Origin of the sequence: Paenibacillus jilunlii (assembly GCF_900102965.1) — a bacterium.
Classification (GTDB): Bacteria; Bacillota; Bacilli; order Paenibacillales; family Paenibacillaceae; genus Paenibacillus_AQ; species Paenibacillus_AQ jilunlii.
The window spans coordinates 899,307-1,014,649 of sequence record NZ_FNGM01000001.1 but is presented as its reverse complement, the minus strand read 5'-3'; the positions used below and the strand labels follow the sequence as shown (position 1 = coordinate 1,014,649).

Here is a 115,343-nt window from a genome sequence, read left to right as displayed (position 1 = left end):
TTTGTCACTCATCTCGGTGCTGCGCGGACGCGAGAAGACGCCGATCTTGCCATCCGCCAGCGGAACAAGGCGGATATCCTTCATTTTGTTAGGTCCGGTAGTGAAGTAGTACAAATTGTGGAGATCGGTGCCCCGGAAGAAATAGCCGAAAAACGTACTGTATCTTCCACTCTGATACTGCACATGAGTCCCGCCCATTACTAGCTCATCGCCAATCTCACTGATGTAGGGGTCCTCCAGAGTATAGATCATGCTATCTTTCACCACGGTCCATTCATCCTGTCCTGTTTCCTCGAACAGCCGGACCCAGGAGCGGGCCCATTCCCCGCGGCGTTCTACCCGTCCGAACAAATAGCGCTTTCCGTCCCTTTTGAATGGGACCGATATATTGTAGACATCAAAACCGTCCACACCATGAAATTTCAAGGTTGCACTCTCATATATCTTTTTTGCCGCTTCAAATTCAATCCTTTGCTTCTGCAGGGTCAAATTTCTCCACCCCTTCCTTTTGTTTTCGGCTCCATTATTTAAGAGAAGCCTGATATTCCTGGAATTGCTTCTGGTATTCCGCAACTACCTTATCCAAACCGGCTTTTCTCATTTTTTCCAGAGCAGCCGGGAAGGCCTTATCGTATTCCAGGACGCCCATATAAATCGGAGTAATGCTTGCTGAAGCTTCGGACAAAATGTTGGTGTACTCGGTCCTTACATTCGTCGGGTCAAAAATAAAGTTCGCTGCGATACTGTTGACCGCATTGGGATTTGGCTCAAACAAAACTTTGTTATTATCGGGAATGCTATTCTCCAAGTCAAAACGCATGAAGTTTACGTTGCCGTTTTGCGAATCAGATCCTCTATACCCCGGGTTGTTATTGTTATTCGGATCTTTGATCGGCTTATAGCCCTTCTCGCCGTCCTTGGTGTAGTGCTTGCCCTCTATGCCATATTGCACCAGATCATAGTTCTCTTGACTTGCCAGCATCCAATCCAAGAATTTGACGGCCTCTTCCGGATGCTTGCTGTTCACCGGTACAGCATTCCCGTTTTTGAAGGTGAGCGGACGCAGATATTCTTTCTCCGGGTTAAACCACACAACACCAATATCGTTTACAGTGGCCTCTGGATTGTACTTCTTGAGTCCGGTCAAGCTTCCGCCGGTTCCCAGGCGGACGAACCATTCACCGCTGTCGAGCTGCGCATCTACCTGCTCCTGCTTCATGACCAGGATATCAGGATTGGTAATTCCTTTTGTGTATAGCTCGCGCATGAAGGACGCATCCTTCTTGAACTCCTCGGTCTCAATCCAAGACTTGACCTCGCCGCTCTGATTCACATAGAAGAACTTATCCTTCACTGTGAACGGAAAGGTGTCATACGTCCGGTGCAGGATAGACGTATGCAGGAAGATCGGGTCAAAATCCGCCCGTGTGCCCAGATAGGGCTTGTTGCTTCCCTTCCAATTCTTCATGACAGTCTCCCAAGTGCTGATCAGTTCAGCCGGAGTAGCCGGCTCTTTGAGATTGTTCTCGCGGAGAATATCGCGGCGGATATTGAACTCACCTTCACTCGCCATTTCAACCCAATAGGATGGAGCAGCATAATATTTGCCATTGATTTTAGCCCCGTCGAAGATATCCTCCGGAATATATTTCTTCAGATTTTGTCCATACTTTTCGATTGCATCCGTGATATCCGCCAATGCACCGCGATTATAGTAGCTGGAGAACGGGGTACGGTCCTGCATGACGTGGAACAGGTCGAAATCTTCGCCGGTGGACAACATCAGGTTCAGCTTCTGATCCCACGCATCCCACGGAATGTAGATCTTCTCCACCTCAACGCCGACACCGTCCGCAGCCAGCTTCTCATTGACCTTTTGGAACACTTCCTTGTAGTCTTTCGGCTCCGTGCCGGGAACCAGATATTTGATTTTCACCGTCTCTGTAGCATTGCCGTTATTCCCCTGTTTCGGGGCTGAAGCGTTGTCTTCCTTATCCGCAGTATTGGTTGAATTAGAACCCTGGCTGCATCCAATCAGTGTCGAAAGCAGAAGTACCACAGCTAATAGAATTACGTAAGACTTTTTCATACAAAAGTTGACCTCCTTCTATTGTACATTATTTATGTTAACCCCGAAGGGATAATATCAGCCTTTGACCGAACCGATTACCAGCCCTTTGACAAAATACTTCTGCAAGTAAGGATACAGAAATATGATCGGCCCGATTGTCACGACCGCCGTCGCCATCTTGACTGATTCCGAAGGAAGCGTGATATCACTTGATCCCGCCAGCATCGTCATCTCGTTCAGCATGCTGATCTCCGATTGCATTTGCAGAAGCATAAATTGCAGCGGGTACAGATCCTTGCTGTCGATCAGCATGATCGCATTCCACCAGTTGTTCCAGTAATCCAGTCCGTAGAATAGCGCAATCGTCGCCAGTACCGGCTTGCATAACGGAAGATAGATCCTGAAGGCAATCGTAATATCGCTGGCCCCGTCTATGGTTGCCGATTCCCGCAGTGAGTCTGGAACCCCGTTCATGAAATTGCGCACAAGGAAGAGGTTGAACGGGCTGAACAGCAGCGACGGAATAATCAATGCAAGGATATTGTTGGTCAATCCAAGCGACCGGTTCATCAGATACCAGGGCACAATCCCCGCGGAAAAAATCATAGTGATAAAAAAATAAAGCGCCAGCAGATTGCGGTATTTCACATTTTTATTCGCCAGCGTATAGCCGGCCATGGAAGTAATCAGAATCGCCAGTATGGTGCCGACAATCGTGACAAAGATGGAGATTCCATAGCTCTGCATGACCTGGGAGCCGCCCGTAAAGATCAGCTTATAGGCATACAGGGAGAACTTCTCCGGAAAAAGGCTGTAGCCGTTCTTCAATATGGCATCCTCATCCGTAACCGAGATCATCAGCACCAGCAGCATCGGTAGCAAAGAAAGCGCCGAATAAATCGTAATCAGAGCATACATAACTGTTTTGCTGATTGAAAACGTCTTCATTTTTATCCCTCCTAAAACCTCTCATCGGTAAGCTAATGCCGTAAGCGGATTTTAATACAACGCACCGTCTTTGAAAAATTTGCGGGTAATGGCATTCGTACCGAAGACAAGAATAAATCCGACAACGGATTGGAACAGTCCGACGGCCATTGCCTCGGAAGGATTGCCAATCTGACGCAAAGAGCGGAATACATACGTATCAATAATGTCCGTTGTCGCATACAAGGTGCCGTTGTCGCCGATCAAGGCGTAGATCATCCCAAAATCGCCGTACATGATTTTACCTACCGACAGCAGCGACAGTATAACCACCGTTGGCATCATCAACGGAATAGTAATGCGCATGCACATCTGCCACCGGCTGGCCCCGTCAATCTCGGCAGCTTCATACAAAGTTTCATCGATTCCGGTAATGGTAGCCAGATAAATAACGGCGCTCATTCCGGCTCCCTTCCACACATGCATGATGGTAAGAATAGCCGGCCATGCCTGCTGCTCAGTGTACCAGTTGACCGGGGCGATGCCGAACTGGTTCAGCATTTTGTTCACGATCCCCATGTCCATAGAAAAAAACGCGTACAGTACATAACTGATGACGATCCAGGATATGAAGTGCGGAAACAGCATCATCGATTGGCTGATTTTAACGAACAGCCTTTTGCGCAGCTCGTTCAGGATCAGCGAGATCGCCAGCGCCGTCAGCGTGCCGAAGATGATAAAAAGCAAATTTAGATATATGGTGTTAAAGGTGACCGTGAACGCCTTGTTCGACCGGAAGAAAAACTCGAAGTTCTTTAATCCTATCCACTCGCTATGGAATATTCCCTTACTGTAATTGAATCGCTGGAAAGCAATGAGCATATACGGATACGTCATATACCCAAAAATAAAGGTGTATGCCATCGCAGGCAGAACCAGCAGATAAGACGTACCGTTCCTGCGAATATCGGACAGCATACCGAATCCCCGCCGCCGTTTCTTTTCCAATTTCTGTTCCCCCCCATTAGTTATGAATTCCGGCTGCCGCATCACACCAGCGGCCGATGCTATGTTTCCAGAGTAGCCGGAGCAACCGGCGGCTGTCTATTTTAAAATCCGGAGAACCCTTCTACAATGCGGCACTGGGCTTCCAAATAAACGAACTGGCTTTCATTTTTACGTGATGGAGTACCTTTTTAGCCGAATATGCTCTATATTGAAGAGGTACTATTAGCAGCATTGGGAGGTCTTCTTCATGCGGAACACCATGAATCAGCTTGTCCGGTACAAGGCTTTTCAAAAGCTTACCATCTCATATTTCCTGCTTGTTCTTCTAACCGTCAGCCTGCTGTCAGGCGTCCTCTTCTATCTCTTCTCCAGAAGCGCCGTCAAGGAGATCGACCGCAATTCCAAAGCTATGCTATCCCAGATCACTTACGCCTCTGACGTTGTCTATAACCAAGTCATGACCATCGGCAATGCACTGCTCATCCAGCGGGAGATCATTTCGTTCCTAAATGACACGACTGAGAACAAGATAAACAATTATCGTATCTTTCAGCAGATGTCCCAGATTACAAGTATATATCCTTATATACACAGCATTGGAATCTACCGGCCTTCTACAGGAACAACAGTCGATACAGCCGGGCTTCCTTTCGATTCCTCGCTCACCGCCCTCAGCGCGGAGCGGTACATGGAATTCTATCCGCGCAGCCTGACGATTGCCGGCCGTAACAACGATGATCCGCTGCAGCTTCTAACCTTTCTGCTGTACCCGGATTTCTCATTTCAGACCTCCGACAACCCGCTCATCTATATCAATGTGGAAGAGAAGTCAATTCTGACGACGATTCGCAAGATCAGCAAAGCGGATGCCGCGAGCAATGTTTTCGTCATCAACGACGAGGGCAAAGTAATCTCCCATACCGATTCAAATTTATTCCTCGAGGATTTGTCCAAGGAACAGTATGTGCAGCAAATTCTGAATCAAGACAAGAAGGAGAACAGCTTCACAGCCAATATTCATAATAAAAAGCATCTGGTCACTTATGTGAAGTCGGAGAAAATGGACTGGTATTTTGTAAGCGTTTCCCCTTACTCCGGGCTCATCTCTAACATCGACCGGCTCCGCAGTGTTACGCTGCTAGTGACAGCCGGGATCGTACTGACAGGTCTGCTGATCTCTATTTTTCTGACCAAAAGTATTTATAGTCCGTTATCGACACTGTTTGAAAAGATCATGCCGGGCACGAATGTGCCGGCCTCCGGTTCGCCGTTCATCGATGAATATAAGATCATGGCCGAGGTTTTCCATTCATTGGAGGAACGGGATAAATCGATGCAGTTCGTGATCAGCAGCTCTTCCCGGACGATCCGTGAGCTTTATCTGCATTCATTGCTCCAGGGCCATCCACTGGAATACTCGGTTCCGAGCGAACTAATCCGGGATATCGACGAAGAGGTGTCCGGGCCTTATTTTTGCGTACTGGTATTCAAAATCAATGAGCTGGAGCTTGCAAAAGGGAGAATGGATGCGGAACAGCGGCCTTTGCTGCGTTTCGCCCTTGGCAATATTGCAAAAGAGATGCTGGGGCATATCGGGGCATGTGATTATTTAAATATTGGGGAGAATGAAACTGCCGCAATCCTTCAGTGCGCGAAAAACCAAACACCGGAGGAACTCAAGCCCGCCTTGCGCAATATTCAGAGCTTTCTGAACCGTTACTTCAAGGTAACTGTATCCATCGGCGTAGGGGATATAAGCTGTGGCAGGAATAATATCCCTTCCTCCTATACTTCGGCGCAGCAGTATGTTAAATATCGGATGATCTACGGAAAGGAATCGATTCTGGATGCCATAGCAACCCGGCCCCATATGATGACAGCTTTGAGCTATCCCAGTGCCTACGAGAAGAAGCTAATCGATGCTGTGCAATCCGGCAAGCCGGAGCCTATTCAAGATGCAATCGGACAATTCACAGAACAAATCTCAAACGGTTCAATCAATCAGGTCATTACCTATAGCATCCAGCTTATGCTGTCCTTGCTCAAGCACTTTGAGTATTTGCAGCATGTGCCGGATTCCAATTTCAACGAGTATCTGGTTGCGGTGACTGATATTGAATCCGCCGAGCATCTGACGGAAATCAAGGACATCTTCCAGCGGTATTGTTACAATATCTGCGCATTAATCGAAGAGAAAAATCTCTGGATGAATGCCCAAAAACACAATGTTATCATTGAGAAGGTGCAGAATTACATCCAGGAGCATTATGCCCAGCCGAACTTATCCCTGGAGCTGGTGTCCAACATCGCCGGCCTGTCGCCTAGCTATCTGGGAAAGCTGTTCAAAGGAGCAACCCGGCAATCGTTCAGTGAATACCTGAACCACACCAGGCTGGAGAAAGCAAAGAATCTGCTTGCTTCCACCCATGAGACTGCCGCCAAAATCAGTGAATCGGTAGGCATGTACAACATCACATACTTCTCCACGCTCTTTAAGAAAAAATATGGCCTGACCCCTTCCGCCTACCGCGAGCAGGAGGCGCTGAAAAGTCCTGATAGCGCTGGAGAAGATTAAGCTTCAGACGAGCAGACGTATAGTTTTTTGCATTTTATGCAACTAAACAGCAAGTTCAGGTGTTTATATATTTTGATGAGAAACTTTTCAGAAGGGAGTACATTCCGAGTCAACCTGTTTTTCCCGGGTTATGAAGCGTATTTATTTTGTGGAAGGAGAATGGAGAATCATTATGAGGAAATTGTTATCATGTGTATTGGGCATAAGTCTCGTCTTTCAAGCGAACATAGCCCTGGCAGAGCAGTCAAGCATGTTTAAAGATGTTCCAGATCACTTTTGGGGACAGGAGTATATTGAAAGAGCAATTGAACATAAAATCGTCGAAGGTTATCCTGATGGGACGTTTAAACCCGATGCGAAGGTAAGTCAAAGTGAATTTATTGCGATGCTCATCAGAAGCTACAAGCCCTCCGACTTTAATTCAAACCAAAAGAGTCAAGATTGGGCCGAACCTTATCTAAGCTATATCCATAAACTTGGGTGGACAGAGCTTCAGCCTTCTGAGGAGGTAGCTTTGAATAGAGGAAGTGTAGCTCGTTACTTAGCTAATGCAACCGGGAAAAACTTTACCGTTGACGATTCCATCCAATATCTTTTGGATATTGGTATAGCAAAGGGAAAAACGGAAAGATCCTTACAGGGGTTCAATAAAAACGAGCCTGTTACAAGAACCGAAGCATTGGCTTTTATAGAACGGCTAAAATATAGATTTGATGGGTTGAAGTCTATTCCTAAAACAACAGAAAAGTATAATAGTGACCTTGCACAAAAGGATGTTTACACAATCCCCGAACAAAATATAAGCATTCAGTTTCCACAACAATGGAAGAGCAAATACGAAGTGGTTACTGCCACAAATACGGATGTAAAAATCAAGAGCTTCAACTTCATTGATAAATCCAACAAAAAGTATGGTGGAATACTCTTTACTCTGACTGTTTGGCCCAAAGAAGTCTGGTCTTCAGAGGGACCGGAACTTATAAAAAATATTCATATATACAAAATCGGTGAAAGAGAAAATGTCGTCTTTACAATAAATACACCAACCGATGTACAATATGGGACAGAAGATTTAGCCCTAAAGACAGAATATCTGAACTTGAGTAATGATGTGCAAAAAAAAGAAATCGACTATATAATCGATTAGGATCAAAAGGAACGACAAAAAAACGGTTAAGAGCCTAATCCCGCTTAACCGTTTTTTCTGTTACACCTTATAGATAGGAAGAGTTGACGTAATAGAACTCATACGAGCTGCTGCTAAAGTTTGCAAAGGAAGCTTTTAAGCGATCATTTGTATGAGCACTGAATAACATTGTTACGCCATCATTTGCAACAATGAACATCACATGAGAATAATTAACCGCGCTGATAAAACCGCCTGCAGAGGTTCCGCCTTTAGTTGTCTTGTAGAAATAGCCCTTTGTATCAACCATATACTGTTTCAGACCATTAGAGATGTTACGTCCTGTGTTAACCCAAGCCGTGCTTTCCGGTTTCCACGTACTGTCCGTTGGAATACCTCCCGCATAAATAGCCTGGGAAACATAATTGGCGCAATCCACTCCACCACTTTCCGTGTGCCATGCATAATTAGGATTCCACTTGCTAGTATCGTATCCGAGAGACGAGGTCACTTCGGAAGTATATTTATTTGCATAGTCCCTAGCCGCAAGACGATCATATTTAACAATAGCAAGGGGTTGAATCGCGCTAGCCTGTTGCTTAACTGAATAGTTACGATTGACTGTAATATCATTTGCCAGATCCGCTTCTGCGTTTTTTGCAATAGCAGTTTCAGATTCAGGGATAAAATAAGTTGCCGGAATCCATTCAACAAGACCGTTTAAGAACTCAAATTTGGCGTTATTAAGATCAAGCTTGTTGTCAATAATATCCGCAGTCACGCGAAACGAATCATTTTGATCGGTTGATGTTCCAATGTACTGTTCAAGGTCCTGGATTTTATCATTAATCACTTGTTCGGCATCATTTACGTAAGCTGCTCTTGATAGCTTGAGCGAATTCAGTTTGCTGTGGAGGCCCTTCACATAAGGAAGTTCATTTACAGATCTTGCTTTTAACGTTTTGTTCAAAGATACATTGACTTTGGTGGTTAATTTGTTTTGGTCTATCGTAAAATCAGATGTTGAAAGTTGGATTGAGTTAATGACATAGTAAGGAGCATAAGCATCCTTCACGAAATTTTCAACATAGCTTTTGACGGCGGCCTGATACTCCTGCTGTTCAGGAGAACCCTGCGAAACGGTGGCTGTCTCCGGTTGAGCAAAAGCAATGCTGGAAGTAAGAGATAAAATAACTACAATTGCCGAAAGTACTTTTCTAAAACGCATTGAGCTTTCCTCCCTTAAAATGAATGATCTGATCTTTCGTTGGATAAATGGCCAGATTGTTTTGCAGCAAATAGTAGACAGCTATTCTATTTTGGGTATCTTCCTCCCTCCCATATCTAAATTATTGTTACAGATATCGTTTTATCTGTTTACAATTGGTTTAAATTGTGGATTAAATAGCTAGGCAACAAGAAATGTACAAAAATTCACAATATACTCCGACTTTTTAAGAGAATGAGGTCCATATCATCTTCCAAAGAAATAATACTATAATATTCCTGTCGAATTACTTTCAATATTGCAATTGATTCGACAACGAAACAAGAATTCTGTTTTTTTTGGTTTTTCTCTATGTGGAAATGAGAATATATCCTACCCCTCTAACGGAAATTAAATTGTTCGACGTAGTTGTATCTTCTATCTTTTTTCGAATCCGTGACATATGTACATGAAGCTCATTTGGTGTAATCGGTTCGGTTACAAAAATAATTAACTCGTCATATGTCACGATGTGCCCTAATTTTGACACAAGGCAAGTAAGCAATGATGTCTCAATTCTCGATAATGCACATGGTAAGTCATGATTTACAAAGATCGCTCTATCAAAATCAACATAACAGTGGTCTCGAAGGAATGTCACATTTTTAATATCCCCCTCCATCTTCAACAACCTCCTAGTTTTCAAAATTATCTCCCCTTTGAAAGAAGTTTATTTTTCAACAAATCTCTAGCTCTGTGAAGTTTCTGTCGCACTTTTTCATCGGTTATATTAAGCTCATGAGCAATTTCATGATAGGACAAACCAAATTTCCAACGCAATTCAATAAGAAAACGATATTCTGGCTTCATTTCGTTCAAATATTGTAAAATTTGCTCTTCGAGTAATTTTGCTTCGATTTGGCTTTCCATTGACTCTGGGTATCCACAAGAAGTCGTTTTAATTGAAACTCTCTCAATGTCAATATTGTGACGACTTTTCTTTATTTTTCGTAAATAATTTAAAACCAAGTTACGAACAGTTACTTTGATCCATCCTATTATTTGTCGTTCGTTCTCTACGGCTGGAGACTTATAAATCGTTTTCAAAAAAGCTTCTTGAATAATATCTTCGGTAGCATGATGATCATGCGTCATATATAAAATTGATCCGTAATTCAAATCATAAAAAACATGGAAAATTTCATCTTGTATGACTGGACTTAAAGAAAAAAAGTGGGAAGATTGAATAAGAAGCAGCTTCCCCTCTGTTTGATGCATACTTTAGACCCCCATTTTGTCATACAAACAAATTGAAAACTTTGAACCCATTCTCAGGCTATTTTAAGTATTTTATTCCATTAATGAAATATAATTACTCTTTCATCTTAGAGTTTAATCGATGTCTAATCTATCAGCAAGTAGATAATAGATTTTCAACTTGCTCTTCTTGGAATTCTGTTCGAAGTTTGGATCAGAGGAAGCCATGAACAGGGCAGTAAAAATAAAAAAGACCTGTAAAATTACTTAAAAGTAATTTTACAGGTCTTTTTGTTGAATCCCCGATGAAGGACCTCGAAACAACCACCAAAATCAAAAAACCTTTATTTTTCTGCAGCTGATTCCACATATTTTTTGAAATTGTCCTGAATCGCCTGCCACCCGGCTTGCTGCATTTCGACGGAGTTGGTTGCTTCCGCTTCGAACACTGTGATGATTTTCGTATCGTTGCCTTGGCGGACAAAATCGATCTTCACTTTTCTGCCGTCGCCAATCGTATAGGAGATACGCTCGTTCATACTCACTTCGTCGTAGACTCCGCCAAAATCAAATCCAAAGCTTCCATCCTTGGCTTCCATTCTTGAGAGGAAATTACCGCCAGCCCTAAGATCATTCTCGGCATATGGCGTATGCCAGTCATCGGAGGCCGTATTCCATTTCGTAATATGCTCCGGCCCGGTCCAATATTCCCACACGCTTTCCACGGGAGAATGAACGAGCGCTTCCACTGTTATCGTTACCGGCTTACCTGTCTCCAAAACACAACCTCCTTAGATGTCTGAGATACACAACCTGCTTACAATTCTAGTATAACCTTAAAGTTCTCTTTCAATTTCTTTTGGATTGCTGTAATTCCTTCTATTCTAAATAAGTTGAGCTTTAGATTTTCCTGTCCGCATACTTTACGTTAAGCAAATAGTGCAGATTCGCTTGCACCGCAGGCCATTCATCGTCAATAATGCTGTACAGCACATTATCGAGAATACGGCCTTCCGCAGTGATCCGGTGTTTGCGCAGCACACCTTCCTTCACGGCACCTATGCGTTCCACCGCCTTACGGGACCGCTCGTTATTCCCCACAACGGTAAAATTCACCCGGATCAGACCCAGGGATTCAAAACAATACTGCAGCAGCAGTGACTTGGATTCCGTATTGACCGCTGTTCTCCAGAACTGCGGGGAGATCCAGGTGCAGCCAATTTCCGCGTTGCGGTGAGTGAGGTCAAGATGCATAATCCGCGAGGTGCCGGCGATCCTGCCGGTAGATTTCTCTATCATGACAAAAGGGAGCTCGGTCCCCTTCGCCTGATTGGCAAGCGCCGTATCCAATAATCCTTGTACTTGCGCGGCAGAAGTAATTTTGCGCCAGGTATACTCCCAAATTTGCGGATTACCCAGCAAAGCCATCAGTTCAGTTTGATGCGCTGCTTCCATAGGAACCATTCTAATAAAAGTGCCGTTAAGTTCTTTGACGTTGTTCGAAATCACGAAGCTGCCTCCTATAGATGAATTCATCCAGCTTTTAAATTATAAAATACTTATAATCTCCCTGTCTGCCTGATTCATATAAAAGAACAGCCCCATTTATGTAAAATGGGGCTGCACCTGACTGGATACTGTCTACATATTAATGAAGAAACACGTCATTTCTTGCCGCGTTCTCACTGACAATCCGCCGGACAAACTCTGCTATGCTCATGGCTCCGGCATCGCCAGACCCGCGTTTTCTTACAGATACAGCGGCTGAGCTTTGCTCCTGCTCACCGAGTACAAGCATATAAGGCACTTTCTCCAGCTGGGCTTCGCGGATTTTGTAGCCCAATTTCTCATTCCTTATATCAAGTTCGACACGGATTCCGGCATCCTGCAGCTCCTTTTTCACCTGGAAGGCGTAATCCGCGTAGTGGCTGGAAACCGGCAGCAGCTTGACTTGCACCGGAGACAGCCACAGAGGGAAAGCGCCGCTGAAATGCTCCGTAAGAATCCCCATAAAGCGGTCAATCGAGCCATATACCGCTCGGTGGATGACGACAGGACGGTGTTTCTCGCTGTCTTCGCCGACATAACTCAGATCGAATTTCTCAGGCATTTGAAAATCCAGTTGAATCGTTCCGCATTGCCAGCTTCGCTTCAGCGCATCCTGGATGTGGAAGTCAATCTTCGGCCCGTAAAAAGCTCCATCCCCCTCATTCACCCGATAGTCTATCCCGCGTCTATCCAATACGCTTTGGAGCGATGCTTCCGCCTGATCCCATAAAGCTTCCGAGCCCATGTAATCATCCGGCCGTGTAGACAGTTCCACCTTATACTCAAAGCCGAATACTTTGTAAATGTGACCGATCAGCTCCATGACACCTGCGATCTCCTCTTCGATCTGTTCAGGAAGCACGAACAAATGGGCATCATCCTGGCAGAAAGTCCGTACCCGCATCATTCCGTTCAAGGCCCCTGAAAACTCATGCCGGTGAACCTGGCCAAACTCTGCGACACGCATCGGAAGTTCCCTGTAGGAGCGAAGGCTGTTCTTGAAGATCAGCATATGTCCCGGACAATTCATCGGTTTCAATGCATATTTGGTTTCATCTACCTGTGTAAAATACATGTTGTCCTTATAGTGGTCCCAGTGTCCTGACTGCTCCCACATCCGGTTATTCATCATCAGCGGGGTGCGGACCTCATCATAATCCCGCGCCCGCTGCAACTCGCGCAGAAAGTTCTCCAGCTCTGTACGGAGGATCATTCCCTTGGACAGATAAAAGGGCATACCCGGCGCTTCCTCGGAGAACATGAACAGTTCCAGCTCCTTGCCCAGCTTCCGGTGATCACGCTTCTTCGCTTCCTCCAGCATGTGCAGATGCTCCTCCAGCTGCGCTTTCTTATGAAAAGCTGTCCCGTAAATCCGCTGCAGCATGGGATTATTGGAATCCCCGCGCCAATAAGCGCCGGCGATGCTCAGCAGCTTAAAGGCTTTGATCTGGCCTGTGGAAGCCACATGCGGACCCCGGCATAAATCAGTGAATTCACCCTGTTCATACAGGCTGATTTCTTCGTCCTCCGGCAGACCGTGAATCAGTTCCACTTTGAGCGGCTGACCCAATGCTTCGAAAAGCGCAATTGCTTCAGCGCGGCTGACTACCCGCCGGACAATCGGCAGATTCTCCCCGATAATCTTCTGCATTTCCTGCTCAATGGCCGCGAAGTCATCTGTGGACATCGGCCCTTCCCTATCGATGTCGTAGTAGAATCCATCTTCGATTACCGGACCGATGCCCAGCTTAACTTTTTGCGTACCGTATATGCGTTGAATGGCCTGAGCCATTAGATGTGCTGTACTATGCCGCTGGATGAACAATCCATCCCGGCTGTCGGCCATTACGATTTCAATGTGACAATCGTGGTCAACCGGTTGATGAAAGTCAACGAGTCTGCCGTCGATTTTACCGGCTACTGCGTTTTTCTTCAGGCTTGTGCTGATGGATTCCGCTACTTGTGCAACTGTGGTGCTGCGTGCGTACCTCCTAATTGATCCATCCGGCAGTGCTACATTGATTTCCATGATTGTGGCCTCCATTTCTTCGTCTATTGTGAACTGAACGCAAAAAAACGCATCTCTCCCTAGAAGGGACGAGTGCGTTCTGGCTCGTGGTTCCACCCTAATTTGACCTGCAATAATCGACCCCCCGGCTGTTCGGGCGGAAGATAATACACTAGATCCTCATTGGTATCCGGTATCGGGGATAAGACGGCAGCATTTACAGCTTCCCCAACAGCAGGGAAGGTTCAGTGCCACGGCTGCAAAGGGGTAACATCCTGCCGGTCTCTGTAAGAAGCTCTCACCGTTCACTTCTTTCTCTGGCCAGTCCGCATAGGATATCATGTCTTTGGTCATCGCCTTTGAATATGGTGTTGCTGGTTACATAATACTGAACACTTCGCGGGAATGTCAACCGTTTTGAAAAAACAGGCTTTTTCATGCGATGAGCAGCTGCAGCGCCGATACACTTCATCTTAGCTACACGTCAATATTCCTTTCATCGATATGCAAGATAATATCACCTATATCTTTCACATTTCGCGCAATATAATCCGCACCCGCACTGCGCAGCTCTTCCTCGGAACCATAGCCGATTAGGACGCCGATTGAGGCGACGCCGCAGGCCCGGGCCCCGATGATGTCATGCTCGCGGTCCCCGATCATCACCGCTGTTCCTGCTGCAATCTGATGCTTCTCCAATACATATTGGATAACCTCTTTTTTCTTGGAGCGCGTCCCGTCCAGGTTGCTGCCTGCCACATGCCTGAAATAGGGCTCCAGCCCATAATGGCGGATAATTTCTTCGGCGAACACCGTTGGTTTTGAGGTGGCGACGTATAACTCAAAGCCTCTGCCCTGCAGCTCCTTCAGCAGCTCTGGGATTCCGGGAATCACAAGATTCTCGAACATGCCCAGCGTGCGGTACCGTTCGCGGTAGAATTCAACTGCTTGGGCCGCACGCTCTGCGGTAAAGCCTTGGATCTCCACAAAAGAATCGTATAATGGCGGTCCGATGTAAGGCAGGAGCAGGTCCGGATGCTCTACGGCAATATCGAATTTGCCCAGCGCGTACTCTACGCTTTTAGTAATACCTTCTTTGGGGTCGGTTAACGTTCCATCCAAATCAAATAAAATACTTTGTAATCTTCCCATGTCTTCCGCCATGCTCCCTCCACGTTCAATTGCTGCCTGCGTCATTTCACAGCTTATACAAGCATACCTTCGTTTCCCCATACTTTCCACACACTTATGTACTAACATCACAGTGAAAGCTAATTAATCTATTGGAGGAACTAACATGAACATGACGCATTACATGTCTCTGCTTGCAGACAACCAGCCTTGGAACCTGATTCTTTTTATGGCGATTCCGGTCATTTTTGCCGAGACGATCACTGTGACCGAATTTATTATTTTGTTCACCAAAAATCTCAAAGGGCCGCTTAGAGCCTTTAACCGGATATGCAGCATTCTTGCCGGCCTCTATTTTACAGGAGTATTTCTGTATCTATTCCCTACCGCCTTTGTTCCGCTTACCGCGAACGGCGAATGGCATACCTGGGTTGATGTGGTAGCCGTAGGCTTTTATCTCAGCGGCGTGCTCTTCCTGCTGCCCCTGGCCCTGCTGGATCTCGGACTGATTGCCCGCAGCCGCAGTGAAGAAAGCAAGCTTAAGCTGCATTTCCTACTCATCAGCGGCTTTCTCGTGGTAGCGCATGTCGCGATGATCTTCGGGATGATTAATCCGGAAATCATGGGCGGGATGGCCGGGATGAATCATTAGGTATCCGCTGGAAATCTTCACAGATCTGATTCAATGGACGAATGACGGGGTATACTATTCCGTTATTACATCACTTTATTGTTTTATTGATCATAAACATTATCTGATCTGTGGAGGCGAACCATGCAACGTGTAAACTTGGACCAAATCACCTTTAATCAACAAGTGTATGATCATGCTTCCTTTGGAATTGCCCTTGTTTCGCCTGATGGTTTGATTTTGACCGTAAATCCTGCCATGGAGCAGATGCTTGGATATAGCAGAACAGAGTTTGACGGCATGAGAGTAGGCGACTTCTCTCACCCGGATGAAGCGGTCAGAGACATTGATAGTCTAGTGGCATGCATGAGACCTGAGAATAATGAAATACAGCTTGAAAGACGGTATCTCAAAAAAAATGGTGAAAACATGTGGGGACTGCTCTCCTTTAAGCGATTTCATAATGAAGCGGGGCAATTGGTGTATTACATTGGCCAATTAATTGATATAACAAGACAAAAAGAATCTGAGCGGCGGCTCCAAGAGTCTGTTGAGCGCTATAACTCACTCAAAAAATATAACCATGATGCCGTGATTTCTTTTGGCCTGGACGGCCGCATTATCAATGCCAATAATATGGCAGAAAAGCTGACAGGCTACCACATCGAAACGGAATTGATCGGCGCGGAGCTTGCGAATCTGATTGGACAAGCGAATGTCGACAGAATTCTTGAGAAGGCCATTTACGATGATTCCGTCGAATATGATATTGACATCCTCGTTACCAAAGAGGGCAACACAGTGGAAGTGCTTACCAGCATAGCCCCGATTTATGTAAGCGGTCAAAATATCGGGTTTTATCTGATCTGCAAAGATATCTCTGAGCAGAAACAGCTGCTGCTTGCCAAGGAGACTGCGGAAGCCACCAACAAAGCCAAAAGTGAGTTTTTGGCCATGATGAGCCATGAAATCCGCACACCCATGAACGGGGTAGTCGGCATGACGGATGTTCTGCTTGACATGACAGATCTAACTGAAGAGCAGAGAAGTTATGTTGAGGTGATCCAAAAAAGCGGGGACATCCTGCTCAACATTATCAATGACATCCTGGATCTCTCCAAAATCGAAGCAGGCCGTTCTGAGCTTCAAGAGGATAATTTTGATTTGCGCAAATGCATTAAGGACAGTTTTTCAGTGATTTCAAAGAAGGCTGATGAAAAGAAAATAGAACTGTCTTACACCGTCAATCACGATGTTCCTGACTATATCTATGGTGATGCCGAGCGGTTGAAGCAGGTGCTGCTGAACCTGCTAGGCAATGCTGTCAAATTCACATCCAAGGGCAGCATAGCAGTAAAAGCGCGGCTGCTAAAGGAAGAACCCGGAAGGTTGGCTTTTACCGTTACAGATACTGGGATCGGAATAGATCCTGAGCGGCTTCATGACATCTTTGAGCCATTCGCCCAGATTGACAGCTTTATGTCCCGGAGACACGAAGGCACAGGCCTTGGTCTTGCGATCAGCCGCAGAATTGTTGATATGATGGGCGGTGAGATTTACGCCGAGAGTGACGGCAAACATGGCTCGTCTTTTACCTTCACTATCCAGTTTAAGGAGGCCTCACAGCATCCCCGGGAACATGTTTATGAGGAGATGCTTCATAATACCGGAAAGGTTAACATTCTGCTCGCCGAAGACAATGCCATCAACCAGCTGGTAATGACTAAAATGCTGGAAAAATTGGGACATCGGGTCACCACCGTCCCCAACGGCAAAAAGGCGATTGAAGCCGCCATCAACCAACCGTTCGATCTCATTTTTATGGATTTGCATATGCCGTTCTTGAACGGTCTGAAGGCAACGCAGATCATAAAGGAAGAGCTCAAAGATAAGTGTCCCCGTATTATCGCGGTCACGGCCAATGCCTTAAAGGGAGACCGGGACAGGTGCCTGAAGGCAGGGATGGACGATTACATCAGCAAACCGGTAAAACGGGAAACCCTCATCAAGATCCTGCACCAGCTAAAAAAATAGATTATATTTTCCATTATTTATGCTATTATATACAGTGGATTTTATGTTCGGATTACGAACGTATATCCACTGTTTATTTTCGTAAAGAACATAGCACCCTGCTCTTACACAAATTTAGAGAAGAGTATACCCAAAGGAGTGGTAGAAATGGCGCGTGTGTTATTTATTAATGGAGGATCAGAAGGACACATCAATCCAACTATTGGTGTGGTGCAGGAGCTTATTTCGCGTGGCGAAGAGGTAGTATACTTTTGTACTGAAGCTTACCGGGAGCGCATAGAGAAGACAGGAGCTTCAGTACTGACAATTGACGATCAAAAAATTATTAAGGCCTTCATCTCAGGCGGAAGAAATTATCTGCTCGAAAGAATTAACGGTCTTTTACTTACAGCGGATATAGTCATACCAAGTGTTCTGGAACAGATTGCTGGCGAGCATTTTGATTACATCATCCATGATTCCATGTTTGGCTGTGGACGTATGCTTGCGCAGATTCTGGAGCTTCCCGCATTTAACTCCTGTACATCCTTTGCGCAGACCCAAGCATCCTTTGATAAAATGCTGGAACAGCCCTCTATGAAAATCCCTGCAGAAATAGCTAAGCCTATATACGATAGATATCACAGCCTGACGGTAAAGCTGAAGGAAAAATATAATGTGGAAATTCAATCTCCTTACGAAGTCATTTGTAATCCTGCACCCCTTACAATCGTTTATACAACCAGGGAATTTCAGCTCAATGGAGAGGGATTCGATCAAACTTATAAATTTGTAGGTCCCTCTCTCTCTTCAAGACCAACTCAAGCAAACTTCGACTTAAACGCAATCAAGGGAAAAAAAACCATTTACATTTCACTGGGGACTGTCTTTAACCAAGCAATAGATTTCTATAAGCTTTGTTTTGAGGCATTCGGGAACACTGATTATACTATTGTCATGTCAGTCGGGAATAAAACCCCAATTTCTGATTTAGGGGAAATTCCTGATAACTTCATTGTACAAAATTATGTTCCGCAAACTGAATTACTGAAGCACATCTCATTATTTATTACACATGGCGGAATGAACAGTACCCATGAAGCTCTCTATAACGGGGTTCCGCTAGTCGTAATCCCCCAGAGCGCAGACCAGCCGATAGTTGCCGGGCGAATTGCCAGTCTCGGAGCAGGTATTGCATTGCAAATGCAAAGCTTGACTGCAAATCAACTGATTGAAGCGGCAGATCAAGTGCTGAACCACCCGTCATACAAAAAAGCAGTAGACCATCTGCAGGAAACCTTTCAACGTTCAGGCGGGTATCGCCTGGCTGTTGATGAGATTTTCGGCTTCTTAGGTCGATAGGCGGTAAAATCATGACTCTTCATGGAAGGGGCTGCTTGTTGAACTTGACCTCGCAGCGGGTTCCCGTCCCAGCCTTGCTGGTGATGCGGATTGAACCGTCCAGAAGCTCGACCAGCTTGTTAACGATAGAAAGACCGAGGCCGGTGCCTCCATATTGACGCGAGCGCGACTTCTCCACCCTGTAGAAACGGTCAAATATATAAGGAAGCTCTGCTTCCGGGATACCCATCCCGGTGTCTTCTACTATAAAAACTGCGGCATCTGATAAGTAGTTCAATTGGACGTTAATCTCTCCTTCATCAGTATACCGCACAGCATTTTCCAGCAGATTCATCACGATTTGCTCCATGCGTTTGCTGTCCCCAAGTAATAGAGAAGCCTGTCCGTTATGCGCCACCGCAAGCTTGAGGCCTTTTTCCTTGGCGGTTAATTCAAGCTTGCGGGCGGCTTGATCCACAATTTGCTTCAGGTCCACTTCTTCCAGATTCAGCGGGATTTTACCCTCCTCCATCTTGGCGAGCTCGAACAAATCGTCCACCAGGTGCTGAATGCGGTGCGCTTCCTGGCCGATGATGTCCAGATAGAGCTGCTTTTCTTCTTCTGTCTCGTACAGCTCGTCTTTCATTACCTTAGCGTATCCTTGCAAATAGGTGATTGGCGTCCGCAGCTCATGCGAGATATTCGCCAGGAATTCCTGCCTGGTATCTCTGTAGCGCTGCAGATCAACCGCCAGATCGTTAATGGCTGCAGCCAGAAACCCGATTTCATCATTGCTGAGGATCGTCAGCCTTGTCTCCAGCTCACCTGCCGCAATGTTGCGGGTTGCCTTCTGCATCTGCACCAGCGGGCGCGACAGCACTCTGGCTATAATCCAGGTAATGCCCAGGGCCAACACAAAAGCCCCTATTCCTGAAAGCAGCAGAATATCCCGCACCGAAGCCAGCGACTGCTCCATGCTTTGTGTGGATGACATGACATAGAGCGCGGAATTCACCCTGCTGCCATCCTGTATAGGCTGTCCGGTTACGAAATACCGGTGTCCTGCGGGGTCTTTGTACAACAAACTCACGCGGGTTCCCGAGAATATCCGGGCCAGATCAGACCCGTGTATAAACGAACGATCCGCTGAATCGTGCACGCCTGAATGAAGTGTCACACTTCTGTCGCGGGAGATATTAAAAATACTCACATTGGAAAATTCAGCAAAGGTCCGCATCATTTGTTCGCTGGTGGTATCCTGGGATTCGGCCATGACTGCAAAATGCGAAGCCAGCTCCTCTGTTTCCGTCTGCATTTCTTTGTAATAAAAGCTGCTGAACATCCGGTCGATGGCCACGCCCAGGAACAGCAAAACAATCAGGAACACCGACATGATCACAAGACCGAGCTTAAAGCCGATGATGTTATTTTTCATTCGCATGTGCCTGGAACCTGAAATTTATAACCCAGCCCCCATACTGTTTGTACCGGATTATACGGCAGTCCGGCTTTTTGCAGCTTCTCTCGGATGTTCTTGATATGCGTGTCGATCACGCGCGTCTCCCCGCCATAATCATTGCCCCATAGACGTTCAACCAGCTCATCCCTGGTGAACACCCGTTGGCTGCTCCGCGCCAGCATGGTCAGGAGATCAAATTCCTTCAAGGTAAAATCAACACGCTGCCCTTCAATATGCACCTCGCGGGCATCCGGCAGGATTCGCAATCCCGGATAATTCAGCTGCTTCTCCTGCGGTTCCACTGTCCGGGTCAGTGATGAGCGCCGCAGCAAAGAATGAATCCGGGCCAGTAATTCTTCCGGCTCAAAGGGTTTGGTCAGGTAGTCATCTGCGCCAATCCCCAGCCCAAGCACCTTGTCCTTCGTTTCAGAACGTGCGGTAAGCATCAGAATGGGAATCTGCGTATGCTCCCTAACGGCGCGGCAGACCTGCCAGCCGTCCGTATCCGGCATCATGACATCCAGCAGGAGCAGGTCGAATGCCTGCTTCCCGATCATACGAAGAGCTTCTTGTCCGGTAGCTGCCTCTTGGGTGGAAAATCCTTCCTTCTGCAAATAAATGCGCAGTAAATTCCGCATGTTCCATTCGTCGTCGATAATCAAAATTTGTGTTTTCATCTGTTATCTCACCAGTTCCTCCAGGCTGCCAAATATAGCTTGTGCCGATTTCATCTTGGATTCATTGCCGACCACACAGAAGAAATTCTGTTCCGTCACCGTCTTAAGCAGTCCGGCATAGTGCCTGATATCTTCCGGTGTTGCCGAGAAGATTTCATTTCGCTCCCGCTGCAGCTCTTCTACGGTAATCTGTTCAAAATAATGCCGGTCCGCCCGCCGCCGGAGTGCGCTGGGACTGAGCGGCAATTCAAACATCGCCAGCGTGCCGATTATCGCTTGGGTCATCTCTTCTGCATCCGCTTTAAAGCTTTCGGCAAAGCGGTAGGCCTGATCGTAGACCTCGAGCGTCTCCTGCAGATTCGGGTCCCGATAGGAAGTGAACAAAAGCACCCCGTCTCTGCGCAGGAGCAGATTCCCGCCATACGCCCCGCCTTTTACCCGCACCGTGTTCCAGAGGTGCGTGAGGCTGAGGATTTTTTTGAGCACCTGCATCTTGCCTGAATAGACAAAACCAAGCTTGGTGAAGTCATACCCCTTAACCACATACTGCACCTGGCTTGCGGACATGAACCCTTCGTTACTTCCGAGATTTTGCGCCTTAAGCTTAGGTTGCGGCTCCACCGGCCGGTCTTGGATGTCCAGTTGTGCCAAATGTGCAGCGAACTCTGCATAGATATCTGAAGTCCCCGTCACAGAAAGCGTTAAATTCCGCTTATTGAACAAGGCTGTACAGATCCCCTTTAGGGTTTCAGAGAGCTGTTCGACCTGGAGGTCTATACCGTCTGCAAGCTCCCGGATAAAACGGTAATAGGCCACGCCGCCGAGCTGTTCCTCATATGCCCCCATGTCGGAGAAATAGGACAGCAAACGGCTGGCTGCGATTTCATTGCCTTTCTGGTTCAGGACCGATTCCATATGCGAGGCTTCCCGGCGAACAATTTCCTGCAGCTTGGTGAAGTTATCCAGATTGCTGCCGTAGAGCAGCTCGTGAAGCAGCTTCAGAGATTCGCCAATGCTGCCTTCCATAACTTTGATGCGTGCGCTGAATTTGGGCTGATAGCCTGCTTGCGAATTTTTATTGGCTCCAAACACCTCATTCTGAAAACGAATCCCCCCGGTTCTTATCCCAATTTCAGCCGTAAGTTCTTCAATACTGTAAGCTGCAGTCTCCAATTGCCCGAGCGCTCTCGCCAGCAGCACAAGATAAGGAATCTGTTCCGCCGCAAGAACCCCTGTGTCCCAATATAGCTTGATATAGGCAATTTTGTTCGTGGGCAGCTCATGGTGAATCAGCTTTATCCCTTCCAGCATGTACTCCTGTGTAGGAACTTGAGGAGAAACGCTGCGGTTAATGTCCTGAAGAGACAGCTTCGGAAGCTTGTGCAGATCCTCGGCCGCGTCCGGACGGCCCTGCCGTTCCAGCAGGTTCTGTGTACGCTGAATGAGCTGCCCGAGCTGTGCCGGGGACAGGGATGCCTTATATTCGGCAAGCTGCTGACGGATGGACGTTTCCTTGTCGGCTGCCAGAGTAGCAGAAGGTTGGAGTATTACTACACTGCAGTGGTCACTGTTCAGCAAATAGGTTTCGATCAGCCGCTCAAAATAACGGTCTGCACATTGTTCCCGGATGGAAGCAATCAAAGCTTCATACTCCAAATGGGTTGTGGGTGAGCCATCGTACAGCCAGGACTTCATAACCTCAATATTATAGGTCAGCCCTTTCGGGTATTGGATAAAGTCTGCTTCACGCAGTTCAAATTCTTTGCTGTTGACCGCAGCCAGCACCAGCTTCTCATCCAGCCCCTCCGCAGCAAGGCGGCTTAATGTAGTTCGGACCAGGTCCAGAAAAGCATCCTTAGCAGAAGGATTGGAATGGGTCAATGTAATGCCCAGCATCGGCTGAATCATACTATCGGAATAAAAAGCAAACACGTCTTTGCCCAGACCGCTTTCGAGCAGCGCCCGTTTTAGCGGAGCCGCGTTGCTGTCCATCAGCATGTTTTTCAGAATAGCAAAAGAGAGATTCAGTTCCCGGTCCAAGGATGTGCCGATCACATAGTTCATACTCAGATAGGTCTTGTCAGCAGCGGTTTCGGTTTCCAGAATGGGGTATTCCGCCGCAAGCTCCGTCATTCCGGTCGGTTGCTGAAGAGCAATGGCGGTATCGAAATCATCGCGGTTGTACGATTTTAGATATTCCTGGTGGATGAACTCCAGCCGCTCTTCGATATTAACGTCCCCATACAGATAAAAATAGCTGTTGGACGGGTGGTAATATTGGCTGTGCGCAGCAAGGAACTGCTCATAGGTCAACGCAGGAATATCCTGCGGATCTCCGCCCGAGGAATACCGGTAAACCGTGTCCGGGTACAGCGACTTTTTGATCCTGTCAATCAGTACCGTAACCGGCGAGGAATAGGAGCCTTTCATCTCGTTGTATACCACGCCTTTGTAGATCAGCTCATCCTCCGCATGCTGCAGTTCGTAATGCCAGCCCTCCTGCTCAAAAATCTCCTGCTGCCTGTAGATATTCGGCTTAAACACACTGTCCAGATAGACCTCCATCAGGTTGGAGAAATCCTGGTTATTCCGGCTTGCCACCGGATACATGGTCTTGTCGGCAAATGTAAATGCGTTCAGAAACGTCTTCATCGAGCCTTTAAGCAGCTCCACAAACGGTTCCTTTACCGGATATTTATCGGAACCGCACAGCACTGAATGCTCTAAAATATGAAAGACTCCCGTACTGTCTCCGGGCGGAGTCCGAAAGCTTATACTGAACACCTTGTTGTCATCTTGATTCTGTACAAAAAGCAGCCTCGCGCCGCTTGGCTTATGCTCCAACGTGAATACCGTAGATTCAATTTCCCGGATATATTCCTCATGTACAACTTGAAATCCAGAATAGATCTGGCCTGTTTTTAAGCTGCTCATAGTTTTCTCTCCTCTACTAGGGCTGACCTGACTCCATGAGCTTATCATATTCCGGGTTGCCTGTACCATCAGTAGAGAACTTCCGGTATCAATTTCTGCACTCTGACCAAGATTGCCGCGGCCTGTTCACGGACCAGCACCTGCTTGGGATGAAAGCGGCCGCCGTCTCCGGTCATAATCTCATGCTCGTTCACCGCCTGAATTGCCTGGCGGCTGTCCTGCGGCAGGTTGGATGTGTCACCAAACTTCACGCGGCCGGCACTTCCATAGGTGGATAGGCGCGCGGCCTTGGCAACCATAACTGCCGCTTCTTCACGGGTAATGCCGCGGGACGGAATCCGGTACCGGATTGACCTGTATTAATGTCCCGAATGCGGATTCGCGCCGGAGGCAGGAGAGATCTCCAGCATATCATCGATTTCACTTTGCGCACCGTTAGTAAGTGTACCGGTGTCGCCGGTCAGCCAGGCGTGGTTGTACGGACCCTCCGCAGGAGAGTCCTTGAATTTAGGTTGAAGCTCCATCGTGTAATTCATTAATGAATCCGGCAGGCCGTCTTTTTCGGTGAATACCAAGGGAGCATGTTTGCCCAGGTGTGAGAACGGTGCAGCAGCAATCGCCAGCATAGTTGAATCTGGGGTCAGCACCGACAGGTTATGTCCTGGAGTTGTGATGCCCCAGCCGAAACCGTTACTCTCATCTTTGAACCTGGCAAAAGCGACCGCGTTAGCATAGGGGTCATCACCGGAAATACGGGTTACCGATCCGTATTCCTTAAGCTGTGCTTCAACGTCTGCGGAGACCGCAGATGTTGGACCGAGAAGGTAGATGGCCGCACTGCCGTTACGGGCTTTAAGTGCCTCAGCGGTAGCCGCCGGAATTACATCCTTGCTCACATAGAGCAAGGGTTCCGGCATATGCGCGATCCAATTGACCGCTGGCAGTGTATATTCTGGACTGTCCATGGAGCCGATAATGACACTTTGCGGTAAGCTGCCGGACACTTTTGCATAATAATCATCGATCGACTTCGCAATGTCCGCCGCGTTCTTCCCTTCAATCTTGTCTATCTTTAAACCAAGCTTCTCCAACTGCTCCTCCGCGCCTTCAGCCACTGGTCCGACCAGAACCGCCTGAATTCCATTGTTGCTCTCTGCTCCCATCGGCTTCAGCCGTTTCAGCTCCGTCAGGGTGGCTTCGGGGATACCGTCTTTGGTGAAAAACAGAACCGGACCATTGCTTGGATGATGAATCAAGTCCGTGCTTGCTGCGGCAATCTGCCAGCTGCTGACATCGGTTAGGACTACACTGGCAGGCCGGTTACTCTTTGTTTCCGCTGTCCACAGCGTTTGGGACACCAGAACCGCTGCTTGGATAGGGTCTGAGGTATTGATGCGGGTTGTATTCTTGGTAGCGAGCCAGGGTGCGGAGACTGTAGCTGGTGATCCGTTGTCCGGCTGAGCAGATGTTGAATTATTTCCCGCCGAACAGCCTGCCAGAGCCGCTCCCAGCAATATAGTAGTCAAGGCAGTGGTCCATATATTTTTGTTCATCGTGTACCTCCATTTAACTGCTCACGCGATTTTAAATAGAAGTGTACCCAATAAATATGAAGAAAGTATGTAGAATTGCAATAATTAAAAAATAACTATTATCTGAAAGTCATTCATGTTTCCAGAAGGCCGTGCTGCAAGCCAGTCAGAAAAGTTGATTTTTGAGGGATTTGTGATATAGATGATCTTAAAAATCCGTATTCTTCATTGTGATAACAATAGGCATCCATGCGCCGCAGCGGCACCTTAGAGGGATACACATATAAACGAATAATGAATTTGCCAGATAGGATGCAGTATGGATGTTTTCATGTAGGGATGTACTATAATTTCGAGGAAACTGGTAATGAACTGACAGCTATAAGTAAAACGCCGTTGGCGCCACATCCTGTTCCGCAACCCAACAGCCCCGGCAGGCTAGACCCTGCCGGGGCTGTTGGGTTAGTGACAAAAGTGAAGCGGTCTCAACTTGCCATAGTTCGTTTGCGTGCTGCGTATGGAATGTTCTTTTTACCAGGCAACACGGATAATCAGACCTTTGGGATCGCCTACCTCCAGGTAGGCGGCTTGGCCGTTGACATCATCATACGGAAAGCCGTAGGCCAGGCGGTTAATGCTATGATCATGCCAAAACTTCGCATAATAGTTGGCCGGAGCGGCGTTGTAATAGTTGGCTACATTGTTCCAGTTGCCGGTTGTATAGACATGGCGGTTGATCGCAGCCGCAGTTGCGGCATCGGTCAGCGCTCCGTCACAGCGCAGAATATCCTGGGTGTTGTAGCTGGAATAACCGGCGAAATAGTTGGCATTGGCTCCGCCTGCGGCAAAAGATCCATGGATCGGTGCCACAATCCGGTACGGCGCCTGAACCGTAGCTAACGATTTGAAGGCGGCCGGCACTTCGTTCTGATATTTTGTAAATAATCCGGCACGGGTTTCCGATTCAAATTCGCCTACCGTTTGGTCAAAAGACCCGGACTTATTTACCAGCCGGTGCTGGATCGGGAAACCGAAGCCGTCAACGCGGGTAGTATTGCCATGGTAACCGGCATCATCGACTGTAAATTCCACAAAATCAAAGTAGATATTGCGGTTCGGATCGGTCGGATTATCGACGTTCGGTCCGGCGAAGCCGTCGTTATATGTCTTGATGTACAGGGGTGTGCCTACACTGAGGAACATGCGCCCAGAGGTGATTTTGGGCATGTTGACCCAGGAAGCCTCGCTGACCGTGTGATAAATATTCGCGTAATTCACGCCATTTTTGGTCAGATGCCCGGAAGCGTCATTCAGCGCCGTGGAGATCGGTACAAGATTTCCGTTCAAATCCAGGTAACTCCATTGTTGGTTGACCGGATTAATCCCCAGAACCCCCCAGTAAATCTGGCTGTCTGAGTATGCACCGCCTGTCCCATTCATTACTTTTACGGAGATTGAACCGTTTGGCGCAACAGGAATGGATGAGGCTGGAACAGAATAGATTGAACCTGAGGGATTCGAAGGCGGCGTTGTCGGTGTAGGTCCCCCATTGTAAGTGAACCAACCGGTGTCATACGCCGGCGTTCCATTATTGTAGGTGAAGAAATAAGTGAGGGCCGTGCCGCTGGCAACACCCGTTACTGCTTGTTCATAACGGGCTTTGCTGCTGTTGTACGTCATGCGGAAATTCATCTGTGTGCCATTGTTAAGCTTGTAATGCACATCCACCCAACTTGTGTTCACTGTGGATTTGAACCAGATCGTTGCCGTGGTACCCGACAAATCGACACCTTGCGTGTAGTCGGCGGCCTCGGCCTTGGAGCCGAACAGCGGGAAGCAGGAAATCAGCAGCAGGAGCGCGAGCACAGACATTAGCCATCTTTTTCTCATCGCAATCTACCTCCAATAAATGGTTTAGGTTCAATCACGCACCATAATTGTATGCGTTTTCAACTATGATTATAGTATTCCTGCTACCTTTTTAGTAGGATCAGAATTTCGGTTTTTGTCCCCATATTTTGGGTGAAACGATTTGATGAAGAGGTTTAGCGTCATTTTTGCTGCAAAAAAAGAAAAAAACCTTAATTCTCCAGAGTCCAGGAGTATTAAGGCTTTTTGAAACGTATGTTATGAAGATACGGGGAATTGTGCCTAAAGTCAATTTGAGGGCTTCACTGCAGATTTATAGATACCGGCAATAACCTCCAGCGCCTTGATCCCCTCGCTCGCGTCGATCCAGAATTTCCGTCCTTCTCTGACGTGCTTGTAGAAATCCAGGATTAACCGCTTATGGCTGGTTCCCCAGTAGGATTTGCCTTCGACCGCAGTGGAGACGGGCTCAGACAGCAGTGTTTCTTGGCCGTCTTTCCAGAGATACAGGCAGTCTCTGCGCAGCAGGAGCGTACCTTGTTCAAAGATAAGCTCCATTTCTACCGGAGAATTCACGGAATAAGCATTCGTACCGTAGAAAAGCCCCCGGACATTATTCTTGAAGCGAATACAGGCGTGTGCCGTATCCTCCACCTCGATGACTTCATTCAGCACGTCGGTGGTCACACTTCCGGTGACAGAAGCAATCTCGCCCCCGAACCATTGCAGCAGATCAAGGGTATGGATCGTCTGGTTAATCAGCACTCCGCCGCCTTCGGTAGCCCATTTGCCCCGCCAGCTGCTCTCCGTGTAATAGTCTTCGCTCCGGTGCCATGTCACAATCCCCTTCATGCAGATGAGCTGACCCATAATACCAGAATCGATGGTCTCTTTGATCCGTATGGAAGGGGCATTATAGCGGTTCTGAAAGACCACGCCAAGCTGACCCTTGCTGGCTGACGCCGCTTCCTGCATGCGCCGGGCAGATGGCACATCCAATGCCATGGGCTTCTCGGTTAAGACATGATGGCCTGCCTGCAGAAACTCCGCTGCCATCGGTGCATGCAGATGATGCGGCGTGCATAAATGGACAATGCCGATATCCGTTCTCCCAAGAAGCTGCCTGTAGTCTGCTGCTGCCTCACAGCCGTAATCATGGGCAGCTTGATCCGCCCTTACAGGATCTGTGTCAACAACAGCCACCAGCCGGGCGCCTTCCATGGATTGAATAGCGTTGGCATGCAAGGGAGCGATTGCCCCGCACCCGATGATGGCTGCTCCTATTGTACTCATCCAATTCACCTTCCGCTTTGGTCTGACTTCTGACCGGCTATCTGAGTGTATCCGGGGTGAGGTTCAGCGCCTGGGACTGCGCCTGAAGACACAGCTTCGCAGCTTTGAATACATGAGCCTGGGTCATCGCCAGCTCTGTGCGCTCCAGGCAGTCCAGAATCAGCTCTCCGAAGAAAGGAAACCCAACCTTCCCGGCCACGTGCTCATAATGCTCACCTTGTCCGTCTACCCAAAATACATGATCCGGTGTGTTCGAACGGGCAATATCGCTGTATTTGCGCAGCTCCATGTACCCTTCGGTTCCCATGATAATTGTCCGGCCATCTCCCCATGTACCGAGCCCGTCCGGGGTGAACCAGTCCACGCGGAAATATTGGGTCGTCCCATTGTCGCCGACCAAGGTCGCATCGCCGAAATCCTCAAGCTCCGGGTAGGCAGCATGATTGTAGTTGGCAACCTTGCTGTGCAGCACTTTAGCATCCAAGCAGTTTCCATAGTAGAGGAATTGCTCAATCTGGTGACTTCCGATATCACAGAGGATGCCTCCATACTTCTCGCGCTGGAAGAACCAGCCGGGACGGCTGGGCGCATTTAGACGGTGCGGTCCCATCCCGATCACCTGAAGCACCCGGCCGATAGCTCCCTGACGGATCAGCTGCCCGGCGTAGACCGCACTTTCCACATGCAGCCGTTCGCTGAAATAACACATGTATTTGCGTTTTGTCTTCTCTGACTGCAGCCGTGCCGCTTCAAGCTGCTCCATCGCGGTAAATGGGGCTTTGTCCGTAAAATAATCCTTCCCGTGAGCCATTACACGCAAGCCCAGCGGCCCCCGCCCGGAAGGTACCGCCGCTGCCGCCACCAGGCGGACCTCAGGGTCTTCAAGGACTTCTTCTTCTGATCTGGCGGCCCGGACTCCCGGATAGGCGGCGATGAAGGCTTTGACCTTTTCGGGGTCAGGATCATATACCCATTTCAATTGCGCTCCGGCTTCCACCAGCCCGTTGCACATACCATAGATGTGACCATGGTCCAGTGCGATTGCTGCGATTACAAATTCACCCGGTCCAACCACCGGTTTTGCCTCATGCCTGGGTGCATAATTCATTCCGTCTTTGCGGCTCATCCTTCTTCCCCCTCGTCTCGTTATAGCAGTGTGTGCAGATAGTCCAGGCTGATCTTCAGGCTCTCGAACGGGTTGCGGCGGCAGACATCCTGCTCAACGACAAACCACTCTACCCCGGTCTCACGGCAGGCCTCAATAATCGCCGGGTAATTCATATTTCCTTGGCCGATCTCGGCAAATTCCGCTTTTCTTGCAACTACCGCCATATCCTTCAGATGCACAACCCGCATTCTGTCCTTGACCCTGTGAATCCAATCTACCGGACTTCCCCCGCCGGCCTGAACCCAGTAGAGATCCAGCTCGAAACCGAACGCCTCAGGGTCCGCCTCCTGGAGCAGCACTTCAAGTCCTGTGACGCCATCCAGACGCTCGAACTCAAAATCGTGGTTATGATAGACGAATTGCAGTCCATGCTTCTGCTTCAGAACAAGAGCGATTTCGGAGGCCTTCTTGGCAAAAGTGCGGTAGCCCTCTTGACTGGTCTGGTATTCCCCTGGCAGCGCACCAAGTCCGACATAATTGCAGTTCCAGAGCCTATGCTCAGCGGCCAGCGCGTCAAGATCATTCACCAGCCTGTTCCAGGGAACATGTGTCGCACAGATGGCAAGTCCGGCTTCATCCGCATATTGCTTCACCAGCTGCGGATCAATCGGGCCAATACCTGAAACCTGCACTGCCTGATAGCCGATGTCCTTCACTTTAAGGAAGCTCTCCCGCAATCCTTCCGGAGTCTGGGTGAATTCCCGCAAGGTATACATCTGCGCAGCAATCGTTGAAGTCTTCATAGGTTATTTCACTCCTTGAATAGTTAATGTGTTCCGGTTACATTCAGCGTTTTTTGCACAGTTGTATCCTTCTGAAAGGTGGAATTTTGCACTTTTTCCATCAGCTTCTCATGGAACAGATCGCTGTCAATCGGCAGCTCCACCCAGTTGTCTGTCCATGCGGACAGATACATAGCGTTCGAAAGCGTCAGGCCATGGATGCCTTCTTCCCCCGGCGCCAGCAGTGGTTCACCGTGCAGAATTGCATTCGTAAAATTACGCAGGATGCCTATATGCTGCTCACCATTCCCGTGTTTCACCGGGATTTCGCATTTCCAGCATTCCGGTGCTCCGAAGCCGCCCTTAAATTCAGCATTGAAAACCGGCTCCGGTGTGCGCAGCCGCCAGAAGGTCAGGGTATCGTCCTCAATGACGATTTTTCCGTTGTCACCGGTTATTTCAAAACGGTTCGTTCCCGGGGCTTCCCCGGTCGTCGTAATGAACAATCCGGTGGCTCCGTTCGCATACTCGACATAAGCGGTTACATCATCTTCGACCTCAATCTTCCGGTATTTGCCAAAGTGGCAAAATGCCCGGATGCGCGTCGGCATCATCCCTGTGGTCCACTGCCAGAGATCCAGCTGGTGCGGGTCCTGATTCAGCAGCACTCCACCGCCTTCTCCGGCCCAGGTCGCACGCCAGCCGCCGGAATCGTAATAGTTCTGCGACCTGTACCAGTTGGTGATAATCCAATTCGTGCGGCGGATCTCGCCAAGCTCGCCGGTGTGAATCAGCTCCCGCAGCTTTTGGTAAATCGGATTCGTCCGCTGATTGTACATAATACCGAATTTGCGGTCCGACTTTGCCGCAGCCTCGTTCATTTCCTGGACGGCTTTGGTGTACACCCCGGCAGGCTTTTCAATCAGGACATGAAGCCCATAGCCCAGCGCCTCGATCGCCAGCGGCGGGTGGTCATAATGGGGGGTTGAGATTAATACGGCATCAATCGTCCCGGACTGAAACATTTCTGCTGCCGTACTGAAATGCTTCACCTTCCCCGGTAATTGTTCCGCAGCCCATTCCAGGCGTTCAGGGCTGATATCGCATACCGCAGCCAGCTCGGCCCCTTCCACATCGTCCCCCAGACTAAGGGCATGGGCCCGGCCCATATTCCCGATGCCAATAATTCCATAACGTACCTTTGCCATCTCTAGGATCACTTCCTAATTTCAGATTATGATATGAGGATAACCTTAATCTCTGGGCGTGAACATGACTGGAATTAAGAACAATTTGTATATAATTAAGATGTATTAGTTAAATGAAAGCGGTATAATAGAATGAATTCCTTTTCAAAGGAGCAGAACAATGGATCTCTTGAACAGGCAGGGGCACCTGCTGCAGAATCTGAACGTTACCGTGACTTATGCCCAGCTCAGCACGAAGTACCCCGGCTGGAACCGCACGAACGAGACGCCCTCCTTCAACCGGCTTTATTTTATTGACTGCGGTGAAGGTAAAGTGATTATTAACGGTGTCACCTATTATCCCAGGCCGGGGCAATTAATGATTATGCCTGCCGGCTCCACACAGACAACGGAAACATCGCCCAATAATCCTTATGCCCGCTACTTTTGCCATTTCGATGCCCATATTGGCGAATGGCCGCTGTTTCATTCCGCGAACAAGCTGTATATCAGCGATGCGGCTGACCCGGATGCAGTCCGGGCGGTTTTTACCGAGATGATCAGACTTTTTCAGGACGACAGCTTCCTGTCCAAGATCCGTCTTCAGGCTGCGCTGCTCAATCTTCTGGCGTTGTGTCTGGAAGCTGGCGGCTACTCTGATTTCATGGATGACCTGCTCCATACCAGTGATCAGGGCAAGCTGGCCCATGTGCTTGAATATATTGACCAGCGGCTGATGCGGCCGCTTGAGGTCGAGGAGCTGGCAGAGCTGGTGCATCTGCATCCGAACTATTTCATCCCGTATTTCAAAAAATTCATGGGGCTAACCCCTATGCATTATGTACAGCTCAAACGGATGGAGCTCGCCAAAAAACAGCTGTCCTATACCAGCTTCAGCATCTCCGATATTGCCGAGCAGGTGGGGATGGAGCTGGCGCATTTCTCGAAATATTTCAAAAAAACAACCGGAGTCTCCCCCTCGGCATACCGGAGCAGCACGCGATAAACTCAAGCGGGAAACTTACCTAATATCCGCAGTTGGTGAAGAGATTTAACAAATCATCGAGGGAAGCGCTATCGCGCAGTGCCCTATAGAGAGGAAGTGCAATTCATGGCCGAATTAGCCTTGCAGCCTGCACTTGCAGGCAAAGTTGCTGTCATTACCGGAGGAGCGGGTGTTTTAGGCGCCGTTATGGCCCATGAGCTGGGACGCCAGGGAGTCAAGGTCGCCATTCTGAACCGGACTGTGGACAAAGGGGACTCCCTTGCTGCCGAAATCAATGCCGCCGGAGGCCAGGCCATTTCTGTGGCCTGCGATGTTACAGAAGACAGCAGTGTGCACCGTGCCGCCGCTGAAGTCCTGAACCATTGGGGACCCTGTGATCTGTTAATCAACGGGGCCGGGGGCAACCAGCCGTCAGCGGTCACAACCAAAGAGATCTTTACGGAAGGCGATCTCGAGAACCCGGAAATCACCTCCTTTTTCGATCTTTCTGCCACCGGCTTCCGTCAGGTCATGGACCTCAATCTGATTGGTACGCTCATTCCCACACAGATTTTTGCCAAGCAAATGCTCGGACGCCCGGGAGCTTCGGTTATTAACATCTCTTCCATGAGCGCCGCCGCGCCGATGACCAAGGTCCCTGCCTACAGCGCTGCGAAGGCGGGTGTCAACAACTTCACGCAGTGGCTGGCCGTCCATCTGGCCGAAGCCGGCATCCGGGTCAATGCCATTGCACCGGGCTTTTTCCTCACGAAGCAGAATGAGAGGCTGCTGCTCCGGGAAGATGGAGAACTATCCGAACGTTCGCACAAGATCATCTCCCAGACCCCTATGCGCCGCTTCGGCAAGCCGGAAGAGCTGCTGGGTACCCTGCTTTGGCTCGCGGACGAAGGTATGTCCGGTTTTGTGACAGGGATTACGGTTCCGGTAGACGGCGGTTTCTTGGCATACTCGGGGGTGTAGCGAGGCCCCTGTTAATAATTATGCATCTAGGCCCGTTCTTTTCTTTCGGCATACATATACGAAGGCTGGAGGAAGATTCCGGGGAACAAAACAGATCTGCTCAATTACAAAATGCTGTTCCAATTGCTTTTTCATCTGCTTGCTGTATTGAAAGGCAATAAACAAGCCCTCTTCCTTCAAAGAGCTTACGATTTGCCCCATGAGCAGATCTCTGACGCTTTGCGGGAAATTGAAAAAAGGAAGTCCGCTCAGGATGCAATCCAGCGGCCCGCAGTTATCATTATGGAGGGCAAGCTCCAGCCTGAGGCAGTCAGCGTGACAAGCGTAGCCCGGATAGGCTGCCCGCAGCCTTTTCCGCAGAAACGGGTCTTTTTCAAACAACATGACCTTTGTATCTGCGGTGGCCGACCTTTGAATATGCCTTGTAATTGCACCTGTACCTGCGCCAAGTTCGGCTATAGCTTGAACCTGATGCCATGGAACCTGCTTCGTCATCACCGCTGCCAATTCTGCAGAGCTTGGTGCAAAACTGCCAACCTGCCGCGGAAACCGCAAAAATTTATATAGAAATACCGCCCTCTCTTCAACCCAATCGCTCATTTTCATCATTATATCTTTGAACCCCCTTACTCTGATGGTTCCAATCTTAACTGAACAACCTTTAGAAAAAGTTTGGGGAATTCTGAATTTATTCTGAAGAAAGATACAGCAATCCATAAGAAATCTGGCTGAGGGGTTTTGCTACAATGGACAGGTCGGACGGATTATAACATCACAAAAAAGAGAGGATGTTGTTTACATGGCCAACTTTACAGCTTACCTGATGTCGGAGGACGCCAAAGCCCAAGCCGGGTTCTATATTCAGGCGCTTGGCGGCAAAATGAATTCCATCACCACACACGGGGAATTGCCGGATGCGCGTGAGGATTTGAAGGACAAGGTGATCAATCTCAGCTTTAACGCCGCCGGAGTGCACTTCATGATGTCTGATTCTATTTTCGAGCCGGTTAGCTATGGCAACTCGGTTAATTTAAATTTGGAATTCGCGGATGAAGCGGAAGCCCGTGAAGCTTTTGAGAAGCTCGCGGAAGACGGAGTGGTCAAGGAAGCAATCGCCCCCGCCTTCTGGGGTGCATTGTACGGACATGTTCAGGATAAATTCGGCATCCTCTGGATGATCACAACTGTGCCTAAGCAGGTCCAATAGCAGGTTGTTTTACGTATTCTTCTAAATGCAGGCGTCCCTTGTTCTTATCCGGGGACGTCTTTTAGCTGTATGGCCTGCCCCTCCTCTTCTAAGCCAATCCAAAAGCAAACACCAGCACATAACCGAGCGCAGACAGCAGAACCGAACCGGCAAGTCCGGCCAGAAATGGCTTTTTCCCCATCCGGCCAAAGGTTTTCAAATCCACGCCCAGACCCATTCCAACCATAGCCATCGCCAGCAAAAGGTAGGCCAGGGCAATAAGCCCGCTTGCGAGCTTCACCGGAATAATGCCTAAAGTATTGACGCCGCTCATCAATAGAAAACCGAGGATAAACCAGGGAATCGGCAGTCTTTTCCATTCAATAGTTTTTCGTTTCTCTTGGAATTGTTGTTCCTTTGAAGTTTCCTCCGCACTCGCCTGCTTGCGTTGTCTGTAACTTTCCCGGCACCCGATGACGACTGCGACAGGGATAAGCATGGCCACACGGGTAAGCTTCACTATGACTGCCAGATCGGCAGCCTCCTTGCCCGCCGGAGCAGCCGCAGCAATGACGTGGGCCACCTCATGAAGTGTGCCCCCGGCAAAGATTCCGTAGCCTGACGGGCTCAATCCCAGGAATGGATACAACAGCGAATAAGCCAGTGTAAAAATCGTCCCCAGAATAGCCACCGTCGCCGCTCCTACAGCTGTCTCATGTTCAGATGCTTGGATCTGGGGGGCAATCGCCGCGACTGCCGCCGCCCCGCAAATGGCCGTGCCGCAGGCCGTCAGCAACCCTAACCTTCTGTCGATTCCGAACCACTTGGCAAATCCATATACAGTAAACAAAGTAATTGCGATATTGATTACAGCAATGGCGAATACCTTCGGTCCGGCAGCCAGGATATCGGCAAAATTAAGTCTCATTCCCAGCAGGATGATCCCCGCCCGAAGCAGTTTTTTGCTGGAAAACTGAATACCGGTCACGGCTTTCTGCGGGACACCTGCAACGCCCCTAAGCGCGATTCCCAGCAGGATTGCCAATACGAGCTGCCCCATTATATTCAGCAGTGGCAGCAAGGCCAGATACTTGGCCGCCACAGCGAGCAAAAACGTGATTCCGATTCCCTGGATAAAACCCGGGTGCCAATAAGTAATGCGGTACAGCTTATGCGTATGATTCATCTGCTTCACTCTCCGTCCGCCGCGTATGGCAGCAATGTTCTACAGCTCCACTATAAGAGCCTTGCACATGAAAGTGAAATACAGCTTTGCTATTTTAATCATTAGTTTTTATTATGATTAAGGCAAATAGATATGGTAAAATGGCCTATAGTATAGTTATAACGGCTATGTATTCATTTTAAAATGAGGGATTATTATGATTGTCGATGCACTTAAAGTGTATGTTACTGTGGTGGAGCAGAGCCATTTCTCCAAGGCGGGTGAGCTGCTGAATCTGTCGCAGCCCGGCGTGAGTCTCCATATCCGCAACCTGGAGAATGAGCTTGGAACCAGACTGCTGCACCGCTCGCCGAAGCAGGTCCGTATGACGGAAGCCGGAACTATATTATACAAATACGCCAAGCAGATTCTCTCCCTGTACGACGACGCGGGCCGTGAAATTCGTCTGCTGCGGGATGAAGTAACGGGAAATCTTCAGATCGGGGCAAGCTTTACGATTGGAGAATATATTTTGCCTGCGAGGTTAGCCGAATTTGCCAGACAGTATCCGCTTGTCAGCCTCCAGGTGACCATCGGCAACACAGAAGAGATTATTGCCGCTGTAAGAGCAAATCAGCTCGATGTCGGCTTTATTGAAGGAGAAACTGCTGACCCCGAGCTTACGATCATTCCGTATATGAAAGACGAGATGATCGTCATCGCCCCGGCGGGCCATCCGCTCGCTGACAGCTTGGCCGTAGAGCAGGATATGCTGCAGGATCAGACTTGGGTGCTGCGCGAGCATGGCTCGGGTACCCGTGCTTATAGCGATCACTTTCTTCAGGAATCGGGAGTACACGTGAAACGATCCTATGTATTCAACAGCAGCCAAGGGGTAAAGGAGGCTGTTGCTGCCGGGCTGGGGCTCGGGATGCTGTCCCGGTGGATCGTGCGCAAAGAACTGGCGGGCGGTGAAATCAGCGAGCTGCGGCTTCGGCAGAGGCTGCTTGAACGGGAATTTCTGATCATCCGGCATACAGACAATCCGGAAGGTATGGCTGTGCAGATGTTCATAAAAAAGGTGCTTGCTGCGCCTGAAAAGTAACATAATGGGAGCGGCTGCCTGCGGCGCTTCAACAACGGTGTTTTTGCTGATGTTTTCGGGCAACCGGCCTGCGGCGCTTCAACAACGGCATTTTCGCCGTTGTTTCCAGGCACCCCGGCCTGCGGCGGTTCAGCAACGGCATTTTTGCCGTTGTTTCCAGGCACCCCGGCCTGCGGCGCTTCAACAACGGCATTTTCGCCGTTGTTTCCAAGGCCGCCTGTTTCTGTTTCTGACAAGTAAGTGGAAAAAGGGAACCTATTTCTTCCCAAAATCCGGAATTGTGAAGTTTAGGTGGAAAAAGGAAACTTAATCATGTGATATTACCATACCTGACGCGAAATGAGCCGAATTAGTTATCCTTTTTCCACTTAGCATGTGGATCGTAGGATGCTCAAGCAAATTAGTTATCCTTTTTCCACCTAAACTTTGGAGCGCAGGGTACTCAAGCAAATTAATGCTTCTTTTCCACTCACTCACTAATAACTCGCTAACTCACTATCTACTTTAACTTACTATCTACTTTAACTTACTATCTACTTTAACTCACTACTTACTTTAACTCACTTCCGCTTAACTCACTATCAGCTTAACTCACTAAACGCAACCCGAGAAAGTATCTGCGCTTCTTACACCAATTTCTTGATACTGCCTGCAGCACTTCAACAACTCTAGTTGTTCGCCTGTTCACTCATCTCCCCACTTACCTATAGCTATTTTGAGATAGGTTTGTGTAAGTCGGGTTTGAGTTGGGTATGAGTTGCGTTTCAGTTGCGTTTCAGTTGAGTTCAGAATGGGCTATACTCATGCCCTGTCCCCACGCACACGCTGCAGCGTAATCACACCCGCTGCAGGAACCTCAAGCGAATACACTCCGCTGTTCCAGTTCAAAGTGTATTCTGCCGTCACTGTTCCCTGGCAGTCACGCACTGTGATGTCCAGTGGACCGGAGACACGGTCCAGCTCCAGCACCAGGCGGGTGAGCAGCGTCCCGTTGACCACTTGCACCCGGTCCGGCAAATCGCCGGGTAACGGGATTACCGTATCCTGATAGGCAGCTATGACCCATTGCTGCGCTGTACGGGCAATGACCAGCGGATACAGCAGCTCAGGATGCAGCGGTTCAAGGCGGCCCTCCAGCAGCACCTCCCGGTGCTCACGCCAGAAGGAGAGCCAAAAAAACAGCAAAGCCGCATGCTCCTGCGGCAGCCGGTCCAGGCGGACCGAAATCTGCGGAACGGAGAACAACACATTAATAAACTGCAATGCGGCAGCGGCAGGAGTCTCCCGGGGGTTCCACATCAGCATATCGGCATGAGCTGGAGTCGAGCCGCAGATCAGCCGGATATCTATCGTCTTCATCCGGTTCTGCAGCGCATCGTTCGGGCAGTCACCCGCCCGGAACATATTCCCGTATTTGCGCATCAGCGGGCCAATGTAATTCTGGCGGAATTCGATCAGGATGTCCGGCTTCAGCCGGCGCAAACGGGATATGATGCCGCTCAGCAGCTTATCTACCGCTTCCGGCACGGATATGGTGTCTTGTCCGGCTCCCTTCCCGGGAGGCGAATCCTTGGCCGCATAAAAGCTGTCAACGAAATCCAGCTTGAAGCCGTCAAGGTCCCAGTCCCGGACAGCCTGCTCGTAGATGCCGGTCAGATACTCCCGTACTTCCGGGTAACGGGGGTCTGCAACCCCTGCACCCATAGCCTCATTCACATACAGCAGCTTATCCTTGAATCTATCCCAGGCCTCACTGTGCTTGCCGATGAACGGAACCGCGTACCACAGCATGAATTTCATTCCCAGATCATGAATACCGGCAACATGGGCCTTCAGATCAGGAATTTTATCCACACTCACCCTCCAGTCCCCGCAATAGGCGTAACCCCGGGCCTCGTCAGAGGTCTGCCACCCGTCATCCACAATGACTGTCTTGCAGCCCATTGCTGCCGCCAAGCAGCATTCGGCTTCCACTGCTTCAGGCTCCAGCTGCTGGTGGAAGCTGTACCAGGTTGAGTACATCGGCTCTCTGGCGGCTTCCGGAACAGGGGACGGCTCACAGCCGGGAAGTCCTGCCCACCATTCCCCTACTCCCCGGAGCGCTTCATAATAGGGATGGCTGCGGGTATCCAGCCGCAGAACAACCTCTAAATGAGCCACTGGCGGTCCGGGCTCCGCACACACTGTCACGGAGCAATGAAAGCATGAGGTTTCCTCATGCAGACCCGCATGAAGCTCCACGGGATGCAGGACATCGGAGCAGGCAAAAGTAAAAACATTGTTCCCCCGGTTCCCATACAGGCTGATGACCGGGGCCGAGGAAGTTGCCCGGGAGGAGAAGCCCTGCCACCAGTCGGGAACCAGCCCCCGGCTGCGTTCTACCGACGGATGCCACAGTCCCTGCACATCGACTGCCGGAACACTCCATTTCAGTGAAAGCTCTGGAGGCACTACCGGAGCCGGAGCAGTCAATAGGAGGCGGACATAATACACACCCTCCTCTGCGCAATCCTTCATGGAAGTGAGCGAAGCTTGATAGCTGCCGGTCTGGCCGTCCAGTCTGATTACACAGCCAGCGGTAATCGTCGTTTTCAATAGCATCTGAACTCCTTATGAGAAATTTAAGATAGCATCAGTTCCAACGATCCTTGCCAAGCTGTTGCTGCTTGCCGGTTATATTGCCTGTATGCGCCAGTGCTACATCCGGCAGGGAATGGTAATCAGAATGCAGGCTCCGATGCCGGAACGGCTGGCGATTGTTACTCCGTACCCGCTGCCGTGATGCAGCTTGATCCGGGAATCGACGTTGCGGATGCCATAGCCGATCCGTGGTCCTTCCGGCGCCAGTATCTGGCGGATGGTATCGGTATTCATGCCGACACCATTATCGATTACCTTGAACACAATCTCCGCTTCCCGCTTCTCCACGACAAGCCGGATGCCTAGTGTGGCCCCGAACCAGGCATGCTCCAGCGCATTTTCGATCAGCGGCTGCAGAATCAGCTTGACCGTTGTATACTCAAGGACCTCAGGGTCAACGTCATAATATACGCTAAGCCGTTCACCGTATTTGATGCACTGGATCGCGACATACGCTTTGGCATGTTCGATTTCTTTGCCTACTGTAGTCAGAATTTCACCACGGTTCAGGGAAAGCCTGTAGAATTTCGCCAGCTCCTGCACCATAACATGCAGCTTGTCGATATCGCCGAATTGGGCCAGACGATTTATGGAGGAAAGGGTATTGTAGAGAAAATGGGGGTTGATCTGGGCCTGCAGGGATTCAAGCTCCGCTTCCTTTTTCTGAAGATCGGCCACATAATTTTTATGAATCAGCTCCTCCATATTGCTGCCCATCCGGTTGAAGGCGATGGCAATCTGCGCCAGCTCATCATTGCCTTTGAAACGGATTCTTTTGTGGAAATCCCCATCGTGAAAAGCATTCAGCGACCCCACGATCTTCTGAATCCGCCGTGAGAAATAACCGGACACCCAAATGCCTAAAACGGCCAATACTACTGCACTGATCAGGCTGACCAGCAAGGTCATCCGGCGCACCTCGCCCGCGCTCTGGTCGAACAGGCTGTCCGGAATATAGGCTTGCAGCTGCCACCCCAGCCCGTGCAGCGGTTCGCTAAGCACAAGCCTTCCCGGCATTGTCTGAGGATTCTCCCCTTCTGCGCCTTCCGGCGAAGATTGCAGTACAGTCCTACCGCTTGCGTCAAGAACGACGAGCGTGCTGTACTCCCCGATCTTGCGGTAATCTACGGAATCGAGCAGATCGCGGATTTGCACGCTCACCCGGACCAGACCGATCTCCTTCCCCCGCTGCACATCATCCAGACGCTGCAGCAGTGAGATATTACCGTCCTTCTTATCGCGCAGAATCTGCTGCCAGCGGCTCAGTCCCGGCAGGGTGCCCGAGAATTGCAGCAGTCGGTACCAGTCCGCATCTTGTATCCGCGTCAGATGGTAGATCTCGTAACGCTTGGTGGAGAGCAGCGGATTCTGTTCCCCGTCCTTATAGAATATTTCGGGCAGTGATTCGTTCTGGAGATATAGCGACAGACCAATGTTGCTGGCTGTATAATTGAGCAGATTTTCAAGCGCAGGCATGAGCGTTTTGGTCATGGTTTCATAGCTGTACCAGCCCTGATCGTAGCGGCGCAGAGCATTCTGAAAACTGTAATTGTAGTAGAGGCTGTTCGTAATCCGTTCAATATCATCCGTGCGGTAACGGATATTGTCGCGCATTTGCCTGAGCGTCCCTTGCAGGTTCTCCCGCGTCTTTTCCCGGAGGGAATTTACGGAATGCGCATAGGCGAACAGGCCAACCGTGAGCACGGCCATCAGCAGGCACAGCACATAAGGCAGAATAAGCTTATATCCAAAAGGAATGTTCACCTTGCGCCGCATATCACAAATGTCTCCTGTAGTCGCCAGGGCTGACCCCGTAAAATTCCTTGAACTGCTTGCTGAAATGGGAGAGATTCTTATAACCGACCCGGTTCGCGGCTTCATATACCTTCAGCTTTGGATCGCCAAGCAGCACCTTCACCCGTTCCAGCCGCCTTAGTCCCACATAGTCGGAGAAGTACACTCCGGTCTCCTCATAGAAGATCTGGCCCAGGTGATTCGGGGAAAAGGAAAAGTGGTTGGCTGCATCCCGCAGCATGACATTATGCTCCAGATGCTCTTCAATATATGCCTGAATTTCCTCTACGAGCTTGCGTTTTTTTCCTTGCCGCTTGCGCTGGAGCCGTTCGGACAGCTCGAACATCCGGCGGCGGAGCCAGGATTTCATATCATCTATGGTTTCCAGGTCATATAGAATATTGAGATGCTTCCGTTCCAGCCCCAGCAGCTCATAAAAGTCCTCATTGATCGTATGCAGGTAAGCATCCAGCTTGGAGATAATGTGCAGGAACAGCTGGTAGATCTCCAGCTTGGTTTCCATATTGACCACCCAGACGAATAGCTCCTCATTGCAGTCGTCCACATCGATCAGCCGGTAAGAGGACATCGCCGCAAATAAGGACTGCAGAATACTGTCCAGATCCTTGACGGAGGCGGATATCGGCCCTCTGGCATCGGAATGGAGAATCAGCTTGCCTTTGCCCAGGAACAGCTTCAGTCTGAGCGCATTTCTGGCCTGCCGGAAGGAATTCCGCAGCTCCCGTAAATGACTCACGACAGGGCCTACACCAATGGTAACTGTAAGCGGTGTTCCCGCCACCGCCTGCTGAATCAGCCTGCGCAGTCTTGCGCGGTCTACACTTTCCTCCAGAATTAACGCGTAATGAAACCGTTCTGTTCTGCAGGCTTGAATCTGTTCCTCTGCACAATACCGCTCAATCGCCGCCTCCAGCATGTTCTCGATTTCGGCTTTGGCTCCGTCACTGTAGCCGTTCAGCTTCCAGGACATATCATCCGGCTCCAGCAGGGCCGTGTACAGTCTGGTATCGCTCCAATAAATCCCTACCCGCTGAAGCAGCGGCAGCATCTTGTCTTCATCCGGGTTCCCGTCCAGCAGCTGCATGAACAGCTCTCTGCGCAGAAGCGGCTCTGATTCGGAGAAATATCGCTCCAAATGTGAATGCTCCTGTTCCCGGTCCAGCGTCTCCCGGACCTCTTCCAGCGACCTGCGCATATCAGCATCGTCCACAGGCTTCAGAACATATCCCGACGCGCTCATGGAAATGGCCTGTTTGGCATACTGGAAATCCTCATACCCGCTGACGAAAATAATCTTCAGCTTCGGGTTCAGCTCAAGGGCTCTGCGCGCAAGCTCCATCCCTGACATGATCGGCATCCTGATGTCGGTGACCATAATATCCACGGCCTGCGATTCCAGCACCTCCAGGGCTTCAAACCCGCTGCTTGCGGCGGCGCACACCTCCATACCAAGACCTTCCCAGTTCATGAAACGCTGCAGCCCCTCCAGATCCAACAGCTCATCGTCAACCAGCAGTACCTTGTACATCCCATCCTCCCCGCATCCGATATCATTCCGCCCCCGTTAATTCAGATTATTGAATTACATAAAATAGTAAAAGGGGTACACTTGGCTTCAGTATACCCCACGGATCATGACGGCTCTAGCACTATTTCATCTTGCTCAGATTATCCTGCCATTTCTCAGTCTGGTATTTCAGCAGCTTCTCATAACCTGCTTTTTTCGCGTCCTCATTCGCTTTGTTCAAGATACTCAGCACCTCATCATCACTCTTGGCATACAGTGCCTTGGCAAAGGCTTCCTGAAAAATATCGTTCACCGCAGTAGCAATGGTGCCTTCCTCCGAGTCCGGCAGCGGATCAAGATTCACGAATTCGGTAAAGTTCTTCGAGGTCTTCCAGGTCACCTTCTGCTGTGCCAGCGTAGTCCAGTTCTGCTTATCGGCCGGAAGCTGTGCATCCATCTTCGCTTTGGTCTGATCAATAAAGGTAGTGTTGCCGACCCAGTTAAAGCGGCCGATTCTTTCCTTATCCTTGTCGCCCTGCGGGGTATTCAGGCCTGCTTCATTCAGAATAGGCACACCGTCCGCATCGAACTCATCCCAGTAAAGGCCTTGCCGGCCAAAGTTCAGGATACGCTGTCCCTCTTCGCTTGTCACCCAGTCAAGGTAGGAGAAGATAGCTTCCGGGTCTTTGGCATTTTTCGTGATGACCAGCACGTTCCAGCCCAGCGAATTGTAGTTGTTCGGTGTAATTTTGGTTGCGTCCAGACCGGCTTTGTGAATCGGCCAAATGATATCATAACCGGCATCGGGATCAGCAGTGCGCAAGGTAGTGTCAGCACCGCGTCCCGGATTCACCACATCGCCGTCCACGTAGACTGCTACGCGGCCTGTTTTGAGCTTTTCGGAGATCTGGTCCCCGGTCTGGGTGAACAGATCCTGGGTAATGAGCTTTTCCCGGAACAGCTTGCTGGCATACTGCATATTCTCGATGAACACCTGATCCTCAAAAATAGATTGCAGCGTATTTCCTACCGGATTGGCTTTGGGCAGGTAGGGTTTATTTTCAGCAAAACCGCCGTACATCGTTTCAAGCCCCCGGCCTTTAGCCCCTACTTCAAGAGGCACCACATCAGGATGTTTCTCCTTCACCAGCTTCAGGTAGGCATACAGGTCATCGTAGGTTTCCAGCTTCGGCGAACCGAGTTCTTTATATATTTTCCGGTTAATAATCCAGCCGCCGTTGCCGTTCGGGCTTGAAGTATACCAGTTAGGGAACTGGTACAGCTTGCCGTCTTCCGAGCGCAGCATGTTCAGCGTGGCTTCACCGGCATTTTTTTTGAGATTGGGGTAGCGGTCCAGATAATCGTCCAGGGGCACCAGCAGTCCGGGCTGACGCAGCCGTTCCACATTGGCTCCCCGGTCCATCATGATGACATCCGGCAGACTTCCCGAAGCGATCATTGTGCTGAACTTGGTCTCAGCCGCGCCGCTGGACTGAACCGGTGTCATCTTCACCTTCAAGGTGTCGGCAATCCACTTGGTTGTGGAGTCTCTGCCCCATTCCTCTGTGGTATCCCAGTCATAATTGCTGTAATACGTGAAGGAAACCGGCTTCACCGTGCTTTGGGCAGCTGGGGATGAAGCTTCAGGACTTGCACTTGCCGCTGCAGTCTGCGTTGCCGCAGGTTCCTTAGAAGGTTTGGCGGATGGAGCCGCACTATTGTTCCCCCCGCCGCAACCGGCGATCAGAAGCATCGAACACAATACTACACTCAGCAGTGGAAATTTCTTCGTAGATTTCAAATGAGTAACCCCTCTCTAACGTTCACTTGGTTGTCTGAATTGCGCTCCCACTAGCGCTTGCATGATTTCTCTACTCCTTAAGCGACCCGATCAGCACGCCTTTTACGAAATACTTCTGCAGGAACGGGTAGACCGTAATGATCGGCAGTGTAGCCACCATAGTGGTTGCCATGATCAGCGATTTGCTGGTTACCGACTGCACGAGCGCGAGCCGGTCCTGAGCTGCCGCACTGCTGCCAATGGCCTTCTGAAGCTGATCCGTCACGATATTGGAATTCAGAATCTGCTTGAGCAGGGTCTGAATCGGAATCAGCCGGGTATCATTGATATAGATGCTGGCCGAGAACCAGTCATTCCAGTGGTATACGGCCGTAAACAATGACAGGGTAGCCACGACAGGACCGGAGATGGGCAAAATAATACGGGTCAGCACTCCGATATGATTGCAGCCGTCAATCCGCGCCGACTCTACAAGTCCCGCCGGCAGCCCCAAAAAGAAAGTCCGGAAAATAATCATGTTGTATACACTGATCATCCCGGGAATGACCAGGACCCAGAAGGTATCCATCATGCCAAACCCGCGCAGCAGCAGGAAGGTGGGAATCAGTCCGCCGCTGAAATACATGGTAATGATGCAGAATACCATATATATTTTGCGTCCCATCAGTTCATGCCTGGAAAGGCCATAGGCCAGAATAGCCGTAAACAGGACCGATAGTGTTGTACCTACGATAGTGCGCAGGATGGAGATCAGAAATGCATGGCCGATACGGCTGTCCCGAAACACCACCTCGTAGTTATCCAGTGTCGGGCTGCGCGGCCAGAACGTGATGCCGCCAAGCGCTGTATCCGAGCCCACGTTGAAGGAAATCACCAGTGAATTCCAAAAGGGGTACAGGGTGATGAAGCCCAGCAGCAGCAGCACAGTATATATCATAACTTGCAGAACCTTATCTCCCGCCGATAGCTTCATCATAGCCTGCTCCCCGCTTTCTTTTGCCAGTTTCACGTTCGGCATTCGTGTTTACCATAGGCTTGAGCCCATTTTTCTTGCTGCCTTATTAGCAAGCGCCAGCAGCCCGATACTTACAACCGCCTTGAACAGTCCCGCAGCCGCCGCATAGGAGAAGCGATTGTTCAGAATCCCCATCCGGTAGACATAAGTATCGATGACATCGGATACATCGCGCAGGATTGGGTTGGTAGCCAGGATCAGGATATCCTCAAACCCGGCGTTCAGAATATTGCCTACCGCCAGGATCAGGAAGATAATAATGACCGGCCGGATGCAGGGCAGCGTGATCAGCTGAATTTGCTTGAACCGCCCAGCCCCGTCAATGGAAGCGGCTTCATAGAGATGCGGGTCAATCCCGGCAATTGCCGCAAGATAGACAATGGCTGCGAACCCCATCTCCTTCCAGATGCCCGTTCCGACAAGAATCCCCCAGAAGTATTCCGGCACCGACAGGAAGCTGATCGGCTCTGATGTCAGATGCAGGCTCATCAGCAGCATGTTAACGCTTCCATTATCAGTCGAAAGCATGGAGCCCACGAACCCGCCGACGATGACCCAGGACAGAAAATGCGGCAGGTAGCTGACGGTCTGGATGATCCGCTTGAACAGCATCAGCCGGACCTCGTTCAGCATCAGGGCCAGCAGGATAGGTGCCGGAAACCCGATGCACAGCTTCAGCAGGCTGATTACAATCGTGTTGCGCATAACATTCCAGAAGTCAGGGGAGTTGAAGAACGCCTCAAAATGCTTGAACCCGACCCAGGGACTGTGAAAAAAACCGCCGAACAGCTGATAATCCTGGAACGCCATCAGCACCCCATACATCGGCAGATAGCTGAACACGAAGATAAACAGCATGGCGGGTACGACCATCAGCTGAATATCCCATTGCCTGATCCACCTGGACCACCATGAGAACGGCTTTCCTTTTGGCCTGGTAATGACCTTTCGTTCGATTTCCACGTTTGTCATCCTTCCTGTATCTGCTTGCTCTACACTTTAATCTTATTCAGTTCAGGAAGGAGCCTCCAGCACCGTGGTCAACGAAAAGTGTGCTCCAGCAATGAAGAGTTGAGCGCCCTGTAATCAACGGAGTGAAGCTGCCCGCTAGGGTCACAGTCTACTCTTCCGTGGGGAGCTTCACAGCCTGCACATCATCAATATATAGAGTTCCGCTGCCCTGGGTACCGCTGCCCTGGGCCACATAGAAGGCAAACTCCTTAATGGAGCCCAAATCAATAACACCGTTGCCGCCGGTAGACCATCCAGGTCTAACGAAGTCAGTAAAAGGAAGGGTCACCAGCCGCGCAGCGGTCCCTTCAATTTTGATCCCGGCTTCCCAGACCTCGCCATTCGTCTCATGGAACTGGACTGCCAGCTGGCGGTTCGAGCCGTCAGGCTGCAGCCAGAAGGTGATGGCCTGCATGCCCGGCCATTCCTTGCCCATGCTCCGGTAGACTCCGGCATAACCGGGATTACCAATGGTGTAATCCAGCTTCAGTCCGTAGGTTCCGCTGTTCAGCCCATACGTATCCAGCGTTACCGTCGCAGCATTGCCGGAGATATTGCGCTGCCATTTGGAGCGCAGGCTGCCATTCGAGCCGCCATACGACTCGAAATCGTCGATCAGATAGCTGTCCACCGGAGGCGGAACATACGGTCCATTGCCGGTTTCCCCGTTGTTCAGCGCGCGCGGGTCGCTGTAGAGCGCCTGAATAGCGCTGATTGAATTTTTATCCGTCAAATAGTCGGACCAGGTCATGAAATACACATACTTCGGCTGCTTCTCCCGCAGCATCTGCATATCCGGCAGCTCGCCATTTTCTCCGATGGCAATCGGCCGTCCTCCGCTGAGCTGCACCAGCTTGTTGTAATAGGTGTCACGGTAATCATTGTTATAAATATCCATAGCCAGCACATCCACGACATCATGGCCGGGATAATAAGGGGCTGAATCATATGCCCAGGAGCTCTCCGCATTCGGATTCCATACCCAGAGGAGATTATTCAGGCCATGCAGATTGGTTAAGCGGTCATACATATTGTGCCACAGCTGCTTGAACAGCTCCGGTCTTGCCCCCCACCAGAAAAATTCAGCATTCATCTCATGATAGGGCCGCCATAATACCGGAATGCCTTTATCCTGCAGCTGCTCCAGATATCCCGCGACCTCATCCACCTGGGCAGCCCACTGATTGTACAGCTCGGTGCCCGGCGTGACGATGTCTGTCATCTGGGCTTCCGTTACATCCCCTGTAACGCTCTCCCAGCCGGAGGTTGCCGGGTCCATGGGCCGGGTCTGATGATACGTCAGAGTGACCATGGTTCCCGCCTGGCCTTGAAGAATCGCTTCATCAATCATAGATTGGCGCAGCTCGCCCATGTCTTCGCCAATATAATATGCGAAATCCGAGCCCCATAATGCCGGATAATATCCGGTCAGCTCAGCTGCCTTATCGTACCATTTCGCGGGCTCTTCGTAATAATTATGCTGGCCCGTGTAAATACTGTTTCCTGTTGCTGCATAGAGCCGGTCGAGCAGTGCTGCCGCTTCAACGGAAGCGTCCGGGTTGACCGGTGCCATCGTGGCGGTGGTCACCTGAAGCGCGCTTGCGGCTGAGATGGCTGTCCCTTCACTGACCGCCTTCACCTCAATGTCATACAAGCTTCCAGGTGACAAGCCTTCCAGCTTGTAGACATACTGGGATTGGCCAGGGACATAAGGTATCGTCAGGCTGGCCCATTCGGTGTCTTCGGCTTTTTTGTACAGCAGCTTATATTCCCTCACACCAAAGGGGCCTCTGGAGGCAGCCCATTGCAGCTCTGCGGATACCCCGTCTACGGTTCCTGCTATGAAATCTGCAGGTGCGCCGGGATTAAGGTCAGTGGGAATATCCGGCATTTTACCTGCAAACACCTGGTCAAGGAACATATCTCCACCGCTGTAATTGCCGGCCCGCAGCTGCAGGCAGGCGAACCCATTTCCTGTCTGAATGATCTGTTCCGAACGGGACCATGCGGCCGTGGCGTTCGTATAAAACGGATAACGGATAACAGCTGGACCTTGATAAACATCAAGAGTAACCGAAAAGGTTCCAGGTGTGACGGCATTAAATTTGCTCCAATACGATACGAGATAGGAAGTGCTGCTGTCAGCCGGTACTTTTAACGTTCTGGCTGTAGAGTTATGGAACAGCTGCAAAGCATATTGTCCAGAATGCGGATCATAGGTCGTGGTTTTAACCGTCCCTGTTTTTTTCCACGGTACTGTTATTCCAGTCTCCAAACCTCCGTTGATCACCAGATTGGGTCCGGGGGTAGCTTCGAGGCCCATTACGGCATCAGAGGTATTGCCTGCGGCATCCTTGGCCCGCAGCATAATCGCATACACCGAAAAAGGATCAAGGTTATCCAGCGTATACGTGTACTCCGTGACTGATTCCTGATGGGGCACAGCCACTGTGTTCCAGTCCGCAGCATCTGTTCTTTTGTAAGCAAGCTGGTAGGACTCTACGCCCATATCATCTGTGGAGCCGGCCCAGGTCAGCTTCAGTGCTCCGGGATCATGCCGGGCCTGCCAGACACCAGGAGTCGTCGGCCTTTCAATATCCACGTTTTCCCGGATAACGGCATCATCGATGTAATAATCCTTACCGGTGCCGTTCCAGAATGACAAACGGATATGCTGTACACCGGGGCCTGGCGTATACAACAGCTGACGGTACTCCCAATCTGTAGAGCCCGAAAAATGGAGCTGCTCCTTGGTCTGCTGCGCTCCGAACGCGTCCATGTCAATCGTTGCATTCGTGACTCCTGCAGCGGCAAATTTAACCCATAAACCGACCCGATACGTCTTTCCTTCCTTCACTGCCACAGAAGCCGAAGCTCCCCCGGTGTTCCGTTTGACCTGAAGACTTTTTTCACCCCCATGCTTCTCGGCGGTTGTTACCACCGGACTTCCCCACTTTTCCCACGCAGCATCTCCAGCCTCGAAACCTGGATTGCCCAGCAGATTTTCGCCAGCCGCCTGCATTGGTGCCGGCTGGACAATGAATACAGCAGACAGTACAACTGCAGCCAGCCAACCATGGAACCATTTTCTCCACATACGCGGTACCATTTCAATCAGGCCTCCCACTCACATTCGCCGGTGGAATTACGACAATAACGTCGTCCGGCACCTTCAATGTAAGCGTTTACCGCAAAATCCAACAAGGTACAGCAGCAACGAAAACTATGCTGCAGCAACGATGTCCGACTTTTGTGCCATTTTATATTTTGTCCGCCAGGCCCACATGAAAGGCTCCGTTGCCGCAGGACACGCCAAGCACCTGTCTTCCCTCACAATCAAGAGCCATACCCTTCCAACGCACTGCGCCAATCCCGGACTGCTGCCAAGCCTGCCAATTGCAGCCGCCATCCGGGCTGTATACAGCCTGTGAGTCTGTACCGTTCACCACCATCGGTTCACTGGCTAGAATCAAAAGATCCTCTCCTTCATCGTCCGTGCCTACGGCCAATGCGGAGACATTGAAAACTTCACCTTCTATGAGCGGATACAGCTTGCTCCAGGTCCGTCCGCCATCACTGCTGCGCCACAGGCCCTCCGAGATGAATCCTGCATAAATCCAATCGGGGTGATTGGTTGAATAGGCTATAGCGTTCAGTACGGAAGCAGGGCCGCTGCGCTGGAACGGCAGTCCTTCACCGATGGACTTCCACGTGTCTCCGCCATCGCGTGATTCCCAAATCCCTTCAGTCCATTCGCCAGCCAGTACCCTGCCTTGGTGAAACGGGCTTGCCGCCAGCATTTGATTGGCCCCGCAGGCATTTTTGACCTGGTACACCACAACGGAGAGCAATTCGGCTTCGATCCGGTTCTTGTGATACGGAAGGGTGTCCATGTAGGCCGGAGGACGAAAAGCGGTTTGCTCCCAGGTCATTCCATCATCACTGGAACGGTAGATTCCGGCTCCTGCAGCTACCGGTCCATCCACATAAGCATAAAAGGTCCCGTTCTTCACTCCGTCCTCCCGTAAAGCTTGCACAAACAATCCGGTCCCCAGCGGCAGTACGGCTGATGCGTTCGCCCCGCCGTCACGGTGAAGAGCAATGCAGGCGGTCCTCCCGTGACCAACTAATCCGTAGAGATAGCGGCGGGAATCTGACCGGGAAATTACAACGGCAGTACTCCCTGAATAACCGGGAATGCCCGGAAGATTCCAGAAGCTTCGGCCGCCATCTTCCGTTACCTTCGGCGGATGGTCAGCCATCGTCACACAAAATTTGCCCGGCTGCTGCGGAGCAGCGGCGACAGCCTCCATGCAGGTGGTTTCCAGCCCCCGAAAATGCCCTGCACACCAGGTTCTCCCGCCGTCCGAACTAACCGCTACGCCGTACCAGTTGGTCAGATAGAGCCGGTCTTCTATGAAGCGGTCGACGATGATTTTGGATATCGCCCAGCCGGCTGCCGCCGCCCGTGATCCGCTTCCGAAGTGATCCATATAGGCCGGGAATCCGCTCAGATCGTCATCGTTATGCAGCCGTAGGAGCTGCCATTCCCCGCTCCCGCTGCCGGCTAATCCAGATACATACAGGGGAATCGGGGGAACCGCCTTCATATGCGGGCGGACATCAGGGGCTGTATACCACCGCTGCGGATGATGGCTGTCCTGCACAACCGTGCCGTATCTTTGCCCATCTTCCGGCAGTCCAGCCATGTCCTTCTGCCAGGTCCGTCCGCCATCCGGGCTGCTGAGGATGCCGTTCCAGATGCAGGCCGCCCGCAGCCGCTGCGGATCACGGCTGTCAAAGGCCAGCCCGGCAAAGCTTGGGCCTTCATGCAGCAGAATCCAGGTTCCCCCGTGATCGCTGCTGGCATACAGCCTGCCTGCCTTTCCCCGGGGCAGGTCCTGGAGCAGCCCCAGTACTCCTCCTTCGCCTGTCTCGGCGTAGTCCATATTCAGATCATCATCGCTTATGGTTCCGGCATACAGCATTCCAGGTATGCCCGGATGAAAAGCGACACAACCGAACCGCTCCTCCGGCAGCGGAGTCCTCTTCCAGGTCTCCCCTTCATCCTGGCTGATCCATAAACCGCCGGTGTAACCCCCGGCAGCTACGACCTCCGGGTGGCAGGGGTCTACGGCGATGACTTCCCCGTACATCCGGGTCGGGCCATTGCCGTAAAAGCCCATACCCGTGCACACCTCTCTCCAAGTATGCCCGCCATCGGCTGACTTGTGTACGGAGCCGTAGAATTTACGGCTCCGCACCTCCCCGGAGCAGCGGAACAGCACCTCCGGGCGGTGCGGACTAATCGCGAAGCTCTGCACCTGGTGGTGGTAAGCCTTGGTGAGCCCGCCGTTCCGCGCCTCCCAGCTGAAGCCGCCATCGAGGCTGACGAAAACGCCCGCCACATCACAGCGGGCATACAGTACTCCACTTTGTGCGGGATGCTGAATCAATCCCGTAATATAGCCGCCACCGCCCAGCGAAGCCGGTGACCAGACTTTCCCAGTTCCGGACGGAATCCCAACCACATTCCCTTCCACGATCCCATCTACATCCCCATCCACGTTCTCCGCCTCCTTTTTTGTCTTCCACTTAAGCTTACCTTGGTGCTGCGTTTACGTGCATCCCCGGTTGCAACGAAATCTGTCGTTTAACAAGGAAGTTGTTGCTGTCTTCTCCTTATGTGCTGCGAATAAGAAAAAGACGAAGCCGTCTGGCTTCGTCTTTTGAGTTCTATCCCTATCCAATCCATTCACTAATTTCAGCCCCCAATAATTGTAGATACTCCCCCTGAAAGCCCTTCTGCCTTTCTTAACTGATCTGAATCCAATTAATTAAAAATAAAACATTTCTTCAAATTTTTTATCCAGCGCAATACATAAAATCAAAGCCAATTTTGCTGTAGGATTAAACTGCCCTGTTTCTATAGAACTTATCGTATTTCTTGAAACGCCAACCATTTCTGCCAATTGTGTCTGCGATAAATTTTGTTCGCTTCTTGCTTCGCGCAGTTTATTTTTTAAAACTAAATGTTCACCCATCCTAATTTCTCACCCCATTAAGATACAACACTAAAAAGGAAACACTTAAAATACATCCTATAATAGTTTTGAGTAAATCCATTTTTTTATTAGTTAAATTATATATCCCAAAACTTTCACTGCCCAGATATCCAAAAAACATGGCAACCAATGCATAAGTTGTTTCCTGGCGATTATTATACAAGTTGAATACAGCTAAAATTCCAAACAGTATTACCATGCCGATGACTCCGCTTTTTCTTCCTTTATTGAATACAAATTCCTTGCCTTCGTCTCTTTTCTCTTCTCTGCTTTTTTCTAATATTTCTTCTTTTTTCATAAAAAACCCTCCGCTCGGATTGACAACACCATGCCAATAAAACTTGGTAAAACCATCATATCATGCCAAGTTTTATTGGTAAATATGAAAAAAATAAGCATCCATTTATTATAATATTAGGCTGATGCCAGGAATGCATTTATGTAATCCAGACAAAAAAACAGATCCCCCTATCAAGGCAGAATCTGTTTTTTATAAAAGTACCCTAAGGCAACGATCGGAGGCCCGGCTAAGTCACCCTTTACTGCTCAACCAAAACACCATCCTGCAGATGGTACACCCGGTTGCACCACTCCAGCATCCGCTCATCGTGGGTCACCATGACCGCAGCTTTGCCTTCGCTTGTCACCTCGTCCGCGATCATCCGCACCACCTCGCGGCCGCGGCTGAAATCCAGGCTGGCCGTCGGCTCGTCGGCGAACAGGATTGCCGGCTTGTTCATCCACGCTCTCGCAATCGCCACGCGCTGCTTCTGCCCGCCGGAGAGCTTTTCGGGATAATGGTTCCTCCGCTCCCAAATCTCCAGCCGCTTCAGCAGATAGGAGGACCGCTCCTTCGCTTCCTTGGTACTGAGCTTCGCCAGCTTAGCCACGTACAGCAGCTGTTCCTCCACTTTCAGGTAGGGAAGCAGCTGTGCACTCTGGAACATGAAACCGATCTTGCGCAGCCGCAGCTCGGTCAGTTCGCTCTTGTCCTTATGGCTCAGCGGCTCTCCATCTATGAAGATTTCCCCGCTGGTCGGGGTCAGCAGCGCACCGGCTGCGGACAGGAAGGTGCTTTTGCCGGAGCCGGATGGCCCCAGTACAGCGACAAACTCCCCTTCGTTCACCGTAAGGTCAAGCTGATTCAGTACGGTCATGGCTCCGTCGCCGTCGCCGTAGGTTTGTGTCACTTGCTTCATCATTAACTTTGCAGTACTCATGCTCCAGCCCTCCCGATCGCTTCCAAAGCGTCAACTCTCGCCACTCTGGCTACAGAAATCAGCGAGCCCAGCAGTGACATTCCGACGAACAGCATACAAGTCAGCAGGATGGTTTGGCCTTCAAGCTGGAAGGGCATCGAATCCGGCAGCCCCATATTCATCCCAAAGGTCAGCAGCAGACTGACCGCAAGACTGGCTACCGAGAGGATCAACACCTGGCCGACTACGCTCCAGGCCAGGTACGACATCTTGGTGCCCATCGCCTTCAGGATGCCGAACTGGCTGGTCTTCTGGATCGTGATGACATAGAAGAATACGGCAAGCACAAATGCAGCAATGACGAACAGGAACACAATCATCATCAGCAGTGAATTCTGCTCGGCGGAGTAGCCGGGGATGCTGGCAATCGCCTGCTTTTGCGTAATGACCTCCACATTCCCCAGCTTCTCCGTGATATCGGATACTTGTGCAGAGGAAATCTTCAGCGCAATCACATTATAAGGAACAGCCTCCGCATCCTTGCCGCTCTGGCCGAAGCCTTGTCTCATAGCCTTCCAGTCCAATGTGTTGATATAGACAACAGGAGTATGGCTGTAAGAATTATCATCTACAAAGCCTGCAACCTTGAAGGTCAACCCCGAAGCCTGATCCTTGATCGTACTGCCGATTGTCACCCCTGACTCTTCGAGCTTTGAATCTGCCACAACACTGCCCTGAGTCTCGTTGGTGATTCCCGTTCCTTGTGTCACTTTGGGTGCCAGCATTCCGTTCATATCAACTGCAAAAAAAGTGACATCCGCTTTTGCATCCGCCTGATCTGCGGTTATCGTGCTCATCTGCACCGCTAGTGAAGCAGCATTCTGCTCCCCTGCAATGGAACGGGCGGCAGAAAGCTCGGCTGCACTCAGCTGGGAACGTCTGAAGGCATGATCTGCATCTTTTTGTACAGCGTAATAATTTGCGGGCATATTTTCCACCGCGGAGATATTGGCATACGCCAGGCCTCTGGCCAGTCCGGTCACGAACAGAACCAGAAACGAAACCAGGAGCATTATGACTATAATGAGGCTGTATCGTGCTTTGGAGTGCCTCATCTCCCTTAATGCCAAAAACATGTAACCACTCCTTCTAATCTGTATATCCACAGTTTAGAAGGTGAAAATGAACGGAGTATGAATAATAAATTACAGAAGCGGCAGCGTCACCGTAAAGGTTGTTCCTTCCCCCACTGTGCTCGTTGCCTCGACGGTTCCGCCGTGAACCTCGATAATTTTGCGCACAATGGATAATCCAAGGCCGCTGCTGTTGCTGTCGCGGGTCCGCGCCCGGTCCACTTTGTAGAACCGGTCAAAAATCATCGGCAGCTGATCTGCCGGAATGCCTTCGCCATTATCCGTAACCGTAACAATGCAGTGCTGATTCACGGCTTCCGCCGAGATCGCAATTGTCCCGCCGGTATGGGTGTATTTTATCGCATTGGACAAAAGATTCATCCATACCTGATAGAGCAGATTGGCATCCCCCTGAAGGGTAATATCCGCCACATGCAGCCGCACCGCCAGCTCCTTCTCCGTCAGCCGCCATTCCATAATCTGCAGCACCTGGCGCAGCTGCGCCCGGAGGTCAATGCTTTTGCGGTCCAGCGCATTCTCGTCATAATCGAGCGAAGACAATGTCAGCAGCTGCTTGCTCAGCACCGACAGTCTCCGGCTCTCCTGATCGATGATGGACAGGTACTCCAACCGCTGCTGTTCCGGTAGTGTAGCGTCCTTCAGCGCATGGGCGAAGCCCTGAATGGAGGTCAGCGGCGATTCAATCTCATGCGAGACGTTGGCGACAAATTCCTGCCGCGCCCGGTTCGTCCGCTCCAGCTCCCGGCTCATGCTCATGAAGTGGGAAGCAAGCTGGCCGATTTCATCACGCCGGGCTGTGTAGAGCTTGATATCGTACCTGCCCTTGGAGATCTTTTGGGTGGCTTCTGTCAACCGCGTAATCGGCTTCACAACATGAAAAACGGTGATCAGGACAAACCACAGGCTGAACAGAATCGTACCGGCAATCAGCACAGCAAAAAACAGCCGCAGCTCGCCAAACTGCACTTCGGCATCCGGACGCATAAACAGCGCGTAGGGCTGGCCATGAATATGTATAGGAACACCTATCGTATTGGTGAGCTGATTGTCAAAAAAGCCGGTAATGAACATCCCGCTGGGAAAATCCGCAACTCCATGGTAGATGCTGCCGGCCAGCACCTTTTGCAGCTCGCCTTCCTTCAGGTCATTTTTGCGGAAGGGCAGGCCATAGAACCGTTCATCGCCTTGGTCGTTGGAGAGATACATCTTGTAGCCCAGGGATGCCGTACTCAGCAGATACTCCTCAACCGCATCCGGGTGGTCTTCAATAAAGGACTGCAGGCCAATGGCCATTTTGGTGAGCTTGGCATCGTTCTTCGGTTTGATTGCGGCCTGATAGTAGGCGTTGGAGATGAGAAACCCCAGCACACTGCTGATTACAATCACCGAACAGAACAGCACGCTCATTCTTACATACAGTGACTTCATGAACTCACCGTTTCGACTTTATAGCCGATGCCCCGGACCGTGCGGATGGAAAAATCATTTTTGTACTCGCTGAACCGGTCGCGCAGGCGTTTGATGTGCACATCGACCGTCCGTTCATCCCCCTCATAATCCGCTCCCCACACCAGCTCAATCAGCTCGCTGCGCGAGAACAGCCGTCCCGGATACTGCGCAAGCTGGGCCAGCAGCTCAAATTCCTTCACCGGCAGCAAAAGCACATCGTTGCCGTCGCTGATCTCATAATTTTTCCGGTCGATCACTAATGAGTTCAGACGGATCTTGTCACTCGCAGCTACAGAATAACGGCGGAACAAGGCTTTGATGCGGAAGAGCAGTTCCTCCGGTTCAAAAGGCTTGGTGACATAATCATCCGTCCCGCGTAAATACCCCTGCTCCTTGTCGCTGAGCTGCTGCCGTGCAGTAAGCAGAATGACCGGAATATCATAAGTCTCCCGGATATGCTGGCACAGCTCCAACCCGTCTATATACGGCATCATCACATCAACAACCGCTAAATCCACAGTACTGCCTTTCATCAGTCCCATGGCCTCCCGTCCGTCGGCAGCCTCCAGCACAGCATACCCTTCCCTGGTCAGCACATGCCGCAGCAGCGTACGGATATTCACATCATCGTCGGCCACTAATATTTTCTTCATTCAATTCTCACTCCCCGGGTATCCCCTATGTTGTCATCATAGTAGCAATATTGAGGAAATTAGACAACTTCGGGGATGACAGGACGTATCTCCACTCGGGAAATATTCACACATTCTCCAGATTCAAAAAAGGTGCGATGCTCTCCTTAAGCGGGGTTACGGGCTGTCCCATCAATTGCTCCAGATCGTTTGAGGTTGACTTAGTATCAATACTGCTCAGAAAATGATAAATCCAGTGCTGCACAGACGCATCAGAGGTATGGACCACCGGCTTGCCGGCAAGCTCTGTAAGCACTTCTGCAAGTTCGGTGAACGTCCATGTCTGCGGCGCTGCCAGCTCGTACGTCCGATGCTCATGCCCGCTTCCGGCCAGCACTTTTGCGGTTGCCCGTGCCAGATCACTGCGTGTTACAGCATTGAACTGCCAATCACCGGGCAGCGTCGTCAGCACCCCACTGCGTATCGCCTCATTCAGGCCAAGTACGCCCACGAAATCAATATACAGGCCGTTGCGTAAAATCGTATAGTCCATTCGCGTATCGAGTATCGCCTGCTCGGTCTGTCCATGAACGCTGCTTGTTCCCTTATGGCCTGCTTGCGGAAAAGCAAAGCTGGTATATAAAATATGTGCAACTCCGGCTGCCTTGGCTGCATCAATCACCCGCTTATGTTGAACCAGCCGGACATCATCATCTGTATGTGAACTGGAAATCAGCAGCAGCTTGTTCACGCCGGCAAAAGCTTCCTGCAGCGTTTCCGGCCTATCATAATCTACTAAGCGCAGCTCAATTCCCTTCTCCTTAAACTGCATCGCCTTGTCAGGATGGCGCACGCCTGCAATGATCTGCGCTGCCGGAACCTGCTCTGAGAGCTGTTCAATAACTAATTTTCCTAGTTGCCCAGTAGCTCCAGTTATCATGATTGTCATATTCATTCTCCTTCATTTTCCAAATATAATTTAGTTAAGTCATTAACTATATTCACAGATTAAACGGATGATTGCCGCTGGAAGCAATTATAATTCCCGAATTCACTCTTCTCTTCTTATCGGTTATTCATCTTTTACTTAGTCCCATATTACGGCTTGTCCAGCTTTTGCAGCAATCCCATCAGCTGGCGCAGCTCATTTGTATCCAGCCGGTTCATCTTCCCGGCAACCGTTTCGCGGTTACCGGGAAGATGAAGGGACAGCAGCGTCCGTCCGGCTTCTGTAAGTGAAATGAACGTCTTGCGCCCATCGCGGACATGCCCCGCCCTGCTGATATATCCATCCTTCTCCAGCGGGGTCAGCAGCAAGCTGATATTCGCCTTGGTAACCCCGATCCGTTCAGCCAGCACCGAGGGGAGAATGGCACCGCCTTGCTTCGCAATCTCTACCAGCACACGGATTCTTGCACCATTCAGCCCCTGCGCCTGCCAGTACTTCTCCGAAACCGCGACAAGGCCTGCTGTTGTCTCCACCAGAGCGAAAAAAACCTCGTTAGCCAGTGGAAGGTCCAGAACAAATTGCTGCAAACTGTCTATATCCGCTTCTCTTTTGGGAATATTGTCTTCCTTCAGTGAATCCATAGCATTGTTCAGCTCCAATTAGTTAATCCCTTAACTATATCAAGATTAAAGTAACTTATCCTGAGGTGAATGTCAAAGATTTATTAGTATTTAACCCTCGGGGCCGGGCATATAAGTAACCCCATCATCTCCATAGTATAGAGACAATGGGGCCGGATTTGGCTGAACAGCAGGACAAATGCCCATTAAGGATAATGGTGCAAATGCTGTTAGAGCAGCACGGGGCTGCTGTGTACAGGCTCTTCTCTGTACGGTTTGGTGCCATCCAGTCTAACCTCCAGTCTAATCAGCTCGGACCGGCTGGCAAGACGGATCGGCGGCCCCCAGGTTCCGTAGCCGGAAGAGACCACCACATGCAGCTTACCCTTGCGCAGGTAGCCCCAATCCAGCTCGAACAGCCTTCTGGTAATCCAGTGATTGGGAGCAATCTGACCGCGGTGCGTATGGCCCGACAGCAGCACATCCACTCCCGCTTGGGCGGCAATCCCGAATCCGGTCGGCTGATGATCCATCATGATGACCGGACGCGACAGATCAAGTCCATCCAGCAGCGCTTCCACACTTTTACGTCCGGCAGCTTCCATAGATTCGGCGGTTTTATCTTTGCGGCCCACGATATACAGACCTGCGGCTTCCACTACTTCGTCCTGAAGAACTTTGATGCCGATACTGTCCATCAGTTCGGTATATTGCTTGATGGAGCCTCCATAATATTCATGATTGCCCAGCACCGCGTATACGCCATGCCGTGCCCCCAGCTTGCGGATCTCTTCACTCATTCCATTGCGGATAAACGGTTCAATACTGTCATCCAGCACATCCCCGGCGAGCAGAATCAGATCCGGCTGCATCCGGTTGATCTCAGCGACCATCCGGCGAAGGTGGCGGTTGCCGACTATGTTGCCCAAATGCAGATCAGAAGCTACCGCGATGGTAATCGGTGCGCTGCTTGCGGCGCTTTTGTCAATCTGGATCGGATGGTTGCGCACAACTGTACTCCAGGCATTCCGCGAGCCCCAAATCAGGAAGACGGCCAGCAGCAGCACCAGCGTCACACCCGCTTCCGTAGTGAACGCCGTGCGCTGAGCGCCCATCAGGCCCAGCACCCAATACAGCAAATCGGTAAGCGGCAGGACAATAATAGCAAATTCCATGCAGGCCAGATAATAGGAGCCGATGACTTTGAACAGCCGGGCAGCCGGCTTGACGGCCTTCGGCCAGGGTACCATCCCGATCATATAAGCAAAAGCAATGAGCAGGAATACCGGCCAATACACGGCGGCGGGGACTCCCGGCAGCCAAGTGTCTACCAGGTACCACAGATGCAGGCCAATGTAAAAATTCACAAGCCCCAGCACAAGCAGCATGACCAGACCTGAAACGAGCATACGCAATATTTTCATCCTTCCACTCCCCTTGGCTTGCAGTTTATCTGAATCTCTACACCAAATCATAACACAAAATATTTTGGGAGAATAAATAGGCTGCGTGCCTTGCGATAAACCCATAACCAGAGTGTTGGTTTCCGTAAAAAGACAAAAAAAAAGAAAATGCCCTGCGGCATCTTCATCTTCTATATGTAAGTTACACGGTGGAAATTATACGGCTTCATTACCCTTGCTGGCGATGCATTGCCCAATCAGCTTATCGCATTTGTTGATATGATTGAGCAGCCAATCTGTTAATGTGCGGTTCAGCTTGATGGTAGACAGGACGGATACGCCTTTGGTCTGGATGCTCTCCTCCAGGTCAAGCACGGTCTTTACGAATTCAGCATGGGTCTTGCGGTGTTCGGCCAATTCCGGAAAATCGATGTCCTGCATCAAGTTCTCTTCATCACTGAAATGCTCAAGCGTATACTCCTTGAGGAACTTCAGAGTCTCTTCAATCTTTTCTTTGCCCTGCTGGTTTGTGCATGCTTCAAAGAATTCATTCAGCTTCCCAAGCAGCTGTCTGTGCTGGCAGTCAATCTTCTCGACCCCGATGTCATATGAATCCTTCCAGTTAATCATTGACTCACCCTGCTTTCTTCCATATATTACATAATGACAAGCTTATTTCATTTTCCGCTTTTCAGCATAAATGTTCTGTTAACAACATCACACCTCATAATGCAGCAAGTTTTTGGGGCGAAAGTGAACTTTCATTCAGAAAAGAAACCGGAGCGCCCTTTGTTTGCCCGCAAAATCTCCGGTATTGGCTGGACGCTCAATCCTAATCATCCTGTCACCTGGATCGTGATGCTCGCTGTATTGATCATTATTGTGTATTCCGCTTCTATGCACTGAAGACTGTCTTAAAAGCGCCCAGCGCGTGCTGCTGCGGAGAATGATCCAGCACGGCAAAAACAATCTGCTCGAACAGACTCTGGTAGCCTTCATCCAGCAGCACCTGCCTGAACCATTCGGCCACCTCTGGCGGATGATTGCGGAAAACTCCGCAGCCAAAAGCTCCGAGCACGATAGTCTTGTGTCCGTTCCCGGCAGCAACCGCCAGAATATAACGGATTCGTTCCAGCATAACCGTCTTGATATTCCCGGCCTCCTGAGGCTCCCGCTCCCGGACAACCCCTGCATTTACTGCTGGTGCGGTAATGAACGACACACCATAAGGCTCGGCCAGCAGCTGATCCCGACTGTCACGGATTACGGGAACTTGCGGAGAATAAATCATATAGTGCGAGTACAGACAGGTTTTGCGGCTGCGGTTGTATTTGTACATTTCATCTTTTGGGGAGATAGCCGGATACAGCGCAGAAGCACGGGCCAAGCTTTCCTCCTGAGCCTGGCTGCCGCCGAGGAAGCCGCCTCCCGGGTTCTTGGCGGAAGCAAAATTCAGACATACTGTCTGCTCTTTGCCTTCTTTGACAACCAGCCGGTATGCCGCTTCCAAGGTTGATTCTCCGGTAACTGCCAGTTCCGTGTGCTGTCCGGTAGCTTCCTCAATCCGTGACAATACGGATGTATTCAGCTTAGGCAGCTCATCGGGCGCATACAACCGCGTACCCGAGATGCATGCCTTGACCTCTTCAGCAATGTCAACCAACCGGCCTGCAGGACCTACATAGTTTCCTTTTTCCAAAATATCCAGTGTTTCGTGAGCGATAGCCGCTCTTTTATTTCTGGGATTAAGATTTTGACTCATTGATATCTACTCCTTGCTCCGGTATTATAACGGGTTTGTTTATTCCTGCAAAAGATCGTCACGCAGCTTCGTCAGCACTTCTCCCAGCCAATTGCTGCCCCTCCAGCTGCTTCTGCTGCGGATACGGGGGTCGTCTTCTGTGAGGCCCACACCCCAGATCCGGTCCGTCGGACTGGCTTCCACCAAGGTAGTTCCCTTTGTATCGAGCAGCAGCTGCAGCAGTTCTTCATTTTGCAGGAATTTTTCCCGGTTCCCCTGGTAGACAATATCCCGGCAGTGATTTTTCCACTCGGTGTCATTGAAGCCGCTGACTTTGCGTCCCAGCTCCTTTTGCGTTCTGGGTGTTCTGGCCCGCAGGATCTGCATGGCGGTTTCTTCATCCCTGAATAACAGCGCCTTGGCGTACATCATATATTGTTCGGCACAGTTGAAGGTATGCTCATCAACGATAAAATAGCAAGGGTACCACTGGGAAAACGGCGAACCGCTGCGGTAAAAGTAAGTGAATTTCTCCATAAAAAACCCTCCGTTCTGTGTTCATTCAAAATTTAACGGGAACCCCTGTCCACTCTGTACCGGTACAGCTTCGAAGGGCGGTGGCCCGCGTCTTTGGTGAATTCATCGGTTTCAGTTACACTATCGGCGATTTTGCGGCGGAATGCCGGAGCCAGCAGCTCTCTGCCAAGTATAATTTCGTAGACCCGCTGAAGCTCGGACAGGGTGAACAGCGGCGGCATCAGATTGAAAATAATATCGGTATATTCCACCTTGCCCCGCAGGCGTTCTATCGCATATTGGATCATCTTCAGGTGATCAAAGGCGAAGCCGTTATTCTCAGCAATCTCCCGCCGGACGCGCCGGACATGCCCTTGGACGGTTTCGGTAATAGTGACCACACCGGAAAGCACGATATCCTCCTTCTGCAAGGTGATGCGAATCCGCTGCTCCTCTACATAACCTTCCGCCAGTTCCTTGCGGCCGGATTCCAGCACATCATACATGACCTCGAACCAGCCCGCATCTGCAGCATCATCGCCAGCCTGTACATCAAGTGTCTTGCGGTCAACCAGCGCCATATATGAACTGCTGATTACGCGCATACGCGGATCACGGCCCACATCTCCCCAGGTATACAGCTGCTCCATATAGACATTATCGATATTCGTCTCACTGTACAGCTCCCGGAGGGCGGCGTCCTCCAGACTCTCCTCCACGCCGGCGAATCCTCCAGGGAGCGCCCATTGACCAAGATACGGGTGCTCCCCGCGCTGGATCATCAGGAGCTGCAACGATTTCTCCGACAGCTTGCGGTAATTGTCCTGCTCCTGCTCCATCACCGTGAAGATCAGCATATCGACAGTAACGGACGGGCGTTCATACATCCCGGCATCATAGCTCTGCAGAAATTGTTCCTCAGTTAAGCCATTGCGGTCAGTGACCGGTTTTTTGGGCATGTGAAATCTCCTTTAGATTGGATTCTTGTGAATCATTATCACGCATTGTTATTACCTATATGTTATTATCATAGTGTTATTATAATATAATTGCCCCATTACAAGTCAAGTTCTAATTTGTATTCAAGTGTCTGAAATTTCCTGTTTCCTTTTCCGCAAAGAGGGGGCCAAAACCAATTTTTCCAGAGAATTCTAATGTACATAGTGCAATAGAATGAGTTTTTCTGCTAATTTAACAGTCTGCGGCTGCAGACAGTGCAACAGATTGCTAGTTCTTAACTAGCTTAAAAGATTCACATTAGCGTCAGCCTCTGGATTGACCTGCATTACTCCATTCCTACTTTCTTAGTTCTAATTATATATCCTATAACTTTACTTCATTTTTTTCCATTTAAGGTATTGACTTGTTCTAATTAACAGTGTTATTTTTGGTAAGGAAACCGGTTTTCTGTATTTCATGTAATAGATTCCACCAAAATTTCAACACAGCAGGCATGGACAACCCGTAGTTAGCTGCTATCCGTATTTAGTATATTTTTCCTCTCAGTATAAGGCAGTGCTTAACGGGCAGATCTTGCGCAAGCAAGTTGAAAGCGTTTTAAAATCTGAATCTGTGAAGTTGCTCCGGCGGTTGCGCACCCGCTTGCCAGCAAGCTGAGCAGGCTCAAAATTCAAACATCTGCGTGACATTTGAAGGGAGAGTTGAATGATGAAATCGCATTACAAGGCTGCGGCTGTCCTATCGCTTTCGCTTAGTATGGTTCTTGGTGCCGCTGTGCCGGCACTGGCTGATCCGGCTACAAGTGTAAATAACAAGGTTAATTACAGTACTGATGTCATTTATCAGATCGTGACCGACCGGTTTGTGGATGGCAATCCTTCCAATAACCCGACTGGAGCTGCCTTTAGCAGCGATCACTCCAATATGAAGCTGTATTTCGGCGGCGACTGGAAGGGAATTGTCAATAAAATCAATGACGGTTACCTGACCGGTCTGGGGGTTACAGCGATCTGGATTTCCCAGCCGGTGGAGAACATCACCTCTGTCGTTAATTATTCCGGTGTGAACAACACGTCCTACCACGGCTATTGGCCGAGGGATTTCAAAAAAACCAATGCCGCCTTCGGAAGCTTCGCCGATTTTCAAAACCTGATCTCCACAGCACATGCGAACAACATCAAAGTCATTATCGACTTTGCTCCCAACCACACCAGCCCGGCTTCGTCGTCGCAACCAAGTTTTGCTGAGAACGGCGCCCTGTATAACAATGGCACGCTGCTCGGCAACTACACTAATGACCCCAACGGTTTGTTCCATCACAAAGGAGGTACGGATTTTTCCACCATTGAAGACGGCATTTACCGGAATCTGTATGATCTGGCGGACATCAATCAAAACAACAACACGATTGACAAATATTTCAAAGAAGCCATTGATCTTTGGCTTGGCCTGGGTGTAGACGGCATCCGGTTCGATGCGGTGAAACATATGCCCTTCGGCTGGCAAAAAAGCCTAGCCTCTTCCATGTACAGCAGCAGTCATCCGGTATTTACCTTCGGTGAATGGTTCCTCGGCCCAGACGAAACCAGTCCGGACAATGTCAAATTTGCCAACAACAGTGGAATGAACCTGCTTGACTTCGCTTATGCTCAGGAAGTCCGCGAAGTATTCAAGGACAAATCGGAAACGATGACTGATCTCAACACAATGCTGGAATCTACTGCCTCCAGCTATAATTATCTTCATAATATGGTCACCTTCATCGACAATCACGATATGGACCGCTTCCAGGCAGCCGGCTCCAGCACACGGCCGACGGAGCAGGCGCTGGCGCTCACCCTTACTTCCCGGGGTGTACCGGCCATTTATTATGGTACCGAGCAGTACATGACCGGCGTCGGTGATCCGAATAACCGGGCAATGATGACGGGGTTCAATACCAACACAAACGCTTACAAGCTGATCAAAGCTCTGGCGCCGCTGCGCAAGTCCAATCCTGCACTTGCTTACGGCACGACTACTCAGCGTTGGGTCAACAACGATGTGTATATTTATGAGCGTAAATTCGGCAACAGCGTCGCTCTTGTAGCCATCAACCGCAATACGTCCACACCGTATCCGATTTCAAATCTGTTATCTTCGCTGCCTGCAGGCAACTACACGGATGTGCTTGGCGGATTGTTAAATGGCAATTCAATTTCCGTCGGCAGCGGTGGCGCTGTCACCAATTTCACGCTTGCGGCCGGAGGAACAGCGGTTTGGCAATCTACAGCCCCTGCATCAACACCGTCCGTTGCAAATGTCGGACCAACTATGGGCAAACCGGGCAACACCGTGACGATTGACGGCCAGGGCTTTGGCAGTGCAGCAGGTACAGTGTATTTCGGGACTACCGCTGTCACCGGTTCGAACATTGTGAGCTGGGAAGACTCCGAGATCAAAGTAAAAATTCCAAATGTTGCAGCCGGCAAGACAACAGTAAAAGTAACCACTGCTTCCAGTTCAACAAGCAATGCATTCAGCAATTTCAATGTATTGACTGCTGATCAGGTCACCGTACGCTTTAAAGTCAACAACGCGACCACAAGCCTTGGATCAAATGTGTATCTGGTCGGCAATGTAGCCGAGCTGGGTGCCTGGAGCGCTTCTGATGCGATCGGCCCTATGTATAACGTTGTTGAAGAAACCTACCCGACATGGTACTACGATGTCAGTGTACCGGCTGGTACGCCACTGCAGTTCAAGCTAATCAAATCGAACGGCACCACCGTTACCTGGGAAGGCGGCAGCAACCATACGTATACATCCCCAACCAGCGGCGTGGGCACGGTGACGGTTGACTGGCAGAACTAAAACGTTGTAAATGAAGAAGCGGCAGACTATGACTTGATAAACAAGTCATAGTCTGCCGCTGTTTTTATTGTGCTGACTGGGCTAGCGTTCTATGAAATACCTCATCCAATAGCAGTATTTCCGGTTTTGCGCTGACAGCATGGTTTCCTAGCTTAACATCTACTATGAAGTCATTACTTAACATTTGGCGGTAGTGTGAAATAACATCTTCGTCAGGCCACTCCCCCATCGCCTTCGTTTCAGGCGGAATTACCGGAATTCCCGCTTGCTCTACCAGGCGAATATTTTGCTTAATATCTGCAGCGAGCTTGCTTAGGATCACTTCACTTCTTGCTGCCGCAATATCCACCATCCCGTCATTCGCATAGAAATGCTTGTTGACTGCAGCAAGCGCTGCATGCGAAACATGGAATGCTTGAATGTTGTGAAGTATTTCATAACGCAACCCCGCTGTTTCCAATATTGCGGCAAGCTCTTTCACTCTTTCGGTCACTTGGCCGTTTATTTCGCCAAAAATAGTTCCTTGCCAGGTTTCAGAACCGAACTGGGCGTAAAGAACATCATCTTTGATGTCACCGCCTGCACCCGGGAATCCCGGAAGCAAACGATCGCCGACGATTTCAAGCCAGGAGTCGTAACCAATGGTGTTGGTTAAAGTGATTATTGTCTGGCTCTGATTATTTTTGATCGCCGTCAGGGCAGACTCTGCCTGATCATACCGTACAGGAACAAAGATAAAATCATAGATGTCATCGTTAGCAAGCTTTTCTATCGTCTTAACCGATATTTGTTTTATCGCACCATTATCATTGTATCGCAGTCCATTCCTTTGAAGTGCTTCCAGCCTTCTTCCCCGGGCCAGCATTGTGACGTCCAGACCCGACTGTGCAAATCTAAGTGCGTATACACTGCCTATTACACCGGCGCCAAATATTAAAAGGCGATTTTGTTTTTTGTTCAATATGATCCTTCCTTTCAACAATTCAGTCATAGGTTGTCTAAGCAACATCTGTTCGATATGATAATAGAACGGTATTCATCTGATTACAATCAGCAGATGGAGTGAAAAGCTGCTTAAACAACAGATAATGATATTTGATGTTTTAAAAGGGGATTGAGAGATGGTAAATCAGGAAGATCCAAGGGTTGTGCGCACACGACAGTTGATAAGGGAAGCCTTCAGGGAGCTGCTGCAGCATAAAGGATTTGATGCCATAACCATAAAAGATATCGCACAGAGAGCAACCATCAACCGCGCCACCTTCTATGTCCATTATGAAGATAAATATGCCCTGCTGGATGAAATCATAGAACAGGCTTTTGTCAAGATGATTCCCGGACAAGTGACGAATGCACAGGAGTTCACCGATGAAATATGCAGCCAGTTGATCTTGATGACCTACAGCTACATCGTAGATTTCTATCAGATATGCAGAATGGATTCCAAATCCATTGCTACACTTGTGGATTCGAAGATAAAGAAGATGCTGCGGCAAATTATTGAAGACATATTTTTGAAAGGGGATGACCGCCAGCAGGCAAGGATGGTTTCGGCAATGACAGCCTCAGCGATCTATAGTGCGGCGTATGACTGGTTAATCTTTGGGGAAAGTGACCGGCCCGATTTACTTGTAGACATTGTGCGTCCCTATGTAATGAACGGTCTGGGGCTGCACCGCAATTGAGATGAATAGATTATCTTCGAACAACAGAAGGATACTTAAAATAGCGCAGTCCTATTTATCAAAAAAGCACGGAATCTTTGCTGCCCATCTCGGCGAATCAGAGATTCTGTGCTAATGGTGTCCGGCTGTGTATTGTCCTATCCTCTTTACCGGAGCCACTCCTCCAAATGCGCTGCCACGAAATCATCATCAACGAGATGAGGGTAATCCCTGCTCACTCTGCTGATCTCTTCCAGCTGTCCGGGCGAAAGCTGCTCCTCCGGATTCAGGCACCACAGGCCTTCAAGCAGTCCCTGCCGGCGCAGCGCCTCATGAATGCCCGGAATGCAGCCGTGAAACTGATGGGCCGGATCAAACAGCGCTGCGTTGCTGTCCGTCACTTCTATGCCGAGGGTCAGCCAGCTTGCTGCCAGAGAGGCATCGTTGCGGATTTTTTTGATCTCGCTTAGAAGCTGAACCGCTTTGCTAGTCCAGACTGCCCAGTGGCCGAGAAGTCCGCCGACGATTTTTTTCTCCACCGGCTCGCCATTCACTATAAAGCGGTAAGTGGTGAGCAAATCCGTAACGATATTATCATCATTGCCGGTGTAGAGCGCAATTTCCCCGCAGCGGCTGGATTCCATCACGGCCCTGACTACATCCAGGCTCTGATAACGGTTGAACGGTGCCATTTTGATTGCAATTACCCCTTCAATTTCCGCAAAGCTCCGCCAAAAGTCAAAGCTTAAGATCCGGCCGCCGACGGATGGCTGCAGATAAAAACCGAATACGGGAATCACATCCGCGACTCTGCGTGTGCGTTCCAGCAGTTCCTCTTCGCTCCAATTCTGCAGCCCGCCCATGCTCAGCAGTCCAGCTTCGTAGCCCAGACTTGCAGCGAGCTGCGCTTCCAGGACAGCCTGCTCCATACCCCCGCATATGCCGGCGACCTTCAGAAAAGGCCGGTCCAGACCTGCGCGCTCCACTTCTTCCGCCGCCAGCCTGAGTACTGGCTCCAGCAGACCGATCTCCGGATTGCGGATTTCGAATTGCGTAGAATGCACCGCCACGGCGATTCCGCCTGCTCCGGAGGCCAAATAGTAACGGGTCAAAGCCCGCTGACGGCGTTCATCCAGCTTGCGCCCGGCTGTCAGGGCCAGGGGATGCGCCGGAATTACCAGACCTTCATGCAGCGCTTCATACAGCTCCGGCGTTAAAGGTTGTCTTGTCGCTCCCATTAATATTTGCCCTCCCGTTCCTGAAAATGCGTCGGCTTGTTCCAGGTCGTACCGTCCAGACGAACCCATTCGGCGACCCAATCGATCATCTGGGCAAGTGCTACCTGCGGATACCCGAAGGAAGCTGCTGCTTTGGAAGCGTTGCTCAACAAGGCATTAGGCGCTTCTGCACCCGTGAAGACCGGTTCCACACCCAGCCTGCGGCCGATTTCCATTGCAGCCCAGCGCAGCGATATCGTCTCCGGTCCGGTAATGTTCATGACATTCGGCGGCGAGCTGCAGCGGAGCAGCGCGCGCAGGGCCAGCTCGTTGGCATCCCCCTGCCAAATAACATTGGCGTGCCCCATCGTGATATCGATCGGCCGCTGCTCCTTAACGGATCTCGCAAGCTCAAGCAAAACGCCATAACGCAGGTCTATGGCATAATTCAGCCGGTAGATGAACATCGGGGTACCATACTTATGGGAGAAATGCTCGAAGATCCGCTCACGGCCCAGACAGGACTGCCCATACTCCCCGTTCGCATTCGGAGACATTCGCTCCGTTGCACCGCCTTGGCCTACCGGGGTGAGCGGGTAGACATTGCCTGTCGAGAACACGACAATCCGCGAATTGCGGAAACGTTCCGCGACGCGCCCCGGCAGGTAAGCATTCATCATCCATGTGAAATGCTCATTCCCCGTAGTGCCGAATTTATTGCCGGCCATGTAGAGGATATTTTTCGTTTCAGGGAGTGCCTGCAGCGCGCTGTCGTCAGACAAATCCGCAGAGATAATCTCCACTCCGGCTTCAAGCAGTTCCTGCTTCATGGCATCGTTCGAGAAGCGGGAAACGCCGGTTACCTTCTTGTCCAAGCCGGCCTCCCGGATCGCATTTACCGCCAGCCTGGCCAGGCTCGGCCCCATTTTTCCGCCTACTCCTAGCAGCATAATATCTCCATCGACCCGGGCGAGCTCCTCCAGCAGTGCGGCAGACGGACGGGCCAGCCGGTCTTCCAGCTCCTGAACAGACCGGATCGCAGCTTGCATTGCGGTTTGCATAGAGATTTCCCCTTTCGGTTGGTCAAATTTATAAATTTGATCGTAATTTCACGTGTGAACAAGCTCTTTTTATAAATAAACCGTCTGTCCCGTTTCCCTGCTCTCATTAGCCGCTTCAATAAAACGGACCAGCTCCAGCGTAACCTGCGGGCTTACAGGCGGAGGCGCTCCTCTTGCCATCAGCAGAAACTGCTTAAGCAGGTGGTGATGGCCTGCTTCATACTGGCCGCCCAACGCATCTACAGCAGTACTGCCCCGTTCCCTGTGCAGAACAGCATAGAAATCCGCACCCCCTGTACGGTTGCCGCGCATCGTTCCAATCCGTCCGCCCTTCCATAGCCCCACTACCCATTCCTGGATTTCATTGCTTATCGCTCTCACAGAAATGCACCCTTCGCCCAGTGCAGCATACAGCATTTCAGCGGTGTGAATGCCATACCAGAATAATCCCGGCTGGGTTGGCTGAAGTTCAAACGGGCCGCTGCAGTCTGCTCCCACGATGGCGCCTTCAGTCTCGTCCTGCAGCGCTGCATTCAGCGGGCCGCCAAACCGGACCATGGAGCTGGAAAACAGGGGTGTCCCATAGCTTGCCGCGAGGTCTACGATGGCAAGTGCATCAGCGCTTGTGACCGCAAACGGCTTGTCGATAAACACGGGCTTGCCATAGGGAGCCAGGATAGCGAACTGTTCGCGGTGTACTCTGCCGTCGACAGAGGTCAGAAGAACCGCATCCGATTTCTCGGCAACTTCTGCTATCGAGGCCAGCAGCTCGACACCGCTGCTTTCCTGCAGCTCCCTGCTGATCGCTCCCACCCTTGATGCGCTTAGCGCAAAATCTGCTGAGCCTCCGGCATATCCGCACATCAGCCTGCCGCCCGGAACATGCATCGGATGCGACTCATGGTTCAGCATTGAAGCGTAAATTCTGCTGTGCGAGGTGTCCATGCCTACCATGCTAATCTTCAGCTTTTTCAACCCTGCACCTCCGTGCGTAGACTTGGTTAACTAATAGTTTGATAACAGCGGTCCCTTCAATTTTCTGTGAACAGCGTGATTTCAAATGACGTTTGCATGTTCCTCCACAAACCGTTGAAGCAATGCCATATACGCTTTTCCTACCTCTTCAATGCTGTACGTATTCCTCGCCTTCTGCTCGCCCAATGTCTTCAAGCGCTCACGCAAGTCCTCCTGCTCCAAAAGCCAGGCCACCCGCTCAGCACATTCCTCTTCCCTGCCGGAAGCATAGAGCGACACACTCAGCTCATTATCGAGCAGCTCAGGCAAAGCCCCGACACCGGGTACAACAACCGGACACCGGCAGGCCATCGCCTCCAGGACGGTCATCCCAAACGATTCGTTCCGGGTAGTACTGACGTACACCCCGCCGCTCCCGGCTACTGCTGAATAATAATGGTGCATTTCCTCGTAATCCACTTGGGGCAGCCACTTAAAATGCCGGAGTCCCAGCGCTTCCGCTCTGGCTTGGAGCCTGCTTGTAATCTCTTCGGGAGCGGTGTAGCCGCCGACAAGCAAGAAGTGCAGGTCCGGGAATTGCGCATTCAGTCTGCCTGCTATGTTCATGAAGGACTCCCAGTTTTTATGCTGGTCGAGTTTGCCCACCCACAGAATCGTAGGCGGCCACTGGCCGGAAACCGCTTCGTATTTGAATAGTTCCGTGTCCAGGCAGTTATTAATATGAAAAGCATCCGGTAACCCGATTCGCTCCAGCATTTCCTTCATATAAGCAGAAGGTGTGATGACGTAATGAAAGGGCAGGCTATCCTTGGATTCAGCCAGTTTCCGTAAGGGCTCCTCATAAGTGGTATGTACCTCATGAATGATTACTTTCTTTTGCCCGGCTGGACCCAGCGCTTCATACAGTTCATAGGTATCGATCGTGATGATCACATCAAAATCATGAGCTTCAATGTAGTTCCTGAGTTCGTCCGTCGTCCTGAGGATACGCACATGATCATAGCCTTCAAAAGCGCTGGCTCCGCCGTAATCCTCCAGAAAGGCAAAATGCACCTCCGCCCGCCCGCGCAGAAACTTAAGCCTGTTCGCCAATTGTGTAGTAACTCCGCCCAGCAAGCAAAATTTGTAGAAATATAAGATCTTCATAGCTCCTCCTGTCCTGACTCCAAGGTCTGCATCCGGTACAGTGCCGTTGTCCGGGCAAAATACAATCCCCCTTCACCATCAATCGCCAGCAGCCGGGCGTCTTCGTCCAGCACCTCCAGTTGGTTCAGGCGCACATCATATTTGAATAGAAGGTTCATCGCCACCCCGTACAATATGCTTTCCCTGTACAGCAGCTCACAGCCTCCCCGCCAGAAGTGAGTCATCGCTTCCCAGTCCACCGGGAGTACCTGTATGGTCTGTTCAGTCTTCAGGGTTACCGGGTTAAAAAGGAAAAGCCTCCCTGCGGTGAGTCCCCACACCTTGCCCTCATCATCCAGCGCAAGCGCGGAGATTGCTTTTTCACCCGGCACCGGAACACCCTCCCACACCTTGCGGCGGCTGTTCACCTCCCAGATCATGAGTGACGCTTCCTTCCGCTCGGGAGCAATCCCGAGTCCTCCCCAGACGGAGCCTCCGGCGAACAGCAGCTCCTCTCCGGCAGCCAGAGACACAATACTCTGCTGGGGCAAAAGCCCCCGGAACACTTCGCGCGTCCCGGTTACGGGATGAAACAGTGTCAATGCGCCTCCATTCCGGCCATAGGACGGCACCGTACCGATAGCCAGCCCTTCTCCCGCCCGGGTCCAGGCAAAAGCACGGTCCTGATCTTCCTCCTGCAGCGAAAAAGCCAGTTTAGGATTGCTGCCCGGGTTCCATTCCAGGTTCGGATCATAGGCAAAGATATTGGCTTTGGGATAAACGCCAAGATACATAATGCCGTGAGCCTCCATCATTCCCTCAATCTGTCCGATCCCCCGGCGCGAGGTAAGCTCTGAGGCCGCCGGATCATAGCTGGCCAGCCCGCCGGCAAAATAGCCGCCGATGTACAATTTCCCTTCCGGCCCCCAGGCCAGTGACTGCAGATGAACCGGCTGTCCCTGCAGCATAAAATCCATAACCGTGTGCCGGTCATTCTCCGGATCGTAGATCCAGCAGGTCCCGTCCCTATGCACTCCTGCCAGGCACCTTCCGTGCGGATTCAACGGATGGCCTTCCAGCCAGCCGTAATCTCCTGCCGGTTCCGGCATGGCAAGTGAAGCGGGCGTGAGAATGCCTGCTGCAAGTGCATAGCGCTGGAGGATATCATCTTTGATGAAATACATATTCCCCTGAGAGTCTGGCGCAGACACACTAAGTCCACTCACATGTTCAATGCATTTCTCCCACCGCCTCAGCTCCAGGTCATAGATATACAACCGGGAACACGGTGTTATCCGGACTAACATTTTTCCATGGACAATATTCAGATCATAGACCAGCTGCTCTGTAGAACATTCCTCCGGCAGGCTGATCTCTGTACGGACACCTGTTACTGTATCCAGCTCCACAATATGCGGACACCGGGTTCCCACCCCGACATACAGCTTGCCCTTCCACGCTTCCATAGAGCGGGCGTATTGCTCCCCCTCCACCATGACGCCGTAATCTCTGAACTGTGCTGTGGCAGGGTTATATTGAAAGACTTTGCCGCCCGGGTAACAGCCTCCGTAGATGTTGCCTTCGTCATCGGCTGCAAGCCGCCAGGTGTAGAACTCGCCGGGAATCATCTCGCCCAAATTCTCTATCCCTTGCTCATGCGTGAATCTGTATAGAATCCCGCTACCGCCGATGTAGACTCCGCTTGCCGCCGCAATAACGCCCCAGCAGTGGTCTGAGCCTTCCAGCGCGAACTGCTGCACCGGTTCACTGCCGGCAGGGTCAAGCACGAACAGCATACAGGGACTGCCGGAAGATACGGCATAAATCCGGTCCTTCTCCTGCCACTTGCCATAAGCCGAAGCCCATACCGCAAGTCCGTTCAGCGGCTCGCCAATCCGCAGCGCCTTCATCCGCCTTGCCCTTCCTTAACTTTGGCTTCAGCATGCTCTGCATCCTGAACACCAGTTATAGGATAGGCGAGCACCGCTCCCAGCAGCTCCGCCGGAGATTCCGCATACTGCCGGAAGGCATCTGCTGAACGTTCCAGCGGGAACACGCTGCTGATCAGCGGCTTCACCCGGATATCGCCTTCTGAGATCAGCCGGATATATTCCGCCATATTGCGCCCTTCGGTCCAGCGGACGTAGCCGTAAGGATAATCAATTCCCTGCTTCTCATAGACAGGATCATAACGTCCCGGACCACCTGCCCTGGAGATCAGCACCTGCGCTTCCTTCCCGAACATCAGCTCACGCGAGAAGTCCGGCTTCACATCTCCGACAAGCAGCACTTTTCCTTGATTCCTCACCCATTCCAGGCCCTGATCGACAAGTCCGCCGGTTTTGCCCCCGGCACAGATAATCACAGCATCGGCCCCCATTCCTGCTGTCAGATTATCGAGATGCCGGCTGACCCGCTGCGGGTTCACCGCAATGTGGCGGATGCCCAGACTCTCGGCGGTCCGGCAGCGCCCGGCAAGCAGATCATAGACAATCACCCGGCAGCCGGCGGCCCGCGCAATCTGTGCAATCAACTGGCCTAGAATGCCTGCTCCAATCAGCACCAGCGTTTCGCCGAACTGCAGGTCCGCCTGCCTTACGGCATGGACCGCGATGGCTCCAAGACCTACGGTTGACGCCTCCTCCGAGCTGACATGCTCCGGCACCGGCACCATCAAATGCTGCGGCATCAGCAGCCATTCCGCATGTTTGGCGTAAGGTGCCCCATAGCAGGCGACCCGCTGGCCTTCCGGCCAATGCTCCATTCCTTTTCCCCGCGACCGGATCACGCCAGCCGCACTATAGCCGAGAACGACCGGATTCGGGCGGTGAATGCCATTCATCATGATTTCCGTTCCGGGGCTGATGGCTGAATATTCAGTCTCGACGAGCACGAAGCCGTCCTCAAGCACCGGAGCGGGAATATCGGCCACGCTAATTTGACCATTCTGGGACAATACCGCCTTCATATAACCTCTCTCCTCCCGTCTGCTTACTCTTTTAGCGCACCGATCATAACGCCTTTGACAAAATACTTCTGCAAAAACGGATAGATCAGCAGAATGGGCACCGTTGCGATAATGATAGTTGCGAATTTAATGGATTCACTGATGCGGAATACCTCATCCTGTGTGACACCGGCCAGCATATTCTGCGCGGAGGATTGAATCAGAATCTCCCTCAGAATCAGCTGCAGCGGGAATAAATTGCGGTCCTGCAAGTAGATCATCGCCGGGAACCAGCTGTTCCAGTGCCCTACCGCATAGAACAGGGTCATCACCGCCAGTACAGGCATGGATAACGGCAGCACAATCTGCAGCAGAATACGGAAGTCATGGGCACCGTCGATTTTGGCGGATTCAATAAGGCTATCGGGTATGGACTGGAAGAAGGTCCGCATCACGATCAGATTAAAAGCACTAACCGCGCCCGGCAGAAGCAGCGCCCACCTTGTATCGTACAGCCCAAGCTCACGCACATTGAGGTAAGCCGGAATCAGACCGCCGCTGAAGAACATCGTGAACACGATAAAAGCCATAATCAGGCTGCGGCCCTCCAGATTTTTCCGGGACAGCGGATAAGCGCCAAGCGTAGTCAGAACCAAATTGATAAAAGTGCCTGCGATTACATAAATGAACGTGTTCCCGTAAGCCGTCCAGATCCGCTGATCCTCAAAAACCAGCTTATAAGCATCCACATTGAAGCCTTCCGGCCAAAAGCTCACCTCGCCTGCGGCGATGGCATGCGCATCACTGAACGAAGACACCAGCACATACCACATCGGGTACAGGAACAGGAAGGAACAAAAGATCAGGAACAGCACATTGCAGTTGTCGAATATCATTTCCGGAATGCTGCGTTTGATGACCACTGTCTTCCCTCCTAAAAGTTTTGTTTAGGATGTCTTCACTGATTCTGCTTCGTACAAAACTCGCTTCGGAAGCATAGCCCCCTCACCACAAACTGCTTTCGGTGGTCTTCCGGCTGATCCGGTTCGCCAGCACCAGCAGCGTAAAATTGATGATGGAGTTGAACAGGCCTACCGCCGCCGAGAAGCTGTAATCGGCTTCCATGACACCGCGTCTGTAGACAAAGGTAGAGATGACGTCTGCCGTGACGTAAGTCCCCGGGTTATACAGCAAGATAATTTTGTCCCAGCCCACATTCAGCAGGGTCCCGACATTCAAAATCAAAAGGATTAGCACTGTGGGCAGAATTCCCGGCAGTGTAATATGTGTAAGCTGCTTCCAGCGTCCCGCTCCATCAACCACCGCAGCCTCATACAGGCTCGGGTTAATGCCGGATAATGCAGCCAGATAGATAATGGAGTTCCACCCCAGGCTCTGCCACATGCCTGAACCTACATAAATGGTGCGGAACCATTCCGGCAGAATTAGAAACTGAATCGGCTCTGTAATGAATCCTATGCCCAGCAGCAGGCTGTTGATAATGCCTCCGGGCTTGGTGAAATCAATAATCATACCGCAGATGACGATCAGCGAAATAAAATGCGGCAGGTACGAAACCGTCTGCAGGAAGGATTTCAGCTTTTTGAGCCGCAGCTCATTAAGCAGGAGCGCGAAAGCCAGTGAAGCCGGAAAAATAAACAACAGCGAATAAAAGCTCATGAGAAAAGTGTTTTTCAGCAAACGGAAGAAATAATAGCTCTCAAAAAACTTCTCGAAGTTTTTGAAGCCTACCCAGGGGCTGCCGGCAACACCTGCGAAAGGATTAAAATCTTTGAAGGCGATGACCGCCCCGTACATCGGTTTGTATTCAAAAATGAGAAAATACAGCACAGTGGGCAGCAGCATCAGATAGAGATAACGGTTGGACATCATTCGCTTCAGTGAGACGGAACTCCGACTCGTGGGGAGTTTCCTGCTTTTGGCTTTGGCTGCATTTAAGGGTACTGCCATAGGGATCTCCTTTCCCGGACACTTATTTTCCTTTAAACCGCTCATACGCTGCCTGGTATTGCTTCAGCACCTCGCCAATGCCCATTTGCTCCAGCTGCTTCATTACCTTGTTATAATCATCGAAGCTCTGGCGTCCCATAATCTGGGCATTAATCGTCTCCGCCACATAGGTCTGAATGTCAGCCATGAGCGGAACCACAATTTCATTTTCTTCAGCCGTGAATTGAACCGGGGGCAGCTTCGCGTCAAAATCAATATAATCCTTGTAAATCTCCAGCGGATTTTCCGTTTGTCCGTTCGCTTCACGGATTTGCTCAGCATAACGGGTATCGGCAACTGTAGCCCAGCTTCCGCCGCCGATGGTATGGTTCAGCAGTTCCTGTGTATTGGTCAGCCCATTCGTTGGATGCGTAACCTCGTCCTTGTAGACAGGCTCTCCGTTCACCAGATCATAAGACTTGCCTTCCACGCCGAAATTGTTCAGCAGAATCCCTTCTTCGGAATACTGGTAGTCCAGCCATTTCATCACTTCTTCGGGATGCGCGGTCTTCGAGGATACAGCAAGTCCATGCGCCCCAGCCTGCCAGCGGAAGGAGACATGACGCTGGTCACCGTTTGGTCCCTTCGGAGGAACCGCCGCCGCAATTTTGAAGGTGTCATGTTTGCCTTCCATCAGCGTTGTAAAGTTCCCCATGTAGGAACCCGACCAGCCGAACCAGGCACCGGCCACATCCGTGGTCACCTTCTCCGTCAGCGTCTGAAACGTCGTGTCAACCAGATAGTTCGGGTCCAGCAGCTGTTCTTTGTACAGCCGGTTCAGATAGACAACAACATCTTTGAACCGCGGATCGTTTGGTCCGTATTTCACTTGACCGTTATCCACGAAGAAGCCGTATTCGACACCAAAAGCCGGCGCGAACAGCATCATAATATTTTCCAGATTGACGGTGACGAGCGGAATTTCATCCTTTTTTCCGTTGCCGTTGGGGTCCTGCTCTCTAAACGCTTTAAGCATGTTGTACCAGTCTTCTGTGGTTTGCGGCATCGGGAGTCCCAGCTTCTCCAGCCAGTCACTGCGGACCTGCGGGAACATTTGGGTCAAATCCTGGGAATCGAGTACGAGGTTTGGGAGATAGTAGATATGCCCTTCGGGCGAGGTGATTTGCCCCCGGATATCCGGGTGGCCGTCGAGGATCTTTTTAAAATTGGGCGCATACTGGTCAATCAGATCTTCCAATGGAAGGAGTGCCCCCTTAGCACCGTATTTGCCGGAGTCTGTTCCCCAGAGGTCATTGTAGATGATATCCGGGAGTTTGCCGGAGGACATCAGCAGGCTGAATGCTTCTGCACTGGCTTCAGTACTGTGCTGAAAGTTGATATGAATGTTGGTGTTCTCTTCCATTTGCTGAAAGGATAATTTCTCATTAAAATTGGTTCCCCGGAAATTGCCCCCGCTTGGAGACCATAGGGAAAATTCCAGCTTGTCCGCCACAATCGGCACTTGCAGGCCGCCTACGGAGCGGCTTCCTTCCACAGGAGCAGATGTTGAACCCTGAGTTCCCGGTGAGGCCGATGGTTCGGCTGCGCTGCCGGCATTATTGTTTGTACCGCCACAGGCCGACACCAGTGTCGCCAGCAGCGTCATAACTGGCAATAACAGCGCAAGCTTCCTTTTAGCAGCATTCATAATTCAACCCCCTATTCATAAGTAAAAGTAAGATAGTTCCTATGATATATTTACTAACACATCACAAGAGAATCAACAGTACATCAAAAGGGTTCAGAAAGATAACTTGTTCCCGCATTCAGCCTTGAATTTCTCCACCATCCTTTCACCTTTTTCAGTATTTGTGCCAAATTTCTCATTACTGACTTCTTTTTGATTCACAGTACGGCTATAAAGAACCAAAATTCCATTTTACTGATATATATCTGATGTATTTATTATATTTTCACCCTCACTTGAAGTCAATCAAATTTTAAATAATCTTTAAATTTAATGTAATTATACATTACATAATTCTTTCGCCAAGCGAATCTCAATACTTAAATATTGTGAAAAATCTAACATGATCTGGCATGTTGCCAAGAGCATATTTATGTTTCCATTCCCGCAGTCCCAAAAATAACCGCAAAAAAAGCGTAACAACGGCCACATTGTGCCTTCGTTACGCTTGATTTCAACTCATCATGGGTACACTCATAGGAGCGTCTTCGTTGCTTTATCAGCTTTCACTTTATTTTCTTCGGCGATAAGCCGGCTCATTTCCTCATACAGTGCCGTTTCATCAATCATTCTCGACCAATAGGCGTTCAGCAGCTTGCGGAAGCTTTGCAATACGGCAATGGGAAGACCCAAATCCCTGAGGTATGAAAATGTCGGGAACAACTCCCGGTACATCAGATATCTTGACGGACGGTTCAAATGATCATCCACAGTCATTTCAGCAATCCGTTTGCGGGCCGGGATACTGACTGAACGCTCCCGAATCATCCGCTGCGCCTCGGGCGAAGCCAGGAATTCGACAAATTGCCGCGCAGCCTCCTTCTGCCGCGAATTCTCAACAACGGCCGCACCGATTGTAACGAGCAGCGTTTTTTGCGGGTCCTTTGCTTTGAGCGTGGGCAGCGGGGCCAAGTCATAGTCCAGGGAGAGGTCCTTGAAATCATTCAGATTGTAGTAAGTCGTCAATATCATCGACACCTGCTCCTGGACAAACAGCGATACCGTCTCATCATCATGGTTGCCAGCCAGATATTTAGGGAAGATCTGATGATTATTCACCAGCCTGCTGTATACATTAAGACTGTTGGCCGTCTCGGGGCTCAGCGTTTGATGATGCTCATCATCCTCCATCGTCCGGATTCCGCTCTGCAGGAGAAAGACGGAATAGCGGTTCTCAGAAGCAGGTACAAAATACACGGCGTGACGCCCCCGTTTCTCCGACAGCTGCCGGGCCGCTTCAATCAGATCATCCCAGGTCCAGTAACTGTCCGGCTCCGGCAGATCGGCCTCGCGGAAATGGGCCTTGTTGTAGCAGAGCACGACCGGGGAGAAGGAAATCGGATAGGCCAAGAGCTGCCCGTCATGCAAAAAAGCTTCGCTTGCGATCGGATACAGTCCCGGATCGGGTTCCAGCGTCTCCAGAAGCCCGGCTGATCCGTTCTCAGCCAGCTCCTGAAACTGCGTGCTGTTCAGCGACAATACATCCAGCATTCCATTGTTGATCAGCTCCGTGGCAGTGTTCACATGGTCGAAATTATTCAGTGCGAGCGGCAGCACATGAATTCCGGGATGCATCCGGTGGAATTCTGCGATGAGATCATCCAGCCTGAAGTCCTTCGTCAAGGATGAGCTGCAGCCAAAATGAATGCGGATCCTTTCCTTGACCGATTCCATCACCATGCTGCCCACACGGTCAATTTTCACAATCAGCCCTTCTTGTACAAGGACATCCAGTCCTCTGCGGACGGATTTGTTGCTTAGCTCAAACTGCTTGGCCAGAGTGCTCTCGGCAGGCAGAAACGCTCCAGGCTGCAATATTCCGCTAAGGATATCAGTCCGAAGCTTGCTTACCATATAATCCAATCGTTCCCGGAAAGACTGCCGGCCTGATTTATTATTCATGTATTATTCTCCCTATATCACTTAAATTTACATCATGACCCTTCTATTTTGCTTCAACTTTGAAAGGTTGTCAAACGCATATCCGCCAAAATACAGCAAAAAAAGCCTGATTGCTCAGGCCTTAGCTATTTTGAAAATGATCTTAGCTTTGCATTAGCCAGTTATACCGGCTCTATATGTACCAATACATTAGACACCCGGTGCCGGTCCTTCAGCTGATCTTCAATCTCTTCGGTGATGTCATGACTCTGGACTACATTCAGGTTGGAGTCTACACATACAGTAGTATCCACCAGCACATTATTCCCATGGATCCGCGCTTTGATATCTTTGATGGATTCTACCCCCTGAATCTCGGCAACCGTCTGTTTCATCAATTCGAGTTCATCGGCATCGAAGCCGTCGGTAAGATCATGTGTGGCTTTGCGGAAGATCTCCCATGCTGTCTTGCAGATCAGTAACCCGACAATGATTCCGGTCAGCGGATCGAGCCAGGGCAGACCAAATTGTGAACCGATAATCCCGATAAAAGCTCCAATACTAACGAGCGCATCGGACCTATTATCTTGAGCAACCGCCAACATGGCATTGCTGTTCAGCTTGCGGGCCAGACGAATGTTGTACATGTAAACCGCGAACATAACTACAGCACAGCCGGCTGCCGTCCATGCAGCAATGAGATCCGGCGTTTCAAGTGCCGGTTGAATAAATTTGTTCACACCCTGGTACAGAACCTGGAGTCCTACAGCAATCATAATGAAAGAAGCAACCAGCGCAGCCACAGTTTCCGCTCTGAAATGCCCATAGCTGTGATTGGAGTCCGGCGGCCTTCTGGAAATCTTGAGTCCGGCCAGAATTGCCAGTGAGGCAATAATATCCGTGCTGTTGTTGAGGCCGTCGGCCAGCAATGCCTGAGAACCTGAGGCTGTACCGATCAATAGTTTGACCGCAGACAGCAGGATGTAGGCAAACAGACTCAGCCAGGCGCCTTTTTCACTTTGTTTGATGTCACTGTAGTTTTCCAAGCAAAGAACCTCCAAAGAATAGTATCGTTCTATACTACACTTAGACTAGCGGGTGGGTCTAGAGAAACAGTGTTGCCGGGCCGCGCAAGTGTTAACCCCGCCAAATAGAGTTGGCAGCCATGAATTGTTTTGCCGCCCGCAACATAGTTTGCCCCTGTTCAACTTTAGCTAAATCCCTGCCGGACTAGACAAAACCCCTCCTAACCGGGGCTTCCGGTCAGAAGGGGCGTATAATACAATAGACTGTACGTTTCTTATTCAGCCGGAGCAGTGAAAGTGCGTCCAGCAAATTCAGCATCCAGCATATAGAAAGCATTGCTGTCGGTTTCAATCCGCTTCAGCTTGGCGATAATATTGCTGAACAACGCCTCTTCTTCCACCTGCTCATCAATGAACCATTTCAGGAAATAGATTGTCGCATGTTCACGCTCATCAAGCGCCAGGTCAGCCAGATGATAGAATCTTGTCGTATTCTGCTGTTCATGGGCGAACGCATGCTCAAAGGCGTCCAGCATCGATGAATACTCATTTTTAGGCTCCGGGAGTGCAGCCAGGGTCGCGCGGAAATCGCGGTCATTCAGGAATTTGTAGATTTTCATTGCATGGAAGCGTTCTTCTTCCGCCTGGATCAGGAAAAAATTAGCGAAACCGTCGAGACTTTCGCCGGAGCAATACGCAGCCATTGCCAGGTATACGTGAGCCGAATAAAACTCAAAGTTCATCTGTTCATTCAGAGCATTCACTAATTCATCTTTCATTCGACAATCCCCTTATCCTTCAAATTTTAATTATTATGTAGATATCCCTTCTTATCTTATCACCGCAGCTGGCAGTCAGCAAGTACAACGGCAGCAGGACATGATACAACAAACCTTGATTCCCGGACATGATATTATAGATCAAAAAGGAAGGATGATGAGGCTCCTATGTCAGGGTTAAAACCTCTAAAAAAAATGAAAAACAGGTATTATAGCATACTCACTTTATCGGCTTTTATCCTGCTCTTGCTGCTTGCAACGGGATGCAACAGCAATGCTGCCACACCATCCAGGACCTCCGCTCCCGCCCCGTCCCCAGCAACAGGCGCTGCGACGGAGCAGCCGGTAACCCCATCCTCTTCCCCGGCGGCTTCCCAGCCTCCGGCTGCTGAGTCAAGTCCGGCCCCCTTCCAAGCGGTTGACGAGCTGACCAGGAAAATTGCCGGAATGACACTGGAAGAAAAAATCGGGCAAATGCTGCTGGTCGGGATTGACGGCACCACATTGGAGCCAGAAGCAAAAAGGATGATCACTGAAGACAAAGCCGGTGGAATTATCCTGTATGCAGACAACATCAAGGATCTGAAAGGTATGGTCAATCTAATAAATGCGCTGAAAAAGAGCAACTCAGCGAATCCTGCCCCGCTATTCATGAGTGTCGACCAGGAAGGCGGCAAGGTGAGCCGGATGCCTAAGGAATATGCCTCTATCCCCTCAAACGGCAAAGTGGGCAGGAGCAATGATACAGACGCAGCCGGGACGATGGGCAAGCTGCTGGCCCGGGAAGTGCTGGCAGCAGGGTTCAATATGAATTTTGCGCCTGTCCTCGACATCAACAGCAATCCGGACAATCCTGTCATCGGCGACCGTTCATTTGGCAGCTCAGCCAGCATAGTGAGCAAGCTGGGGGTTGCCGAAATGAACGGCATAGCGAGCGAAGGCGTTGTGCCCGTAGTTAAGCATTTCCCCGGGCACGGGGATACTGCTGTCGACTCTCACCTGGATCTCCCGGTGGTGGACAAAACAGCTCCCCAGCTCGCCAAGCTGGAATGGATCCCCTTCCAGGCCGCCATCAAGGAGCAGGCAGATGCTGTAATGGTGGCGCATATTTTGTTCCCCAAGATTGATCCCGACAGTCCGGCGTCGTTGTCCCGGATGATCATCGGAGACCAGCTTCGCGGTGATATGGGATACCAGGGCGTGGTGATTACGGACGACCTGACCATGGGAGCCATTATGAAGCATTTTGACCTTGGCACCGCAGCGATAAAGACCGTTAATGCAGGCAGCGATATCCTGCTCATCGCTCATGGTTATGAGAATGCACAGCTCGCCCGCAAGGCATTGCTCCAAGGTGTTCGCGGCGGTATGCTCGACGAGTCTCGGATCAACGAAAGTGTCTACCGTATTTTGGCTCTGAAGCAGAAATACAGGTTGACCGACAAGCCGGTTCCGGTCCCTGATCTCACTGAACTTAACAATGAAATAAAAATTTGGCGCAGTAACTTATCTAAATAACAAGAAAAGAAGTAATCCGCCCACTCACGTGAATCGATTACTTCTTTTCGATATGCATAGGCTGTATGTCTTGCGTCTCCCTGAAATATCGGGTTCTATTGAAGCACTACGGTGTCGCCGGGTTTTAGTCCGGACAGAATCTCTACCTTGTCCGTAGTTTCCAATCCGGTTTTAACTTGTACCTTTTCTGTTTGTCCATTGCCTTTGTCCAGCATGACATAAGAGAGATCCCCTTCATGAATGATAGCAATGTTGGATACCGCAGTAACGTTATCTTTGCGCAAGGTTTCAATCTCGCCAGTCAAGCTGAGGCCGCCAATTAGAAGCTCATTCGGCTCAAGCGAAATGACCACTTCAAACTGTGGCGCCTGGGTGGTCGTTGTATCCTTGGCCGCTACAGTCGTGGCAAATTTGGATACCTTTTTCACTACACCGTTCAGCTTCACATCCTTGGAAGCTGTCATTTTGACCTTTACCTTCATTCCCGGCTTAATGTTGAAGACATCCTGTTCACCCACCAGAGCGATAAATTGCAATTTGCTGAGGTCCACGATTTTGCCGAGGTACTGGTTGTCGGTTACCATACGTGGAATTTCACTGGCATTGTCGAACAGGAAAATCCCTGATGAAGGGGCACGATAGCTCGCTGACTGAATCTTCTTTTTCTTGTCCGCAATTTCCCGTGCTTGAATCTCCGCATTTACCTGGTTTAAGTCATCGCCGATTCTTGAAGTCTCTTGTGTGGCCAGCGCTTTTAACCGTTCGGCTTCAGTAGCGCCAACAGCCGCAGACTCCTCAGTTTGTTGGCTAACGAAGGCATTCAGCTCAGCTTCCAATTTAGCCTTGCGGATCGTCGCTTCCTGGGTGGCAATTTCATTCTTGAGTGTTTCCGTGTCCAGCGTATACATCACTGCGCCCTTTTTCACTTGTCCGCCGTTTTCTACTTTCCAATCCGTTACTTTGGAAGCAAATGGAGCATAGACCAGGGTTTCATGCTCATACTTTGACGTGCCTTTAATCTGGATAGATTTTGTCATTGATTCTTTGGTTACCGGGAAAGAGATGACCTGTGCCGGCTCTACTGGCTGAAGCTGTTCTTTGGGTTTACTCATTTTGTCATAGATAAAATAACCGGCGACCGCCAGTATCGCCACTATGATAATCCACTTTATAATCCTCTTCATTCCTGTGACTTCCTTTCAGCTTAAAAATGGCTAATCCCGTTTGATCGCAGTAAGCGCATTGGTTCTTGCTGCACTGATTGCCGGATATATCCCTGACAACACCCCGGTTAATACTGCAAAAACAATACCAACGGGAATTGAGTTCAGCGGAATTGAAACGACAAGACTCTCGCCAGTACCCATTGTCATTTGTCCAGAGCTGCTGACGAGCTTGTTAATGCCCTCCACAATCAGATATGAAAAACCAATCCCGAGCACTCCCCCCATAAAGCCCAGCAAAGCAGCCTCCATGATGAACATAGTGCGGATCTGCCTCATGTTGGAGCCCAGCACCTTCATAATCCCGATCTGCCGCCGCCGCTGGTGCGTAGACATAGTCATAGCAACGATGATGGAGATGGAAGCAATAATCAGGATAAATCCGCCCACTCCTAAAGCTACCATTTTGAACATGGCAAATTGGGACTTGAGCTGTTCCAGTTGATATAGGTTGTTGCTCGTGTTCAGAGTCAGCTTCTTAATCAGTGTCTCTACTTGCGGTAAATTATCCTGGCTATCTACCCGGATGAGCGCTTGATTGTAGGTTTGACCCATTTCGGGTTTTTCCGGCTTTATGTTGAATTCATCCTTCAGCCTGTCATAAGTCTCTTGGGATACATAAATCTTCTTATCATACATGGCTTGATCAGCGCTCATGCCATCCGCTTTTTTCAATATGCCAGCCACTTGAAGCTGGGAGCTGAGGTAGGATTTCACGCCACCGGTTGAAGTTTCGTAGTCACTATGTCTAAATTGAACCTGCTGTCTGTACAAATTTGAAGGCATTCTGGACAGTTCATCATATTGCCGCATTACTTCAGGGTCATAGGAATTGCTGCTCAAACTCTCCATCAGCTTCTTTTGGGTTTCTATATCCATAAGCCCAATCGTGGCGCCGTAGTTAAGCACTACGCTGCCTATTTGTTTGCTGGGCACACCTTGCTGAAAAGAAAAATCATATTTGGTCAGCAGGCTGAGGTCAGTCACCACTAAGTTGAAGTTGGATATTTTGTTGTCAGCGGTTAAGAGTTCAAAGTATCCTGCATCTTGAAATGGGGCGGCAGCCGTAACATGCTTGAGTCCCCTGATAATATCCAGCTTCTGTTCAGTCAGCTTTCCGACATTCGAATTGGCCCCTGTTTTGGTCGCGGTTGGGCCGCCGCCTTGCGATACTCCTTCATTCGGCATCACGGTAATTTCATCCATTTTAAACTGGGCCGTGACTTCACGGCTGACATAGCTCTGTACAGAGTCGCCAAGACTCAAGGCAACGACAATAGCCGAACAGCCGATAGAGAGCCCCAGCATACACAGACCCGTTACAACCTTTCTCCGTTTAATCTGGCCCCATGCCAAACGGGTCACATCAAGAATTCTCACTGTCAGGGACCCCCTCTGCAGGTTCTGATTCAGCGGTACCGCGTTTTTCAGTAATCATGTGGCCATCACGAAGCGTAAAGATACGCTGCATACGCTGCGCCACCTCAGGCTCATGCGTGACAACAATGAACGTAGTTTTCATTTTTTTGTTCAAGTCAATTAATATTCTAATAATCTCTTCTTCTGTTGTGGTATCCAGATTACCGGTAGGCTCATCCGCAAAGATAATCGACGGCTCCGTAATCAGCGAACGGGCTATACTGACCCGCTGCTGTTGGCCCCCGGACAGCTGAGAGGGAAACAACTCGGATTTGTCCGGGATACCCACCGCCTCCAGCAGGGCAAGCGATTTTTTCTTGCGGACCGACGGTGAAACCGATTGGAAGACAAGCGGCAGCTCTACGTTCTCGCGTACCGTCAGGCTGGTGATCAGCTCATAAGCCTGAAAGATGAACCCGATATTTTTGCGCCGGAATACCGCCAGCTTGTTCTCCCCCATCTTGACAATATCCTGGTCGGCAATATAAATATGACCTTCCGTCGGCTTCATCAGGCCCGCCATCAAATTCAGCATCGTGGATTTGCCGGAGCCCGAGCTGCCCAGCAGGGCGACCATATCGCCCTGGTGAACCTCAAAACTGATGTTATGAAGCACCGGCGTCACCTCACTGCCGCTTTTAAACGTATGTGATATATTCTCCACTCGCAACATAAGCTGCTCCTTTTTGTACTTTGATATCGGTTGCTTATCCATTAATCACTGGTTGTCGCTCTTTCAATCTTCAAGGTATACGCCTGGTTGGCCAGTTCGATCCGCTCGCCCTGGAATTCATCATACAGTCTGATGGAGTATGTTCCGCCAGCCAGCTTTTTGTAGGCCTCGCTGCTGAAGGACACAGAGTATCTGTTGTTGTCCCCTTCCGTCAGATCCGTTCCAAGCGTGAGGCTCTTCTCTTGCGTCTGTCCGTAAGGATCGGTCATTTTGAGCACAAGCTTGTGGTCGAAAGAACCGACATCATAGCTGATATCACGCAGCAGGCTGTAATTCATGGTGATATTGATGGTATCGCTGCCGCGCGCATTGCGGCCTTCTGAGTTAAGAACGGATAAGGTATAAGGATACAGTGTAACCTTGGACAAATTGTTAACCGGCGTAATGTACTGCGGACTAAGTTCCAGTGCAGAGACATTGATGAAGCCTGTGGATTCCTGTCCAGCCTCTGTAAACTTGTTCCCGTTGATGCCAGGTCCCAAATAGAGTGTAACATCCGAGGCATCCACTGATTTCGGGAGCTTCGCCCAGAACGTAACCAGCTGCTTGCCGCCAGGTGTCGCCGCCATATCCGGCTGTACTGGAGTGGTCTCATACAGTTGTCCGTCTGCGGTTTTAAAGTAGGCCTGAAGGCGGGCCATTTTGCTTTGTCTTTTCTCTTCACTGCTCAAGAACATTTCCGTATAAACAATATTGGAGTTAATCCCTTGGTAGATGACTGTTTTGTTCTCCTGCACTTTGGCATTTTTACCTTTACCGACAATGGTATAGCTGCCGCCTCTGTCAACCTTGTATACGGCATCTGTTACACTGCTCGTGTTCAACGACAGGAATGGCACATTTTCTTCTTTCACTACAGAGTACAGATTCACCCGTGTTGATTTGAAATCCGTAGTATAAGGAATTTTGCTGAACACATATACCTCTGCACTTTTCCCTGGAGCAATGGAGGAAGCTTCCTTCTCCATGAACAGGTCCGTAGATGCTGACAAGTCGTTGTTGTCCAATTTTAGAGCGCCCTTAAGATCAGGTAAGGTAAGGTTCACCGATTGTGTATTGGTGATATTCAGCTTGGCGATCAGAATGTCGTCATTTTTCCATGGAAAACGCTGGAGAGACATCAAGCTATAGTCGAACGTGCCATATTGATTGGTGATCCGGTAATTCATAGCTTTTTGCGTGTCCGCACGGAGTGTGTAAGGAACGGCGAAATAAGCGACAGGAATAGACAGCTTAGCCGTAGCACTTGGAGAGATTGTTGTGCCTGGAGAATTAGAACCTCCGGTTCCAGCGGCTCCACCAGTTCCTGATCCCTCAGGTGTTGATCCCGAAGTCCCTGGTGTTCCTTGTGCTGGCGTACCAGGCGCATTGCCGCTGCTGTTTCCGCTGACCGATTCAATCATTTGCAGCTTCAGGGAGTTCTGCTCGACCTCAAGCGGAATCTGAGCGGTAAGTTGGACCACTTTTTCTTCCATGGGTTTCAAGCTCACTCCGCTCACGCCATTGGAGCTGATCGGGAAAGTTGTGCCTTTAGCAGTTCTAACCGAAAGATCATAGGAAGGCAGAACAACTGCTTGTTTGCCGGCATTTTTAAGCCGGAACTGGAAAGTCCATACCCCTGAGGCATCTTCCCCATAGACATTTGCGCCAGTCAACTGCAATTCGATGGTATTGCTGTTAATGCCGATTTTTTTGATAGCACCTTTGCCGACATTCAGATCGGGGGTCACAGCCGCAGGAAGCTTGGACGAAAATTTGGGGAGTTCAAACTTAAGCGTCTCATCCCTCTGGACATATTGCACCTTCATGTTGTCGGTCTTCAGGTACGGCGGAATTTCAGTCACGTAATAGATGGTTTTCTTCTCTAGCGGCTGAATTTTATATCCAGCCATCGAATTGTCGAGCGCCAGCTCGAATGCAGTTCCGCCTGCAGACATCAGGTATGCGGTATAGCCGGGGTCCGTGAGAACCTTATTCCCCTCATTGCTGAAGTTGATGCCAACCTTTGCGAATACCTTGCCGCCATACTTGTAGATCTGTAGGGATTCAGAGGCTGCGGAGACAGGAATATTACTGATGGTTATGTTCTGTCTTTGGCCGCTCACTGCACTCGGAGAATAATTAGCCGGAAGACTAAGGGCTCCGGCATGTCTCAGGTAACCTTTGCTTTTGGGGTCCCATACATACATTGTAACTTTAAGGCCTTTCAGTGAATTGATTTTGCCAATGTTGACGTAGTAGGTCACCCGTTCGGTTTGTTTGGAAACTACTTTGTTCTTAGCTGCATCGGCGGTCACCGGGTTGCCTGGAATAACGGAGCCTCCGGAAGTAACCACTCTCGAAAAATAATGGTTCAGACTTGCGTTGCTGCCGCCTGTGTTGGAATAGTTCAGCGTATAGGTCAAAATATTCCCGCCGGACTGAGACCAGATACTAACATCCTCTAACGTAGCTTTGACACCCGCCTCCAGCGGGATGGACCCCAGATTCTTAGGCGCGGCGCTGGCAGCAGGAGCTGCAGTTACCTTCGAACCGGCGTTGTTTGCTGCTGCCGGAGCGGCAGATGCAGGGTAAACAGACATTTGACCAATAATAAAAGTACTTAACAACAATGCGATATATGTAGTTCTATGCTTTCTCATTAATTTCCTCCCAAGAAGATTTACTAGGATTATTATAGAGGTTGAAGGTGAGGTAATTGTATCCAATTTGTAACCATTGGTTGCAATTTGTAACCTTCTGTTGAAAATTGCAATAATCTGTTAATTTGTAGCGGTTCCGAAGGCACGGCGGTATTGGTTGGGGGGCATTCCCTCAAACTGCCGGAATACTTTTATGAAATAGCTCGATTGGGCAAAACCGGTCTGGTGTGCGATTTCCGCAACGGAGAAACCGGTCGATACAAGCAGCAGCTTGGCTCTGGCCAGACGGCAGTCCGTCAAAAAGCGATTCGGAGTTTTGCCCATAATCAGCCGGAACAGACGCAGAAAATGATAGCTGCTGTAACCCGACAGCCGGGCCATACTCTCCAGCGTCCAGGCTCCGGCACACTCCCTGTGGATAATATTCGCCGCATTGCGGATGGAATGCCGGACCTCCAGGGAGACAGCACCGTCCTGCGGCTCGGAATTTTGCAGCAAGGTGATCAGGATTTCATACAGCAGCGCCGACAACCGCGGTTCGCAGCGGGTTTCATAGGACATGCCCAGCCGGTACATCTCTTCGAATAAGCTTTCTAGCCCGGCATCCGGATCAAATGTAAAAAAGTAGCCCCGCGACTGATCAACCATCTCCAGCAAAGGCAGCGGCAGCCCGGTTCCAAAATGAACCCAGCGTACATCCCAGGGCTGGCTCAGAGCGGAACCGTACTGCTGATAAGCTCCTCTGGGGAAAAGAAATCCTTTGCCTCTCCCCATCGGAATCCGTTCCCCTTCATGAAACACATAACCTTCCCCGGCAAAAATCAAATGTAGATTATAGCTGTTGAGCAGTCCCTCCGATCTTCTCTCCGCATGCTGCGGGAAGTTGCTGTAGTGACCCAGAAATTCCGGATAACATACATATTTGGTGTAGGCCGGTTTTGGCAGATAACATTGCTTATTCATTAGACGAACAACTCCCCTCCTTGCTATGCAACAATCTAGCAATATCGTTATATGAAAGCAATATATTGTTATATATTGTTCATTTCACTTGATAATACAATAGATATGTTACCGGAATAAAGCATATTTTTAATAATACAAATGAGCCTTTGGAGGTTATAATGAGCAAACCTGTCGTAAATGAACCCTTTGAGCTTGGCGTATGTTACTACCCCGAGCACTGGCCGGAGGAGCTGTGGGCCGACGATTACCGGCGGATGGCTGAAACCGGATTCACAATTGTCCGCCTGGCCGAATTTGCCTGGTCCATCTTTGAACCTGAGGAAGGTGTCTACCAATTCGAATTGTTCGACAAGGCTATTGGTCTGGCCCACAGCTATGGACTGAAGGTAATTCTGGGCACACCCACTGCCACGCCTCCCGCCTGGCTAACCGAACGTTATCCGGAAGTCCTGAATGTTACGGATGAGGGAGTTGTCCTGCAGCATGGTATGCGCCGCCACTACAATTACAGCAGCCCTAAGTACCGGGAGCTCTGTGCCGGAATCACCAGACAGCTTGCGCAGCATTATGCCAATCATCCGGGTGTAGCCGGCTGGCAGATTGACAACGAGCTGAACTGCGAAATCAATGTGTTCTACTCGGAGAGTGACCACCTGGCCTTCCGGCAGTGGGTACAGGCTAAATACGAAACGCTGGATCAGCTGAATGACGCTTGGGGGACTGTCTTCTGGAACCAGACCTACACCAGCTGGTCACAGGTCTTTCTGCCGCGTCCCACGCCTACAGCCAAACAGCCTAACCCGCATCAGGCGCTGGATGAGAAGCGGTTTATTTCGGATAATACGATTTCTTTTGCCAAAATCCAGGCAGATATCATCCGTGAACTGGCCCCCTCCCAATGGGTAACCACCAATGGCTTGTTCGGTCATCTGGATAGTCATGAGCTGAATGAGAAGCTCCTTGATTTCTTCAGCTATGACTCCTATCCTCAGTTCGCAAGCATTCATACGGACCCGGAAGAAGCAGAGCCGCTGCGGGACCGGAGCTGGAGTCTCTCGCTGTCGGCGGTCCGCTCCATCAGCCCGAACTTCTGCATTATGGAACAGCAATCCGGCCCCGGCGGCTGGGTTAACCGTATGAATATGCCTTCACCCAAACCGGGGCAAATGCGGCTCTGGACCTATCAGTCCATTGCCCATGGAGCGGACAAGCTGCTCTACTTCCGCTGGCGGACGGCAACGAGGGGCCATGAGATTTACTGGCACGGCCTGAATGATTATCACAACCAGCCGAACCGCAGAGTCAGGGAAGCCGCACAGATTGGACGGGAGCTGGCTGAAGCAGGCAAGCATATTACAGGCACCCGTAATCAGGCGGACGTTGCCATTGTGCGTGATTACGACAATGAATGGGACGGTGAATACGACGTCTGGCACGGACCGTTCATGTGGCAGAGCAACAAGGAGTGGTTCAAGGCGCTGCAAAAGCGGCATATCCCGAATGATGTCCTCTACATCCGCAGCAAGACCACGCTTAAGGACCTCATTCCGTATCAGGTGTTGATCTACCCGCATCCGGCGATAATGAGCGATGAGACTGCCGGACTGCTTGATCAGTATGTGCAGCAAGGCGGAACACTTATTTTTGGCTGCCGGACCGGATACAAGGATACCCGCGGACAGTGCTATATGCGGCCATTTCCCGGCGCAGCCAGGGATCTGTGCGGAATCACCGTTGAAGAATTCACCATGATCCAAGGCACCCGCCTGCCGACTTCTATCCGCTGGGGAAATGATCCTGAGGCACTTACTAGTGCGGATGCTTTTAACGATATTCTTCATGTGGAAGAGGACACTATAGAGGTCATGGGCACCTACGCGTCTGACTATTATGCCGGCAAACCTGCGGTTACCCGAAACCGGCGGGGCATGGGTGAAGTTTGGTACTACGGAGCCGTTTTTAATGCAGAAGCAGCCTATAAAATCATAGACAGCCTGAATCTTAGCTCCCCTGCTGATGAATGGCTGGAGCTGCCCCCGGAAGTGGAACTGCAAATCCGCAGCAATGATAAGTCCGGCTATGCATTCCTGTTGAACTACAGCGAAGAAGCCGTAACTATTACGCTCAAAGAGCATAAAACCGATCTGCTGACAGGTGAAACCCTCTCCGGCACTTGTGAGCTGGAGGGATTTGGAGTTCGGGTGCTCTATTAAAGTTTCAAGAAACTGGCTGAACCCGAAATAAAACCGGATTTATTAGGCACAGCACCCTGGCGGGAATAAGGGTCTTGGAGGTTACAAAGTCCGTATTTGTTGTATTTCGTGCAAGATGTCCGAGCGTTAACACCTGCGGGGAACCCTTTACGTGTCCTTCAGTAATTCCAAGTGGAAAAAGGGTAACTGATTTGCCCGATTCCCTTGTTCTCCGCAGGTTAAGTGGAAAAAGGGTAACTAATTCAGCTCATTTCGCCCCTTATTAGGGAATATGACCCAATTAAACATCCTTTTTCCACTTAAAACTTACTATTGTTGATTTCTGAGAGAAATAAGTTCCCTTTTTCCACTCAATATCGTTCATCTGCTTCTTTCTTCGCAAGCGTTAGTTGAAAAAAGGCTATTGAATCCGGCTGGTTTCCCCACAACAGAAAAACATCATAACTTCCTAATCATTAATCAAAAAAGAGACAGCTCCATAGAACCGTCTTTTATGAATATTAGTGTATATGCCGGGACATCTTCTTCAATTTAGTCCAAAAGCTTTTACAACCGCTTGATTTTTTGCAACATTTACATCCATTGTGTAAGGCATAATAGTCCCCCAATTTAATTACTACCATTTGATTTTTAAAAAAGAAAACAAAATGGTAAGTACATTAAATTATCGTATTCTAACATAAAGTTTGCTTATAGCTTCCACGTTTTCCGGACAAAACTCCCGATATCCCCAATTGCCTCCTGTGCTTCAGGGAGCACAGCGGACATCATCTGGAATACGCTCCACATGTTTTCCCAGATCTCAAGAGTGACCTCCCCTCCTTCAGCACGAATACGCTCCGCCAGCTTTTCGGCATCACTCAGCAGCACTTCCTGATCCCCGGCCTGGATCAACAGCGGCGGCAGCCCGCGCAAGCTAAGCTTAAGCGGAGAAAGCAGCGCAGGGAGCTCGCCGGCATAGCCGCCGAGGTAATCCCGCAGGATTCTCTGATTCCCCTCCCGGCTCCCTGTGGGGTCCAGTTCAGCCTTGCTGTCATAGGAGTCGCCGTCGAGATGAACGAGATCGCCATGCGGAGAGAGCAGGAACGCTGCAGCCGGAAGCTTCCCTCCTGAATCCCGCAGTGTGATCAATGTCATGAGTGCAAGCGTGGCACCTACAGAATCCCCGCCAAGGATAATGTCCTCCGGCTGAAGGCCCGTCTCCAGCAGCCGGCAATAGGCGGCATAACAATCATCATTGGCGGCGGGATACACATGCTCAGGAGCAAGACGGTACTCTACGGTCAGTACAGGCACACCGCTTGCGGCAGAAATTCTCGCAGCCAGATCACGGTAAATTTCACAGCCTCCGGAGATAAACCCTCCCCCGTGAAAATAGAGTATAACCTTCCTTCTGTCCTCCGAATTATGATCCTTACTGGCATCTACCCATTCCCCTTGAAGCCCGGGCATTTCTGCCTTCTCGGCAGATATGCCCGGAAGCTGCGGCAGCTGTTTGGCGGATTCTGCCAGCTCCAGACGAATTTGCACTGCTGTTTTTCCGGCAGTCTGGTTATTTTGCTTCAAATGATTTTTGATGGCATTAAGCATTTCCATTGAACTTGGCATCATGTACATCCTCCCGCATTCGCTTGATACCTGCATTCTAAACCCTGTATCCAGGTACAGAGTCAAGCAGCAATATGCCGGCAATATGCAATTGGGCTGATTCCATAGTCCAGTTGTTAATCCTCCATCTTGAGGATTTGCAGCGTCTCCTGCACACCCGGATGCCGTTCAGCAGATTCGAGGTTTCTTTTCAGATCACCAAGCAGCAGCCTGGTTTTCTCGCGTTTGGCAATTTCAAGGTCAACGGCGGTCATCTTCCGCTCAATAGCCATAATGAAATCAGGGATGCTTAAATTGCCACCCTCTGATTTCTTCAGCGCTTTTTTGATTTCACGCAGCGTGAAACCGCAGTTCTTGGCGTTCTGTATAAAAATAATCCGTGTAAGTGTCTCTTCCGTATACACCCGGTAACCCGAGGCCGTCCGCTGCGGCTGGGGAAGCAGCTCATGCTTCTCGTAGTACCTCAAGGTTTCAATATTCACGTTTGCTTCCTTTGCCAGTTCTCCGCGTAAATAGGTAACCATGATGAGCCTCCCTCCTGCCAATGACCTGTAACGATTATAATTTCAGTTTTTCTTTCAGCCGCAGTACCTCTGATTCTGAAAGCTCAGCCTCTCCGTATCTGGCCTGATTATAGAAATGGAGAAGCTCAGCGGACGCCGCCGCAGCAGAAGCCGCTTCATTCTTGCGTTGGCGCTTTCTCCCTGCATTCCATTCTGCAATGTCTGCCATGGTTTCTTGCGGCGTAAGATAGTTCCTCTGCAAATATCCTTCAGCACGTTTAGCATTCAGCCAGTGGCGGTACAGCCAGCGGGTCCGCTCGCGCCCGCCGTTCATTCCATCCCAGCGGTCCCGTCTGGAAGGATACGCCAGCCGGTTCCGCCAATAATCTCTGACTCCCTGAACCGTCTTCTCCCAAGTGAAGATGCTTTTCTCTTCGTCCCGGTAGGCGGTATTGTTCTGAATCGCCTCTCTTCGAAGCAAGGACAGCAGGGAATCAATGAATCTCCGCCACAATCCTCCCGTGTTGCGGTACAGCCAGCGGAGACCGTAATACAGCACTACCGCCAGCACTGCCGCTCCGAGGGCATAAAAAGCATAATCAAGAAGCATCGAGAGCAGGCCCGGCTCTTGCGTTTCTGCCGCCGGCATTTCGGGCATGACCGGCGGCGGAGCTTCCGGCGGCTCAGTCTCGCCGGAGCCGGAGAAGAGACGGCCTAGCCAGCCGAAGAATGCCTGAGCGGCATGCCAGATGAGCATTCCCAATGCTTTGCCTGCTCCCGCAGCAAGCGCAGCAGCAACCGCGATGAATAAAAGCACAAACAGACGGTTATGCCTCCGTAGGCCTGCCGGCAGCGGGGAGCCTGCCCCCGAGAAGGAACTATAACGCAAATGGCTGGTGTTGGAATCCAGCAAGGCCAGGATCAGGCATAGGCTGCCGCTCCAGGTTAAACCTGCTACACTCGGCTGCAGCAATGGAATCCTGGCGAAAGCAATGGTTGCTGCAAAATATACTGCCATACCGGCAACATAGAATCTGATCCTATTATCCCGGCCGGCAGCCGTCGTCCCCAGATATGCACAAATGGCAGCACCTGCAAAGAGTGGAATCTCTTTTAACGAAAATGCACCTGCCAGAACTCCCGCCACCGCCCCCAATATAAGCGCCGCCAGAAGCTGCTTCCACTTCCGGTTGCACTTTTGCCGTAGGAGTGCGCCTGTCATGGAGACAAGGGGCAGGGTATAAATCCAGGGAAGCAGAGCATCTCCCGACTGCAGATACTTCTGCAGTACGATCCACACCGGAAGGAACAGCAGCCATTCCACGATACAGGACAGCCAGAGCCTTAGTGCCGTTATTAAAGAGCCTGATGCCAATGCGTTCATGCGCTATCCCTCACTTCACCGGGAATATCCAGCCACTCCACACCATTCCCTGACAGCCTGAGCTGCTCAGCCGCCTGCTGAAGCTCAGCGCCGCGGTGACAGGAAATAATCAGATAATCCGTATCTGTGCTTCCACTCTCAGCCTCCAGCTCCAGGAGCCTGCTCATGGGCAGTACTCTTTCGAGGCTTAGCCTCGCCAGCAGACTAAGGAAGTCCTCCAGCCGGCCCATCGGCTCTGCATTGACGGGCTCATGCTCACTCTCCCCATCCAGTCTTCCATTGCTAAGGAACCCTGTCTCAATCCCATGCCCGGCTGCATAGCCGGCTATTGTAGCCGCGTATCGGATACCCAGCTCAATCCGCTCCATATCTGTAACCGTCCTCCACATGGAATCACTGATTTCCATGTTCAGGCAGATCATAAGCCGGGAATCGGCAGTGTAATCCTTGCGGTGAACCTGCATTTGTCCAGTGCGGGCCGTGGCTTTCCAATTGATGGAGCCCAGGGAATCTCCGGGACTGTATTCGCGTGTACCCGCCGTTAAGAACGGGTCGTGTACGATCCAGCGTTTGACGGGAAGCTCACCCAGCCAGCTGTGGATCGGAAGCGGCAGCTCGTACATATCCACCATTAGCGGATACACCATCAGCTCCAGCTGCAAGGGAATGGTCTGGGTATTGCGGCTAAGGCCAAACAAGTCTCCTGTAGTCATGGTTGCCGTATCCAGACGGAACAGGCCGCGTTTTTCACAGCGGACCCGGTGGGTGCGCTTGATATGACGATAAGGCCGCAGGTAGAACAGGCTCATATGGTTTTGGTAGATTTCCCCGCTGCTGATGCCGAGATTCTCCTGGCTTCCAAATTCGAGGCCTCTCGCGATGCTGGATTCCAGGCGGAGCCAAGGCAGGGGCAGAAGTTTGCCATTGCTGATCTCTTCTACCATTTCCACGGTTTCTCCCTCAAACGCAACCTGTGCCGAGAAATAACGGATATAATTCACTTTCTTCAGTGCATTCCGCTGATAGATTGCAGAAATGAACATCATCAGCAGCAATGTGCTGATGATGAACCAGGGCAGTGTCATCTTCTATTCCACCCTTCCACCTCTTGCGGCTGCCGGTGCCGGTTCCGCCGGAACCTCCACTTCACGCAGCACCTGCTGCACAAGCTCTGCAGCCTGCCCTTCCCGGGAACCCGGTCCGCGCTGCAGCAGCAGACGGTGGGCGAGCACCGGCACCGCCACTGCTTTGATATCATCGGGCAGCACATAATCTCTCTGCCGGATGAGCGCGTAGCCCTGGGCAGCACGAAGCAGCGCGAAGCCGGCACGGGGGCTTGCGCCCAGCTTGACGGATGGCGCTTGACGTGTCGCTTCAACAATTGCGGTGATGTAACCAAGCAGGTCATCGCTGACCGCTACCGCTGCAGCAAGCCGCTGAAGCTCCTGAATTTCACTCCCGGTTGCCACAGCAGACGTTTCCAATAAGGGGTTGTTCTCACGGAACCTCTGAAGGATATGAACTCCCTCTTCAAAAGTCGGATACCCTGTGGTAATCCTCATCAGGAACCGGTCCAGCTGCGCTTCAGGCAGCGGAAAGGTCCCCTGGCTGTCCACCGGATTCTGCGTCGCAATGACCAGAAAGGGCGCATCCAGCGTATGCGTTATCCCGTCGATGGTAATCTGGCGTTCTTCCATGCATTCCAGCAGGCTGGACTGGGTGCGTGGTGTAGCACGGTTGATTTCATCGGCCAGAAGAATGCTGGAGAACACCGGGCCGGGGCGGAACTGGAATTCGCCTGTTTTCTGGTTATAGAAATTGATTCCGCTAAGATCCGAAGGAAGCAGATCGGGCGTAAACTGTATACGCTTGAAGGAGCAGTCCAGCGAGCGCGCCAGTGTTTTGGCGAGCATGGTTTTGCCTGTGCCGGGCACATCTTCCAGCAGGACATGTCCATTTGCCAGCAGGGCGGTCAACAGCAGATCTACTCCTTCCGCTTTACCTACAATAACTTTAGCAAGATTCTCTCTTATTGCCTGTATGAGTGCGGCAGCTTCCTGAAGCATCATAAAGATTAACACCATCCGTTCCATATATAGGTATGTGCTGAAGCTTAATCATACCAGAAAGCGCCTCCAATTTATAATAGATAAGTCGCAGCTGTCATTTTACAGCCCTGCCAATCCTGGAGCGGATGTATAGGCATTGTCATGGAACAGAGTGTAAAAAAGGGGATCATCACCCTTTTTCCCTTCTGCTTGCTCAAGTGCAGGGCACAGCATGTTTGATCTTATGCCGCAGCAGTGACAGGTTGGTCTGCACATCCTCGATAAAAGCCTCCTGGGGCCTATAACCACCAGTTCATTCTGTGATTCGGAGACTGCTCTTTTCTGATTCCGCCAACAACTAACTAGTTCAACGGCTCTATCGGCCTGATAAGCTTTGATAAAGGAAATGGCAAGAGCTGAACCATGTCGCTCAAACCTCTTGCGTTCACAGCAAAAAGGAACCGGGCATGTCAGCACCCGATTCCTCTCCGTAAGTATAAATTTAATACATCTTCAGCTGAACCCTACCACCGGATGCGGGATGTAAGACTCTTCCAGCCGCTTAATCTCATCTGGGCTAAGGTTGATGGAGACTGCGGCAGCCGCATCCTCCAGATGTGCCATTTTGGTGGCTCCGACAATCGGTGCCGTCACTGGTTTCTTCTGCAGGACCCAGGCCAGTGCTACTTGAGCACGCGGAATCCTCCGTTCTTCGGCAATTTCCTTGACTCTGAGCGCTACAGTCCGGTCTGCCTCCACGGTCTTGGCGTACAATTGCTTGCCAAATTCATCGCTGGTTGAACGGGTACTTGCCTCGTCCCAGTCTCTGGTCAGGCGTCCTCTGGCGAGCGGACTCCACGGAATCACGCCTATCCCTTCAGCTTCGCAGAGCGGGAACATTTCCCGTTCCTCTTCACGGTACAGCAGGTTCACATAGTTCTGCATGGACACGAACCGGGTCCAGCCATGGCGTTCCGCGGCATGCAGCGCCTTCAGGAATTGCCAGGCGTGCATGGAGGAAGCGCCGATGTAACGGGCTTTGCCGGCCTTAACCACATCATGCAGCGCCTCCATGGTTTCTTCAATGGGTGTGGCCGGGTCCCAGCGGTGGATCTGATACAAATCCACATAATCTGTCCCCAGGCGCTTCAGACTATGGTCAATTTCACTCATGATCGCCTTACGCGACAGTCCGCCTCCGTTGGGTCCAGGGCGCATGGTTCCGTGCACCTTGGTCGCAATCACGACTTCATCGCGTGTGGTGAAATCCTTCAGCGCCCGGCCTACAATCTCCTCACTCGTTCCGTCGGAATAGACGTTGGCAGTGTCGAAGAAGTTAATGCCGAGATCCAGCGCTTTCTGGATAAACGGCCGGCTCGCCTCCTCATTCAGAGTCCAGGAGTGATTTCCCCGTTCCGGAATCCCATAACTCATACAACCCAGACAAATCCTTGAGACCTCAAGTCCGGTAGAGCCAAGCTTCACATATTCCATTGCTGACAGCAGCCTCCCTATTAAAAAGATAATAATTACCAATCTCCTATAGTATAGCGCTGTGAGCGGCAATTGAAAAACAAGGTACTCCGCGGATTGTCCTTACTAGGAGGCTCTAATCCAATTCTGCTGCCAGGCTTCTAAGACCCTATTGGATGGTTGCACCAATATTTGTACCGCTTGGAGTACCAGAGCCAATCAGATCACTGCCGGTAGCCAGCTTCAGGAAATTGCCAAGAGTGAAGGAGCCGTCTGCATTACGCACAACCGAAGGAGTCAGACTCACGAAATCGGCGCTGCTGACAACGAGACCCTTGCCGTTCGCGCTGGCATTGCTCTTCCACCAGACGTTGGTGCTGGAAACATCCGTGCCGCTCGTTTTGTCGCTTGATGCACCGGCAAAGCTCAGGTTATTCGTGAACATGTGAGTGCCTGTATCAAAAGCAAAGTTGCTCTGTCCATTGCTCCATGAGGTACTGTTCGTTAATTGAATGGAACCCGGATTGCTGTTGTAGGTAAAGCCGTGTTTTTTATTCTGGAAGGCGACACTGTTGGTTACAATGTGGTTCACGGCAATTTTGTCCCCGCCCAGCTTGAAGCCGTTACCGTCACTGTTGGTGGTGGTGTTGCCATCAGAGGTTTGACCATTCTTGTACGCCACACTGTTCTTGATCGTTACAATGCCAATTGGACCCGTATCCGTTTTGGTGTACAAATCCCATCCGTCATCAGTATTCCAGGCCGAAATGCATTTATCGAATACATTGCCGGGGCCGATCGTCAGCTTGGCGGCAAAGCCGTCTGCATCTTCCCCGTTGTCCGGGTCAAAGTTGTCGTGGGAATACACACCGATGACCTGGTTGTAGCTTGGCCAGTCGCTCATGCTCGTGGCAGTTGAAGCATAGCGGCTGATTTGCAGACCGGAATCCCGGTTATGGTGAGTCTCCACGTTCTCAATAATGTTGTAGTTGCCGCCGATGAAGATCCCGTTATCTCCAGCTCCCTTGACTTCCAGACCTTTGACATTCCAGTAGTGGCCGAAGATTTGCAGTCCGCGTTCAGTAGAAGCAAAGCTCTCTCCCGAGAAATCAAGCACCGGCTTCTCACTTCCGTAAGCAACAATGTTCTTGCGTGAGCTGGATGTACCGCTGTTGTCCCGCTCTATAGTTACAGGTGAAGAGAAGGAATACGTTCCGCCCCGCATATAGATGGTCCCCCCGGCAGCGATCTTAGTCAGTGCCGATCTCAGGGTAGTCGGGCTTCCAATCGTTCCTGCATTACCAGCTGCACCGTTAGGCGCTACATATAAAGTACCTGAAACCGGGGTCGAAGTTGGTGTTGGTGTTGGTGTTGGTGTTGGTGTTGATGTTGGTGTTGGTGTTGGTGTAGCAGTAGGCGCTGCCGTTGCTGTCGGTGAAGGAGTAGACGTAGGCGCTGCTGTCGGACTCGTTGTTGGTGCTACAGTGGCGGTTGCAGTTGCCGTTGGAGTAGACGTTGGAGCAGTAGTGGTACCGCTTACAATAACATTATCGAATTTGGCGGACGTCTTGTATGCAATCAGTCCGATCCCGCCGGAAGACAAAATGTTATCGTGTGCATTTAGCTGCAGCACATTATTCACATACATGTTAATCGAATCTCCGCTCAGCTCCAGCTTAACGGCATAGACAGTTCCTGCGGTGATGGCATAGCCGGTTTTGGTTGCGAGCGTCGTGCTTTCACCACCGGCCTTCTTGCGGATTTCCAGTGTGCCGCCATTCGAATTCGATATCGAAGCGGCATAGTAATTGTTCCCGTCCGTATAGCGTCCGCACACATATGTACGGTTGTTTCCGTTGAAATTATCGACTTTCACATCAGCTTGAACGCTATAATCGCTCCAGGAGCTGCTGCCTGCCGAGGTGCGTCCTTCGGAGCTGCCGGATTGATAATATACATGAGAGCTGCCATCCTGTACTACAGACCATGTGCCTGTTGTACTGGTCCAATTACCGGCGCTGCCGGACTCAAAATCATCACTGAAGAGGCTTGCCGCCTGTACTGACGGTATACCCCATTGCAGGCCGCCAAAAGCGAGTACAGCAGAAAGAGCAATTGATGCGGTGAACGCAAATCTCTTTTTTATTTTCACGTTAACATTTACCTCCAGAGTGTTTTTTATTTTTCAGAACCGGTTGCAAGCTGTTGCATTCTTGTATTTTTCTTGCTGTCCTTGCGAAATACAGCTTTTAATTTTAAATTTCATTGCACTCTCCCTTCATCACTGAAATGCAGATTGCAGAAAAAATCTTTTTTTTGCAGCAGTCTGCCTAATCTCAACTATAAGTAAATATTTGGAATTGTAAAGATGTTTTTTCGGAATATTATTACAGAACTATGAATTGTCGAACCTTTCATGACAATAGAATAGAGAAAAGACCCGCAAAAACACATACGTTTTTGGGGCCTTATTACTCTCCTTATCCTATAACGCCGAACCTCAGCTTTGGACAAAAGGCTTCAGCTGCTTAAGCAGGCTCTGCAGTTGTTCTGAGCATTGGCCGTACATTTTCTTCGCCTGTTCATTGCTGGTAGAAAGACTGAACAGCTCCAAGTCCGCTTCACATTTCTTCAGCAGGGCGTAAAGCTGGGGTTTTTCCTGCGTTTGCGGGACCTCAACACTGTCTGTGTACAAATCTACAGTGAGCTCACCATAGGAATCCACTTGGCCCAGATACACATTTTCGGGGGACAGATTCAGCTTTTCCAGTTTCCCCTGCAGCCAGCCGCGTGTCAGCCCCAATGCATCCAAGGGTTCATCCATGATCTCGCCATCCATAATAACTGCTTGAGTTTCCTGCTCCGGTGCTACCTTCACCCCAAGGTGCTTGGGTGTCAGCGGCTGGTTCTCTCGGGTCAGCAGCACATTGATCGCCCCATCCGATTCCATAATGGCAAATTCCACATCGGCCAACTTAAATACATCCTTTTTCCGGAGCTCTGCCAGCAATTCATCCGTGGTCAACCGCTCTTTTTTCATATTGTCTTCGAGAACTTTACCGTCCTTAATCAATACAGTGGATTTAAAATCGATGAAATCTCTGGCTTTCTTGCTCTTGATCTGCAGATACTCAATTCCCAGGGAAAAGGCAACCCAAACAACTAGCGCAATGACTCCCAGATGCCACGTTTTGTCCGTGTCCAAGGAGATGTAAGCTGCAAGACTACCCACAGTAATCCCTGTAATGTATTCAAAGAACGAGAGCTGTGAAACCTGTCTTTTACCGAGCAGCTTCGTCAAAAAGAAGAGCACAACCACCGCAAAAACGGTGCGCCAAACTACCTCAAGCCATTCCGGCATTTTGTAACCTCCCGATTATCCTGTATTCACGTCTGTCGCCCTTCATTATTTGTCAGAAGGAACGGAATTAACCATGAAATTTTTGCTGGCTGACAAGTAGAGTATACAATTCTTGGTCCCAACAGATACTATATCGCGTTAACGAACCATCATTCGAGGGAGGTGTAAGAAATGACCGTAGCTTCTCAAGTGAAAACCTGTGTCTCTTCTTTGAAGAGCGCCCAGGCCAGCCTGGAGCAATTTGCAATGGAAACGCAGAACCAGGAAGCCAAGACCCTGTTCACCAATGCAGCCCAGCAAACCCAGCAAATTGTGGATCAAGTGCAAAGCCGCGTGACTGAGCTGGAAAATGAGGAACCGCAATATAAAGGGTTTTAAATCCATTTGAAGAGGTTCAGAAAAAAACAGGCTGTCTCTCTGGCACTTCTGCTGAGGGACAACCTGTTAATGATCCTGTACTTTATCGGCTTCAGGAACCTTGAATTAATTCTTTTGTTTCAGCCACTTCGACAATTTGCCAGTTTCGATGCCCGCCAGCAACACAATCCCAATACCATGGGTATCATTCGTCAACGCGTTCAGCTCGACCTTATAATATTCAGGTGTGAAGGAATATCCGGAACCCCGGCATACCCCGTGTACATTCCCGAACCGGTCAATGCCATATTTCGTCAGGGCTTCCCAACCCCTGTTCACCGCCATTACCGCTTTGGACTTCATGTCCTCCCTAATCCAGCCGTGGCGGACTCCTCTGGATAAACCGTAAACAAACATACTGGTGCAGGAGGTTTCCTCATAGGAATCCGGATGAGTCAACACCTGATGCCACAGCCCGCTGGTTCCCTGCAAAGCCATATACCCTTCAGCAAGCTCATTGTAGAATGTCAGCAGGTCCTCCCGCTCCACGTGCGTTTCCGGCATAACCTCCAGCAACTCCGACAGGGAGAAGAACACCCAGCCGTTGCCCCGGCCCCATGGGACATTGGTAGGCTTGTTGTGCTTAAAGTCGTACACATGGGACATGATCTTGAATTCAGGAATAAACAGATACTTCTTAAACCGGTTAAATTGTCTTGCTGCATCATCCAGATATTTGGCTTCCCCCGTCAGCCGGTAATAGCGGATTAAGAACGGGGTGCTCATATACAGGTCGTCAGCCCATAGCGTATTTTCCTGGAAGCTGTTAAGGCAGATGCGGAAGAAGGCTCCATCTTCAAGCCGTTCCTGCTTATATTCCATATGATTCGCGATCTGTTCAACCAGATAAGGAGTATGAGGATCCTGCGAGTCACTGTATGCTTCGAGCACAGCGGAGCCGAATGAACCGCAGTCATCCAGCATATCCATTTCTACCAGCTGATTGTTTACCGAGGGATAGCCGTACTGCTCCGCATCCCATTTCGCATATTTATAGATCCGGGTGCATTCTGTAATATGGTTCACCGCATAATCGAGGATTCCCTGCTTCTGTAAGAATCTGCCGGTCTGCAGCAGCCCGTAAAGCGTAACCCCAAGGGGATAATTCCATTTGGCGAAGAGAGCATTGTCTAAGTAAGGTCTTACCCATGTATCCGGCCGGTCCACCCTCCAGAAGTATTGGCTATCCCCCTGTTCAAACAAACGGTACAGGGAACAAATGCTATCGGCGGGTTCCTCCAGCTGTTTGTCAAAAGGCCCCAGGTACAGCCATGGTTCGCAGCTCCCCTTTACACCTCTCGGAATCGATAATGCAACGTTTTCCCCATCGATGATGAAGTCAAAGCCGTACTCCCATCCGTTTTCCGGGGAACACAGCTCCACCAGCACCTCATGCTTCCCCGGCTCCAGCTTGAATTCGGCCATATCCGATGGCTTCAGCGCTCCTGAAAACACCTCGCTGCCATCAAGCCACACCCTCAGCTTCCCTGTGGAACTCCCCTTCAGGCTGCACACCTTTGAGCCAGCGCTGGAATGGCTAAGCTCTGACCAGAGGTAGGCCACCTTGTGGGGCATATTGCCGAAAATCCGCGTGCACGGATTCAACTTCATTTGTTCTATATCCCAGGAAAGCTCGGGGTGCCAGACCATGCCGGATTGCTCTTCCAGAACAGTATATTCCGGAATATGCTCTTCGCTGAAACAGTCCGCGTCCATTGCGTCAGAATAGATCCAGCCGGCCTGTCCCTTTCTTTCCTGGAAGGGAGACATAAACTCCATGGGATTCCATTTGGTGTGCAGCGTACCAAAAATCCCGCCAAAACCTGATGCTGTCTTCACAAACTTAATGCATACAGAATTCCAGCCCTTTTGCAGCTTGGCACGAATGCCTTTATTTACCTTAGGATTTGCTTCTTCATGAATATCGGATTTATACAGAAATTCCCGGTTCAAATAAACAGCAGTTGGACCATAGCAGCTCACTCCAAAGTCCGTCCACCCGTCATGGTTGCTCCAGAGCAGACCAAAGACATAAGCATACTGGCCCGGTTTGGCTTCTGGCAGCTTCTCCTCTAAATTCATGTCATATCTTCCATTATTCTTCTTAAGAAAGCCTTCCCGCGAAAAACTCCGGAACTCCAAAGGAAGCGCAGGATTCCTTCCAATGTAGGCATTGGCAACGGTTTCAAGAATCTCATCTGTACGGTCATACAACTTCGAATAAATACTTTCCTGTTCATCAAAATAGGGCTTCATCATCACAACTCCTTTATGAAGTATTCTACGATTTATGTTAGCATATATTGAATGTTTAAGGCATGCATGATATGATTCCATTTGTAATATATACCGATTATTTGGTGGTGTGACGGTTTGAAGACTACCGATGTTTTAAACTCCATGGTTCCACATTTTCACCTGGCGATCAAACGGTACTCTACCCCTTCCTGGAAAATTCCTCATGCTGTTTTTCATCATCATAATCTGATGTTGATATTTGATGGTGAAGCCAATCTCCTTTGTAATGATGCTGAGTTTACAGCCGTAAGCGGAGATCTTGTTTATTTTAAACCCGGAGACATGAGAAGGGGCGATACGAATCCAAACTGTCTTGTGAAATGCTACACTGTTGATTTTCAATATGCCTGCCCTATTATGGAGAACGGCAATTGGGTTAATCTTGATGTTGCGCTTCCTTTTCCGGCTCACACCCATATTCAGGACCGGTATCTATTCCGCCGTTTGACCGAATTATTTGAAGAGTTCATGCGGCATTGGTCATCAGGGCACGAGAACCGGACGTTCAGATGCCGCGCCGACTTCATGGAAATCCTTCTTCTTATTTCTAAATACATGGAACATAACACCATAAATTACAGCGCCATTCATAAAGTGGAGAAAGTAATCAACTATATTGCAGCAAACTATACCCGAAAGTTAACCCTAAATGAGCTGGCCGACAGTATACATATCAGCCGCTCCCATCTGGGGCATATTTTCAAGGAAACAACCGGTGAAACTCCCTTTGAGTTTATTATCAAATACCGGATCGCCCGTGCAAAAGAATTTCTGGAAAACGGCTGCTCCGTAACCGATACTGCAAGATTAGTTGGTTTTGGCGACATGTTTTATTTCAGCAGGTACTTTAAGAAAATAGAGGGAATCTCCCCCAATAAATATGCTGGATTGTAGTGGAGTCATAGTCAAGTTTAACCTTTGAGCACTCCAACCATTACTCCCTTAACAAAATACTTCTGCAAGAATGGATACGCCGCCAAAATTGGGAGTGTAGCAACCATAATGGTTGCATATTTTATCGTTTCCCCAATTGCTGCCCTGTCCTGAGCTACTGTTCCGGACATCATTTCATCCGTACTGTTGGAAATTAGAATTTCCCTAAACGCCAGCGGCAAAATGATTTTAAATAAGAAAAACTCAATATCTCCGACGCGGCTGTTGGGGAAAGTATAAAGAGTGAATTAGTGTAACCGTTGGGTGATTGCACTTTGTACAATAGAAAGCTGAGAGTTCTGCGGCGAATCACATTCTGCTGCATTTCGTGCAGTAGATTTCTTGTTTTTGAGTCAAAAGCGTCTTTTTCGTCCGATTCTGCTGTACAAAGTGCAACAGATTCAATTTTCCCGCTGATTTAGAGATTATCTATTGTATAAAGTGCAATTGTATGTTGGCTAACTCAGTCTGAGCTTCAATAGTTCGATCAGGAGCAGCTTCCAGACTAATATAGAATTTTATAGGTTCCTGGAAGCAAAAAAACGCTTTGAACAGCAGGCATCGCCTCCTGCCCAAAGCGCCTCTCTACTCTACCGGTTGGTTTTCAGCTCACCTGCGGCCGCATCCTATTTGCCCAATACGCTCACTCCGCTACTGGACATAAGATCGGCAAGCTCTACCTTCCTTCCCGTCCGGGCACTCTCCAGCGCTCCAAAAACCATAGCCATGCTGTAACGGTTGTCCCGGCAATCGGTTTCAGCGGGGCGGCGTTCAGCCAGCGCCTGAAACATTTCCTCCAGGCAGCCGTGATGAAAGGTTTCTTTCAGCTCAGCTGCTTCACCTTCAACACGGTCGTGGTCACGGATGAATGTGCCGTCCGGGTTATGGTCCGTTACCTTTTCGGCATATGGCATTCCTGTACCATCCCACACCGCAGTTCCCTTATCCCCCTGAATCCGCCAGGAGGCTTCCCATGAGGTTGGAGCCCCTTCTGCACACCAGGAGCCCTGATAGCAGAACACAGATCCGTCCGACATTTCAAATATGCAGACTGCCGAAGCATTTCCCGCATACCAGGACCCCGGAGGATTGAATTCCTGGCAGTACACTGTAACGGGGTCTGCGCCGCTGATGAACCGGGCCTGGTCAAAGGTATGGATGGCCATATCGAGCAGCAGCGGGCTTTCCATCACATCACGGAAGCCGCCAAAATGCGGTGCCAGAAAAAAGCTCGCCCCGATGAAGCCGATTCTTCCAATCTCTCCGGCTTCAATCAGGTGACGCAGAGAGCGGATACGGGGGTCATACCGCCTGTTCTGCATGACTGAATGGCTTTTGCCGGTGCGTTCCGTTAGAGCAACTATAGCATTGCATTGCTCCATGGTCTCAGCTAGCGGCTTCTCGCTGAACACATCGCATTGATGTGTAAGTGCTGTGCTGGCAACAGTATAATGGCTGGCCGGTATGGTCACATCAAAGACTAGATTCGCTCCAGTCTGTTCGATCGCCTGTCCTATATCAGTAAAAACCGGACAGGTTAAGCCATGCTTGCCGGCCATGGCCGCTGCCGCATCCAGCCGGATATCCACCAGTGCGACAATACGGACATCCGGCCGCCTCACAGCATAACTGATCCACTCGTTAGCCATGCCTCCACAGCCGGCGACGGCAACACGATGTTGTGCTGTCATCGAAGGTTCACCTCTTTCTTCTATTAGATTGGATTAGGGATGAAGCTGCCTCCCCGGCAATGCTTCAAATAATTCAGCGCATGGACTTGACCGGTCATTTCCAACTCATCCCGGTAAACGGGATCATGCCAGCCTTCAATGTCGATGGTGCCCTTGTAACCGGCCTGCCGCAGAATGCTAATCACATCTGTCCAGTTCGTGTCGCCAAAGCCCGGTGTCCGGTGCCATACATAGGGTTGTGGACCATGAATACCGTATTCCTTGACAATATCCCAGGCGATGGTTGCATCCTTGCCATGCACGTGAAAGATTTTGTCTGTCCATTTGCGCAGCTGGGGAATCGGATCAATCAGCGCCACCAGCTGATGGCATGGCTCCCATTCCAGTCCGATGTTGTCCGCCGGAACAGCGTTGAACATTTTCTCCCAGGCTGTCGGGTTGTGGGCAATATTCCAATCTCCTGTCTGCCAATCGCCGCCCATTGAACAATTTTCAAAAGCAATCCGGAGTCCCTTGTCGGCCGCCCGCTTGGACAGCTCACCAAATACTCCGGCAAACTTCGGAAGAGACTCGTCAATAGACTGTCCGGTCAGTCTTCCTGTGAATCCTGATACCATATCGGTCCCGAATAAATGGGCATGGTCAATGAGCCGTTCCCAGCTTGCAAGCGTATCTGCATTATCGCCAGTGCCAGTCAACGGGTTGCCAAAAATGCCAACCGAGGAAATGATGAAATCATGTTCAGCAGCCAGCTCACGCACCCGTGCTGCGGTCTCCGCCAAATCCGTAGCACCTGTAGTCTGCCAGAACGTGAGGCTGAAGGATTCAAAACCATGCTTCACGATCTGCGGGATTACCCGGACTGCATCCGGCGCTCCGACCAGTGTTCCGATTCTAAGAGTATCATGCATCTTGTATACCACTCCAATATTGGTTTATAGTTAGTTCAGCAATGCAAGTATATAGCTCATTTGCTGCAAAATCTCTTCTTATCTTGTGTAAAAATAGCTGAATATTGCGGGAGTTGAATTGGCCGTGACCTATCCGAAGGAATTGAAGGAGTATCCTCAGCTTGAAGAGAAGACCTATCCGTTCCGCTTGTTTTTCAATCAGTACCGGGACGTCAAAGCGGAGCAGAACATTCTTTTTTTGCATTGGCATGAGCATTTCGAAATCATTGTGATGCAGAAGGGCAGAGCGATTTTTCATGTAGACAGCAGACCCTATGAAGCCGGGCCCGGAGAAGTCATCATTGTACCTTCCGGAGGACTTCATGTCGGATACAGCTTGAGCAGCGGGGAGATCGCATTCGTGTCCATTGTGTTCCATGCTTCCCTGTTCAAGGACCGTTATCAGGATTCCCAACATGAACAGTTTGTGGCACCCTACTTGAATAATCTCTATCAATTTCCGGTTAAGCCTGTCGAGCAGAACCCGGTATGCAGCACCTTTTACCCTTTGCTTGAATCACTTATACAAGAGGTCCAGGACAAAAACCCTGCTTTTCAATTGGTTGTCAAAAACCAGCTTCATCTGTTCTTCACACTGCTCTCGCGGACCTTCCCGCCTCAGCGCATGTCTGACAGGCATCACCGCGAACGCTACTCGGTCAACCGAGAACGCTTCAAACCGCTGCTGGAATATCTGGAACAACATCTGGATGAGAAAATCACCATTGAGAGCGCTGCCAGATTCGTAAATCTGAATCCATACCACTTCTGCAAAACCTTCAAAAAGCTGACCGGACGCACCTTCATCGATTATGTTAACCTTTACCGGGTCAATGAAGCCGAGCGGCTGCTGCTGGAAACGGATATGACAATCACAGAAATTGCCGGCAAAGTCGGCTGTGACAATCCCAATTACTTCACCAAGCTGTACAAACAGTACAAGGGATTAACCCCCTCCGTCGCTAGAAAATTGTAAATGCTGTCCCAGCCGAATGAATCCGCGTATGATGCGGACAGGAGATTCATTGATTTCCCATACCACCAAAACAGCACCGTTCACGGTATGTGAGCGGTGCTGTGCTTTTGCTGCAGAATCCCGAATACTTACTTACACTTATGGTACCACTTCCAGCACTTCAAAAGGTCAGCATCCCCTGCCTGCCTATCAAACGGCAGGCAGGGAGGGGATGCAGCAGAGTCCGCTCATTTCAGTCCAGTGTATACGGCGCCAGCCCCGGAGGAAGCGGTGACGGGCGCCCGCAGCTGCTCTCCATTTCGTAGAAGCGCTGCGAGTCGGAGGAATCATGAAAAGCCCACATGGCCTCCAGCACATGGTAGGCCAGTTCACCGCTGGCCCGGTGCGGACGGCCGGTACGGATGGCATAAGCCATATCCGCGGGACCGATCCCCCGCGTATTCTGGTCGTAGCCGGGCAGGAGCGGCTGTTCCCGCCATTCACTCTCTCCCGTCCGGCGGTATTTAACAGTGCCGCCGAACGTGTTGGGATCAGGCACCTGGAGGGAGCCTTCCGTACCGTAGATCTCAATCGGCGGCAGATCGCTGCCGCCGAACACATCGAAGCTCATGATCAGCGTAGCGATTGCGCCGCTGCTGAATTGCAGCGTCCCGGCAACATGGGTCGGGATGTCCACCGGAATTTTTTTGCCTGCTTTTTTCTCACTCGTAATTGTCCGTTCTGCCAACGCTTTACCGGTTATACCTGCTACCGTGCGGATGGGGCCAAGGAGCTGAACGAGTGCGGTCAAATAATAAGGCCCCATATCGAACATTGGCCCACCGCCTGCGGCATAATAGAATTCCGGGTCAGGATGCCAGAACTCATGTCCCCTGCTCATCATGAACGATGTCGCCGCCACCGGCCTGCCGATCACACCATCCTCAATCATCTTCAGCGCGGTCTGGATTCCGGCACCCAAAAAGGTTTCCGGGGCGCTGCCAACCAGCAGCCCTTTGGCTCTGGCTGCTTCCAGCACCTTGCGTCCTTCCTCTCTGGTGACCGCCAGCGGTTTCTCAACATAGACATGCTTGCCGGCCTCCAGTGCCCGCAGACTAATCTCGGCATGTGCAGCCGGAATGGTTAAATTGATTACGATTTCAATTTCCGGGTCTGCGAGCAGCTGCTCTACGGTATATACGTTAGGGATTCCGTAAGCGGCTGCCTGCTCTGCCGCCCGGGCCGGGTCCATATCTGCGCACGCGGCAAGGTCCAAAATCTCAAACTTTTGACAATTCTCCATATAAATGCTGCTGATCTTGCCGCAGCCGATCACGCCAACCTTAACTTTTTTCATCTCCTGATCGCTCCCGCCTTATAATTGGCTGTCCGCCATGCCGCTGTAGCCGGCCCCCGCCGTTTGCTTCGGGTTCGCCGAAGCCTCCTGCTTGCCCTCTGCCGCCCAGAGCAGCCCCCGCCGCATCAGTTCCTTCACAGGCGGCAGCTCCACGATGTCGGCGTGGTGACCCAGCGAGTTGTAATAGACCCGCCCCTGACCCCAGCGTTTGGTCCAGACCACAGGCATATCCACTGCCTTGTTTGTGGCATGCGGCCCTTGGACCACCGGGAACCGGGTGGTGGCAAGCACCTCCACAGCCGGGTCGACATGCAGATAATATTGCTCAGAAGTGACATCGAAATCTTCCATGCCTGCGGTCAGCGGGCTGGAGCTTTGACAGATTTCTACCGTATACTGCACACCGTCATTGCCGGGATGGGCAACCCATTGCCCGCCAGTCATGAACTGCCAGTCCACATTGGTACGGAAAGAATCACACATCCCGCCATGGCAGCCCGCGAGTCCGGTTCCATTCTGAACCGCTGCCGACACATTGTTGACCAGTTCCTGCGAGATTTCCCCCATCGTCCAGACCGGTACAATCAGATCCAGACCCAGCAGCTTTTCCCCGTCAGCGAATGCTTCCAGAGTATTGGCAACCTCGACCTCGAACTGGGCTTCACGCAAAAGTCCGGCGAACACTCCGGCAACCTGCTCCGGCTCGTGTCCATCCCAGCCGCCCCATACGATTAATGCTTTTTTCATATTTATCGCTCCTTCTCCCGAATAATTGCATAAAGTCCATTACATTTCAGACAGTTCAACCCAGCGCCGCTCCTGCACCGACCGTTCTACGGCTTCCAGCACCGCCTGGCACTTCACGCCATCGTGAAAATTCGGCACGGGCTGGCGGCCTTCTGCAGCAGCCGATGCCAGCTCCAGAAATTCATGAATGAAGGTATGCTCAAAACCGATCGTATGTCCCGGCGGCCACCAGGCTTCGGCATAATCATGGGCCGGATCTGTGGCGAGCACCCGCCGGAAGCCCTGCACATCCTCCTCGTCAGAAGTCAGATAGACCTCAAGCTCGTTCATCCGTTCGAAGTCAAATTTCACACTCCCAAGACTGCCATTGATCTCAAAGGAATTGGTCGAGCGGTGGCCGGCAGCAAAACGCGTAGCCTCAAAGCTGCCGATGGCACCGTTTACAAAACGCGCCAGGAACAGTGTGGCATCATCTACAGTTACCGCTCCTCTTGGGGCATCGGCACTCGCTTTGGCACTAAGACCCGTCATCTCGGCAGCCAAAGGCCGTTCCTTAATGAACGTTTCACTCATGCCGATCACCTCTTGGATGTCGCCAACCAGAAAATGGGCCAGGTCAATCAGATGCGCCCCGAGGTCGCCATGCGAACCGGAACCGGCAATCTCCTTCTGCAGTCTCCATACCAGCGGGAACTCGGGGTCCAGAATCCAATCCTGCAGAAACCAGGCCCGGAAATGATAGATTTGTCCCAGCCGTCCGCTCTCGACCAGCCGCTTAGCCAGGCGGGCTGCCGGTGAGAAACGGTAGTTGAAGCCAACCATATGCATCACTCCGGCTTCCTCTGCGGCCTCCAACATTTCACGGGAATCCGCCAGCGTCAGGGCCAGGGGCTTCTCACAAAAAATATGCTTTCCGGCCTTCGCCGCGGCCAGTGCAATCTCCTTATGCGCATCACTGGGCGCATTGATATCAATTAGATCAATATCGTCGCGGCTAACCAGTTCTCTCCAATCGGTTACGGTATCCGACCAGCCCAGCTGGGCTGCGGCCTCCTGCAGGGCTGCAGCATTCCGCCCGCATAGCACTGCCATCTCCGGCTTCAACGCCTTCGGGAAAAACATCGGCAGGCTCCGGTAAGCATTGCTGTGTGCCTTGCCCATGAACTTGTATCCAATCATTCCGATGCGCAGCTGTTTCATTACATCCCTCCTAATCTTAATGATGAAGCACGCACAATAAGCTTGGCGGGAAGCTTCACCTGGATAATCTCCTGCACCGTATCCCCGCTTCCGCTCTCCGGCAGTTCCAGCACTTTGGCTGCAGCAATTTCCCCCAGCTGATAAAAGGGTACCCTCACGCTGCTAAGTGCCGGTGTTGTCAGCTCTGCTGCATCCGAATCGTCATAGCCGACGATCGCCGGCATCCGCTCTGCGGGGATGCCCAGCTCCCGGAGGCCTTGCTGCAGGCCAATGGCCATCCGGTCATTGGCTGCCGCCACAGCCTCAATCCGCTCCAGCTGTGCGGCAATAACCTGTGCAGCCGCCATTCCGCTTCTGCGGCTGAAGTTCCCTTCGAACAACAGCGAAGGGTCTGCCGGAATGCCTGCCTCCTGAAATGCCCGCATATATCCTTCCAGCCGGTCCCGGCTGTTCGAATAGGCCTGCGGACCATTCAGGAAAGCAATTCTGGTGAAGCCCTGCTGCAGCAGATGCTTCACCGCAAGCTGGCAGCCCTCCACATGATCGGCGTCCACCTCATGGAAGCCCTCACCTGCAAAATGCTGGTTGATGAGGCAGTAGGGATGCCCTTCCTGCTTCAGCTGCCGCAGCGCGGCAAGCTCGCCTGCCTCTTCCTTGGCACCCAGCACAATGCAGGCATCCACCTTGCGCATACGGAAGAGCCCGCAGTAATCCAGCGGCTCATCGGCATCGCGGAAGATCATCAGCAGATCATACCCTTCTTCCCTGGCGCGGCTGCCGATTCCGCTCAGAATCTCGGAGAAATAATACGCGGAGAACAACCGGGCTTTCGGCAGATAGGGCATGATGACGCCCAGGTTGCCGCTGCGCCTGCGGGCAAAGCTGCGGGCAAGCGAA

Annotated in this window: 93 protein-coding genes and 3 pseudogenes (2 of these 96 cut by a window edge); 17 read left to right on the top strand and 79 right to left on the bottom strand. The window is 50.5% G+C overall.

The window, feature by feature from the left end; translation table 11 throughout:
• The 4 genes in view from BLQ82_RS04765 to BLQ82_RS04750 are tightly spaced (at most 57 nt apart) and all read right to left on the bottom strand, a layout consistent with a single transcriptional unit that may run on beyond the window.
• A protein-coding gene (locus BLQ82_RS04765; protein ID WP_062528147.1) for a DUF1861 family protein crosses the window boundary here: on the bottom strand, window positions 1-489 show its 5' portion. It extends 462 nt beyond the left edge of the window; only the first 489 of its 951 coding nucleotides appear in the window; its start codon is at window positions 487-489; the stop codon falls past the left edge of the window.
• A gap of 34 nt (window positions 490-523) precedes the next feature.
• Window positions 524-2,089 carry an extracellular solute-binding protein gene (locus BLQ82_RS04760; RefSeq protein WP_062528146.1) on the bottom strand — a complete coding sequence of 522 codons (1,566 nt, stop codon included), beginning with the start codon at window positions 2,087-2,089 and terminating at the stop codon, window positions 524-526.
• 57 nt (window positions 2,090-2,146) lie between these two features.
• Window positions 2,147-3,019, bottom strand: a complete 873-nt coding sequence (locus BLQ82_RS04755) for a carbohydrate ABC transporter permease (protein ID WP_062528145.1) — start codon at window positions 3,017-3,019, stop codon at window positions 2,147-2,149.
• 51 nt (window positions 3,020-3,070) lie between these two features.
• Entirely contained in the window at window positions 3,071-4,006 is a 936-nt protein-coding gene (locus BLQ82_RS04750; RefSeq protein ID WP_244280692.1) for an ABC transporter permease, read from the bottom strand.
• A 247-nt stretch (window positions 4,007-4,253) separates the two neighbouring features.
• Here BLQ82_RS04750 and BLQ82_RS04745 point away from each other — a divergent pair, with 247 nt between their 5' ends.
• Both BLQ82_RS04745 and BLQ82_RS04740 read left to right on the top strand, forming a co-directional pair.
• Window positions 4,254-6,581: a helix-turn-helix domain-containing protein gene (locus BLQ82_RS04745; protein WP_062528144.1), complete on the top strand. Its 2,328-nt coding sequence runs from the start codon at window positions 4,254-4,256 to the stop codon at window positions 6,579-6,581.
• 172 nt (window positions 6,582-6,753) lie between these two features.
• Window positions 6,754-7,728 (top strand): S-layer homology domain-containing protein, encoded by a 975-nt coding sequence (locus BLQ82_RS04740; protein WP_062528143.1) that lies wholly within the window; start codon window positions 6,754-6,756, stop codon window positions 7,726-7,728.
• A gap of 67 nt (window positions 7,729-7,795) precedes the next feature.
• On the opposite strand, the gene BLQ82_RS04735 is transcribed toward BLQ82_RS04740, so the two are convergent.
• From BLQ82_RS04735 to BLQ82_RS04705, 7 genes are all read right to left on the bottom strand, one after another.
• On the bottom strand, window positions 7,796-8,935 hold the full coding sequence (locus tag BLQ82_RS04735; RefSeq protein WP_062528142.1) for an amidase domain-containing protein: 1,140 nt from the start codon (window positions 8,933-8,935) through the stop codon (window positions 7,796-7,798).
• Between the two features lie 349 nt (window positions 8,936-9,284).
• Complete coding sequence (locus tag BLQ82_RS33145) at window positions 9,285-9,596, bottom strand: helix-turn-helix domain-containing protein (RefSeq protein ID WP_062528141.1); 312 nt, start codon at window positions 9,594-9,596, stop codon at window positions 9,285-9,287.
• A gap of 26 nt (window positions 9,597-9,622) precedes the next feature.
• Window positions 9,623-10,192 (bottom strand): RNA polymerase sigma factor, encoded by a 570-nt coding sequence (locus BLQ82_RS04725; RefSeq protein ID WP_062528140.1) that lies wholly within the window; start codon window positions 10,190-10,192, stop codon window positions 9,623-9,625.
• Between the two features lie 323 nt (window positions 10,193-10,515).
• Entirely contained in the window at window positions 10,516-10,950 is a 435-nt protein-coding gene (locus BLQ82_RS04720) for an SRPBCC family protein (protein ID WP_062528139.1), read from the bottom strand.
• Window positions 10,951-11,071: 121 nt separating this feature from the next.
• Window positions 11,072-11,680, bottom strand: coding sequence for a GNAT family N-acetyltransferase (locus tag BLQ82_RS04715; protein ID WP_244280691.1), 609 nt, complete (start codon window positions 11,678-11,680; stop codon window positions 11,072-11,074).
• Window positions 11,681-11,819: 139 nt separating this feature from the next.
• Window positions 11,820-13,748: a threonine--tRNA ligase gene (thrS, locus tag BLQ82_RS04710; RefSeq protein WP_062528137.1), complete on the bottom strand. Its 1,929-nt coding sequence runs from the start codon at window positions 13,746-13,748 to the stop codon at window positions 11,820-11,822.
• A gap of 456 nt (window positions 13,749-14,204) precedes the next feature.
• Entirely contained in the window at window positions 14,205-14,891 is a 687-nt protein-coding gene (locus BLQ82_RS04705; RefSeq protein ID WP_062528136.1) for an HAD family hydrolase, read from the bottom strand.
• A 133-nt stretch (window positions 14,892-15,024) separates the two neighbouring features.
• On the opposite strand from BLQ82_RS04705, the gene BLQ82_RS04700 reads away from it, so the two are divergent.
• The 3 genes from BLQ82_RS04700 (at window position 15,025) to BLQ82_RS04690 (ending at window position 18,864) form a co-directional block, all read left to right on the top strand.
• Entirely contained in the window at window positions 15,025-15,510 is a 486-nt protein-coding gene (locus BLQ82_RS04700) for a DUF6803 family protein (protein WP_062528135.1), read from the top strand.
• Window positions 15,511-15,633: 123 nt separating this feature from the next.
• Complete coding sequence (locus tag BLQ82_RS04695) at window positions 15,634-17,523, top strand: PAS domain S-box protein (RefSeq protein WP_062528134.1); 1,890 nt, start codon at window positions 15,634-15,636, stop codon at window positions 17,521-17,523.
• Between the two features lie 147 nt (window positions 17,524-17,670).
• A complete protein-coding gene (locus BLQ82_RS04690; protein ID WP_062528133.1) occupies window positions 17,671-18,864 on the top strand; it encodes a macrolide family glycosyltransferase in 1,194 nt (397 codons plus the stop codon).
• Between the two features lie 19 nt (window positions 18,865-18,883).
• Here the strand turns inward: BLQ82_RS04690 and BLQ82_RS04685 are convergent, their stop codons facing one another.
• The 10 genes from BLQ82_RS04685 to BLQ82_RS04640 all read right to left on the bottom strand — a co-directional run bounded on the left by BLQ82_RS04685 (window position 18,884) and on the right by BLQ82_RS04640 (window position 31,705).
• Complete coding sequence (locus tag BLQ82_RS04685) at window positions 18,884-20,284, bottom strand: sensor histidine kinase (RefSeq protein WP_244280690.1); 1,401 nt, start codon at window positions 20,282-20,284, stop codon at window positions 18,884-18,886.
• Window positions 20,275-20,979, bottom strand: coding sequence for a response regulator transcription factor (locus BLQ82_RS04680; protein WP_062528131.1), 705 nt, complete (start codon window positions 20,977-20,979; stop codon window positions 20,275-20,277). Before BLQ82_RS04680 ends, BLQ82_RS04685 begins: the two co-directional genes overlap by 10 nt.
• Before the next feature lie 3 nt (window positions 20,980-20,982).
• Window positions 20,983-23,913 (bottom strand): insulinase family protein, encoded by a 2,931-nt coding sequence (locus tag BLQ82_RS04675; RefSeq protein WP_062528130.1) that lies wholly within the window; start codon window positions 23,911-23,913, stop codon window positions 20,983-20,985.
• Between the two features lie 68 nt (window positions 23,914-23,981).
• Window positions 23,982-24,164, bottom strand: a complete 183-nt coding sequence (locus BLQ82_RS04670) for an S-layer homology domain-containing protein (protein ID WP_163704411.1) — start codon at window positions 24,162-24,164, stop codon at window positions 23,982-23,984.
• A 108-nt stretch (window positions 24,165-24,272) separates the two neighbouring features.
• Window positions 24,273-25,466 (bottom strand): cell wall-binding repeat-containing protein, encoded by a 1,194-nt coding sequence (locus BLQ82_RS04665; protein WP_062528128.1) that lies wholly within the window; start codon window positions 25,464-25,466, stop codon window positions 24,273-24,275.
• A gap of 510 nt (window positions 25,467-25,976) precedes the next feature.
• Window positions 25,977-27,335, bottom strand: a complete 1,359-nt coding sequence (locus BLQ82_RS04660; protein WP_062528127.1) for a glycoside hydrolase family 64 protein — start codon at window positions 27,333-27,335, stop codon at window positions 25,977-25,979.
• A 267-nt stretch (window positions 27,336-27,602) separates the two neighbouring features.
• Window positions 27,603-28,607, bottom strand: coding sequence for a Gfo/Idh/MocA family protein (locus BLQ82_RS04655; RefSeq protein WP_062528125.1), 1,005 nt, complete (start codon window positions 28,605-28,607; stop codon window positions 27,603-27,605).
• A gap of 37 nt (window positions 28,608-28,644) precedes the next feature.
• The gene (locus BLQ82_RS04650; RefSeq protein WP_074647765.1) at window positions 28,645-29,733 is read right to left on the bottom strand and encodes a Gfo/Idh/MocA family protein; all 1,089 of its coding nucleotides are present in this window, start codon (window positions 29,731-29,733) and stop codon (window positions 28,645-28,647) included.
• A 20-nt stretch (window positions 29,734-29,753) separates the two neighbouring features.
• A complete protein-coding gene (locus BLQ82_RS04645; protein WP_062528122.1) occupies window positions 29,754-30,518 on the bottom strand; it encodes a sugar phosphate isomerase/epimerase family protein in 765 nt (254 codons plus the stop codon).
• Between the two features lie 23 nt (window positions 30,519-30,541).
• Complete coding sequence (locus tag BLQ82_RS04640; RefSeq protein ID WP_062528120.1) at window positions 30,542-31,705, bottom strand: Gfo/Idh/MocA family protein; 1,164 nt, start codon at window positions 31,703-31,705, stop codon at window positions 30,542-30,544.
• 160 nt (window positions 31,706-31,865) lie between these two features.
• Between BLQ82_RS04640 and BLQ82_RS04635 the strand changes: the two genes are divergently transcribed.
• Together BLQ82_RS04635 and BLQ82_RS04630 are read left to right on the top strand one after the other, a co-directional pair.
• Window positions 31,866-32,690 (top strand): helix-turn-helix domain-containing protein, encoded by an 825-nt coding sequence (locus BLQ82_RS04635; protein ID WP_062528118.1) that lies wholly within the window; start codon window positions 31,866-31,868, stop codon window positions 32,688-32,690.
• Between the two features lie 105 nt (window positions 32,691-32,795).
• Complete coding sequence (locus BLQ82_RS04630) at window positions 32,796-33,650, top strand: SDR family oxidoreductase (protein WP_062528116.1); 855 nt, start codon at window positions 32,796-32,798, stop codon at window positions 33,648-33,650.
• 18 nt (window positions 33,651-33,668) lie between these two features.
• On the opposite strand, the gene BLQ82_RS04625 is transcribed toward BLQ82_RS04630, so the two are convergent.
• Window positions 33,669-34,259 (bottom strand): class I SAM-dependent methyltransferase, encoded by a 591-nt coding sequence (locus BLQ82_RS04625; RefSeq protein ID WP_062528114.1) that lies wholly within the window; start codon window positions 34,257-34,259, stop codon window positions 33,669-33,671.
• Window positions 34,260-34,449: 190 nt separating this feature from the next.
• On the opposite strand from BLQ82_RS04625, the gene BLQ82_RS04620 reads away from it, so the two are divergent.
• Window positions 34,450-34,857: a VOC family protein gene (locus tag BLQ82_RS04620; protein ID WP_062528113.1), complete on the top strand. Its 408-nt coding sequence runs from the start codon at window positions 34,450-34,452 to the stop codon at window positions 34,855-34,857.
• Window positions 34,858-34,945: 88 nt separating this feature from the next.
• Here the strand turns inward: BLQ82_RS04620 and BLQ82_RS04615 are convergent, their stop codons facing one another.
• The gene (locus tag BLQ82_RS04615; RefSeq protein WP_062528111.1) at window positions 34,946-36,022 is read right to left on the bottom strand and encodes a YeiH family protein; all 1,077 of its coding nucleotides are present in this window, start codon (window positions 36,020-36,022) and stop codon (window positions 34,946-34,948) included.
• Between the two features lie 196 nt (window positions 36,023-36,218).
• Here BLQ82_RS04615 and BLQ82_RS04610 point away from each other — a divergent pair, with 196 nt between their 5' ends.
• On the top strand, window positions 36,219-37,106 hold the full coding sequence (locus tag BLQ82_RS04610) for a LysR family transcriptional regulator (RefSeq protein WP_074647762.1): 888 nt from the start codon (window positions 36,219-36,221) through the stop codon (window positions 37,104-37,106).
• A gap of 801 nt (window positions 37,107-37,907) precedes the next feature.
• Here the strand turns inward: BLQ82_RS04610 and BLQ82_RS04605 are convergent.
• From BLQ82_RS04605 to BLQ82_RS04520, 18 genes are all read right to left on the bottom strand, one after another.
• Window positions 37,908-39,701 (bottom strand): glycoside hydrolase family 36 protein, encoded by a 1,794-nt coding sequence (locus BLQ82_RS04605; RefSeq protein ID WP_062528107.1) that lies wholly within the window; start codon window positions 39,699-39,701, stop codon window positions 37,908-37,910.
• A gap of 102 nt (window positions 39,702-39,803) precedes the next feature.
• Window positions 39,804-41,522, bottom strand: coding sequence for a cache domain-containing sensor histidine kinase (locus tag BLQ82_RS04600; RefSeq protein WP_062528105.1), 1,719 nt, complete (start codon window positions 41,520-41,522; stop codon window positions 39,804-39,806).
• 1 nt (window position 41,523) lies between these two features.
• Window positions 41,524-43,089, bottom strand: a complete 1,566-nt coding sequence (locus tag BLQ82_RS04595; RefSeq protein WP_062528103.1) for a response regulator — start codon at window positions 43,087-43,089, stop codon at window positions 41,524-41,526.
• A gap of 121 nt (window positions 43,090-43,210) precedes the next feature.
• Window positions 43,211-44,821, bottom strand: a complete 1,611-nt coding sequence (locus BLQ82_RS04590; RefSeq protein ID WP_062528557.1) for an extracellular solute-binding protein — start codon at window positions 44,819-44,821, stop codon at window positions 43,211-43,213.
• Between the two features lie 118 nt (window positions 44,822-44,939).
• On the bottom strand, window positions 44,940-45,845 hold the full coding sequence (locus BLQ82_RS04585) for a carbohydrate ABC transporter permease (RefSeq protein WP_062528556.1): 906 nt from the start codon (window positions 45,843-45,845) through the stop codon (window positions 44,940-44,942).
• A gap of 48 nt (window positions 45,846-45,893) precedes the next feature.
• The gene (locus BLQ82_RS04580) at window positions 45,894-46,757 is read right to left on the bottom strand and encodes an ABC transporter permease (RefSeq protein WP_143013343.1); all 864 of its coding nucleotides are present in this window, start codon (window positions 46,755-46,757) and stop codon (window positions 45,894-45,896) included.
• A gap of 247 nt (window positions 46,758-47,004) precedes the next feature.
• Window positions 47,005-50,004, bottom strand: coding sequence for a glycosyl hydrolase (locus BLQ82_RS04575; RefSeq protein WP_074647758.1), 3,000 nt, complete (start codon window positions 50,002-50,004; stop codon window positions 47,005-47,007).
• Between the two features lie 151 nt (window positions 50,005-50,155).
• Window positions 50,156-52,462 carry a beta propeller repeat protein gene (locus tag BLQ82_RS04570; protein ID WP_074647755.1) on the bottom strand — a complete coding sequence of 769 codons (2,307 nt, stop codon included), beginning with the start codon at window positions 52,460-52,462 and terminating at the stop codon, window positions 50,156-50,158.
• Window positions 52,463-52,732: 270 nt separating this feature from the next.
• Window positions 52,733-52,939: a helix-turn-helix transcriptional regulator gene (locus BLQ82_RS04565; protein ID WP_062528095.1), complete on the bottom strand. Its 207-nt coding sequence runs from the start codon at window positions 52,937-52,939 to the stop codon at window positions 52,733-52,735.
• A gap of 1 nt (window position 52,940) precedes the next feature.
• Complete coding sequence (locus BLQ82_RS04560; protein ID WP_062528093.1) at window positions 52,941-53,258, bottom strand: DUF6442 family protein; 318 nt, start codon at window positions 53,256-53,258, stop codon at window positions 52,941-52,943.
• A 241-nt stretch (window positions 53,259-53,499) separates the two neighbouring features.
• Window positions 53,500-54,180 carry an ABC transporter ATP-binding protein gene (locus BLQ82_RS04555; RefSeq protein ID WP_062528091.1) on the bottom strand — a complete coding sequence of 227 codons (681 nt, stop codon included), beginning with the start codon at window positions 54,178-54,180 and terminating at the stop codon, window positions 53,500-53,502.
• Complete coding sequence (locus BLQ82_RS04550; protein WP_062528088.1) at window positions 54,177-55,295, bottom strand: ABC transporter permease; 1,119 nt, start codon at window positions 55,293-55,295, stop codon at window positions 54,177-54,179. The genes BLQ82_RS04555 and BLQ82_RS04550 overlap by 4 nt, the downstream gene beginning before the upstream one ends.
• A gap of 69 nt (window positions 55,296-55,364) precedes the next feature.
• Window positions 55,365-56,741 (bottom strand): sensor histidine kinase, encoded by a 1,377-nt coding sequence (locus BLQ82_RS04545; protein WP_062528085.1) that lies wholly within the window; start codon window positions 56,739-56,741, stop codon window positions 55,365-55,367.
• Entirely contained in the window at window positions 56,738-57,415 is a 678-nt protein-coding gene (locus BLQ82_RS04540; protein WP_062528083.1) for a response regulator transcription factor, read from the bottom strand. Before BLQ82_RS04540 ends, BLQ82_RS04545 begins: the two co-directional genes overlap by 4 nt.
• A 106-nt stretch (window positions 57,416-57,521) precedes the next feature.
• A complete protein-coding gene (locus BLQ82_RS04535) occupies window positions 57,522-58,343 on the bottom strand; it encodes an SDR family oxidoreductase (protein ID WP_062528081.1) in 822 nt (273 codons plus the stop codon).
• A 149-nt stretch (window positions 58,344-58,492) separates the two neighbouring features.
• Entirely contained in the window at window positions 58,493-59,002 is a 510-nt protein-coding gene (locus tag BLQ82_RS04530; RefSeq protein ID WP_341874780.1) for a MarR family winged helix-turn-helix transcriptional regulator, read from the bottom strand.
• A gap of 191 nt (window positions 59,003-59,193) precedes the next feature.
• Entirely contained in the window at window positions 59,194-60,387 is a 1,194-nt protein-coding gene (locus BLQ82_RS04525) for a metallophosphoesterase (protein ID WP_062528079.1), read from the bottom strand.
• A 195-nt stretch (window positions 60,388-60,582) separates the two neighbouring features.
• On the bottom strand, window positions 60,583-60,996 hold the full coding sequence (locus BLQ82_RS04520; RefSeq protein ID WP_062528077.1) for a bacteriohemerythrin: 414 nt from the start codon (window positions 60,994-60,996) through the stop codon (window positions 60,583-60,585).
• Between the two features lie 123 nt (window positions 60,997-61,119).
• Between BLQ82_RS04520 and BLQ82_RS31785 the strand changes: the two genes are divergently transcribed.
• Complete coding sequence (locus BLQ82_RS31785; protein ID WP_157243864.1) at window positions 61,120-61,272, top strand: hypothetical protein; 153 nt, start codon at window positions 61,120-61,122, stop codon at window positions 61,270-61,272.
• Here BLQ82_RS31785 and BLQ82_RS04515 read toward each other — a convergent pair.
• The 3 genes from BLQ82_RS04515 to BLQ82_RS04505 are packed head-to-tail and all read right to left on the bottom strand — an operon-like array spanning window position 61,262 to window position 63,582.
• Window positions 61,262-62,128, bottom strand: a complete 867-nt coding sequence (locus BLQ82_RS04515; protein ID WP_062528075.1) for a TIGR02452 family protein — start codon at window positions 62,126-62,128, stop codon at window positions 61,262-61,264. The genes BLQ82_RS31785 and BLQ82_RS04515 overlap by 11 nt on opposite strands.
• A gap of 39 nt (window positions 62,129-62,167) precedes the next feature.
• Window positions 62,168-62,644, bottom strand: coding sequence for a riboflavin biosynthesis intermediates N-glycosidase (locus BLQ82_RS04510; protein ID WP_062528073.1), 477 nt, complete (start codon window positions 62,642-62,644; stop codon window positions 62,168-62,170).
• 32 nt (window positions 62,645-62,676) lie between these two features.
• A complete protein-coding gene (locus BLQ82_RS04505; protein ID WP_062528071.1) occupies window positions 62,677-63,582 on the bottom strand; it encodes an NUDIX hydrolase in 906 nt (301 codons plus the stop codon).
• Between the two features lie 709 nt (window positions 63,583-64,291).
• On the opposite strand from BLQ82_RS04505, the gene BLQ82_RS04500 reads away from it, so the two are divergent.
• Window positions 64,292-66,436: an alpha-amylase family glycosyl hydrolase gene (locus BLQ82_RS04500; protein ID WP_062528069.1), complete on the top strand. Its 2,145-nt coding sequence runs from the start codon at window positions 64,292-64,294 to the stop codon at window positions 66,434-66,436.
• A gap of 64 nt (window positions 66,437-66,500) precedes the next feature.
• Here the strand turns inward: BLQ82_RS04500 and BLQ82_RS04495 are convergent, their stop codons facing one another.
• Entirely contained in the window at window positions 66,501-67,397 is an 897-nt protein-coding gene (locus BLQ82_RS04495; protein WP_062528067.1) for a ketopantoate reductase family protein, read from the bottom strand.
• A gap of 160 nt (window positions 67,398-67,557) precedes the next feature.
• On the opposite strand from BLQ82_RS04495, the gene BLQ82_RS04490 reads away from it, so the two are divergent.
• Window positions 67,558-68,121, top strand: coding sequence for a TetR/AcrR family transcriptional regulator (locus BLQ82_RS04490; protein WP_062528065.1), 564 nt, complete (start codon window positions 67,558-67,560; stop codon window positions 68,119-68,121).
• 146 nt (window positions 68,122-68,267) lie between these two features.
• Here the strand turns inward: BLQ82_RS04490 and BLQ82_RS04485 are convergent, their stop codons facing one another.
• The 12 genes from BLQ82_RS04485 to BLQ82_RS04430 form a co-directional block, all read right to left on the bottom strand.
• A complete protein-coding gene (locus BLQ82_RS04485) occupies window positions 68,268-69,338 on the bottom strand; it encodes a dihydrodipicolinate synthase family protein (protein ID WP_062528062.1) in 1,071 nt (356 codons plus the stop codon).
• Window positions 69,338-70,378 (bottom strand): NAD-dependent epimerase/dehydratase family protein, encoded by a 1,041-nt coding sequence (locus tag BLQ82_RS04480; protein WP_425281069.1) that lies wholly within the window; start codon window positions 70,376-70,378, stop codon window positions 69,338-69,340. The genes BLQ82_RS04485 and BLQ82_RS04480 overlap by 1 nt, the downstream gene beginning before the upstream one ends.
• 69 nt (window positions 70,379-70,447) lie before the next feature.
• Entirely contained in the window at window positions 70,448-71,353 is a 906-nt protein-coding gene (locus BLQ82_RS04475) for a Gfo/Idh/MocA family protein (protein ID WP_244280689.1), read from the bottom strand.
• An 81-nt stretch (window positions 71,354-71,434) separates the two neighbouring features.
• Entirely contained in the window at window positions 71,435-72,499 is a 1,065-nt protein-coding gene (locus tag BLQ82_RS04470) for a glycosyltransferase family 4 protein (RefSeq protein WP_074647752.1), read from the bottom strand.
• Complete coding sequence (locus BLQ82_RS04465) at window positions 72,496-74,388, bottom strand: hypothetical protein (protein WP_062528058.1); 1,893 nt, start codon at window positions 74,386-74,388, stop codon at window positions 72,496-72,498. Before BLQ82_RS04465 ends, BLQ82_RS04470 begins: the two co-directional genes overlap by 4 nt.
• A complete protein-coding gene (locus BLQ82_RS04460; RefSeq protein WP_062528056.1) occupies window positions 74,385-75,446 on the bottom strand; it encodes a zinc-dependent alcohol dehydrogenase in 1,062 nt (353 codons plus the stop codon). The genes BLQ82_RS04465 and BLQ82_RS04460 overlap by 4 nt, the downstream gene beginning before the upstream one ends.
• A 23-nt stretch (window positions 75,447-75,469) precedes the next feature.
• Complete coding sequence (locus BLQ82_RS04455) at window positions 75,470-76,348, bottom strand: carbohydrate ABC transporter permease (RefSeq protein ID WP_062528054.1); 879 nt, start codon at window positions 76,346-76,348, stop codon at window positions 75,470-75,472.
• An 82-nt stretch (window positions 76,349-76,430) separates the two neighbouring features.
• Window positions 76,431-77,396: an ABC transporter permease gene (locus tag BLQ82_RS04450; protein WP_425281068.1), complete on the bottom strand. Its 966-nt coding sequence runs from the start codon at window positions 77,394-77,396 to the stop codon at window positions 76,431-76,433.
• 22 nt (window positions 77,397-77,418) lie between these two features.
• Window positions 77,419-79,083 (bottom strand): extracellular solute-binding protein, encoded by a 1,665-nt coding sequence (locus BLQ82_RS04445; RefSeq protein WP_062528052.1) that lies wholly within the window; start codon window positions 79,081-79,083, stop codon window positions 77,419-77,421.
• A gap of 513 nt (window positions 79,084-79,596) precedes the next feature.
• Window positions 79,597-81,024 (bottom strand): extracellular solute-binding protein, encoded by a 1,428-nt coding sequence (locus tag BLQ82_RS04440; protein WP_062528050.1) that lies wholly within the window; start codon window positions 81,022-81,024, stop codon window positions 79,597-79,599.
• A gap of 161 nt (window positions 81,025-81,185) precedes the next feature.
• A complete protein-coding gene (locus BLQ82_RS04435; RefSeq protein ID WP_062528048.1) occupies window positions 81,186-82,049 on the bottom strand; it encodes a cation diffusion facilitator family transporter in 864 nt (287 codons plus the stop codon).
• 254 nt (window positions 82,050-82,303) lie between these two features.
• On the bottom strand, window positions 82,304-82,807 hold the full coding sequence (locus BLQ82_RS04430) for a ferritin (protein WP_020434164.1): 504 nt from the start codon (window positions 82,805-82,807) through the stop codon (window positions 82,304-82,306).
• Between the two features lie 168 nt (window positions 82,808-82,975).
• On the opposite strand from BLQ82_RS04430, the gene nagZ reads away from it, so the two are divergent.
• A complete protein-coding gene (gene nagZ / locus BLQ82_RS04425; RefSeq protein WP_082722831.1) occupies window positions 82,976-84,325 on the top strand; it encodes a beta-N-acetylhexosaminidase in 1,350 nt (449 codons plus the stop codon).
• A 95-nt stretch (window positions 84,326-84,420) separates the two neighbouring features.
• Here nagZ and BLQ82_RS04420 read toward each other — a convergent pair whose 3' ends face one another.
• The 5 genes from BLQ82_RS04420 to BLQ82_RS04400 form a co-directional block, all read right to left on the bottom strand.
• Window positions 84,421-85,509: an efflux RND transporter periplasmic adaptor subunit gene (locus tag BLQ82_RS04420; RefSeq protein WP_062528046.1), complete on the bottom strand. Its 1,089-nt coding sequence runs from the start codon at window positions 85,507-85,509 to the stop codon at window positions 84,421-84,423.
• Window positions 85,510-85,539: 30 nt separating this feature from the next.
• A complete protein-coding gene (locus BLQ82_RS04415; protein ID WP_062528044.1) occupies window positions 85,540-86,928 on the bottom strand; it encodes an ABC transporter permease in 1,389 nt (462 codons plus the stop codon).
• On the bottom strand, window positions 86,915-87,640 hold the full coding sequence (locus BLQ82_RS04410) for an ABC transporter ATP-binding protein (protein WP_062528550.1): 726 nt from the start codon (window positions 87,638-87,640) through the stop codon (window positions 86,915-86,917). The genes BLQ82_RS04415 and BLQ82_RS04410 overlap by 14 nt, the downstream gene beginning before the upstream one ends.
• Window positions 87,641-87,681: 41 nt before the next feature.
• Window positions 87,682-90,342 (bottom strand): hypothetical protein, encoded by a 2,661-nt coding sequence (locus tag BLQ82_RS04405; RefSeq protein WP_062528042.1) that lies wholly within the window; start codon window positions 90,340-90,342, stop codon window positions 87,682-87,684.
• Window positions 90,343-90,462: 120 nt separating this feature from the next.
• Window positions 90,463-91,305, bottom strand: a complete 843-nt coding sequence (locus BLQ82_RS04400) for a helix-turn-helix transcriptional regulator (protein ID WP_062528039.1) — start codon at window positions 91,303-91,305, stop codon at window positions 90,463-90,465.
• Window positions 91,306-91,466: 161 nt separating this feature from the next.
• Between BLQ82_RS04400 and BLQ82_RS04395 the strand changes: the two genes are divergently transcribed.
• Complete coding sequence (locus tag BLQ82_RS04395) at window positions 91,467-93,521, top strand: beta-galactosidase (protein WP_062528037.1); 2,055 nt, start codon at window positions 91,467-91,469, stop codon at window positions 93,519-93,521.
• 690 nt (window positions 93,522-94,211) lie between these two features.
• Here the strand turns inward: BLQ82_RS04395 and BLQ82_RS04390 are convergent.
• The 9 genes and pseudogenes from BLQ82_RS04390 to BLQ82_RS04355 form a co-directional block, all read right to left on the bottom strand.
• Window positions 94,212-95,132, bottom strand: a complete 921-nt coding sequence (locus BLQ82_RS04390; RefSeq protein WP_062528035.1) for an alpha/beta hydrolase — start codon at window positions 95,130-95,132, stop codon at window positions 94,212-94,214.
• A 113-nt stretch (window positions 95,133-95,245) separates the two neighbouring features.
• Complete coding sequence (locus BLQ82_RS04385; RefSeq protein WP_062528033.1) at window positions 95,246-95,653, bottom strand: MerR family transcriptional regulator; 408 nt, start codon at window positions 95,651-95,653, stop codon at window positions 95,246-95,248.
• Between the two features lie 34 nt (window positions 95,654-95,687).
• Window positions 95,688-97,016 (bottom strand): hypothetical protein, encoded by a 1,329-nt coding sequence (locus tag BLQ82_RS04380; protein ID WP_062528031.1) that lies wholly within the window; start codon window positions 97,014-97,016, stop codon window positions 95,688-95,690.
• Window positions 97,013-98,101, bottom strand: coding sequence for a DUF58 domain-containing protein (locus BLQ82_RS04375; protein WP_062528029.1), 1,089 nt, complete (start codon window positions 98,099-98,101; stop codon window positions 97,013-97,015). The genes BLQ82_RS04380 and BLQ82_RS04375 overlap by 4 nt, the downstream gene beginning before the upstream one ends.
• Window positions 98,102-98,104: 3 nt before the next feature.
• Window positions 98,105-99,085 carry an AAA family ATPase gene (locus tag BLQ82_RS04370; RefSeq protein WP_062528027.1) on the bottom strand — a complete coding sequence of 327 codons (981 nt, stop codon included), beginning with the start codon at window positions 99,083-99,085 and terminating at the stop codon, window positions 98,105-98,107.
• 211 nt (window positions 99,086-99,296) lie between these two features.
• Window positions 99,297-99,409 (bottom strand): annotated as a pseudogene (locus BLQ82_RS33140) (spore germination protein); the annotation flags it as partial.
• 168 nt (window positions 99,410-99,577) lie between these two features.
• Complete coding sequence (locus BLQ82_RS04365; RefSeq protein WP_062528024.1) at window positions 99,578-100,558, bottom strand: aldo/keto reductase; 981 nt, start codon at window positions 100,556-100,558, stop codon at window positions 99,578-99,580.
• A 148-nt stretch (window positions 100,559-100,706) separates the two neighbouring features.
• Window positions 100,707-101,873: pseudogene (locus BLQ82_RS04360) on the bottom strand (right-handed parallel beta-helix repeat-containing protein); the annotation flags it as partial.
• 1,164 nt (window positions 101,874-103,037) lie between these two features.
• Window positions 103,038-103,898 (bottom strand): DUF421 domain-containing protein, encoded by an 861-nt coding sequence (locus BLQ82_RS04355; RefSeq protein WP_062528022.1) that lies wholly within the window; start codon window positions 103,896-103,898, stop codon window positions 103,038-103,040.
• 171 nt (window positions 103,899-104,069) lie between these two features.
• Here BLQ82_RS04355 and BLQ82_RS04350 point away from each other — a divergent pair, with 171 nt between their 5' ends.
• Window positions 104,070-104,276 (top strand): DUF1657 domain-containing protein, encoded by a 207-nt coding sequence (locus BLQ82_RS04350; protein ID WP_062528020.1) that lies wholly within the window; start codon window positions 104,070-104,072, stop codon window positions 104,274-104,276.
• 105 nt (window positions 104,277-104,381) lie between these two features.
• On the opposite strand, the gene BLQ82_RS04345 is transcribed toward BLQ82_RS04350, so the two are convergent.
• Complete coding sequence (locus BLQ82_RS04345; RefSeq protein ID WP_163704409.1) at window positions 104,382-106,574, bottom strand: glycoside hydrolase family 88/105 protein; 2,193 nt, start codon at window positions 106,572-106,574, stop codon at window positions 104,382-104,384.
• 114 nt (window positions 106,575-106,688) lie between these two features.
• Between BLQ82_RS04345 and BLQ82_RS04340 the strand changes: the two genes are divergently transcribed.
• Window positions 106,689-107,507: a helix-turn-helix transcriptional regulator gene (locus BLQ82_RS04340; RefSeq protein WP_062528016.1), complete on the top strand. Its 819-nt coding sequence runs from the start codon at window positions 106,689-106,691 to the stop codon at window positions 107,505-107,507.
• A gap of 17 nt (window positions 107,508-107,524) precedes the next feature.
• On the opposite strand, the pseudogene BLQ82_RS32535 reads toward BLQ82_RS04340, so the two are convergent.
• The 3 genes and pseudogenes from BLQ82_RS32535 to BLQ82_RS04325 all read right to left on the bottom strand — a co-directional run.
• Window positions 107,525-107,728: pseudogene (locus tag BLQ82_RS32535) on the bottom strand (carbohydrate ABC transporter permease); the annotation flags it as partial.
• A gap of 444 nt (window positions 107,729-108,172) precedes the next feature.
• The gene (locus tag BLQ82_RS04330) at window positions 108,173-109,237 is read right to left on the bottom strand and encodes a Gfo/Idh/MocA family protein (RefSeq protein ID WP_062528011.1); all 1,065 of its coding nucleotides are present in this window, start codon (window positions 109,235-109,237) and stop codon (window positions 108,173-108,175) included.
• A gap of 23 nt (window positions 109,238-109,260) precedes the next feature.
• Complete coding sequence (locus BLQ82_RS04325) at window positions 109,261-110,148, bottom strand: sugar phosphate isomerase/epimerase family protein (protein ID WP_062528009.1); 888 nt, start codon at window positions 110,146-110,148, stop codon at window positions 109,261-109,263.
• A gap of 124 nt (window positions 110,149-110,272) precedes the next feature.
• Between BLQ82_RS04325 and BLQ82_RS04320 the strand changes: the two genes are divergently transcribed.
• Window positions 110,273-111,163, top strand: coding sequence for an AraC family transcriptional regulator (locus BLQ82_RS04320; RefSeq protein ID WP_062528007.1), 891 nt, complete (start codon window positions 110,273-110,275; stop codon window positions 111,161-111,163).
• A gap of 232 nt (window positions 111,164-111,395) precedes the next feature.
• Here BLQ82_RS04320 and BLQ82_RS04315 read toward each other — a convergent pair whose 3' ends face one another.
• The 4 genes in view from BLQ82_RS04315 to BLQ82_RS04300 are tightly spaced (at most 39 nt apart) and all read right to left on the bottom strand, a layout consistent with a single transcriptional unit that may run on beyond the window.
• The gene (locus BLQ82_RS04315) at window positions 111,396-112,499 is read right to left on the bottom strand and encodes a Gfo/Idh/MocA family protein (protein ID WP_062528005.1); all 1,104 of its coding nucleotides are present in this window, start codon (window positions 112,497-112,499) and stop codon (window positions 111,396-111,398) included.
• An 18-nt stretch (window positions 112,500-112,517) separates the two neighbouring features.
• The gene (locus BLQ82_RS04310) at window positions 112,518-113,246 is read right to left on the bottom strand and encodes a ThuA domain-containing protein (RefSeq protein ID WP_062528003.1); all 729 of its coding nucleotides are present in this window, start codon (window positions 113,244-113,246) and stop codon (window positions 112,518-112,520) included.
• Between the two features lie 39 nt (window positions 113,247-113,285).
• Window positions 113,286-114,446 carry a Gfo/Idh/MocA family protein gene (locus BLQ82_RS04305; RefSeq protein WP_062528000.1) on the bottom strand — a complete coding sequence of 387 codons (1,161 nt, stop codon included), beginning with the start codon at window positions 114,444-114,446 and terminating at the stop codon, window positions 113,286-113,288.
• On the bottom strand, window positions 114,446-115,343 hold the 3' portion of the coding sequence (locus tag BLQ82_RS04300) for a LacI family DNA-binding transcriptional regulator (RefSeq protein ID WP_074647746.1). It continues 152 nt past the right edge of the window; the window shows 898 of its 1,050 coding nt (coding positions 153-1,050); its start codon lies beyond the right edge, outside the window — the gene reads right to left on this strand; the stop codon is at window positions 114,446-114,448. Before BLQ82_RS04300 ends, BLQ82_RS04305 begins: the two co-directional genes overlap by 1 nt.

Excerpts from the sequence above, each read along its gene's own strand:
- BLQ82_RS04345 (WP_163704409.1), bottom strand. The coding sequence starts at position 106,574 with ATGATGAAGCCCTATTTTGATGAACAGGAAAGTATTTATTCGAAGTTG.
- BLQ82_RS04705 (WP_062528136.1), bottom strand. The coding sequence starts at position 14,891 with ATGGCGGAAGACATGGGAAGATTACAAAGTATTTTATTTGATTTGGAT.
- BLQ82_RS04575 (WP_074647758.1), bottom strand. The coding sequence starts at position 50,004 with ATGGTACCGCGTATGTGGAGAAAATGGTTCCATGGTTGGCTGGCTGCA.
- BLQ82_RS04505 (WP_062528071.1), bottom strand. The coding sequence starts at position 63,582 with ATGCCCAAAAAACCGGTCACTGACCGCAATGGCTTAACTGAGGAACAA.
- BLQ82_RS04350 (WP_062528020.1), top strand. The coding sequence starts at position 104,070 with ATGACCGTAGCTTCTCAAGTGAAAACCTGTGTCTCTTCTTTGAAGAGC.
- BLQ82_RS04565 (WP_062528095.1), bottom strand. The coding sequence starts at position 52,939 with ATGGGTGAACATTTAGTTTTAAAAAATAAACTGCGCGAAGCAAGAAGC.
- BLQ82_RS04540 (WP_062528083.1), bottom strand. The coding sequence starts at position 57,415 with ATGAAGAAAATATTAGTGGCCGACGATGATGTGAATATCCGTACGCTG.
- BLQ82_RS04665 (WP_062528128.1), bottom strand. The coding sequence starts at position 25,466 with ATGAACAAAAATATATGGACCACTGCCTTGACTACTATATTGCTGGGA.
- BLQ82_RS04440 (WP_062528050.1), bottom strand. The coding sequence starts at position 81,024 with ATGAATAATAAATCAGGCCGGCAGTCTTTCCGGGAACGATTGGATTAT.
- BLQ82_RS04645 (WP_062528122.1), bottom strand. The coding sequence starts at position 30,518 with ATGAAGACTTCAACGATTGCTGCGCAGATGTATACCTTGCGGGAATTC.
- BLQ82_RS04465 (WP_062528058.1), bottom strand. The coding sequence starts at position 74,388 with ATGAAGGCGCTGCGGATTGGCGAGCCGCTGAACGGACTTGCGGTATGG.
- BLQ82_RS04625 (WP_062528114.1), bottom strand. The coding sequence starts at position 34,259 with ATGATGAAAATGAGCGATTGGGTTGAAGAGAGGGCGGTATTTCTATAT.
- BLQ82_RS04560 (WP_062528093.1), bottom strand. The coding sequence starts at position 53,258 with ATGAAAAAAGAAGAAATATTAGAAAAAAGCAGAGAAGAGAAAAGAGAC.
- BLQ82_RS04485 (WP_062528062.1), bottom strand. The coding sequence starts at position 69,338 with ATGGGAGCGACAAGACAACCTTTAACGCCGGAGCTGTATGAAGCGCTG.
- BLQ82_RS04740 (WP_062528143.1), top strand. The coding sequence starts at position 6,754 with ATGAGGAAATTGTTATCATGTGTATTGGGCATAAGTCTCGTCTTTCAA.
- BLQ82_RS04760 (WP_062528146.1), bottom strand. The coding sequence starts at position 2,089 with ATGAAAAAGTCTTACGTAATTCTATTAGCTGTGGTACTTCTGCTTTCG.
- BLQ82_RS04650 (WP_074647765.1), bottom strand. The coding sequence starts at position 29,733 with ATGAGCCGCAAAGACGGAATGAATTATGCACCCAGGCATGAGGCAAAA.
- BLQ82_RS04365 (WP_062528024.1), bottom strand. The coding sequence starts at position 100,558 with ATGGAATATGTGAAGCTTGGCTCTACCGGACTTGAGGTCTCAAGGATT.
- nagZ (WP_082722831.1), top strand. The coding sequence starts at position 82,976 with ATGTCAGGGTTAAAACCTCTAAAAAAAATGAAAAACAGGTATTATAGC.
- BLQ82_RS04615 (WP_062528111.1), bottom strand. The coding sequence starts at position 36,022 with ATGAATCATACGCATAAGCTGTACCGCATTACTTATTGGCACCCGGGT.
- BLQ82_RS04520 (WP_062528077.1), bottom strand. The coding sequence starts at position 60,996 with ATGATTAACTGGAAGGATTCATATGACATCGGGGTCGAGAAGATTGAC.
- BLQ82_RS04525 (WP_062528079.1), bottom strand. The coding sequence starts at position 60,387 with ATGAAAATATTGCGTATGCTCGTTTCAGGTCTGGTCATGCTGCTTGTG.
- BLQ82_RS04695 (WP_062528134.1), top strand. The coding sequence starts at position 15,634 with ATGCAACGTGTAAACTTGGACCAAATCACCTTTAATCAACAAGTGTAT.
- BLQ82_RS04460 (WP_062528056.1), bottom strand. The coding sequence starts at position 75,446 with ATGAAGGCGGTATTGTCCCAGAATGGTCAAATTAGCGTGGCCGATATT.
- BLQ82_RS04620 (WP_062528113.1), top strand. The coding sequence starts at position 34,450 with ATGGCCAACTTTACAGCTTACCTGATGTCGGAGGACGCCAAAGCCCAA.
- BLQ82_RS04480 (WP_425281069.1), bottom strand. The coding sequence starts at position 70,378 with ATGCAAACCGCAATGCAAGCTGCGATCCGGTCTGTTCAGGAGCTGGAA.
- BLQ82_RS04725 (WP_062528140.1), bottom strand. The coding sequence starts at position 10,192 with ATGCATCAAACAGAGGGGAAGCTGCTTCTTATTCAATCTTCCCACTTT.
- BLQ82_RS04590 (WP_062528557.1), bottom strand. The coding sequence starts at position 44,821 with ATGCTTCTGATCGCCGGTTGCGGCGGGGGGAACAATAGTGCGGCTCCA.
- BLQ82_RS04305 (WP_062528000.1), bottom strand. The coding sequence starts at position 114,446 with ATGAAACAGCTGCGCATCGGAATGATTGGATACAAGTTCATGGGCAAG.
- BLQ82_RS04370 (WP_062528027.1), bottom strand. The coding sequence starts at position 99,085 with ATGATGCTTCAGGAAGCTGCCGCACTCATACAGGCAATAAGAGAGAAT.
- BLQ82_RS04420 (WP_062528046.1), bottom strand. The coding sequence starts at position 85,509 with ATGAAGAGGATTATAAAGTGGATTATCATAGTGGCGATACTGGCGGTC.
- BLQ82_RS04610 (WP_074647762.1), top strand. The coding sequence starts at position 36,219 with ATGATTGTCGATGCACTTAAAGTGTATGTTACTGTGGTGGAGCAGAGC.
- BLQ82_RS04400 (WP_062528039.1), bottom strand. The coding sequence starts at position 91,305 with ATGAATAAGCAATGTTATCTGCCAAAACCGGCCTACACCAAATATGTA.
- BLQ82_RS04515 (WP_062528075.1), bottom strand. The coding sequence starts at position 62,128 with ATGAGTCAAAATCTTAATCCCAGAAATAAAAGAGCGGCTATCGCTCAC.
- BLQ82_RS04450 (WP_425281068.1), bottom strand. The coding sequence starts at position 77,396 with ATGGCAGTACCCTTAAATGCAGCCAAAGCCAAAAGCAGGAAACTCCCC.
- BLQ82_RS04545 (WP_062528085.1), bottom strand. The coding sequence starts at position 56,741 with ATGAAGTCACTGTATGTAAGAATGAGCGTGCTGTTCTGTTCGGTGATT.
- BLQ82_RS04595 (WP_062528103.1), bottom strand. The coding sequence starts at position 43,089 with ATGTACAAGGTACTGCTGGTTGACGATGAGCTGTTGGATCTGGAGGGG.
- BLQ82_RS04375 (WP_062528029.1), bottom strand. The coding sequence starts at position 98,101 with ATGACACTGCCCTGGTTCATCATCAGCACATTGCTGCTGATGATGTTC.
- BLQ82_RS04735 (WP_062528142.1), bottom strand. The coding sequence starts at position 8,935 with ATGCGTTTTAGAAAAGTACTTTCGGCAATTGTAGTTATTTTATCTCTT.
- BLQ82_RS04535 (WP_062528081.1), bottom strand. The coding sequence starts at position 58,343 with ATGACAATCATGATAACTGGAGCTACTGGGCAACTAGGAAAATTAGTT.
- BLQ82_RS04685 (WP_244280690.1), bottom strand. The coding sequence starts at position 20,284 with ATGCGAATGAAAAATAACATCATCGGCTTTAAGCTCGGTCTTGTGATC.
- BLQ82_RS04500 (WP_062528069.1), top strand. The coding sequence starts at position 64,292 with ATGAAATCGCATTACAAGGCTGCGGCTGTCCTATCGCTTTCGCTTAGT.
- BLQ82_RS04430 (WP_020434164.1), bottom strand. The coding sequence starts at position 82,807 with ATGAAAGATGAATTAGTGAATGCTCTGAATGAACAGATGAACTTTGAG.
- BLQ82_RS04510 (WP_062528073.1), bottom strand. The coding sequence starts at position 62,644 with ATGGAGAAATTCACTTACTTTTACCGCAGCGGTTCGCCGTTTTCCCAG.
- BLQ82_RS04395 (WP_062528037.1), top strand. The coding sequence starts at position 91,467 with ATGAGCAAACCTGTCGTAAATGAACCCTTTGAGCTTGGCGTATGTTAC.
- BLQ82_RS04385 (WP_062528033.1), bottom strand. The coding sequence starts at position 95,653 with ATGGTTACCTATTTACGCGGAGAACTGGCAAAGGAAGCAAACGTGAAT.
- BLQ82_RS04755 (WP_062528145.1), bottom strand. The coding sequence starts at position 3,019 with ATGAAGACGTTTTCAATCAGCAAAACAGTTATGTATGCTCTGATTACG.
- BLQ82_RS04675 (WP_062528130.1), bottom strand. The coding sequence starts at position 23,913 with ATGAGCAGCTTAAAAACAGGCCAGATCTATTCTGGATTTCAAGTTGTA.
- BLQ82_RS04445 (WP_062528052.1), bottom strand. The coding sequence starts at position 79,083 with ATGAATGCTGCTAAAAGGAAGCTTGCGCTGTTATTGCCAGTTATGACG.
- BLQ82_RS04355 (WP_062528022.1), bottom strand. The coding sequence starts at position 103,898 with ATGCCGGAATGGCTTGAGGTAGTTTGGCGCACCGTTTTTGCGGTGGTT.
- BLQ82_RS04405 (WP_062528042.1), bottom strand. The coding sequence starts at position 90,342 with ATGAGAAAGCATAGAACTACATATATCGCATTGTTGTTAAGTACTTTT.
- BLQ82_RS04555 (WP_062528091.1), bottom strand. The coding sequence starts at position 54,180 with ATGAGTACTGCAAAGTTAATGATGAAGCAAGTGACACAAACCTACGGC.
- BLQ82_RS04745 (WP_062528144.1), top strand. The coding sequence starts at position 4,254 with ATGCGGAACACCATGAATCAGCTTGTCCGGTACAAGGCTTTTCAAAAG.
- BLQ82_RS04410 (WP_062528550.1), bottom strand. The coding sequence starts at position 87,640 with ATGTTGCGAGTGGAGAATATATCACATACGTTTAAAAGCGGCAGTGAG.
- BLQ82_RS04680 (WP_062528131.1), bottom strand. The coding sequence starts at position 20,979 with ATGAAAACACAAATTTTGATTATCGACGACGAATGGAACATGCGGAAT.
- BLQ82_RS04315 (WP_062528005.1), bottom strand. The coding sequence starts at position 112,499 with ATGAAAAAAGTTAAGGTTGGCGTGATCGGCTGCGGCAAGATCAGCAGC.
- BLQ82_RS04330 (WP_062528011.1), bottom strand. The coding sequence starts at position 109,237 with ATGACAGCACAACATCGTGTTGCCGTCGCCGGCTGTGGAGGCATGGCT.
- thrS (WP_062528137.1), bottom strand. The coding sequence starts at position 13,748 with ATGGAAATCAATGTAGCACTGCCGGATGGATCAATTAGGAGGTACGCA.
- BLQ82_RS04470 (WP_074647752.1), bottom strand. The coding sequence starts at position 72,499 with ATGAAGATCTTATATTTCTACAAATTTTGCTTGCTGGGCGGAGTTACT.
- BLQ82_RS04690 (WP_062528133.1), top strand. The coding sequence starts at position 17,671 with ATGGCGCGTGTGTTATTTATTAATGGAGGATCAGAAGGACACATCAAT.
- BLQ82_RS04655 (WP_062528125.1), bottom strand. The coding sequence starts at position 28,607 with ATGAGTACAATAGGAGCAGCCATCATCGGGTGCGGGGCAATCGCTCCC.
- BLQ82_RS04635 (WP_062528118.1), top strand. The coding sequence starts at position 31,866 with ATGGATCTCTTGAACAGGCAGGGGCACCTGCTGCAGAATCTGAACGTT.
- BLQ82_RS04580 (WP_143013343.1), bottom strand. The coding sequence starts at position 46,757 with ATGGTCGTACCCGCCATGCTGTTTATCTTCGTGTTCAGCTATCTGCCG.
- BLQ82_RS04490 (WP_062528065.1), top strand. The coding sequence starts at position 67,558 with ATGGTAAATCAGGAAGATCCAAGGGTTGTGCGCACACGACAGTTGATA.
- BLQ82_RS04660 (WP_062528127.1), bottom strand. The coding sequence starts at position 27,335 with ATGAGAAAAAGATGGCTAATGTCTGTGCTCGCGCTCCTGCTGCTGATT.
- BLQ82_RS04550 (WP_062528088.1), bottom strand. The coding sequence starts at position 55,295 with ATGTTTTTGGCATTAAGGGAGATGAGGCACTCCAAAGCACGATACAGC.
- BLQ82_RS04600 (WP_062528105.1), bottom strand. The coding sequence starts at position 41,522 with ATGCGGCGCAAGGTGAACATTCCTTTTGGATATAAGCTTATTCTGCCT.
- BLQ82_RS04640 (WP_062528120.1), bottom strand. The coding sequence starts at position 31,705 with ATGGCAAAGGTACGTTATGGAATTATTGGCATCGGGAATATGGGCCGG.
- BLQ82_RS04700 (WP_062528135.1), top strand. The coding sequence starts at position 15,025 with ATGAACATGACGCATTACATGTCTCTGCTTGCAGACAACCAGCCTTGG.
- BLQ82_RS04310 (WP_062528003.1), bottom strand. The coding sequence starts at position 113,246 with ATGAAAAAAGCATTAATCGTATGGGGCGGCTGGGATGGACACGAGCCG.
- BLQ82_RS04390 (WP_062528035.1), bottom strand. The coding sequence starts at position 95,132 with ATGATGCCAAGTTCAATGGAAATGCTTAATGCCATCAAAAATCATTTG.
- BLQ82_RS04630 (WP_062528116.1), top strand. The coding sequence starts at position 32,796 with ATGGCCGAATTAGCCTTGCAGCCTGCACTTGCAGGCAAAGTTGCTGTC.
- BLQ82_RS04380 (WP_062528031.1), bottom strand. The coding sequence starts at position 97,016 with ATGAACGCATTGGCATCAGGCTCTTTAATAACGGCACTAAGGCTCTGG.
- BLQ82_RS04325 (WP_062528009.1), bottom strand. The coding sequence starts at position 110,148 with ATGCATGATACTCTTAGAATCGGAACACTGGTCGGAGCGCCGGATGCA.
- BLQ82_RS33145 (WP_062528141.1), bottom strand. The coding sequence starts at position 9,596 with ATGGAGGGGGATATTAAAAATGTGACATTCCTTCGAGACCACTGTTAT.
- BLQ82_RS04585 (WP_062528556.1), bottom strand. The coding sequence starts at position 45,845 with ATGATGAAGCTATCGGCGGGAGATAAGGTTCTGCAAGTTATGATATAT.